Raw genomic sequence first — 104,930 nt, forward strand, 5'->3', positions numbered from 1 at the left:
TCCGATTCCGGCCGCGAAGCCGCGCGAGCGGATCAGCGCGATCGCCTTCAGCAGGCCGGCATGAGCGTCGAGCTGGCCGCCGCCGCGCTCGATCTCGTCGAGCTGCGCCAGCCCCGTTTCCCACGCTTCCGTGCGGATCGCCCGCTTCGTGGCTTCGAGCGGCGCCAGCGTGCCGGCGCGTGCGGAACGCTCGCCGCGTTCATCGCGTTCATCGCGTTCGCCATGCCCGGCGCGTGTGGTCACCGGCTCAGCCATGCCTGAACTCCCGGTACAGCGCCTCGGCGGCACGCACGGCAAACGCGAAGACGAACCCCACGGCCAGCGCCTCGATCAGCAGCACGCCGGTGTTCGGGCTGCCGGGCCGCCCCTCGGGCAACGGGCGCGCGATCACGCTGAGGTAGCGTTGCAGCCGCAGCGTGTCGGTAAAGGCCTGCTGATAGTTCTGCCGTGCCGAGGCGAGATTCTGGTCCGCGAAAGTCTGCGCGTTCAGCAGCGCCTGATAGGACTTCAGCCGGCTCGCGTCGGTGTTGCCCTTGCCGCTCATGCGCGCATGCACCTCGTCGAGCTGCTTGCGCAGCGCGCTCACCTGCATCTGCGCGGGCTTCAGCATCGGATGCTCGGGGTTGTTCAGCGCGCGGATCTTGTCGAGATTGATCTTCGCGGTGTTGAGTTCGGCCTCCAGCTGCGCGGAGAGATTCAGCAGCATGCCGGCTTCCGCCTCGGGGTCGATATTGCCGTTGCGCACGCGCCAGTCGGTCAGCGTGCCGCGCGCCCCGATCGCCTCCTTCTCCGCGCGCGTCACGGCCTCCTTGCTGACCTTGAGCGTATCGGTCACGCCCTTTTCGTCCATGTTGTTGACGAACTGCTGAGCCAGCCCGATCAGCGCGTCCGACAGCGTGCGCGCATCCTCGGGCGAGAAGGCGCTCACGCGCAGCACGTCGATCTGCTCGATCATGTTGTACGAGACGTCGACCGCGCCGAGATAGGCGCGGTACAGCGCGTCCTCGCCGGCCTCGGGCGACAGCCGGTTCAGCGGGTCGAGGCCGGTGTACACGAGATACCGGCGCAGCCCGATCCGGTTGTCGAGCTGGCGCATGGCGTCGCGCGAGCGGATGAAGTCGGCCACGGCCCAGCCGTCGACGAAGCCGCCCACCACGCTGCCGCCGCTGCCGCTCGACAGCAGGCCCGCGGTGCCCTGCGCGGCCGGCTGGGACGCGCTCGAACGCACCGAGAAGCGCGCTTCGGCGCGATAGCGCGGCGCGGCGAAGACGAGCGCGTAAAGCGCCGTCAGCACGACCGGCACGAGCACGAGGCCGAGTGTCACGAGCCGCTGGCGGCGGCGCTGCCGCAACGCCTGCTCGCGCACCCTGGCGCGCTGCGCGAGCGGCAGTTCCTCGCTAGACGCCGAACTGGTCTCCGACGCCGACGCCGATGTCGACCACATTGTCTCCGCCTGACTCGCTGCGGGATCTCCGGGGCGGGAACCGGCGGATGCATTCTCCGAGGTCGTCGTTGATCCGAAGGCCGTATTGCTCATAGACCAAACCTTTGGTGCAGTAATCCATCATTTGCTGATGACGGTAGGTTGATAGAAGCAGCGTGCGCCCGACCAGCCGTTCTTCGAACAGCGCGAGCCACAGGTTCGTGAAGCGGCAGTCCTCGAACGGAATTGCACCTTCGACGACATACACGTCGAAGTCCGGCGCGAGCGCGAGCGCAAAGGAAAATTCCTGACGCACATAGAGCGGCCAATGCTCCATCGGCCGCGCCAGATACTCGGGGCTCGTCAGCAGGTCCGACACCAGCTCGACGCAGGGCGTGGGCGCAAGCCCATAGAGCGCGCAGACGAACTCGATCATGCGCAGGCCGGTCGCCTTGCCGCGCACGAAGCCCTGCCGCCCGAGCGGCCACGACACGAGCCCCTGGTGAGCGACGAAGCCCTCGCGCGGCGGCCGCAGCCCCGCGATCACGTCGACGATCGCGCGATGGAATTCCGGCCGCCGCGAGAGCAGCGCATAGCGCCCCTGCGGAATCAGCAGGTCGACCTGCTGCAGCAGCGGCTGCCGCGCACCGAAAATTCGCGGCACGTCCGTCACACCGTTCATCAGGATCATGGCGCGCTCACATCGGTTGAACATGGGTTCGCGCGAGCCGCTCCATGCCCGCGCCGAGCACGCCGAGAAAAACCAGCGCGGTGACGAAATACGCGAAGCTCGCGTCATGCGACGAATAGCTGTCGAAGTACGCCGATCTGAGCAGTTGCATCCCATGCGCGAACGGCGACCATAAGAAATACTTGCGGTATTGCTCCGGCAACTGCTCGGAGACAAAAAAGACCGACGAGAATACTTCCAGGCCGCGCTCGATCACGGGCGCAAAGCGCAAGAAGAAGTGCCAGCGGATAGCGATGCTGCCGAAGATCAGCCCCATCGAGACGCCCGCGCCGCCCATCATCACGACATAGGCGATCGCTCCCGACCAGCGCACGGGCAGCGTAATGAGGCCCAGGCTGTGGCCGACGCCGATCAGCACGGCATACACGCCGAGATAGATGCCGATGAAGAGCCCGCCCTGCACCAGCGCCACCGCGAGCGGCGTGACCGACTCCAGGTTGATGAGCCCGCGCGCCGCGACATAGCTCGTGCTCGTGCGAAACACCGCCTGCCGGAACATGATCCACGTCGTCGCGCCCAGCAGCGAGAACGTCGGCACGTCCATGCCGAGCACGTAGTGCGTGCCCATCAGGAAGTACAGCGACGAGATCAGGCTCAGCAGCACGGCGGGACCGACCACGGACCACAGCAGCGCGATGCGGCTTTCGCTCTGCAGGATATGCAGCTGGAGCAGCAGCAGCGGCCCGATGCTCGCCAGCCGCGATTGCAGCGTGCCCGGCTTCGCGCCGTGCTGCCGCGCATGAATGCCGGCGATCCGCTCGCGCAGCAGCGCGACTTCGTGCGCCTCGTGCGGCTTCAGCGCGATCTCGAAGGCCACGTCCTCGCGCGACGCGAGACGGCGTGCTTCGCGCGTCTCCTGCTGTTTGCGCTGCTGCCCGCGCCGGTTGAATCCGTCGACCAGACGCGCGTCGTCGGCGTCGAGCGTGGCCGGTGCATAGCCTGCCGTCAGCACGTCGATGCCCGCGCGGATATCGGCTTCCAGCAGACGCACGACCATGCGCAACTGGCGCCGGCGCAATTCCGCGCGCTCGGACGGCATGCCGTCGCGCGCGAGTTCCGCCTCGAGTTCGCTCTCGAGCGCCGCGTAGATGCGCCGCCGCCCGGCCACGCTCTCGTGCGGAGCGCTGGCGAGCGCATCGAGTACGCCGCTCAGCACGCCGCCCGCGGAGTCCGCCGCGCGCAAGCCGTGCGCCGCGTGGGTCGCTGCGGTGCCCGCTGCGCTGTCTGCTGCGTTGTGCGCCGTGCTGGTCACCGCATCGGTGACGGTATTCGCCGCCGCCTCCGCATTGCCGGCCTCGTCGCCGGCATGCCGCGCCGTCCGGCGCTCGCGCCAGTTCTTGATGCGATCCTGGTTGCTCATGTCCGGCCTTCACTGCGACAGGCTGGACACGGAACGCGCGGTGCCGAGCGTCGCGCTGAAGGCGGAGAGAACCTTCTGAACCTGGGTGAACGGTGCGTCCGAGATATAGATCGCGTCGCCGTCGTGCACCGCGAACTTGCCGGCGAGCACCATCTGCTCGGGCTTCGTGAAATCGAACTGATAGACCACCGGCCGCGTGTCGGCGGTGCCGGCATCGTCCGGACGGATGCGCAGCAGGAAGACCGCCTTCGGATTGGCGAGCGAATCGTTCAGGCCGCGCGAATCGCCGAGCGCGTCGAGCACCGTGTAATTGCGCTTGCTGAGCTTGAGCCGCGATTGCGCACCCGCCGCGCCGAGCACCGTCAGATTCTCGACGACGTCATGCACGACCACGGAGTCGCCGGCACGCAAGGCGATATCTTCCGCGCTGTTGCGATAGACGTCGGACAGCCGCACGGACACGCTCTCGCCATTGCGCCGCAGCGTCACCGCGAGCTGCTCGGGGTTCATCTGGTCGGGCGCGGCCTTGCTCAACAGTCCGCTCAGGCGCTGCATGCCCGGCCCGATCGGATACACGCCGGGCTTCTTGAGGTCGCCCTCGATCGCCACGGTCTGCCCGCGCCGTTCCGTGCGCCGCACGTTGACATCGAGCCCGACCGTCACGCGGCTCAGGCGCCGCTCGATCGCGTCGCGCAGCCCGGCCGGCGTCAGGCCTTGCGCATGCACACGGCCCACTTGCGGAACGTAGATCGTGCCGGCTTCGTCGATCACCATCTCGCCGAGGTCCGTCATGCCACCCGTGCCGCTCAGGCCGCTCGCGCCACCCGAGCCGTTGCCGAACACGCCGACGCCGTCCTGCCCCCACAGCGAAATGTCGACGCCATCGCCCGGCGCGAGTTTTTCGTAATCGACCGGCTGCGCCTGCTGGAATGCGTCCGGAAAGCTCGCGCTGCCCGCCGCGCGCGAGGCGAGCGCGAGCGCCGGCGTCACGCCGACCAGTTCGATGTCGTTGTGATCGCGCGAAGCCTGCACTTCGCTGAGCAGCGGCCCGCTGCGCGGGATCACGCATCCCTGCAAAACGCCGCAGAGACAGAAAGCCAGAGCCATGACCAGACGGTCAGGAAAACCAACAAGCCCGTACCGCATCAATTCATCACCAGATTGTCGAGTTGTTCCACCTGCGAGGGGCTTTCCTCCACCGGCGCGGCGCGCCGGCACAGGCTCATGAACGTGGCGAGCATCGCCTCCACCGAAAAGAGTTCGGCGGCCCGCTGCCGCGCCCGCTCCCGCACGGTGGCATCCGCCTGCGCGCTGAGCACGAGGTGTTCGATCTTCTCGCACGCATCGTTCAGGTCAGGGTTCTCCGCGCAGCCGAGCAGATGCCCGGTCACGCCGTCGATAAAGCACTCGCCCGCGCCGCCGGCCGGCGTCGACACCACGCAGATGCCGAGCAGTTGCGCTTCGATCAGCACGTTCGGCAAACCTTCGTGGCGCGACAGCATCACCTTGACGTCCATCTTCGAATACCAGAACCCCACGTGCGACGAGAGTCCGACGAGCAGCAGGCGGCCCGCGATGCCGAGCTCGGTGGCGAGCGCCTGCGCCTCGTCGCTGAAACGGCCGTCGCCGACGATAACGAAGCGCGCCAGCGGACGCCGCTTCAGATAGCGGTGCGCGAGCTTGATCCACAACAGCGGCCGCTTGTCCGGTTCGAGGCGGAACACGCCGCCGATCGTTTCGCTCGCGTCCGCCGTGCGCTCGACGAACGCCGTCCACTTCTGCTCGTCCTGCTCCGAGGCAAGCGCGTTCATTTCGGGCACGCCGTTATAGAGGATGCGAAACCGTTCGAGCGGTAGCCCGAGCCACTGGGCGTACTCGCGCGCGCCGGTCATGCTGTTGCTGACGAAGTGAATGCCCGGCACCTCGGCGATGGCGCGATAGAACGCTGCGTACTCCGGACGATTGCGTTCCTGGCGGATATTCGGCGGCAGTCCGCGAAACACGAGGTGGATCGTCGGCACGCCGGCCAGCAGCGCGGCCAGCGCGCCGAACAGACAGGTGCCGTCCTGCCAGAGGCTCACGACGTCGAACCTGCGTTCGCGCAGATACGGCGCGAGACGCGTGACGCCGTAGTGCACCTGGGGCGGCAGATTGCCGAGCAGGCGCAGCAGGTCCGCGTCGTGAATGTCCTGATGCGCAGCCGACACGGCCGGCATCGCGTTGATTTCGGAAACCTTGACATCGGCCTCGCGCAGCATGCCCAGAAAGAAGTCGAGACGCTGCGGCCGGTCGACGCGCGCCGGGTCCGAGTGCTGCTTGACCAGCACTTCGATCGCGCTGACGTCGTGGCCTGTGGCGTGGTCCGCAGCGCTGTCGCGTGCACCGGCGGCTTCGGCCACGAGACGCCGCAAATGCACGGCGAGCCGCGTCAGTTGCCGTTCCGCGCCGCCGGGCCCGAGGCTGCCCGTGACGAGCGCGACCGAGGCGGGCTTTCCGCGCGGCGGCGGCGCTACGTCGCGATGGCGAAAACGCAGGATGGCCTGACGCATCGCGACGATCTTGATGTCCTGTCCGGCCAGATCGGCGGCGGATTCGAAGCGGCGGTAGAACGTGTAGTCGTCGACGATCTTCGCGACGAGCTGGCCGCCCTTGCTGTCGGGGGAGAGTTCGTGCGCGACCGGCTCGATGACTTCGATCGCGTCGGCCACCATGCTGCGCTTGACGAGGCGCTTCGCGAACGCCACCCGCAGATGGCGCCGGTCGTGTTCCGCGATGAGGCGCCGGAAGATCGCATCCGACGCATCGTGCGCCTTGATGTCGGCGAGAAATTCGGCGCGGGCCAGCGCCTTGCGCGTGTCCTGCGCCTGCTCGGGAAAATGGCGATCCGCGACCGCCATGGCCTCGTCGAAGCGGCGCTCCTTCAGAAGACGCGTCGCGTAGTGCCGCGCCACCATCAGATCGTCGGGGCAGTCGCGCAGCAGATCGGCCCATTGTTCGAGCAGGCCGGTGCTGAGCCCGGTCCGCTCCCGCATCTGCAGCAGCACGATACGCACGGTCCGGTCGTCGGGGTCCTGCGCGGCCAGCCGCTCCGCCTCGCCCAGGTGCTTGCGCGCGCTCTGCAACGTCGTACAGGCCGCGAGCAGGCGTGTGAGTTCTTCGTGCAGTGAAGGCAGGTCCTGCGGTTGTGCATTTGCTTCTGCATTTGCTTCGGACGGCGGTTGTTGCTGTTGCGGCGGTGGTACGGCGGCGTCGGGCGTGGCCGGGGTGTTCGGCGTGGCCGCCTTGGGCCGCGCTACCGCTTTGGGCTTCGCTGCCTTGGGTTGTGCTGCGACCTCGGGCTTTGCCGCTGCCTCGTCGTGTGCTGTAGCCTGAGGCTCTGCTGCTGCCTCGGGTTGTACCTCAGCCGTGTGCTCCCCTACTACCTCCAGTTGTGCCGAAGCCTTCTTGATCTCTGCTGCCGCGCTCGGTTCCACCACGGCCTTCGGCTTCGCCACCGCCCTGGATTTCGCCACAGCCTTGGGCTTCGCCGCCGTGCCGGATTTCGCCTCAGCCGCGGGCCTTGCGGCCGCACGCGGCTTTGCCGGCGAAGCGGCCTGCCTGCCGGCCTCGTGCGCCGTGCCCGCGTCGCCTGCCGGCCGGCCTCGTTTGGGCCGAGCCTGCACGGCGAGCGTGCTCTCGTTCGCTGCTGTTTTTCCTGCTTTAGCCATTACCGGAACCCAGCCATTTATCCCTGGAAATACCTCAACCTCATTCGCGGCCGCTCGCCATGCGCCGGGACCCGCGTCCCGGCGCATGGCGCATCAGCGGCCCGTCAGGCGGCCTTCTTGCGCTTGGCGCGATCGATGAATATCCGGCACTTCTGGATATTTCCGTCGATCAGTTCCGGCGATGCGGAGCGCGAGCGCAACGCCTGCCAGTACTTGAGCGCCTGCTCGAAACGATGCGTGCGCATGGCGCCCGTCGCCGCCGCCTTCAAGCCGACCGGGTCTTCGGGCGCGAGGCGCAGGATCGTCTCGCCCAGCGTGAGCCGGTCGGCGTCGTGCGCGGCATCGAGCGACTTCACCTTCACGTGCAGCCCCGCGAGCACGCGCTTCTTCTCCTGCGAGACTTCCTTGTTGTCTGGATCGAGCTGCTGCAGACGTTCGAGGAGTGCCCAGGCGCGTTCGTAGTCGCCCGCGCGATGCGCTTCCCGTGCAAGCCGGATAACGCGGCTGCGCAGGCCGAGAATCTGGCGCTTCGCCTCGATGCGCGCGGCAGGATCGCTCGACGCCGAGTTCAGCACCCGCGCATAGGCATCGATCGCCTCGCCGTAGTAGCCGCTGCGCACCGCCATGCGAGCCAGCTTGATCCACGTGCTCTCGGTGATATCGTCGAGCCCGGACGCATCGCGCAGATAGACCAGCGCGGTGTCGATGTCGTCGAGCGCTTCGGCCACGCGAATGCGGAAGCTCGCCAGCTCGGGGAATGTCGTGAGCGTCTGACTCGCGATCGCGAGCACGCCGGCCGCGCGTTCGTAATCGCGAGCGATCAGCGCCGCGCGCACGTCCTGACGCATCTGGCGTTCGAGCTGCCGTCTCGCGCGAATCAGCGCATTGCTGTTCGCATTGAGCTGCGCGTGCGCCTGAAGCCGGTCCGCCGCCTTCAGCATGTCGCCCGAGGCGAGCGCCGCGTTGCCCTCGTCGAGCCAGGCCGCCGCAGCGCGCGCGATCCATTCGGCCGTCTCCTTGCGGTTGCTGCGCGTGAGCCCCTGGGTCGCGGCAAGCAGCGCGGCCGGCGTCGCGCAGCCGCGCTCGACCGTGCGTTGCGCGAGGGCCAGGATCTCGGCCTCGTCCATCTCCACGGGCTCGCGCGCCAGTTCCAGCAGCGCCGCGCGATCCGGCGCCGTCAGCGCACGCTCCCAGAGCGCGACGAAGCTCGGCGCGTGAGCGGGCAGCGCGTCGCGCACTTCGCCTGCCCACTGCACGACGCCCTCGGCATCGCCCGAGGTTTCGAGCAGACGCAGCACGGCCGTCGCGGCGGCGGCTGCGTCGGCGCTATCGGTCGACAGACGGAACAGGCGCTTCCAGTTAGCCAGCGCCGTGGCCGTATCGCCGAGCTTGCCGGCCGATTCCGCGCAGATGCGCAGGATCGCGGGCGCCTCGTGCTCGTCCGCGAGCAGCGCCGCGGCGAGCCGGGCAGCCTGCTCGTAGCGCCCGGTCTCGAAGTAGCACTGGGTGAGCAGCAGGTTGGTCTTTTCGTCGAATTCCGGCTCCGCGCCGAACGATTCGAACTGCGCGGCCGCGCCCTCGAAGTCGCCCAGGTCGTATTGCACGCGGCCCAACAACAGCCGGTGCTGACGGCTGCTTTCGCCATGGCGCAGAATCCCGCGCAGCCGCTGCGACACTTCGAGCACGCGCCCGGCGTTCCAGGCGGCTTCGAGACTTTCCGCGGTGTCCTCGTGCTGGACCGCATCGGTCTTCGGCGGCGCCTGAACGTCGGACGTATCGACGCGCGGCACGACGAACTCCGTGTACCAGGCCTCGCACAGCTGGTCCGAGAACAGATCGGTGTAGTGCGTCAGATCGAGCCCGCCGTTTTCCATTGCGTTGGCCTGGCCCAGCTTGCGCATCAGCGGAGTCGGGTCGTAGCACGGCACGTTCATGCGTTTCGCGATCGCGCGCACGGTGTTAATCAGCTCGCGCCGCTGCTCGACGGGCATGTTGTCGGGCGTATCGGCATTGACGTGCGTGACGAAGGCCAGATGGTCCTTGCCGACCATCGTCGCGATCTGCTCCATTTCCGCCGAAATTTCGGCATCTTTCAGGTCGTGCCGCTGAATGCGCGCGAGCAGATCGCGATCCTGCGCCGACAGACGCTGGAACGCGAAATCCTGGTCGAGCCACGCGCGCCGCTCGGCCATCCGGCTCGGCACGGCCATCGACCAGAACTGGCGGGTGCGTTTCTTGTCGGCGAAGAAATCGCCGAAATGCCGCACCATGTAGTTCATCTGGATCGGATGGCCGTCGACGCTCAGCAGCTTGCGCGAAGAAATCTCGACCAGATAAAGATCGGCGCCGGGCGACGGCTTCCCTTCGAAGCTCCCAGACGAACCGGGCCGAAACGTCAGCGTGCGCACGTCGGCCGGAATGTCCTTCTGGCCGAACATGAACTGCAATTGCTGAAGCGCTTCGGAACTCGTATGGACGAATCCGTAGTTGCGGGCCAGCACCGGACGGATCGGATAACGGCCCGCGCCCCGGCGCAGCGGCGTGTGAATACGGCAGGTACCAACAGGCGCTATGTTGAAAAGAGTCATGATGATCGTTCAGATATCGTCTGTACTGCCGCTCAAAGCGCCCAGTAGGTCAGCTTGTTTTTCATGATCCGCTCGCCGTCGAGAGACGACTTCAGATCGCAGACGATCCCGCCGTCGGCAATCATTCCGGGCAGATCGCTCTCGATCGTGTCGACGATCTCGCGGTGCGGCACGGCGAACACGAGCACGTCCAGCGCGTTGAGTTCCTCGCGCGACGAGAGCTTGATGCCGTACTCTTCGTGCACCTGCTCCGCATCGGCCATCGGGTCGTAGACGATCGGCGACATGCCGTAGCGCGTGAGCGCTTCGTAAAGATCGACGACCTTCGAATTGCGGATGTCGGGCACGTTCTCCTTGAACGTGATGCCGAGAATGCCGACACGGGTCGACGCCTTGAGACGATGGCGGCTCGCGATCACCTGAACGAGACGGCCGGCGACGTAGTCGGCCATGCCGTCGTTGATGCGGCGCCCCGCCAGGATCACTTCGGGGTGGTAGCCGAGCTCCTGCGCCTTCGAGGTCAGATAGTACGGATCGACGCCGATGCAATGACCGCCGACGAGGCCCGGCGTAAAGCGCAGGAAGTTCCACTTGGTGCCCGCGGCTTCCAGCACCTCGGACGAACGGATGCCGACCAGATCGCAGATCTTCGAGACTTCGTTCATGAGCGCGATATTGATGTCGCGCTGCGTGTTCTCGATGACCTTGGCCGCTTCGGCCACCTTGATCGACGACGCGCGGAACACGCCCGCATCGATGATTTTTTCGTAGACGGCGGCGATCTCGTCGAGCGCCTGCTGGTCCTGGCCCGAGACGATCTTGACGATCTTTTCGAGCGGATGCTCGCGGTCGCCCGGGTTGATCCGCTCGGGGCTGTAGCCGAGCTTGAAGTCGATGCCGCAGCGCAGGCCCGAACTCTTTTCGAGTGCCGGCCCGCAGATGTCCTCGGTCGCGCCCGGATGGACGGTCGATTCGAACACCACGATGCTGCCCGGTTGCAGAACCGGACCGATCAGCCGGCACGCGCTTTCCAGCAGCGAAAAGTCGGGGCTGCATTTTTCGTCGACGGGCGTCGGCACCGCGACCACGAAGAAGTTGGTCCCCGCCAGGTCCTCGACCTTGTCGGTAAAGCGCATCGTCGAGTCGCGCAGCACGTGCGGCTCGATTTCGCCGGTCCAGTCCTCGCCGTCGCGCAGGTTTTCGACCCGCCGCGCGTCGACATCGAATCCGGTCACTTCAAAGTGGCGTGCGAGCGCCACTGCCACGGGCAGACCGACATAGCCCAAGCCACACACCGCAATCTTCGTCGTCACACAATTCCCCTTATTAAACGTCGCGTATCGCCGGCCCGCGAACCCCTATACGGTTCGCGGACACGAACGCTTCGACCCAGACAAAATGAGCCCGGGGACCAGCCGCAAGGCCGGACCCGGGATGAACGATTCCCGGCCAAACCGGAACTTCGGTTTAGTTAGGACAATTGATATTCAAAATTTCAGGAACCTGATCCTTGAAACACGGCCCCTGGATATGCGTCGCCCCGACGAACTCCGCAATCTCCACGTCCGCTGCATCCTCGGCGCCGGTAATCACGACGTCGGCGCCGGTGCCGCGCGCCAAGGCAACGAGGTTGCGCAGAAAGTCGGCGGCCCGGTCGCTCACCCGCGCCTCGCGCAGGCAGCCCGCGCCGATCTTGACGATGTCGGCGCCGAGCGACGCCAATGCCTCGACACTGCTGCTGCCGCCGCCCACGTTATCGAGCGCGACCTGGCAGCCCAGCGCCTGAAGCCTGCGCACGAATGCGCCGACGGTCGCCAGATCGGTCGCCGGCGGCACATCCGACAGCTCGATGACGAGCCGCTGCGCGACGGCTCGCTGCTCGCTTAGCTGCGCAATGATGAGCGTCCACCAGGCATCGAGCGAAGCGCTGTGCGACGTCACGTTGCAGCCAAACGAGAGACCCGGGTTCGCGTGCAGCGCGCACAGGGTCGCCTCGACGGCCCAGCGATCCAGCCTGCGCACGAGGCCGAGCCGCGCGAGCGGCGCCACCATCCCGGCAACCTGCTGGCGAACGCCGTGGCACGTCCAGAAAGGCACCACCTTGTAGTACCGCACGATCCCCGCGCTGCCCAGATGGCGGACCGATTCCGCATCGAAGACCAGACGGTCGAGATGCTTCGCCGAAAACAGGTTCTCGGCCGCCTTCATGTCGACGAGAAAACGCTCGCGCCAGTACTCTTCCTCGCGGCCCGGCCGCGCGACATGCGCATCGGCGCCGGGAGCCGCGGCATCGAATGCGCCTTCCGCCTGCTCGACGACCGACAGGGATAGCGTGACGAATACCGCGTCGCCGGCGATCTTGACCGGTTGGTCGGCGAGATCGCAAAGAATGCGGTCGAGCAGCAAGCCGATCTGCGCCAGGTCCGACGCAGCCGGCGGCAGACCGCCGAGCGGCGAATCGAAGACGAACAGGATCACGTCGCCGCTCAGCACTGCGATGCCCGATACCGAACGGCACAGCTCGCGTGCCCGCTCGAGAACGACATGCCGTACCGCAAGTGCGGGCCGCGAACCCCATGCGCGCTCGATCTCGCGCAGGTTCGTCAGCGACGCGGCAATGCACAGCGTTCCCGCCCGGCCGGACTGCTCAGGCAAATCGGCCAGTGGCCGAACCGGCTGCGGGAACAAAGGCTGCCCGGACATCATGCCGCCGCGCCTTTATTACAGGCGACGCCATAACGGGGAGAAAAGGACAAAAGGGGTCCTTTGTGTCACGATCCAGCATAGTCGATCGCCGCTAAAAAACCATCGGGTTAATCATGAACTTGCTGCGTGAATTTACGAGGAATTTGCCAGGACGAAAGGGACCCGTTATGTCCAGCCTTTGTCGTCATTAGTCAGCAGAAAATGCTGATCAGGTAATTCGTATTCACAAGTAAAAAACAAACTAAATCTCGGAGTAAAGTGTCATGAAAATCGGGTATGCACGCGTATCGACGGATGAGCAGAATCTGGATCTACAGACTCGTGCTTTGAAGGCGGCGGGTTGCCAAATGCTTTTTGAAGATCAGGGTGTTTCGGGCGCCAGCTTTTTGCGCCCCGGACTCAGTTCGATGCTGGAACAATTGCGTGCGGGAGATATTCTCGTCGTATGGAGACTGGACAGGCTCGGCCGGTCGCTGCGGCGGCTCCTGGAACTGATCGAAAGCCTCAGTGCCAGGGGAATACAGTTTCAGTCACTCACGGAAGCCATCGACACGACGTCGTGCAGCGGCATGCTGATCTTTCACATGCTCGCCGCGCTCGCCCAGTTCGAGCGCTCGCTGATCGGCGAGCGCACGCGCGCCGGCATGCGCGCGGCGCGCGACCGGGGCTCCCGGCTGGGCCGGCGTCCGGTTCTGACGCCGGAGCAGAAGACCGAGGCGATTGAGCTGCTCGAGAGTTGCTCCATCAGCGACGTCGCGGCGAAATTCAACGTTCATCCGCGCACGATCCGCCGCGCGCGGCAGCAGTCGGAGCAAACCGCGCGTCTCCTGAAGTAGAACCTGGCAGGCTAGAACTGCCCGGTATCGGAACGAGATATGCGCAAACGAGGCGCGCGCGGGGGGGCGCGCCTCGCCACGGACCCGGCGCCGGGCTGCCCGGGTCAGCAAACGGTCTTCTCGACACTGAGTCCGTGGCGGCGCAGGCTGCGCAGCAACGTCTTGGGATGAATCTCGAACTTCTGGGCAACGAACAGGGTTGAGTGCTCGGACAGCAGTTGATGCGCCTGGACACACTCGGCCTCGGTCATCGCGTGACGCCTGCCGACATGCTGGCCGCGCGCCTTGGCCGCGCGCATGCCGGCGCGCGTGCGCTCGCCGATCAGCGAGCGCTCGAACTGGGCGAGCGCCGCCATGATATGAAACAGCAAGGTGCCGCCGGCGGACGTCGTATCGATGCACTCCGTGATCGACACGAACTGGATCTTCCTCTTCCCCAAGGTTTCGACAAGCTCGATCAGCTTCTTGATCGAACGGCCGAGCCGGTCCAGCCTCCAGACCACGAGGGTATCGCCCGCCTTGAGCACATCCAGCACCTCGTCGAGCCCGGGCCGGGAAAAGGTGCTGCCGGACACGCCATGATCGGTGAATACTTTTACGCATCCCACCGCCCGCAGCGCCTCGAGTTGCAAATCGAGATTTTGGTCATCAGTAGAAACCCTCGCGTAGCCGATTTTCATTCTCTCTACTTATCTACTTATCCAGCAAATCCGACGTCTCCACGGACGGCTTATTCAGATCTATTCATCACCATTCAAAGGACATGCGCGCCGGTTCATCCCACATATCGAGACGATCGGTCATTTTTTCGAACGAACCTTGGACACAGCCGGACCTCGCCCGGAATCAGGCACAAGGAAACCCGGAGCTTCGCCTGGGGACGCGAGGTGCGGCCACGCTGCGCGTGGCGTACGGTGCCGGCGAAAAGGATGGCCGGCACGTCTGTTTTACCCGAAATGCCAGCTCGTCGGCTTGAGCCGCAAAAATCGAAATAGAGGAAAGCGATTTACTCGATTACTTCCCTGCACGCAATAATGGCGATATTTTTTGCGATTCGACTCAAATACGCAAATCATCGCCTGGAACGAATACATCCATTAGCGCCATTTCACGTCACCCACGCAATCGGACAGATCATTCATTTCCGGAATTCAGAATGAAGATTAGGTCCGTTTTATCTCAAAATTTAAATATATACTTAACATACCATTAATTAATATTTTCAATTCTTTAAAATAGCTTTATTAGTGTAACGAAATATTACTTTCTCATTATTTCCTCTACGTAGCAATTCCCCCTATCTGGTTAATCTGGCGGAAAAATAACGTCTTGTGGCGTTTCCGCACAGGCAATAGGGAAGTTACGCTTGGATACAATTACGCCTCAGGCTTATCGAGTGCGTAATTCCAAAATCCATTCGGATTGCGCACATTCCGCCGCAAACCGACGCCGCCGCACGATATGCGGCAGCACCGCCGCGTGAGGCTCTTCCCGTTCGTTCTCGCCTGCACGAAGCGTCGCGAAACAGTACGAAACGTCGCGCGAAAAGCCCTCCGCCACAAACGAAAACGCCGGCCCGAAGGCCGGCGTTCCTGCGTCAACGCAACCGGTTACCCAGCGCCTACCGCGCGAACAGCGACGACATGTCGGCGAACGCCTTGAATTCGAGTGCATTGCCCGACGGGTCGAGGAAGAACATCGTGGCCTGCTCGCCGACCTCGCCCTTGAAGCGCACGTGCGGCTCGATGATGAATTCGATGCCGGCCTTCTGCAGCTTGTCCGCGGCAGCCTGCCACTGCTCCATCGACAGCACCGCGCCGAAATGCCGCACCGGCACCGCGTCGCCGTCGACCGCGCTCGTGTGGCGATGGCCGATTTCGTCCGGCGCGAGGTGGGCGACGATCTGGTGGCCGTAGAAATTGAAATCGACCCATGCGTCCGAACTGCGTCCTTCCGGACAACCGAGCAGTTCGCCGTAAAACTCGCGCGCGGCGGCGAGGCTATGCACAGGAAACGCCAGATGGAACGGCGGCAAGACGGTTTCGGCAACGCTCATGATGGAAAACTCGCTGGCTTGAAGTGAAGTGGGGTTGAGGTACGGCTCGCGTCCCGCGCGAGCCCGTCACGCGAGGCCAAGTTTAACCATGAATAAAAATGCTGAGAAACGATATATATTTGACCTGACCAACACGAAAATCGATCAATCGACATGCTGAGCGAACTGAAGACCTTCATCGCCGTGAGCCAGTACGGCACGTTTTCCGGCGCGGGCGCGCGCATCGGCCTCACGCAATCGGCCGTGAGCGCGCAGATGCAGCGGCTCGAACAGGAACTGGGCTTCCCGCTGTTCGACCGCACCGGCCGCTCCGCGACGCTCAACGAGGCCGGCCGCGAAACGCTCGCGCTCGCCGGAGACATCATGACGCTCTACGCGCGGCTCGCCGAACGCGGCGCGGGCGCGGCGGAAAGCGGCATGCTGCGGGTCGGCGCGATCGCGTCCGCGCAGGTGTCGCTGCTCGCCGACGCGCTCGCGCGCTTTCGCGACGACCGCCCCGGCTGGCGCATTCGCGTGGTGCCCGGCGTATCGCTCGGCCTGCTCGGCCAGGTGGATTCCGGCGAACTCGATCTGGCCGTCATCATCAAGCCGCCGTTCGCGCTGCCCTCGGAACTCGAATGGCGCACGCTCGTCGCCGAGCGGTTCGTGCTGCTCGTGCCGAAAAAGCTCGCGCGCGGCGCACGCTCGTGGCGCGAGCTGCTACGCAGCGAGCCGTTTATCCGCTACGACCGCGCCTCGTTCGGCGGGCGGCTCGTCGACCGTTTTCTGCGTCGCGCGCGTCTGACCGTGCGCGACGCGATCGAACTCGACGAATTGCAGGCGATCGTGCAACTGGTCGCGCGCGGCATGGGCGTCGCGCTGATTCCCGATACGGCCGGGCTCGGCAAATGGCCCGCGAGCGTCGTCGCGCTCGAACTCGGCGATCAGACGTTCCAGCGCGAGATCGGTCTCGTGCAGCGTCCGCGGCATAGCCGGCAAGCGGTGGCGGATGCGCTGGCGGAGTGTATTGCCGAAGCGGCGGAGGCGGCGGGAGCGGCCGGGACGCGTGGCTGAGCGGCCGCACGATAGGCACAATACGCACCAATACGCACGGCCAGCACGGCCGCCGTGCATCGCGCACGCGGCGCGCCGATTGTCCTGCCATGCGAGCGGGCAACTGTATCTGTGAGTTTCGTGCAGCGGCGCGCAGAATCGTTGCCGACACCGAATCAGGTGAAGTACCCCATCCGCCCTCGTCTCCCGCCGCCATGATCGCCAGCCCCCTGCTCACCGCCGATGTCCTGATCGCCTACAGCGCCTATTTCGTCGGCACCGCGAGCCCCGGGCCGAGCAATCTCGCGATCATGTCGCTCGCCATGAGCACGGGCCGCCGCGCCGCGCTGACGTTCGCGCTCGGTGTGATATCGGGCTCGTTCTCGTGGGCGTTGCTCGCGTCGCTCGGTTTGTCGGCGGTGCTGGCCGCTTACTCGCAATGCCTCGTCGCGATCCGGATCGCGGGCGGACTGTATCTGCTGTGGCTCGGCTTCAAATCGGCGCGCTCGGCGCTCGGCGCGGGCAAACCGCTCGCGGGCGGCGCGCGGGCCGACGAGCCGCTCGGGCGACTCTATCTGCGCGGTCTGCTGCTGCATCTCACGAATCCGAAAGCGGTGCTCGTGTGGCTCTCGATCGTCTCGCTCGCGATGTCGCCGGTACACGGCGCGGCGCACGTGCTGCCGGTCGTGCTCGGCTGCATGGCGATCGGCACGACGGTGTTCGCGAGCTACGCGGTGCTGTTTTCCACGGCGTCGGCACGGCGCATCTACCTGGCGATCCGGCGCTGGCTCGACGGCTCGCTCGCGATCATGTTCGGCATCGCGGGGCTTAAGCTGCTGACGTCGAAAAACTAGCCCACGCTTCGGCGTGCGCCGCCGCTCTGCGATACTGGCGCCATTGCGATACGAAGGGCACGCAGCATGGCCCACGACAAGGCACGCGGACAGGCACGCGGACAGGCACGATGAACGGCAACCACAAAGACAGTGGTAAAGGCAAAGGCAAAGGCAGCGGCGGCGGCAACGAAACCAGCCCCGCGACCGCACGCTCGCCGCTGCAAAAGCGGCTCTATGCGAGCGGCGCGGCGATCCTGCTCGCCGGCCTGATCGCGGCAGCGTTCATTCATGCGAGCGCGCCGCCGCCCGATAGCGCGGTCGCGATGTACAGCGCCGTCGATCCGCGTTACCAGATCGAATTGCAGCAGATCGGCGGCAATGCGGCGGTGCTGATGGCGCAGTTGCATCAATGGTTCGACAGCCTGTGGCACGGCGCGAGGCTCGCCTATACGGTCGCGGGGCTCGGCATCGCGCTCGCGGGCCTGTGCTTTTTCATCGGCTATTTTTTCGCGGACGACACCGGCGCACCACCGCGGTAGATGCCGCGCCGCGCCCGGCATCCAAGGATCAGCGCTCAGCCCAACGCCAGCCGGCTCAGGAAGGCATCGACCTGACGCTCTTCGGTAGCCCACGACGTGACGATCCGCACCACCGAATGACCGTCATGCGCCGCGCCCCACACGTAGAACGCGAAGTCGCGCTTCAAGGCGGCAATGACCGGATCGGGCAGGATCGCGAATATCTGGTTCGTCACCGTTTCCGCCTGGAGCGCGTGACCGTTCGCCACGATCCCCGAGGCGAGTTTCTTCGCCATCGCATTCGCGTGCCGCGCGTTGGCGAAGAACAGATCGTGGTTGCCGAACAGTTCCTGGAACTGGATGCCCAAGACCCGGCCCTTCGCGAGCATGGCGCCCCGCTGCTTGACGTGGAACGCGAAGTCTTCTTTCAAGGCCGGATTGCATACGACGATCGCTTCGCCAAGCAGCGCGCCGACCTTGGTCCCGCCGATCCAGAAGATGTCGGCGAGCGCGGCGATCTCGGCCAACGTCGCGTCGTTGCGGTCCGAGGCCAGCGCCGCCGCGAGGCGCGCGCCATCGAGAAACAGCAGGAGGCCGCGCTGTTTCGCGAGGGCCGAGATTGCCCGCAATTCCGCCAGCGTGTAGAGCGTGCCCGTTTCGGTCGCGTTCGACAGATAGATCATGCGCGGCTTCGCCATGTGCGGGAAATGCGCATTGCCGGCGAGCGCGGCCTCGATATGCTCCGGCGTGAGCTTCCCGTCGACGCCGGGAACCGTGATGAGCTTGTGGCCCGTCGCCTCGATCGCGCCGGCCTCCCGCCCGACGATATGTCCCGAGTTCGCCGCGATGACGGCTTCGTGCGGACGCAGGCAGGCGGCAATCGACACGAGGTTCGCCAGCGTGCCGCTCGCGACGTAGTGGATCGCGCCGTCGAAGCCGTCGCCGAGGCGAGCCTTGATGCGTGCGGTGGCTTCGGCACAGTACGCATCCTCGCCGTATGCGGCCTGCTGGACGTAGTTCGATTCGCTCAGCGCGCGCAGTATGTCGGGATGCGCGCCTTCGCTGTAGTCGTCGAGAAAACTGAAAGTAGTCATTCGGTGCGTCTGCATTGAGTGGGGGCCGCCCGCAATGGGTACGCGGCCGGAATGGGCTTACCGGGTGCGCCGCCGGCGGTATGAAGGCTTGGCCGCCGGTGGCGCGGTGAGGCGGCCATTATCGCAGCTTCGTCTTCAGGCACGGCTTCGCGCCCATGCGCCCGGCGAGGTCCGTGGCACGACATCCGCTTCATTGCGCTTCATGAACGAGCCCCAGGCATCCGTCAAGGCGCGCCCTTTATCTGCTCATGCGGATTTACCACGCCGGCCATCAGCAGCGCCTCGTGCAAGGTGCCGAAAATGCAGCGCTCCTCGACGATCGGCGTGATCCCGTGCCGGTCCATGTCGGCACGCAGATAGCGGTTCACGCGCGCGAAGATCACGTCGATGCCGCCGCGCTTGAGCGACGCGCACAACTCGCCCACCGAACGCGCCGCCGAATAGTCGAGATCGGTGATCGCGCTCGCATCGACGACGAACCAGCGCACCGCGCTCGGCGCATGCCCGATCAGGCCGCTGACGTCCTCGACGAAAAAGTGGTCGTTCGCGTAGAACAGATCGGCGCCGAAGCGATAGACGATCAGGCCCGGCGCGGTCTCGGTGCCGGGCACGGCCGGCACCGGCACCCACAGCCCGTCGCCGTTGGGCGCGAGCATCATCGTGTGCGGACGGTAGCTATGGCGCACGTGACGCAGCAGCGACAAGGCGACCGCGACCAGAATGCCGTGCTCGACGCCGATCAGCACGACGGCCGCCGCCGTGAACACCGCGAGCGCGAATTCGCCGGGACTCTCGCGGCGAATCGCGGACAGCGCCGACAGATTGACGAGCCCGACCGCGATCGTAAACACGATGCTCGCGAGAATGCAGTGCGGCAGATATTGCAGATAGCGGCTGAAAAACAGCAGCACCACCACGACCACGGCCGCGAAGACGAGCTGCGCGAACTGGCTGCGCGTGCCCGCGCGATCGGCCATCGCGGTCTGCGTCGGACTGCCGTTGACGACGAACGCGCCCGAGAACGCCGCCACCGCATTGGCGGCCGCGATGCCGAGCAGGTCGGCGTTGGTGTCGACGGTTTCGTGATAACGCTCGGCGAACACGCGGCTCGCGGCGGCGCTCTGCGCGACGATCATCACGAAGCAGGACGCCGCCACCGGCAGCAGATCGAGCATCTGCTGCCACGTCACCGACGGCACGCGCAGCGGCGGCAAGCCGCCCGCCACGGGTCCGAGAATCGAGATGCCGTGCGCCGCGAAACCGAATACGTCGCTCGCCGCAATGCCCGCCACGACCGCGATCAACGGCACCGGCAGACGCGGCCAGAAGCGTTTGCAGAACAGGATCGTGGCGGCCACCAGCAGCGAAATCGCCAGCGTCGCGGGATGAATCTGCGCGGCTTCGCGCACGACCAGCAGCAACTGGTCGACGCTGCTCGCGGCATGTCCCGGCACGCCGAGCATGTCGCCGAGCATCGCAATGCCGACCTGCACGCCGACCCCGGCGAGAAAGCCGACCAGCACGGTACGCGAGAGGAAATCGGCGAGAAAGCCGAGCTTGAAGATGCGCGCGATGAGCAGCAGCGCCGCGGTCAGCAAGGCGACCATCGCCGCAAGCGCCGCGTATTCCGCGCTCGAAGCGGGCGCCATGGTCGAGAGGCGGCTCGCGAAAATGGTCGCGGTGGCGGAATCGGCGGCAACGACGAGATGCCGCGAGGCGCCGAAAAACGCAAATGCGAGGAGCGGCAGGAAAGCGGTGTAAAGCCCGGCGACGGCCGGCATGCCGGCGATGCGCGCATAGCCGAGCACCTGCGGAATATCCATCGACGCAAGCTGCACGCCGGCCAGCGCATCGCGCGCCGCCGCGGCGCGGCTCAACGGAAGAACGCCCTTCAGTACGCTCACGCGCACCGTCATTATTTTTTGCAGAAATTCTTGCATACGCGATACTGCCCCTAAACAAAGCTTATCGCGCATCGTGCCCTGAACCGGCACGCAAAGACAAGACCTGACGAATGATCGGGCAGGTGGCCGGGAAGCCGGAAACAGGAAAGCAGAACGAAAGAAAGCCAGCTTCCGCCGCTAGCGAAGCTGACGACAACCTAACCAGGAACGAAGCGCTTCACGGTTCTTCACGGCTCGCGCGCGAACCGAACCGGCCCGAAGATTTAACGTTTGAATTGCCCTGTCTGCGGGTCCACATGGCGTGCAAAACCGAACAACGCAGCGATGCAGAAAGGACAGGCGATCAGAAAGACGGCCAACATCACGGTCACCCCGTAACAACTTGTTACCGGAGAGTTTAAGGGTTTTGTCCGCGAATTAAATGAGGGAAAACCGCAAAGCACTGTTGCGCGGTATTACAACTGTCTTAAAGAGGCCGGTCGTGAGACCCGCTGAAAACACGGAGTCTCGTCACGAGGTCTTCCTCGAATCCGGCGCGGGCCCCACCGACGCACGCATCGTCACGCTGACCGGAAACTCGCGGAAAATCTCCCAGGTGGTGCGATAGCACGCGTTGATGAGCCAGCGCACCGCGTTGCGCGTCAACTCGGCGGTCGGAATATGCACCGACGTAAGCCCCGGCGCCGCATAAGGGGCCGAGTAATCGTCGTCGTAGCCAATCACGGAGATATCGTTCGGCACCGAAATGCCCGCCTCGTAAAAACGCGCGAGCACGCTCACCGCCATCGTGTCGTTTGCGCAGAACAGGCCCGTCACGCGCCGCTTCGTATCGAGCAGCTTCTGCGCGGCCGCATAACCGCCTTCGGGCGAGAAGTCCGATTCGATCAGCGTGACGTCCTCGCGCGCAATGCCGGCGCGCGCGAGTTCGGCGAAAAAGCCGTCGATCCGCATCACGTTGTCCGACGCGCTAGCCGGCCCGGCAATCACGCCGATCTCGCGATGGCCGAAATCGAGCAGCGTGCGCGCCGCGAGTTCGCCGCCGCGCCGGTGGTCCGCGCAGAACGACGCATCCGGCAACTGCTCGAACGCGCGATTGAGGAACACCATCTTCGGGTGCATCCGATGCAGCATGATGAGGTCTTCGTCATGCAGGTCGTGGCTGATCACGACCACGCCGTCGCAATCGCGGCCGATCAGAAAGCGCACCGCCTCGATCGCCTGCTCGCGCGGCGATCCCTCGCCGCAACCAGTCGCGACCACTACGTGGCGATGCACCGCGCGCAGTTCGGTATCGGTCTGCTTCAGGATCGTGCCGTAGTAGGAACCGAAAAACGTCGGCACGAAAATACCGATGATGCCGAGCTGCCGCGTCGCCATCGCCCGGCCGATCGACGACGGGCGGAAGTTCAGCGTCTCGATGGCCGCTTTCACGCGCGCGGCGGCTTCGGCTGAAACCGGTCCTTTGCCGGAAATGGCTCGTGAGGCGGTCGACATGCCCACGCCGGCCAGTTCCGCGACATCCTTGAGTGTAGCCACGCGGTTCTCCATCAAGCCTTGTTTCGACGAGCCGCCATGCGCGTTCGCGATGCGGCGTGAGAGAGGCGCGCCGCCCGCTTCGTCGAACAGCGGGACAGGCGCGGCGTCGAACGAAAACGCCACGGTATCGACTACCGCTAGCGGCGTTCTGGTCTGATCGATCGACGCGATCTGCTCGCCATGATAGGCGGGCAGAATGACGCGATGATTGCTCCGCGGCTCCATTGGTGAAATTTTTGTGCGCTCGGTGCTCATGGCCGGATATAGCGCATAGGGATCGCCGAGCGGCACAGGCGCGCTCGAGACCATCGTACGCACGAACACGACGGCCAGCGGCATCGGCCGCAATCGGGGTTTGTCGGGAGTTTGACTGGCGCGCGTCGGGAAGACACGCGAGACATGGGTAGCAAAAAGATGAGCGATGCGCGAAGACACCGCCTGTGTGCCAGGTAACGGCGCATTCCGCGCCGTTGGCAGTGAGCGTATTTCGTATTGCCGTGGCCGGACGCCGCTGCCCGAAAGAACAGTACGCGTCGTGTTGCGGCAGAACGCACTACCGCAACACGACATCCACAACCCGCGACGAACCTATCCAGCCAATGACGCGTGACCTTGCCCGATGGCCGCCATGTTCTTCTTGCGCTCCGTCAACCGGTTCGACACGCCGGTGACTCCGCGCACCGAGCGTGCCGCGTTGCCCGCGCGCGAGATCTGCCAGCTTTCGGGCACGGTCCCCGTGAGCGTGACGACACCGCGACGCGCCCTGATGCGAATCCCCGAATCGTCGAGATCCGGTACGCGCCTGAGGGCGCGGCGCACGTCGAGAATGATCGCGTCGTCCGACCTGCGTCCGGGCGGCGAGGCCGAGACCGTCATCATGTGCGCGGCCTCGCCGGCCGGCGCGCTCATGACCTCACCGGCATTCGCATAGCTCGCGCAACTTGCGATGAGCGCGACCAGCGCCGCGCCGATCATACTGCTCGTCCCGTTCGTGTTCATGCGGCTCCTCTCGGGTGTTTTCAGGTTGGCGGCGCAAAAACACACGCATCGCGCCGGCATGTTGTTTCAAAGTGCTTCGCACATCTTACGCAACTTTGTCGATGTGCAAATACACGTTTTGGTGAACAACCGTGACCGGCGGCAGCGCTGAAGCAAGCGGAAAAAACCGCGTGGAATGGCCGGGTTCGGCCGACGCTACTTCGAGATCTTCTCCAGTTCGAGCCCATTCGTACGCGGTCCCATCAAACCGATCGCGAGCATCACGATCAGCATCGCCCCGGCGATGAACACGAACACGCCCGTCGTGCCGAAGTAGCGCAACACCGCCGCGATCAGAAAGGCCGTGAAAATCGCGGAAAAACGGCTCCACGAATATACGAAGCCCACCGCGCGCGCCCGGATGCTGGTCGGAAACAGCTCCGACTGATACGCATGATAGCTGTACGAAATGATGTTGCCCGCAAGCGTCAGGCACACGCCGAGGCTCACGAGCAGCACCGCGCCCGATGCCTGGCTGAACCACAAGCCGCACACGATGTTCACGCCGGCCATCACGACGATCACGGTCTTGCGCTCGAAACGGTCGCCGATAAAGAGGCCGATCACGGGCCCGAGCGGCGCCGCCAGCGCGATCACGCTCGAATACATGAGACTCGTCGTGATCGTGATGCCCTGCTTGATCAGCAAGGTCGGCACCCAGTTTGCGAAGCCGTAGAAGCCGACCGTCTGGAAGATGTTGAAGATCGTCATCATCAGCGTGCGGCTGCGATACGGCGGCACCCACATATCGCGGAAGCTGCCGCGCGGCGCGACCGGCACCGGCGGCGCGGGCGGCGGCAACTCGCGGCCGTATTCGCGGCGCACGGCCGCTTCGAGCGCGCTCATCACGCGCTCCGCCTCGGCGAGGCGTCCCTGCTGCGCGAGCCAGCGCGGACTTTCCGGCAAGGCGCGGCGAATCCACCAGACGAACAGCGCGCCGTGCGCACCGATCAGCGCGACCCAGCGCCAGCCGTCGAGACCGAACAGCGTGCGCGGCACCAGCAGGAACGAGAGAAACGCGACCACCGGCACGGCCGTGAAGCCGACCGCCTGCTCGCAGGCGAATGCGCGGCCGCGAATCTGCTTGGGTACGAGTTCGGAGATGTATGTGCCGATCGTCACGAGTTCGACGCCGATGCCCACACCGGCCACGAAGCGCCAGAAATTGAGGCCCGTCGCGGTGTCCTGGAACGCCATCACGACATTGGCCACCATGTACCACAGCAGGGAATACGTGAACACGGCGCGGCGCCCGAAGCGATCCGCGAGAAAACCGCATGCGATCGTGCCGATAAACAGCCCGCTGAACAGCGCCGCGATAAAGCTCGCGACGCCGGTCGAGCCGAACAGGCCATGCGTGGTCGCGCTCAGGATTCCACTTTTGACGAGACCCGGCGCGACATAGCCGGAATACAGCAGATCGTAAAGCTCGAAGAAGAAGCCGAGGCTCAGCAGCACCACGAGCTTCCAGATCGAGCGCGTGGCGGGCAGCCGGTCGAGGCGCGCGGAAATGCTGCCGGCGTCGAGCGGCGCGGCATGGTTTGCGTCGTCCGCCTGAGGCGCGATGCGCTCGGCGGCGCTGCCGGCATGCGCCGCGTTGCCGTCGCTGCGCGCGACGGACCCCGCTTGATCGGGGGATGTCATGTTGTATGTCTCCAGGTGTTGCGACTGTCATGACGGCCGCCTGTCCGGCAAGACAACGGGGCTTGCCTAGACCGCTTTGGGACCGCTTCGCTGCCGGCCCTGCGTTCTGTCGCGCGTCGCACGCACCTCGATACGGCCTGGCCGGAGCCCGGCCTGCATTCTAGCCGTGCGCGCGCTTCAATTGTTCGAAGCTCGTGATTTTTCCGGCCAGCGCGCTGGCCGCAACCGTGTAGGGGCTCGCCAGCCACACCTCGCCCGGCCCCGAACGGCCCGGGAAATTGCGGTTGATCGCGCTGATCGTCACGTCGCCCGCATGCGCCGATTGTCCCGGCCCGCAGTTCGCGCACGAGCCGCAACCGGGCATCACAAGCGTCACGCCCGCGCGTTCGAACACCGGCAGATAGCCCTGTTCCTCGCAATACGCGCGTACCGCCATCGTGCCGAATTGCAGATAGAGCCGCGTGCCCTCAGGCACGCGCATGCCGTGCTGCACACCCCAACGTAGCACGTCGTGATAGAAATCGAAGTCCTCGCGCTTGCCCGCTGTGCACGAGCCGCCGTACGCGATATCGATTGCGACGTCCTCGCCCAGTTGCTGCGCAGGCACGCCGTTGCCTGGGTCGCCGGGACGCGCGAGCATCGGCTCGATGCGGCTCGCGTCGATACGGATCGTGTCGCGATAGGTCGCACCCGCGTCGCTTGTCATCCAGCTTTCCAGCACGAAATCGATGCCGCGGCGTTCTTTCAGGAACGCGACCGTGCGCTCGTCCGGCTCGACGATGCCGGTGAAGCCGCCCAGTTCCGCGACCATGTTGGTCAGCGTCGCGCGTTCGTCGATCGACATCGCGCGCACGGCCGCGCCGCCGTATTCGAACACGAGGCCGATCGCGCCGCCCGAGCGGATCGCATCCCTATGCAGCAGATGCAGCACGACGTCCTTGGCGGTCACGCCATCGTGCAAATGGCCGTCGATCTCGATGCGCAGCGTTTCCGGCACCTTGCAGCGCACGTAGCCCGTCACCCAGCTATTGGCGATTTCCGTCGCCCCCGCGCCGAACGCGAGGCAACCGAGCGCGCCCGAATGCGGCGTGTGCGAATCGGTACCGCACGCGACCTGCCCCGGCAACGCGTATTGCTCGGCCATCAGCGCATGACAGATGCCCTCGGAGCCGGGCGCGCCATCGAACCTGTCATCAAGCGAGCCGTGCGAGCGCACCGGATAGTCTCGCGAGAACGAGGTGTGCCCTGCCATCAGATTCGCGACGCCAGGCAACAGGCCATCGCGCACGTGCGGAATGCTTTGCGGCGCGAGCACGAGGTGATCCTGGAACGCGATGATGTGATCGGGCGCGTGGAGCGGCGCGGGCTTACCGAACGCACGATGCATCAGATGCGCGCACATGCCGGTGAAGTAGTCGTGGCTGAAGCGCCAGTCGGCCGCGATGAATACGCCGTCGCCGCGCCGGGCGCTGGCCGTGCCCGGATGCAGATGACGGTCGATGATTTTCTCGGCCAGCGTCTTCGGTTCGGCGCTTGTCTCTTCGCTTTCCTCATCGTTTGCCGCCCCGCTCGCGGCGCTGCTGCCGCGCTGGCCCGGCGCGGGCCAGTCCGCGAATCTGCTGTATGCGAGCAGACCACCGCTGCGAATGATCTGCTGCGTGAGCGCGTCGCGTCCCTTGAGAAATTCGTCGATCGCAATCGACTCGCCCGCGAGCAGCCGGTCGAGCACCGAGAAATCGGTCGTGGTCAGAATGCCGATGTTGTCGCAATTCTGCTGATAGATGCGCTCGAAGCTCTCCGCGACGATAAGCCGGATACCCGCCGACAACTCCGCGAGCGGACTCGACTCGCGCGACGAACCCTTGCCGTAGCGCTTGCCCGCCACGGTAACCTGGAAGCCGCCGTCCTTCACCGCGTTGCGGCCGATCGGCAGACGCTCGCCCGCCTTGAAGCCGACGTAGGGGTATTGGCCGAGGCGCTCGTCGTACGTGAGCATGACGGTGACGGGCGTGATCTCGTCGGTGGAGACGTTGTCGCGCAACGGGCCGGCGCTCGCGCGCGTGAAATTCCGGCCGGCAAGCTGCGCATCGATCACCGACGGATCTTGCGACAGGTACAACACGCGGCCGTCCAGACGAATCGTATCGTTCATGAATGCATTCTCCTTGCGCTCACTATACGGCGCGCAAGGTCGATGCCGAAGTGCCGGTGTAGCAACGCTGCCGTCTCGTTTCGCGAGGGCTCGGCGGCGTGCCGCCTCAGCGGGACGTATCCTGCTCGCGCCATGCCCTTTTCTGATCGAATAGCTTGCCGACCGCGATCCGGGCAGCCTTCCACCACGCAAACGGACGCGGGTCGGCGAGCATGCTCAGCGCCCGGGCGTAATCGAGCGTCAGACCTGGCGTCCAGGCCATCGTGACCGCACGTTTGCGGATCTGCGCCGCCACCCAGAGTTCCGGCGTGACGAGTACGCGAAGGAACGCGCCCCAGCCCGTGCGATCGCCGCGCAACCGGCCCACTGCCCCGTCCAGTGCCGCTTCGAGTGCGTACGAAACGCTGCTCGAACAATTCCGGTGGGTGAGGTTGTAATTGGTATCGCGCCGGTAGCTTTCCCAAAACGTTTGAAGTTTAGCCGCATCGTAATTTCGAATCCGCACGCGAACGGTCGAAGGACACCATGCCTTCGATTCGGTCGCATAGTCGGGCTGAAACAGGCCGGGGACGTCGTTCTCAGCGCTGGCCCGCAGGATACGGCCGAACTCGTCAGGTGAACGATCGATTTCGACACCGGGGTAGAGACTGATGTAGATACCTTCGGGCGATTCGAGTGCCGCGTGGCCGGTCGAGATCACGCCATTGGCGTCGACCGCGGCGATATAGCGGTCAATCACCGGATGACGCTGCGCCGGCGCCCGCGATGATCCTGAGGGGGTCCAGACATGAACCGTCAGGGCGCGCTCCTCATCCTCGGGCGGGCCATCCCACTCGGTGCGATCGAAAACGCGGCTGTCCGCGTTCGCATCGACATCGGGCAGTAGCGCGGAGCGCTGCGAACGACGCAGTGCGGGATTGCTGGCAAGGCGCCGCACACGGAATGCCAGCGAGATCATGTTCAATCCGCCGAAGAACAGGAACAGGCTCAAGGCATACGGCAAAGTGCCAACATAATGAGTCGGATAGGGCTGGTAGAAGAAAACGGCAATAAGAATTTCAACCACGCCCCACGAAAATGCGATCTTCCAGCGGCGATAGCGGACAACCCAGCCCGCTATGCATTGCAGAAGTCCATCGACGAGAAAGAGCGTGCCGAAGATCATCGACAGAATGAAATTTCCGTGATGATGCCCGGCAAAGATCAGTCCGGCCGCTCCTACGACGGCAAAGCCCTTGACGTACCGTAGCGCTCGCTGTCCGCCCACGCCGGTCCAGGCGACCGCGAGCGTTGCGAGCCCTTCCGCCAGAAACAGCCACGCGAAAAAGATAATCGGAAACTGGTGCACACCGAGAATCACGTCGATAAAGATGGCCAGGCCCGCAATGATCCAGATCGACCCGATCAGGAAAATCATGCGGGCACGTCTGCGCAGATACGCCACACCAAGAAGGAGTAGTACCAGCCTCACCATAGCTATTCCGTGCTCCTTTTCGATACAAGGTTCAACGCAAGCGTATAGCGCAGTCACGTTGGCCGACACTATTGTAGTGAACATAAAGGAATACGACTTTCGAAATATTCACTCAATATTCCAAAATGAATAGACATGGCTATCGGTCTGTCAGTGGATCGCCATATGCGAATCGCACGTCAAAACCCATCATTTTCATAGCGACGATTCCGACGAGATCTCCCCCGTGCCACCACTGCGCCGACGACCGCCTGACCAGGCCTGATCGCCGAGAAACGCGACCAATGCCGCCGCGCTCGCACTCAATTGCTCGCGTGCCCTGAAGATCATGATGAGATGGCGCTCGGCCCACGCATTGCTTAATGCCAGCAGCCGCACGTCGAGCGTATTCACGTAGAGCAGGCCGACCGGCTCCGGCACGACCGCAATGCCGAGACCCGCGTGGACCATCCGGCACAGCGCGTCGAGACTGCTCACGCGAATCCGCACGTCGAGTTGCCGGCTCGCATTCGCCGCCTGCTGCGTCAGCAGACGTGTCAACGCGCTTTCGCTGCGCAGGCCGACGAAGCTGTCGTGCAGCAGATCGTCGAACGCCACGCGCGACGCGCTCGCAAGCCGATGAGCGCCGGGCACCAGCACCGCGAGCCGATCCTGCCGATACGGTGCCTGCTCGAACGCTTCGCTGCCCGCGACCGGATTACAGATGCCGAAGTCCGCGCCGTGTTCGTCGACAATACGCAGGACGTCCGCGCTGTTTTCCTCTTCGAGTTCGATCGACACGTCGGGAAACGCGCGGCCGAATGCGGCAACGTCTTCGGGCAAAAACTGCACGATCGACGAAAGATTCGCCACCACGCGCACGCGCCCTTTCGCACCCGATGAAAAGCGCGACAACTCGGCGCTCATCTGTTCGATATTGCCGATGATCGCCAGCGCGTAGCGCAGCACGGTCTCGCCGACCGGCGTCACGGTAATGCCGCGCGATTGCCGTTGAATGACCGGCAGACCGATCACGGCCTCGATCTCCGCAATGCGCCTGCTCACCGCCGACGACGCGATGAATTCGCGCTCTGCCGCGCGCGCGATGTTGCGCTCCTGGCAGACGGCGACGAACAGGCGCAGCGAAGTGAGATCGAGTTTCTTGAGCAGGTTTTCCATGGGACGTGGCGCGGCTTTCGAGTGCCGCGAAGAAACGCTGGAATCGTGGCCCTTATCGTCTCATGGAGTGCGTCGTCGCGCCATGGCTGTCATAGCGCGTCGTGAAAGATGATGCCTATGGTATGCCGGTGTCCCGAACGCAGACGGCTCACACCATGACGCAAATTCACGCGATACAGGCCGCGCGCGCCTTGCACGGGCCGGCTGTTGACGGTGAACACCACTGCATCGCCCTGGGCGAGCGGCACGACTTCGGCACGCGACTGCATGCGCGGCCGCTGCTCCGTCATCACGAACTCCCCGCCGGTAAAGTCGCGCCCCGGTTCCGACAAGAGGATCGCAACCTGCAGCGGAAACACGTGTTCGCCGTATAGGTCCTGATGCAGGCAGTTGTAATCGCCCTCGCCGTATTGCAGGATCAGCGGCGTCGGACGCACCTGGCCCGCGTCATGGCAACGTCGAATGAAATCGGCGTGCTGCGGCGGATAACGCACGTCGATACCCATCGCCTGGTTCCAGCGGTTCGCGACCGGCACGAGATGCGGATAGATCGCGCCGCGCAATTCGCCGATGATGTGCGGCAGCGGATAGGCGAAGTACTTGTATTCGCCGCGGCCAAAACCATGACGGCCCATCACGATACGGCTACGATAAAGACCGTCGCGCGAATAAAGCGCCGCGAGCGCATCGCACTCGTGCGCCGTGACGAGTTGCGGCACGGCCGCGCAGCCGTATTGATCGAGGTCCAGCTCGATCCGGCGCCAGTCGAGTGTGTCGACGCGCCGGTCGATGGTGGGCGCGGATGCGGTGGCGAGAAGCGCCGTGGGGTGTGAAGTCGTCATCGAGGTGGCGTGAAGGGAATCGATAACGTCAGTGTACGAGTACGACTGCACGAAAACACTCCGGGTCTTGCGCTCATATTCGGCGGCCCTGCACGCGCCGACGATTCACGCTACGCTGTCGGAATTCGCCGCGCCCGCATTCCGCGAACTTCACGGCACTTCTTCCCTTCAAGGACCGCAATGAAACAGCAGCTCACCATCGATTTCGTCTCCGATATCGCCTGCCCGTGGTGCGCGATCGGCCTGTCGTCGCTGCAGCTTGCGCTCGCGCGTCTGCAGGACAGCGTCGACGCGCGAATCGCCGTGCATCCGTTCGAACTGAATCCGCAGATGGGACCTGACGGCGAAGACATCGTCGAATATCTCGGCAAAAAATATGGGCGCACGCCCGCGCAGATCGCCGAAACGCAGGCGATGATCCGCGAACGCGGCGCGAGCGTCGGCTTCGATTTCGGTCCGCGCACACGCACTTACAACACGTTCGATGCGCACCGTCTGCTGCATTGGGCCGGCATCCGGGGCGAGCAGTTGCCGCTCAAGCTCGCGCTGCTGCGCGCCTATCATGCCGACGGCAAGAACCCCGGCAACCGTGACGTGCTGATCGAAGCAGCGCGGTCGGTGGGACTCGATGCCGAAGAAGCGCGCGAAGTTCTGACGAGCGGCGCGTATGCCGACGAGGTGCGCGAAGAAGAGAAGAACAATCAGCAGATGGGCATTCAATCGGTACCATCGATCATCTTCAACGGTCGCTATCTGGTGACGGGCGGGCAGCCGGTGGAGCAGTTCGTGCAGGTGATCGAGGAGATCGTCGCGAAGGGCGAGGCGTCATTGAGCTGACGGCATACGCTGAAAACCAGACGATCCCGGCTGCCATCGACAACGCAGCCGACAGCAACAGGCCGCCGCGCATGCCGTCGGCAATCGAATGCTGTAGCGCGAGCATGCTCCCCGAAATGGCGACGCCGAGCACCGCGCCCGTTTGACGCGCGGCATTGAGCACCGCCGCCGCGATACCGGAGCGATCGATCTCGACCGATGCCATGAGGGTCGCCGTGGTGGCGGGGGTAATCAGGCTCGCGGCAAGACCGATCGCGGGCAAGGCCGACGCGAATGGCGCATCGGAAAAGCAGGAGACGATCGCCCACAAACCGGTAAAGCCAAGCGCCGTGAGCATGCACGCACCGGCTACGAGACGCCTCGGTCCCAGCCAGGCCACGGCGCGTTTCGACACGAGGCTGCCGATCGGCACGACGATCGTGAGCGGCAGGAAGGCCAGCCCCGTCCGCATCGGCGAGTAGTCGAGCTGATGCTGGAAGTACAGGCTGAGGTCGAATATCAGGCCATAGAACGTAAAAGCCGAAACCACGGAAACGAAAATCGCGCAGGAAAAGCCCGCATGGCGAAACAGGCCAAAAGGCAAAACCGGCTGCGCACTCTTCATTTCAATTGCGACGAACATGCAGCCCGCGAGCAGTGTTGCCGCGATGCCCACGACAATGGGCGGCGCGGACCATCCCTCTGCGGGCAAACGGATGACCGTGATGTTGAGCAGCGCGAGCGTCACGATTGCGGCGATCTGCCCGGCGATATCGAAACGATGCGCGGCACCGCCCGGCTCTCTCGCCGGCATCGCCACCCTGAACGCCAACGCGATGCCGGCAAGGCACACGGGAACGTTCAGCAAAAAAATGCTGCGCCAGCCGACCAGTCCGATCACCACACCGCCGATCAGTGGCCCTGCCGCCATCGCGAGGCCCCCGAGTCCGGCCCATACGCCGAATGCGGCCGCGCGCTCGCGAGGATGCGGGCACGCGCGATTGATGAGTGCAAGCGAAGCGGGCACCAGCAGTGCTGCCCCGACACCTTGCACAATGCGCGCACCGATCAGCATTGCAAGGCCGGACGCCGCGCCGCACAACGCCGAAGCCACGGTAAAAATCGCGAGACCGGCAATATACACGTTGCGCTCGCCGAGCCGGTCGCCGAGCGTGCCGCCCGACAACAGCAGACTCGCGAAGGTCAGCGTATAAGCATTGACGACCCATTGCAGCCCGCTCATGCCGGTCGCAAGACTCGCCGATATCGGCGCCAATGCGACGTTCACGATCGACGTATCGAGGATCACGACGACATAGCTGAGGCTCGTTGCAAGCAGCACGGTCCGTTGCCGTATTCGAGCGTTCATCGGGCGAGTCCCCCTTGAAAACATGGCTGGTATCGCTTCAGTATCGGGGATCGAGGGGCCGCGATGCTTCGATGCGCGTCGAAGTATCCGGGCACGAGTTTGGGCTACGCTATCGGTCAATGCTCAGGAGACGAAGATGGACGTTCAACCGAAAATCGCGGCGACGGCGTTCCTGATCGCCGATGCGGCCCGCGCGGCCATGCTGATGACACTGGCCGATGGCCGCGCGCTGCCCGCCGGCGAGCTGGCCTACGCGGCCGGCGTCACGGCGCAAACCGCGAGCAGCCACCTCGCCAGGCTGCTGGACGGTGGCCTCATCACGGTCGAAAAAGAGGGACGCCACCGCTACTATCGACTCGCGGATACGCAGGTGGCGTCGCTACTCGAAAACCTCGCGGCAATCGGCGCCACAGCAACGGCGCGCCGCAAACCGCGTGGCCGCGATGCGCGGCAATTGCGTTTCGCGCGATGCTGTTACGACCATCTTGCCGGTCAGGTCGGCGTGGCGATCACGCAGCAGTTGATGCAGCGCGATCTTCTCGCGCCCGGCGAAGACAAGCGTTTGGAAGTTACGCAAGCCGGCGCGCGGTGGTTCGGTGAACTCGGTATCGACGTCGCAGCACTGCGACCGGGCAAGCACGGCATCGCACGCCAATGCCTCGACTGGACCGAGCGGCAACACCATCTCGCCGGCCCGCTCGGCGTCAGGTTCATGTCGATGCTGTGCGAGAACGGCTGGTTGCGGCGCGCGTCTTCATCGCGGGCGGTGCAGGTTACACCGCTGGGCCGGACGGCGCTGTATGAGAAATTGGGCGTAACAGTGGATGACCTGGGCGAAGATACGGACGATCAGAGGAAGTAAGTTTGCGTGGCATGCGGCTGCGGGCTGCCGGCGCGAGGTGCATGCGGCATCCCCCACCGCATGCGCCCTACCCGCTCTTACAGATAGCTGCAAACGTAGTCGAGCGTTTCGATCACCTCGATATCGAAACGGCTCTTGCCCGGCACCGAAAACGATTCGCCCTCGCCATAGGCCTTCCATTCGTCGCTGCCGTCGAGGCGAATACGGCATTTGCCTGCTTGCACTTCCATGAGTTCCGGCGCGTCGGTGCCGAAGTTCAGCGTGCAGGGCAGGATCACGCCGAGCGTCTTGCGCGTGCCGTCGGCAAACAGAACCGTGTGCGAAACGCACTTGCCGTCGAAATAGACGTTGGCTCGTTTGACAACGGAAACCTGATCGAATTGTGTTGCAGCCGTCATGGCGGTCTTCCTCTGGATCATCGTGAATGGATGCGCGGCCCCCGGGCGGCCAGCGCGCGCGACATCCGTGCAGGCCGCTCGCGCGGCGTTCGAATGCGGGCGCGAGTCCGCCATCATACATGGCTATTCACGGCGATTGGCAGCGTTCGGCGGCGGTAATCGCCGGTGTACCTGGCAACCGGACAAGTGTCGTCAAACGACATTGCCGCAAGAAAGGCTGCGATCTTCGAGGTCGAATGTCCGGCGCGCTATTCGGAAGTCGAGATTGCCGGACTGCGCGGCCATGGCGGAGTAAGGGTGTCCGCATAGGTCATCAGCGAAATGCGCGCACCGCTCGCGACTATATCGCACGTCCTGTCTTGTCTCATTGCGTGCCCCGGCAGGCAGAAAGAACATTGATCCCCTGCTGGCGTTATACCGTAGCAGGACGTGAAAAGCATCCCCGGGGTTTCTCCCGATCCGCTCTTTCCCACGGCGACACAGCTTATTGCGCACGCATGAGAATTTAACAATTCACTCGGTATTGATTGAAGAAAATCCTGTCTGCGTATCCAATCCTTAATTAAAATTTCTCAAATCTGTATTACACTCGACCGGACTTTTTTTCCATAGTGCGGCTTGTATCGGGGTATAGCCGGAAAGAAGCGTGGAAAGAACATAACCGCACAGGCCAATGCGGTTTGCAGGGTCGGATTTTTCATGGGTGAAAAATCCCAGCGAGGTTGCCAATAATCGCTATACGCGCTATCACAAAAGCCATCGACTTATGCAAAGCACCTACAACCTGTGGCTCGTCGCCATTTCCTTACTCATTGCGACGCTCGCCTCTTACACCGCACTCGATCTCGCCGATCGCATTTCGCTGCTCGCCTATGCGAGAAGACGCCAGATATGGCTCGCCGGCGGCGCGTTGGCAATGGGTGCCGGAATCTGGTCGATGCATTTCATCGGCATGCTTTCTTTCTCGCTCAGCATTCCGATTGGCTACGATTTCAGAATAACGATCTACTCGTTCGCCATCGCGGTACTGGTGTCGTGGTTCGCATTGCAGACCGTCACGCGCAAACGCCTCGGCATATTCCGCCTGTTCGCGGGCGGTGTGCTCATGGGTTTAGGCATCGCCAGCATGCATTACGTCGGCATGGCCGCGATGTTGATGTCTCCCGCGATTCACTACGACCCCGTTCTTTTCATCGCGTCGATCGCGATTGCGATTGCCGCGTCCACAGTAGCGCTCTGGAGCGCCTATACGCTGCGCACTGCGGAGCGGCGGCACGTAACGGCCAAACGCATCGGCACGGCACTGGTCATGGGCGTGGCGATTGCCGGCATGCACTACACCGGCATGGCCGCGGCGGATTTCGCCGTCGGCTCGATCTGCGGCGCGGCGGGCGGCGTCAGGCCCGAATGGCTCGTAACCGCGGTCACACTGGCGGCAATCGTGATTCTCGCCGTCACGCTGATAGTTTTTCACCTCGACGCGCGCGCCAAGTTTCTCGACGATTCGGTTGCGCAACTCGACGATCACGTCGAACGCATTCGAGGCACGACGCGCTAATGAGCGGTTGCCGCCATGCAGCGTTTAAACCGCTTCCGGCACCCGGCGCGTTTTCAGGAATGCTTCGAGTGTTTCGCCGCGCATGCTCGCGTACATGCCGAGGTTCGTGATCTTCACGACACGCGCGAACTTCTCCAGCACGAAGAAGCACACGCCATAGCGAATCAGGCCGATCCAGTCCGTGTTGTCGGCGAGCGCGCGCTCTTGCGGCGTCAGAGCCGCCGCATCGTAAGCGGCCGCGCGGTTTTCGAGCCACAGCGCACGCGCGGGCGCCTCGCGCATCTGCCAGAAGAAACGGTTCAGACGCATCGCCTTCATGCTCTGGCGAATGTCGAACGGATACGTGCCGGTCAATGCTTCGACACCGATCAGTTGCGGATTCATTGCCCCACCTCTTCTTCATAAATCGTCACGGCCATTGCGGTACTGGTGGCAAGATAGTAGTTGCGATGCAGTTCGCGGACCTTCGAACCGAGCGCGCCGCGCATCGCGAGCCACATGATCGTCTCGACGCTTTCCGCGCCGCCAAGACGCACGTAGTCGACGTGCTTCATCGCGGCAAGACGCTCGGGATCGCTGACGATCAGGTCGAGAAATTCCATGTCCCATTCGGTGTTGTTAAAGCCGCTGCGCTCGCCGTGTACCTGGTGAGACAGGCCGCCCGTGCCGACCACCACGACCTTGAGGTCCTGCTCGAACGATTCGATCGCGCGACGCAGCGCCTGGCCGAGCCGGTAGCAACGATTCGCGGTCGGCAACGGATATTGCAGCACGTTCACTTCGAACGGCACCAGCGAGAGCGGCCAGCCGCCTTGATGCGGCAACATCAGCGAGAGCGGCGAATTGCAGCCATGATCGAGCGGGCGGTCCTGGAAGATCGTCAGATCGAATTCGTCGTTGACCATCTGCTCGGCGATATGAATCGCGAGATCGGGATGGCCCGCGATATCCGGCAAGGGACGCTTGCCCGCGCCTTCATCCGCGAATTCGTGATTGGCCGACACGCCCAGTGCGAAAGTCGGATAGCAGTCGAAGAAGAAGCTGTTGGCGTGATCGTTGTAGAACATCACCATCACGTCGGGCTTGCGCTCGTCGAGCCATTGCGCCACCGGCTCATAACCTTTGAAAAGCGGCGCCCACGCCGGGTCGTTCTGCTTGCCCTTGTCGTACGCCAGGCCGATTGTCGGCACGTGCGACGTGCCGATGCCACCAATGATCCTTGCCATATTCGCTCTCTTCCGTCACTTCGTGCCGCGTGTCGATCGGATAGGTCGCCGTCTGTATCGCCCGTCTGCACCGCAATACCCAACGCGACCGTCTTGGGATACAAAGATAGGAATTGTGCCGCGAGACAGGAAGTACGGGTAAACCTCATTCTGCGCCGGAATCATGGCCCGAAACCGTGCAAATGCGTGCCGGGCAAACCGGCGGACATCGCCGCAAGCCGCGCCGCGCATGGCTTCGCCGGTATTCCAAGGCCACGCTGAGAACTTCGTATTTCTCCCTCATGGCGCCGCATGCGATAAATAAAACAGATGCTCGGGAAAAGAACTCGCAAAGCACTTTTTAAAGCTTGGTGCGGTGTGATACGCGTGGCTATACTTCGGAGCTTCCGACGAGTCAGACACCCATGAACGAGACGACCCAGCCAGCGATTGTCCAGACGTTACGCGGGAAGATATTCCCGGGCGAAGCATCGCCGGGTCGGCGTCTCGCGGAAGCACGGCTCGCGCAGCGGCTCGGTATATCGCGCACGCCGCTGCATCATGTGCGGACGATCTGATGACGGGCGCGGCATGACGAACGACAACGCATCGACGGAACACGGCCCCGCTTCGGCCAAAGCGCCGTTGCCGGCGGGCGGCAAAGACCTGCTCAATCTCGCGCAGTTGCGCGCCTTCAGACTCGTCGCCGAAATGGGCAGCGCAACGCGCGCGGCGGCCGCGTTGTTTCGCGCTCAGTCCGCGGTCACGCGTTCCGTGCAGGAACTCGAATCGGCACTCGGCGAACCGCTTTTCGATCGCGGCCCATCGGGCATGCTGCCGACGCCGGTCGGCCGCGCGGTGCTGCATCGCTGCGAGCGCATCTTCGCCGAACTGGAAGAACTCGCGCAATGGTGTGCCGCGCGTCAGACGCGCCGCCGGCCCGTTGCGGAAGGCGCGCTGCCCGCTTATCTGCTCAACACGCGGCGCCTGCAACTGCTGGTGGCGCTCGCGCGGCACCGGCATATGCCGAGTGCCGCGAAAACGTTCGGCATCAGTCAACCCGCGGTAAGCACTGCGATTCGCGTGCTCGAAAGCGGTTCGGGTCTGAGTCTTTTTCATCGCAGCCCGCGCGGCATTCTGCTCACGACCGAAGGCGAAACGTTTCTGCTGCACGTGCGGCGCGCACTGAACGAATTGCGCCACGTGCCCGACGATATCGCCGCGTTGCACGGCAAGATTCAGGGTGCGGTGACGGTCGGTGCGTTGCCGCTCGGACGCACGCTGATTCTTCCCAAGGCGATTGCGCGCATGTCCTCGGAAAATCCGGGCGTGCGCGTCGTGACCGACGAAAGCTCGTACGAGACATTGGTGGCCGGTCTGCGCGCGGGCGACATCGACTTTATTCTCGGCGCGCTGCGCGACAACGATGCGACGAGCGGCCTGAAAAACGAGCGGTTGATGTCGGACGACATGGTGATACTGGTGCGGCGAGATCATCCGCTCACCCAGGCGCGCAACCTGACCATCATGGACTTGCGCGACGCGCAGTGGATTCTGCCGCGCAGCAACGCACCCGCGCGCGCATTGTTCGAAACGCAATTCAAGCGCCTGAAAGTCAAGCCGCCGCTACCGACAGTCGAGACCGCCGACTTTGCGGTAATTCGCGGGCTACTGCTCGGCACCGACATGGCCGCGGCACTCTCGGCGCAGCAACTGCATCACGAGATTCAATCAGGACAACTCGTGGCACTCGACGTGCCGCTGTACAACACGCGGCGCAATATCGGCCTGACGCTGCGCGCGGCGGGTACGCCCTCGCCGGCCGCGCGTGCGTTGATCGATGCAATCCGCCTGTCGGTGGTCGACGTGACGCGCACGGTCAGTATCGGTGCGAACTAGCGGTGCGATTTTCAGCCCCTGGACTCTCGCCCCCTGTCCGGCAGGCTATCGAAAAACGCGCGCCAATCGAACAGAGTCGGCAACGTTCCGTATTCGATACCATCCGCTTCTCCGAAGCCGATGAATGCAACGTACTTGAGTTCGTTCATTGCCCCCTTTGTCTCCCAGGTTGCTTTCCAGGCCACGCAAAGTTCTCTCAATGTTTTTGTAAGCCAGAAATCATTGTGGAAGTAAAAAGCAAATGGCAAACTCAGTAAAAATAAAGCACAACCGCATCACGCAAGGCGGCAATTCCCCGACAATATAGGGCACGCCGGCCTCGCCTGGCCAGGCCGTGCCTCAACGACGCCCGGAGAAAATACAATGAATAAACGCGAATTCCTGACCCGCACAGCAGTACTAGGTGCGGCAGCCACGCCCGCATTCGGCGCACAGCGCGAATACAGCGCTCGCTGCGCCCCCTCGCCAGTTATCCTGACGATATCCGGTTCGATCAAACGCAGCAATCGCGGCGCACTCGACCCGTCATTCGATCAGTTGCTGGCCAAGCATCAGATCAGGTTTTCGGAAGCCTATGGCATCGATCTGCCTTTGCTCGCCAGCATGAAGCAAGTGACGATTCGCCCCACCATCGAATACGATTCGCATCAGCATACGTTTAGCGGCCCATTGCTCACCGAGGTACTCGCTCACGTCGGCGCGCCCGATGCCGGCAGCACGCAAATCGTGATGCACGCGGTCGACGGTTACGCCGTGATGACGACACTCGACACGGTGCGTGCGTATCGCTTCATTCTCGCGACGCAGATGGACGGCAAGCCGCTGCCGCTCGGTGGCCTGGGACCGCTATGGGCGATCTTCGACGCGGACCATCTTCCCGAACTGGCCACCAAACCGCTCAAGGACCGCTTCGAGTTGTCGCCGTGGGGGCTTTATCACATCCAGGTGACGCAGGCATAAAGACGGCCTACGGTGCAGCCTGAAAGGAATCAGCGCGCTTCCTCGCGAAGCGCGGCACCGAATCGTTCGACACACGCCTGCCGCACGCGCTCGACCGATACCGCCCAATCCTCTCCGGGCGCCCGGCGAAACAGACGCAACGATTGGGGGTACCACGGCGAATCGTCGCGCTCGTGCATCCAGCGCCAGTCGACATCGCGTTCCGGCAGCATCACCCAGCACGGCTTGCCGAGCGAGGCGACCAGATGCGCGATCGACGTATCGACGCAAATCACGAGATCGAGCTGCGCGACGATCGCCGCGCTGTCCGCGAAATCCTTCACGTCAGCGCCAAGGTCGAGCAGCGGTTGAGCCGCCGGTGGATGGCGCGCTTCGTCTTCTCCCTGCCCTTTCTGCAGACTCACGAAACGCAGGCCCGGTACGCTCCAGAGCGGCGCGAGCGTGGCGAGCGACGGAATCGAGCGATTCGCGTCATTGTGATGCTTCGCGTTGCCTTTCCAGACGAGACCGATCCTGGGCCCCGGCGGCAGTGCGTCCAATGCGGAACGCCATGACTCGACAAGCGCTGGATCGGTCCTGAATCGTAGCGGCGCGGGAATCGTCTCGACAGTCGTGCGGAAATGCAGCGGCGCGCTCAGAAGACTGGTCCAGCAGTCGTAGCCCGATATTTGCGCGAGTGCGCTGCTGTGATCGAACACGGCATCGATACCATCGACATCCGCCATCAGCCGATGCAGCGCCGGCACGCACGCAAACGCGATATGCGCGGCCCCTTGCGCTTTCAGCAACGAAAAATAGCGGCTGAATTGCAGCACGTCGCCAAGACCGTCCTCCTGCCAAACCAGCACCGACTTGCCCGCCAGCGTGTCGCCCGTCCATTGCGGACACCTGAGCATCTCGCGCGTCTTGCGGTGAATGAAACCGGGCTGCTCATAACGGTCCTCGTAGAGTGGCCAGGCTTCGTCGAAGCGGCCCATGCCGAGCAGCACCACGGCAAGACCGAAACGCGCTTCGCTATAACAGGCCTGCAAGGCCAGCGCCGCGCGATACTCGCTCTCGGCCTCGGAGAACCGTCTCAGCTGCGCGAGTGCAGCCGCGAGATTCGCATGCGCCGGCGCCAGTTGTGGAGATAGAGCGAGCGCGCGCCGGAATACCTCGATTGCCTCGGCGAAACGTTCCCGCACGCGCAGCACGCAACCGAGGTTGTTATGCGCATGCACGAGGTCCGGTTGCCAGCGAATCGCGTCACGATAGGCCTGTTCGGCCTGCTCGAAACGCTCCTGCCTGAACAGCGCAATGCCGAGGTTGTAATGCGCCTCCGCATAGTTCTCGCGATGAGCAATCGCTGCGCGATAAGCCTCTTCCGCTGCAGGTACTCGCTCGAGGTCGACCAGTACCGAGCCGAGATTCAGATGCGCCTCCGCGTAATCGGGCCGGATAGCGAGTGCAAGCCGGCAAGCCAGCTCGGCCTCCGCGAGCCGTTGCGTTGCCTTCAGCACGCCCCCCAGGTTGTTGAGCGCTTCCGGATACTGCGGCCTGAGCGTCAGCGCCTCGCGATACGCCGCGTCTGCCTCCGCGAGACGCCCGAGTTCCAGCAGCACGTTGCCGAGGTTGTTGTGCAATTCCGCATGACCGCGCAGTCCGCACAGCGCATGCCGATAAGCCACTTCGGCTTCATGCGGGCGGCGCAGTTCGCTCAGCACGATACCGAGGCCGTAATGTGCTTCGGCGTGATCGGGGCGAATCGTCAATGCCTTGCGATACGACGCCTGCGCTTCGTCCCTGTACCCGAGCCCGTGCAGCACGCTGCCCAGTTGACAATGCGCATCCGCGTCGAGCGGACACCGCGCCACTAGTTGCAGATACATCGCTTTCGCGGCGGAGAGGCGACCGAGCGATCGGAGCAGCGCGCCGAGACTCGCATACACGGCGACGTAATCGGGCTTCAGATGCAAACATTGGCGCCAGTAGTTCTCCGCGTCCGCGACCTGGCCCGACATGAACGAACACGCGCCGGCAATGTTCAGCACATCGGCACGCCGATCATTCGGCAAGCTCGCATCGTCGAGCAGCGGCAAGACGAGCCGCGAGGCGTCGGCGTACTGTCCGGCCGAGCACGACGAAGCGGCGCGCTGGATGATGTCGGCGAGGGAAGGGGCAAGCGTCGGCATGGACGTCATGAGTCGTGGCGATAAATATTGCGCTGTTTCCGCGGGATGTCGGCAATGCGATCCGACAGATTAAGTGATTCGCCACTGTTCCAGCGCGTCGAAATGAATGGCCTTTTGCCGTCTAATCCGCTGCTATACCTGTCATCACGAAAGAAAAGATCGCGCGGCGATGATAGAATCGGCGCGGTCTTTTTCCCGATCATCATGACTTCACGCTCCCGTCACCGCATGACCGCATGGCTTGGCCTCGTCGCCATGTGGCTTGTCGTGTTCGCGCCGCTCGTGAGTCAATTGGTCGCATCGGGCCGCGCGGACGAGCCTGTTGCCGCGCTCTGTTCCGCGCTGCATCCGTCCGGCGCGAGCGATGCGGGCAATGCGCTCGTGGCTCAAACGAGTCCCGCGCCCGTGCATTTGAGCCACGACGATGCATTCGGCGCCTGCGGCTACTGTCATCTGCTTGAACATCACGTGGCGATGCCGACGGTTGCCGTCGCCGAACTTCCGGCCGCCCTGCCGCTTGCCGGCACCGCGCCGCCCACGCTGTCCATCCGCTTCATACCGCTTGGCGCGTTCCCGTCGGGACGCCCACGAGCCCCGCCTGTCGTTTCCTGATCGCTGCCGATTCTGATCGCGCGTTCGTCGCCTACGCCGACGACGCCCGCGCTCGCCTGTTCAATGCATCGAGGAAACGTTCATGTTCGACTTCGCCCTGCGAAGGCTGCCCCTTTGCGTCCGCCGCGACGCGGGCTTTGCTTCTTCCGCTTATCGCGCGGTTCATCGCGCCGCTTGCCGGTCCGCTCGCGGGGCGAGTCATGGGCCAGCTTGTTGGCCTGCTTATTCGTCCGCTTGTTGGTCCACTTGTCGGTCCGCTTATTGGCCGATCCTCGCTTCGGCACTCGTGCCGGCCCTCGTCGCCTCGCCCGCGCAAGCGGACGACGCCAAACCGGACGCGACGCTGCCCACGGTCAGCGTCAGCGCCAGTACGAGCGCCGCACCGCGCGCCGTCGATCCCAATCTGCCCGCTTCCGTCGAAACCGTCACGCGCAATCAGTTCGCCAACTGGAACGTCGCCAATACCGAAGACGTGCTCAAGTACATGCCGAATCTGGCCGTGCGCAAGCGCTTTATCGGCGACCTGAATTCGATCATCGCGGTGCGCGGCACGAGCAATACGCAAAGTGCGCGCGGCCTCGTCTATGCAGACGGTTTGATGCTGAGCAATCTGCTCGGCAATAGCTATTCGTTTCCGCCGCGCTGGTCGATGGTGTTTCCCGACGAGATCCAGCAGGTCGACGTGATCTACGGGCCGTTTTCCGCGCTCTATCCGGGCAATTCGCTGGGCGCGACCGTGCTCATCAGCACGCGCATGCCGAAGCAGTTCGAGGCCGATGCGGACGTCAAGGCGTTTACACAGCACTTCAGCCTGTACGGCGTCAACCAGAATTTCAACGGCACGGAAGCGAGCGCGTCGATCGGCGACCGCATCGGCAAGTTCTCGTATCTGCTCGGCGTGAATCATCTCGAGAACACGAGCCAGCCGCTGCAATTCGCGACGCTCGTGCAATCGGGCACACCCGCGAAAGCGGGCGATACGCCCGTCACCGGCGCGTACTTCTACAACAACCAGACCAATACGCCGACGGCCGTACTCGGCGTCAACGGCGAGGGCATCGAGCACACGGTGCAGGACCAGTTCAAGCTGAAGATGCAGTACGACTTCACGCCGACGCTGCAAGGCGGCTTCACGCTCGGCTACTGGCATCAGACCTACGACAGCCAGACCTCGACCTTCCTGCGCGACGCGAACGGTAATCCTGTGTACAGCGGCAACGTGTCGATCAACGGCTATCACTACACGATTCCCGCGGCCGCCTTTGCACCGAGTCTCGGTCACAGCGAAAACTGGCTATACGGTCTGTCGCTGAAAACCCGCAACGCAGCCGGCTGGAATGGCGAAGCGATCGCCTCGTATTACGACATCGGCAATAGCGTGGCGCGCACGGCGAATGCCGGCGGCCCCGGCAATGGTCCCGGCACGGTACTGTTCGGCGACGGCACGGGCTGGAAAACACTCGATCTGCGCGGCACGTACACACCGTTCACGAACGAGGCGGGACTCGGCAATCACGCGCTGAGTTTCGGCTATCACTACGACAACTACTTTCTCGACAACCAGAGCTACAACACGCTGAACTGGCGCGACGGCAACGCGGCGTCATTCGCCAATGCCTTCACGGGCAAAACGCAGACGCAGGCGCTCTACGCGCAGGACGCATGGCGTTTTCTGCCGCGCTGGAAGCTCGTCTACGGCGTGCGCTATGAAGACTGGCAAGCCTACGACGGCACGCAATCGCTGCCGGGCCAGACCGTTTCGTACGGCGAGGCGAGCCAGCGCCACTTCTCGCCGAAAGCGTCGCTGTCGTTCGACCTCAGCGACGATCTGACCTTGCGCGCCTCGATTGGCCGCGCGTACCGTTTCCCGACGGTCAGCGAACTGTTCCAGGGGCAAATCAACGGCTTCGCGATCGTCAACAACAATCCGAATCTCCAGCCCGAGGACGATCTTTCCAAAGAACTGAGTGCCGAATGGGCGCACTGGAATGGCCTATTCCGCTTCTCGCTGTTTCAGGACGACGTGAAGAACACGATCTTCAGTCAGACCGACACCACCGTGATTCCCAACGTGACGAACTTCCAGAACATCGGCAAGGTGCGCTCACGCGGCGTCGAAACGAGCTATTCCGGCGAGGACGTGCTGGTGCACGGCCTCGATCTGCTCGCCAGCGTCGCCTATACGCAGTCGAAGATCATCGCCAATGCGCAGAACCCGGCTACCGTCGGCAAGTACTTTTATCGCATTCCGTTATGGCGCGCGGATATTGCCGCGACCTATCACTTCGATGCCCGCGCAGCGCTCACGCTCGCCGCGCGCTATTCGGGACGCCAGTACAACACGCTCACGAATACCGACACGAATCCCGACGTATTCGGCGGCACCAGCACGTACACAGTCGCGGATGCGAAGTTCACCTTCAAGCCGACCCGGCTCAGCGAAATCGGTGTGGGCGTCGACAACATCTTCGATGCGCGCTACTTCGTCTATCACCCGTATCCGGGCCGCACGTTCTATGTGGAAGCGAAGCTGCGCCTGTAGGCGGCACGCGAACCGATCGATCCAACTTATCCGACGAGGATTTCATGTCCACAACTCATGCCGCTGAACACGAGCGCGTTGCCCGCGATTCGACCGCGGACCCGAGCGCCGGTGCGAACACCGGTTCCACGTATTCGGGGTACCGAACGCTATGGCGCTGGCACTTTTACGCCGGCCTCTTCGTGATGCCCTTTCTGCTCGTGCTGGCCGTCACCGGCACGCTGTATTGCTTCCAGCCGCAGATCGAGCCGCTGCTGTATCGGCACCGCCTGATCGTCGCACCGCAAGCGGTACCGAGGCTGCCCCCCAACGTACTGTTGGCGAAAGCGCGCGCGGCCATGCCGGCCGATGCCGTCGCGACGACCGCGGTTATCACAAGCGACGCGCAACGCAGCGCCGAATTCGTTTTCCGTCTCGCGGACCGCACGCAACAGAGCGTCTATCTGAATCCGTATAACGGCGAGGCATTGGGCACACTGAGCGTCGAGCGCCGTTTCATGCAGGTCGATCGCATGCTGCATCGCAAGCTGCTACTCGGCAAACCCGGCGAATTGCTGATGGAACTGGTCGCATGCTGGACGCTCGTGATGATCGGCACCGGCGTCGCGCTCTGGTGGCCGCGCGCCGGAACCACCGTGTGCGCCGCACTGGCACCGCGCCTGTCGCTGTCAGGACGCCCGCTCTGGAAAAGCATCCACGCGACACTCGGCATCTGGCTCGCTCTCGGCGCGCTCGCCTTCGTGCTGACGGGTCTGCCGTGGACCGGCTCGTGGGGCAAGCAGTTCAAGGCGTTCGCGACTGCCGCGCAGCTCGGCGCGCCGCCGGGCGCATGGAAAGGTCTGGCGCTGCGCTCCGCATTGCCGGGTACGCACGCAGACCACGCAGAGGCAAAGGATGCGCACGGCGCCCATGAAGCCCACGCCCGCATGGACTCGATGCCCGGTATGGTCATGGACGACCTGCCGCTGCCGCTCAAACCGTGGGCCGCCGGCAATGCACCCGTGCCCTCGTCCCGCGATGCAGCAACCGATGCAAGCGCCGAAGCGCCACAGCCCCTTTCGCTCGGCCATATCGCCGCGTTCGCCACCTCTCTCGGCATCACCGACGGCTACAGCATCGTGCTGCCGAATTCCGCCACCGGCGTCTATACCATTTCCTATTTCCCAGGGAATCCGAAAGACGAACGCACGCTATATATCGACCAATATAGTGGCGCGGTGCTGAAAGACATCCGCTACGGCGACTATGGCGCCATCGCGAAGGCCGTGTCGTACGGTACGTCGCTGCATATGGGCCGCTATTTCGGCGTGGCAAACCAGTTGCTCTGCGCGGCCATTTCGCTCGGCCTCGCCGCGCTCGCGGTGACAGGCTGCGTGATGTGGTGGAAACGGCGGCCGCTGCGTGTGTCCGGCACGCTCGGCGCGCCGTCGCGCGAACGCGCCGCGCCGCCGATGCGCGGCTGGAAAGCCGGCCTTATTCTGCTCGGCGTCGTCTTTCCGCTGATGGGCGCGACGCTCGTCGCGGTATGGCTGCTCGACTGGCTATTCTTCGGCCGCAGTGCGCGCGGCCAGCAACGCATCGCCTGAGCCCGCGACGGCTCCGCTTGCATCGACTGCACGTTTACGATAAATTTTGCTCGTTTATGATCGATTTAAGCCCATCGAGCAAGGAGACGCCATGCAGCGAACGCGAGAGGAAGCCATCAACGGACTCCTGCCCGAGCAGCGCGAAGCGCTGATTCTCGAACGCCTGCGCACGCACGGTCGCGTGCTGGCGGCGGAACTCGCCGCCGAGTTACAGACCTCGGAGCACACGGTGCGCCGCCATCTGCGCGATCTCGCCGACCAGGGGCACTGCAAGCGCGTATACGGCGGCGCCCTGCTGATCTCGCCCGCCGACAAACCAGCCGCGCTCCGCATGCACGAAGCCGTCGATCGCAAGGCGCGCCTCGCCACGGCAGCTGCATCGATTGTGCGGCCGAAGCAGATCATTCTGCTCGACGCCGGCTCGACAAACGTCGCGATTGCAGAAGCCCTTCCCGAGAACGCCGATCTCACCGTCGTGACGAATTCGCCCGAAGCCGGCACGCGTTTGCTGAACCGGACCGGTTTCGACGTGATACTCGTCGGCGGGCGTATTGCTCGCGGCGCGGCCGGCTCGCTCGGCGCAACCGCACTGCTGCAAGTCCAGCAGATTCGCGCCGACCTCTGCTTTCTCGGCGCCTGTGCGCTCGATCCCGAGGAAGGCGTCGCTGCATTCGACGCAGAGGATGCCGAATTGAAACGCGCGATGGTCAAGTCCAGCGGCCGGATCGCCATCGCGCTGACGTCGGAAAAACTCATGACGGCAGCACCGTTCGCGGTCGCGCCCGCATCGGCGATCGACTATCTGTTCGTCGAGGCCGACGTGCCGCGCGCGCGGCTCAAGCGCCTCGAAGCCGTCTGCGACAACGTGACGGTGGCACGTTCATGACGACGCCCGACAACTCGCGCGGCAAGCCGGTCAAGGAACGCATCGCGACGATCGGCATCTTTCTCGCCAACGGTTTCGGCATCGGCGCATGGGCGGTCGAAGTGCCGCGCATCAAGGAAAGCCTCGCGCTTGGCGACGCGGCGCTCGGCATCGCGCTGTTCTGCTTCGCGCTCGGCGCGATCGTCGCCATGCCGCTCGCGGGACAACTCGCGCCACGCTTCGGCAGCGGCCGCGCGACCGCGCTGCTCGGCGTGGCCTTCGCCATCGCCTTGCCATTGCCCGCGCTCGCGCCCGGCATGGCGGCGCTGTGTGCCGTGCTGTTCGTGCTGGGGGCGTCGAATGGCGCGCTCGACGTGTCGATGAACGGACACGCGAGTGCCATCGAAACACAGTGGCGCGCGCCGATCATGTCGTCGTTTCATGCGGCATGGAGCGCCGGCGGTCTGCTCGGCGCCGCAACCGGCGCCATGTTGCAGAAGAACGGCATCGGGGTGATCGGCGGACTGCTGGCGCCCGACCTATGCATCGCAATCCTGATCGTTTTTTCCGCGTCGCTGGCATTGCGCGATGTCGGCGCGCGCGCGGCCGCCACGTCGAGCGGCTTCGCATGGCCCGACAGCGGCGTGATGAAACTGGCGATGCTCGCGTTTCTCTGCATGCTCGTGGAAGGCGCGGTGGCCGACTGGAGCGCGGTGTATCTGCGCTCGGCCCTGAATCAGGAAGCGAGCGTCGCCGCTATCGGCTACTCCGCGTTTGCGTTTTCGATGGCGGCCTGCCGGATCGCCGGCGATGCCTCGGTGCGCCGCTTCGGTTCGAGCAGGGTCGTCGCGCTCGGCGGCCTGATCGCGCTGGCCGGGCTCGCGCTGGTATTGAGCCTGCCGACAGTGCTGACCGCGTGCGTCGGCTTCGCGATGATCGGCATCGGTCTCGCGAATATCGTGCCGGTAATTTTCAGCGCGGCCGGCCGCTCGACCGCGACGCCCGCGATCGGCGTCTCGATGGCGGCCACGGCCGGTTACGCGGGCTTTCTGGTCGGACCGCCGCTAATCGGCCTCGGCGCAGGCTGGCTCGGCTTGCGCGTCGCGCTGTGCCTGCTCGTGATGGCTACGTTGATCGTTTCGCTATTGGGCGGCAAAGCCGTGCGCAACGCGCAGCCTGCCGCATAGCGCGCGAACCGGCTTTGCAACCGCGCCGCTTCATAGCCGATTCACATAGCCGCTGCACCGTTGCTTCACCGCGCGGCTTCCCAGGCCGCCAATGTCATTCCGTTTCCTTGTCCAGCAACGCGAGCGGCTTGCGAACAGGCACCGCCTCGCGCCTGGCATGGACACCTAACGGCCAGCTCAACGCGCCAAGCAGCGAGCGCGGCTGCGTGCCATCGTCGAGACCCGTAACCGGCCATTCATGTTTCGCGGGCACCCACCGCGTGCCGAATACGTGGTCCCACATCGGCAGCAATTGCGCGAAGTTGTGATTGAGATGCTCCGCGCGGATCGAGTGATGCAAACGGTGATACTGCGGATTGCTGACCCACGTGACGTAGCGGCCGAGGTCCACACGCAGATTCAGATGCGAGAAGTAGTTGCCAAAGAGGAACACGACCGAAGTCGCGCCGACGATCCACGGTTCGACCCTGAACAGCACGCCGACGATCGGATAAAGCAGGCAGCCCTTAATCAGTACTTCGAGCCAGTGATGCCGCAGCGTGATCGTCACGTTGAAATCCACCGCGCTATGGTGCAGCGAATGCAGCTTCCACAACACGGGCCACGTGTGCTGCAGGCGATGAAACGCGTATTCGAGCAGATCGATCGTCAGCAGCACGATCACGAACGACGCCAGCGCGCCCCACCCTTGCGACACGAGCACCACCATGCCGCCGCCGAACGCATTCACGATCGCGACGCTGGCCGCTGCCGCAAGCGGCTTCGCGGCCTCGACAAGCGCCAGATACACTCCCGCGTACGCCATGTTCAACCGTTGCCCCGCGCGCGATTGCAGCAACGCGGCCGGCCAGCGGCGCTCGAGCCATGCACCGATGCCCATCGTCAGCAGCGCGAGTGCGTAGGCTTTCAGCCAGAGGCTCGCGTGGTGCAGCAATTCAGGAAACGGGATCGACGCGAACATGGAATTCCCCGGGCGGACGATGCATACCGTGTATTGACGGCTCCTGCGCGCGCATTCGCGTGAACGGCTTGCTACGGCTCAACATGAGCAGTTCGAACCATCGCAAACAGGAAGCACGCACACCGGAGAGTCGGCAACGGCAGGAGCGTTAGCGTGATCTTCGCAGCCTGCCGGCCGGCACGCAAGCGCCAGCCCCACGAATCGGCGGCATCGCGCCGATGCTTTACCGTGAACTTACGGTAAATTCGACTCCGTCCACGAGGACGTAAAAAGTGGCGAGGTCATCGCTTCACGTTGTCATGATCGCGAGTGACCGATGCTTTCGCATCGCTCACTCGCGTCGTTGTTTATTGACATCCGCCCTGAGTTGGCCCCGCCGCCCCTCGCAAGACGCGTCAATCTCCCCGAACGCGAATCACGAAGACATGTGCTGCTGTCGGCTGTTATTCACTACGTGCTTGCCGGTTGCAGCGTATCTGGTTCTTGTGCCGCTCTTATTGCAACGGCCGTGCCATGATGCTGCAAACCTTGCCGGCAAATGATCTGAGCTTTCGCAGCGCGTATCGTGTGGGCCCGATCGCACGCGATGAGTCGGAATTGAGACACCACCATGGTGCAGCGATGCCGTCGCGCGCGTCGGCCTGCATTGATTCGAGGCGCGCGGGAAAACCCGTATCGATGTTGAGCGGCAAAGGTTTGCCGGGTACTCCGGTCAGAATTGCCTGCGCGTTACGCGACGGAGTAGCGATTACCTGGCGCGGACCGGCGTGTCGCAAAGCTGAGACCGAACCCGGACAGCGGCCATTCCCGTTTCATAGCAGCGCCGTCAATTGCGCAACGCGGGCCTCGAATTGCTGCAACTCCCCGGCGCGCAGCGGCGTTTTCTCCGGCAGTCCGACCGTCAACGGGTCTTGCGGCACATTGTCGACGTGCACCTCGTAATGCAGATGCGGCCCGGTCGCCCAACCAGTCTCGCCGACATAGCCGATCACCTGATTACGCGCGACATGACTGCCGCGCCGCAGCCCTTTCGCAAAACGCGACAAATGCGCGAACGTCGTCGAATACGGTGCGGGATTCTCGATAACGACGACTTTGCCGTAACCGGTCTGACGGCCGATAAAACGGATCACGCCTCGCGCCGTCGCATGCACGGGCGTGCCGGGAGGCGCGGCGAGATCGACACCGTTATGACTTTGCCAACGATGTGCGACCGGATCGAAGCGGCGCAACGAAAAACCGGATGACACGCGCGTGAAAGCCAGCGGATATCGATCGAAGGCGGGCTTCGTGCTCGCGCCGTCTTTCGTGTAATAGAGCGGCTGGCCGTGCAGGTCCTTGTACAGAAACACGTCGTGCGTGGCCGATCCGCGCACGATGCGAACCGCGAGCGGTTCGCGCGCGGACACGATGGAAGCACTCCCGCCGTTGCCCTGCGTGGCGTCGGCTTTGTCGCCACCGCCGTTGTTGTCGAACACCGCGCTCACCTGGTCGCCCGGTTGCGGGTCGCGCGTCAGGTCGAGTTCGTTATGGAACGCACGGACCAGAATCGCCGTGGTACCGGCATCGACGCCGAGGCTTTGCGTGGCCGCCGCGAAGTTGCGTTCGATCGGCGCCTTTTTAACGGTGAACGCGGGCGGTTGCGGAATCGGTGCAGTCGTCGCCGGTAAACGCGCGGCGGCGGTCGTCGAATCCTTGCTCACCAGCGAGACGTCGGGTTCGTCGTTGCGCGCGGCATGGTCGTGAGTCTCAGGTACGCCGCGCACACCGAGCTCATTGCACATACAACAATGATTTTGCTGGCGCGCCCCGGCAGGATGCGGGCTACGGATAGAGGCATTGACTAAGGCTAAGCGGTCGACCGTCGCAGGCGCGAGAGGCATGCACGGCGGTTTCGTTGGAACAGCATCTCCGGGTACTGCGCGAGACGCTGCATGAGGCTGCTGGAAGCCTATGGATGCTTTCTTAAGTCAGGCTTAAGCTGCCCCCAATAAGCAGGTGCGCAAAGCGCCACCTGGGACGGCATCGCCCGGGCCTTGCAGACCATTGCACCGAAAGCCATTCACGCGAACGAGGCCGGCGCGCATGCGCGCCTTCGCCTCATTCATTGCATTCGGCGCATTTAGTCAAGATAACGAAGCAAGCATGTTCGACAGACGACGGACATGCGCCTTGAACGCGTCGCCCGCTTCGCGGTTCGTCGTCGGATTCAGATGCGAGGTTTCGGCGAGTTGCGCCTGCTCGTGAAAGTCATTGGCGATCTTGCGCCGGATGTCCGCTGGCAGCGAGCGCACGATGGAGACCAGCAAAGCCTCTTCGGCATGCATCATGCCGAGAATCGAATGTGTGTCCATGCGAGAACCTCCGGTGGCAACATCGGCAGCGCCGTTCAGCACAAGCGCTCCGCACTTCATGTTACCCCGTTGGTTCGACGCCGTTGACCGGCTGTGATTGACCGGGTGAAATTACTCGGCAATCGAATAGCGCGAGGGACGGCGGCCCGGCTCTTTCGCCACGGGCTCGATACGCGGACTTGCGCCGCGAATGAACAGGATCGCGCAAAAAGCCAGCATCGCCCAGATGCAAAGAACTACCGTCAGAGCGCTCATGTCAGTCTCCGGAGAATGGGGAGTGCGGGTTAATACCGAAGTACCGGATGTGCTGAAGCCGTCAATGCAGCACGGACTCGCCTGACTCGCCGAACAGCAGTTCGTCGATCAGGCCGGTCGTCAGCGTCAACTGCGTTGCAAGCGATCGGCGCGCGAACTCGGCGCCGGCCGCGTCGCTGCGCGCAACGGCGGCGTGGGTTTCGGTCGCCAGGCGCAATACGGCTTCGGAGCGGTGCTGCAACTCGCGCATGATCTCCGCATCGGGACCGGACAACGGGCTGCCCCGCTCCGGGGTGGCAAATTCCGGCAGGCCGGCTTCGAATTGACGGCTTTTATCGTGGCGGGAAGACATCTGACACTCCTGGCGCAGTGAACGCGAATGGCACGAACCCAGTGTGCGCCGGCCGCCGGCTTTTCAATTCGTCGAATAGAAGCCGATTGTGAAGCCAATCCACTGCGATCGAAAAAATCAGGGTTTTTACTTAAATAAGGGCCCGACAGGCCGCGAGTCCCGTTCGCGGGCGCATCGGAGCTTGCGGGAAACTTGCGGAAAACTCACGGCAACGGTAGGAAAACGTCTAACCTGCCGTACGCTTTCAGAGAACTTCAGGCAGCCTCAGGCCGCCGCGACAACGTCGATACGCAGGGCCTCGGCGCCAGCCGCGATGGCGAGCAGATGATCGACGTTCGGGTGCGCGCCCGGACGGTTGCGCGCGTCGGCCGTATGTTCGGCGAAGAGCGCGAGGCCGTATTCGGCTGCCTTGGAGTCCAGCGCACCGAACGTGGCATGCAGATAGTTGTAGACCGCGAGCGAGCCCTGCTTGCCCGGCTTGTTCTCGATGCTGGCGACCACGGTGCCCTTGCCGTCGACCAGATCGATGCGCGCGATGCCGTCGATCGCAGGCATCTGCGCAAGATTTTCCTTGAATACGTTGCTTGGTTGGAACATCGAAACCACTCCTTTTTTCTAAAAAATGCGAGGCGGGCCGTATCTTAGCCGATGGGTGGCTCAAGCCGCCGGCAATCGCTCAGAACAGCGCGCCGGACGCCACAGATATTCAGTAATCCCGGATAATTTTCGGCGTCGATTTTCAGGCCGCAGAGACAAGGAAAACGTTTAACTTCAGATCCTCGATGCGAGCAAGAACACCTACCCTGTAATCATTTTCGAAGCAAAACAACATCCGCACGAAAGCAACGCGACATCAGAGCACAGGACACAAAGCTTCGGAAGACTAACGATATCAAGCACAATAAATCGCCTTTGATAATCGACGACGAAAGCCCACTAAAAACGGCATTCAAAAGACCCATTTAGAAGCAGCAAACGGCCATTCATCGCGGATTCAGGCGCGCCCAGTTATGCCTTCAGCGTCATTTCGACTGCTTGCAATCTTTTTTGAGATATGATCTCCTATGACTTACGAATGTTTCTGTAACACAGAAAACACGCGTTACCGTAATCTTCATGCTGCGCACAGCAGCGATCCATCCAGGAGATGCCCGCCAGGCAAGGAAAGAAGACTGGTAAAAATGCCACACAACGGGAGCATTACTCGCCCCGCTGCACGGGCATCTTTTTGCCTATTGATTTTAGTTATATGACGACTGATGTTTAGTATTTTTTAAAACCCGTACCGGCGAGATTTTAAAAATCACTTAATTCATTAATCCGACCAGGGGATGAAAATAAAAAACCATTAAAAACCGGCAATTGAATCCGCACCATCAAATCAAAATCTGGAGACGACATGCTTTCACCGAAGAAAACCACGCTTGCGCTTACTCTCAGTGCCGCCACCGCCCTGTTGATCACCGCCTGCGGCGGCAGCACGAACGACAGTTCGCCCGCTGCGCCCAGCTCCCCGAGTTCGCCGTCCACCACGACGCCCACGCCCGATCCGTCCCAAAACGGCGCGATTTCGCTGCACGGCATCGTCTACGGTCAGGCCGACACCAGCGTGCCGGACGGCGCCGGCATTCCGATCACGATGATGGGCCAGATGCGCGCGCTATTCGATCTGATCCGGAAATCGCCCGATTTCACGCAAGTGGTCATGGATCTCGGCGACGGCAACCCGGTTCACGTACTCGATACGAACACCGGCGACAAATTCCTGCCCGGCAAGCTCGCGCTCGGCCTGTCGTGGATTCTGATCGATATGAAGACGAAGGGTGATCCGGCCTATGCGGATTATCTGGCGACGTATCAGAAGATCACGACCGCGATGATGACGCAAATGACGGGCGCCAATTACACGTATGCGAATACGTCCTGGGGCGAGTACTACTATCTCGTCGCGCTCAACAATTTCAACGCGCATGGCATGCTGCACGAAGTGTTCAGCGACGCGATGCTGACCACGCTGCAAAACCGCCTGACCTTCTGCGACATGTTCGGCCCCGACGCGAGCGGGCAAAAGAATACCTGCCCGGCCGCCGGCACCCCGATTGACGTCGCCTCGCTCAATACCGCGCAGAACTATTACGCGGTGTCGTACGGTATCGCGGGGCTGCGCCAGAAACTCGGCTGGAGCAATCCGACGTTTTCTTCAACGACCGACCCGACCGTCGCCACAATGGGCGCGCGCGACGCACTGCTCTACACGCTCACGAAACATATCCGCAACGACTCGACGGGCGGCTTCTCCGACGAAGCCTCGAACACGCACACGACTTATTACGACCAGGCGCGCTACGACCGCTACAGCACGCTGCTGATCGGCGAAGTGACCGAGCGCACGCTGGAAATGGGTAACGAGGCCAATCTGACGCCGGAGCTGAAGCAGTATCTGCGCAACTCGGTCGATCTCATTCTTCCGCAGCTCAATACGAACGGCCAGGGCTTCAACTACGGCCGCTCGATCGGCCCGTACGGCGATACGGCATTCATGGAAGTGCTGACCGCGGCGGCCAATGTGGGCGTCCTCACGCCGCAGGAAATGCAGGTGGCCTACTCGTACATCTACAAGGCGGCTTATCGCTACAGCAACTTCTGGTACGACCCGACCTTGCCGACGCCGTCGGTGAACATGTGGGTCAAGGGCCGGGGCACCGACTCGTATCGCGGCAAGCCGCGCGTGATGGGCGAAAACTTCAGCCTGCTGCATCAGTTCATGTACGTCAACGCATGGTGGGACAAACTCGGCTTCAACGGCAAGGCACCGCTTCCCGATACCGACATGCAAACCTATCTCAACACGAAGCCGCATTACACGCTGACCTGGTACAACCAGCCGACCGATACCGCGCATCCGTATAGCGCGGCGCTCATCACGGTTCGCGACGGCAAGCGCGTCATCAACTTCAACCTGAGCCAGGCGCCCGACTACAACTCGTACACACCGTACTATCCGGTGCCGTCTTCGGATCAACTCGCGTACGGCACGACCGACCTCGCCTACGCGTTGCTGATTCCGCAGGTGTCGTATAACGGCAAAACCTATATTCCCGTCACGTACTACAAGAACCTGAACGTGCAGGAAAATAACGGCGAAGTCGTCGTCACGTTCGACACGGCGAAATTCAGGCAAGCCGCGAAAAACGCGCTGTACACGACAGATCTGGATCTGCAGGTGCATACGATCGTGACCTTCAGCCACGGCACGATCACGCGCAGCGATACGCTGAATTCGGGCACGTTGACGGGCAACCTGTCGGTGGAAACGGACTTCTCGTCTTTCGCGGATTTCCAGAACACCACCGCGGGCGGCGACGGCTTCTCGGTCAACTACACGAATAGCCCCGCCACCAATTACGCCACTACCGGTTTCGACAATTGCGCGCTGTCGCAATTCGACACCGTGAACGGGACGACCAACCCGTTGTCGACCACGCCGATTGGACAGCTGCATTCCAATTTCGTGTGTAAGACCCAGCCGTTCGCGCTGACGGGCGGCGCCAACCGCACGTTCACGTGGACACTGAAGTACGCTGACCCGGCCTGAGCGGCTTAGGTGAGCCGGCCGGCCTTCGCGAGAAGGCCGGCCTTGTTATTCGCAGGCTCGCCGGCCGTTTTCCGCCGGTTTGCGGACGAAGGGGGTAGCAGTCATACCAGTAGGCGATGTTGCCTTGCTAAGGAAATGCGGCATCGGAACAATGTGTACGAATGCAATAAACCCGACGCGCCATTCGACTCGGGCACATCACCGGAGCTCAAAGCCATGCGCATTTCCTTTCTGCACACGATAGACAGTAATAGACAGGTATTCGAACAGGCAGCCACGGAACTCGGTTTACGGCCGGACGATCTTCAGCATCTCGTACGCGCGGATCTTCGCGAAGCAGTCGAGCGGGCCGGCACATTCTCTGCCGATGTAAAAGCGCAAACGTGCCGTACGCTTCTCGACCTCGCGGCCAATGCCGATGCCGTGATTCTGACTTGCGCGACGCTGGGGCCCGCGGTTGCCGAAATCGGCAATGCGCCAGTGCCTGTCGTCAGAACAGATGCCGCACTGGCTGCATGGGCCGCCGAATCGGCCGGGCCAAATGGCAAGATCGCCGTGTTATGCGCGGCCGAAGCCGCGCTCGAATCCAATCGCAAGCTTTTCACGCAGTATGCGAGCGAAAGCGCCGCGTCGACGGAAATCGCGGTGGAAATCGTACATACCCCGCTGGTTTGGACGCTGTTCAAAAGCGGCAATATGAACGGCTGCTTTGCGGCTATCTCATCGGCTGCCGCTGACGCGTATGCGGCGGGCGCAACGGTCGTCGCATTTGCTCATCCGTGGATGGCGCCGGCCGCTTATCTCGCGAGCGAGGCGAGCAACGGCAAGCGGCCGCTCGACAGTGCGCGTGCCGCGTTGAATGCCGCACTGCGACGCGTCGGCGAGGCCAGATAAAGCAGACCGAAAGAACCCGGTCCAAGGAAGAGTGACAAAAAAGCCCGCTTACGCGGGCAACCCTTCTCCACTCAACCTCTCAACGCGCAACACGCCTCGGGTTCATCCTTTCGTCGCCCCGAACGTCAGCCCCGCGACGAAATGCTTCTGCATAGCGAAGAACATCGCAACCGAGGGCAGCGCAGCCAGAATCGAACCCGCCGAAACGAGATTCCATGCGGTCGTCCACTGCCCTTTCAGCGCGGCGACGCCGACCGTGATCGGTGCGGCATCATCGCCCTGCGTCAGACACAATGCCCAGAAATAGTCGTTCCACACGAACGTAAACACGAGAATCGCCAATGCAGCAAGCGCGGGACGAATCAACGGCAATACGATGCGGAAGAACACCGTCCATTCGTTCGCGCCTTCAATACGTGCGGCTTCGACAAGTTCGAACGGCAACTGCTTGATGAAGTTACGCAGAAACAGCGCGCAAAAACCGGTCTGAAACGAGACGTGAAACAGAATCAGCGCGCTTACGGTATTGAATAGACCGAGTTGCAACGACAGATCGCGCACCGGAATCATCAGCACCTGAATCGGGACAAAATTGCCCGCGACGAAGGTCGCAAACAACGTCGAATTGCCACGAAAGCGATAGATCGCGAGCGCAAAGCCCGCCATCGCGGCTAGCGCGATCGAACCGACAACGGACGGTACCGTAATCAGTACGCTATTCCAGAAGTAATGCAGCATCGGCGAGGTGGTCAACGCCTCGCGATAGTTATCGAACATCGCGAAGTGCTTCGGCCATCCCCAATAGTTGCCCTCGCTCAATTCCTCGGTCGAACGCACGGACGTGACGAGCACCGCGATCATCGGCAGCAGCCAGATCAGCAGCGCGACCGGCAAGGTCAGTTTGTACGCGCGGCGCGTGGCCGGCTTCCATTTGTCGATAGGCATCGGAAACATGAGCGGCTCCTTATTGCTCGGCGCGCAGCATCCGCCGCAGATGATAGACGATGTACACGAGCATGATGCCGAACAGCACGACCGCAATCGCCGCCGAATAGCCGATGCGGTAGTACTTGATAGCCTGGTCGTACATGAAGTACGCGAGCACGGTCGAGCTTTCGAACGGGCCGCCGCCCGTCATCACCGAAATCAGATCGAAGCTGCGCAGCGCGCCGATGATCGTCACGACGATCGCCATGAACGTGGTCGGCCGCAATTGCGGCAGGATTACGTGCCACAGCATCGACCAGCCATGCGCGCCTTCCATGCGGGCGGCTTCGATCTGCTCGCCGTTCAATGCGGTGAGGCCGGTCAGATAAAGAATCATGCAATACGCGGTTTGTGGCCACAGCGCCGCGAATACGATGCCGAACGTCGCGTAACGCGGGTCGCCGAGTACCGGCACGCCATGACCGAGAATCATCGCGAGCAGGCCGAAGGTCGGATCGTAGAACCACGAAAAGATCAGACCGACCACGACACCCGACAGCACGAACGGTGCGAAGAACAGCGACTTCACGATGCGAATGCCGGCCACCGCCTGATTCAGATACAGCGCGACGGCGAGCCCCATCGGCGGAGCGAGCAGAAACAGCACGAGCCAGATGAGATTGTTTCTGAGTGCCGTGTAGAACGTCGGCGTATGGAACAGTTCGACGTAGTTCGCGAGACCGATGAACGACGGTTCGGTCATACCGTCCCAGTTGAAAAAGCTCAGGCGGATCGTCGAGAGGATCGGCCACACCACGTACACGGCGACCATGATGCAGGCCGGCGCGAGAAACAGGAACGCAGCGCGCCGCTGGCGCCGCGCGGTCGGCGTCGGACCACGGCGGCGCGATGCGACCCGCGCGCCGCCGCCCACCATGCCGCCGGGCACGGGCGAGCCCGGCCCGTCAGGTTCAACAGGACCGTCGACGCTATGACGGCTCACGGAATGCGACACGATCACTCTCCCGATCCGATCTGTTTCCAATCCCCAACGGCGAACGGCGGCCTCGCGGCCGCCACCGCTTACTTCTTGTAGATACGCTGACGGGTCTGCTCGAGTTGCGCGAGGATGTCGTCGAGCCTGGTCGGATCGGAGATGAACTGCTGCATCCCCTTCATCCCTTCGTCGGCCATTTCCTTCGTCATATCGCGATCATAGAACTGCGCAATACCGCCCTTCGTATTCGACAGAATCTGGAAGCCGATCTTCGAAATCGGATCTTCGGGTTCGGGCGATTTGCTGTTCGCCGACAAGGAACCGAGACCTGTAGCGAGTTGCGCGCCGATCTCGGGCGTTTCGACGAATGCGAGGAACGTGTGCGCATCGGCCTTGTTCTTCGCTTTCGACGGAATATGCAACGATTCGACCGGACCGTCTTCGGCGGTCGACACCTTCGAATCGATGATCGGGAACTGGAAGTAGCCCATTTGCGGTTTCACGTTCGGCGGAAAACCCGCGGCGATAAACGTGCCCATCAGCATCATGCCGGCCTTGCCCTGGAACAGGAACGGCTGCACCGCATCGAGATCGTAGGAAAGCGAATTGTCGATGAAGTAGCCGTCGTCGATCAATTGCTTCCACGTCGTATAAACCTTCTTGACGCGCGGATCGGTGTAGGGAATCTCACCGGCCATCAGCTTCTGGTGAAACGCGTTGCCGTTCAGACGCAGGTCGAGATAATCGAACCAGCCCGCGAGCGTCCACGCATCGCGGCCCGCTACCGCAATCGGCGTAATGCCCGCTGCCTTCAGCTTCTTCGCGGCGTCGAGAAACTCGTCCCACGTTTTCGGCTCGCTCTTGATGCCGGCCTTCTCGAACAGATCCTTGCGATAGAACATCCCCCACGAGTAGTACACGGTCGGCGCGGCATACTGCTTGCCCTTATACGACGAAGCTTCTTTCGTCGACGCATACATCCCGTTCCAGCCGTTCTTCTGCCAGTCGCCGCTCAGGTCTTCGAACAGGCCGCGCTGCGCGTAATACGCCATGCGTTCGCCGTCGTGCCAGTTGACGACATCGGGCGCGACAGTCGAGAGCCAACCGGGCAGTTGAACCTTGTACGCTTCTTCGTCGATAAACGACACTTTCACGTCGATGCCGGGATGAGCTTTCTTGAACTCGTCGACCACCTGCTGCCAGACCGCGCGCTGGCTCGCGCCCTTGTATGCGATGTTCAGCGCGAGCGTGCTGGCCTGCGCCGTGCCGACGACGGACGTGCCTGCCGCCACAGCGGCCAGCGCGAGCGTCAATAGAATCTTGCGTGGTTTCAGTTTCATGCTGCCTGTCTCCTGTATTTCGTGGTTTTACGTCGGTGTCGTTGCGGTGTGGAGCTGGGATATAGCACTACTGCATCGCACTGCTGCATGGCACTGCCGCAGCCTTACCGGATTCCTGTCACGAACGGTAAATCGCCACGCCCTGCGGAGCCACCGCGCGCGAGCCGATCACGAAAGCGTGATCGGCAACGTTATCGAGCGTATGCACTTCGGCGCCATAGTTGAATACATAGGTCAGCGCACCGCGCCGGCTCACGCGTACGGCATCGCCGAGTGGCATCGTTTCGATGCCGGCTTCCTGGGCGATCCGCGCGAACAGACGCTGCGTGAGCGCGTCGTCGAACAGGCTCGCGAAATAGTGGCATGCGCCGTTTCGCACGTACGCGGGATGACCGTCCGCAAAACGCGCGCGCACATCGAGCGCAAGCGTGGCATCGCTATCGACGAAATCGCGCCAGTGGCGCGCGAAGCCAGCGGCCTCCGCGTTTGCGCCTGGCTCTTCGAGCAGTACCGCTTCCGTCACGTTCGGCCGCATCGATTCGACACGCCATACGCGCAGCGGCAATACCCCGGTCAACACGCCGGGCGGCAAATTGGCGGGAATCCGCAGATCAGGCGTTTTCGAACCAGTGCGCGGACCGAACACCACTTGCGCCCCCGAGCGTGCGAGCCGTTCGGCGAAATCGCCGGGCACGACCGGCAACGGCGGCACGACGATCAGGCTATAGCCGTCGAAAGAAGCGTCGGCCGGCACGACATCGACGTCGAGCCCGAGTGCGCGCAATGCCGAGTAGTACTCGAATGCGAAACGAGGATAGTGAAAGTCCGCGCCCTGCGGATGAATCTCGAACAGCCACTTCGCTTCGTAGTCGTAGACGAGCGCGACTTTCGAGCGGACCGCCGCATTCGCGTCGGCATCGACATCGGCATGCTCGGCAAGCACCGTGCGAATCTCGCCAGCGACTTGCGATGCTTCGCTACCGCCGATGTCGAGCCGGTTATCGGGCGCATTGAGACCCGCATGCATCTGCTCCTGCGCGAACGGCGCCTGACGCCAGCGGAAATACGACACGCAGCCCGCGCCGTGCGCGAACGCTTCCCAACTCCACAGCCGCACCATGCCCGGCAACGGCGCGGGATTCCAGTGCGCCCAGTTCACCGGCCCCGGCTGCTGCTCCATGACCCAGAACGGCAGCTTCGACATGCCGCGATACACGTCGTGATTGAACGACGCGAAATCCGGATGACCGCTGCGCAGCCAGCGCGCCTTGATGTCCGGTGCGAACCACTGCTCTTCGAGCGCGCCGAGCGGATAGCTGTCCCACGTCGCAACGTCGAGATCGGCCGCGACCTTGTAGTGATCGAACTCGGTAAAGAGTTGCATGAAGTTGTGCGCGACGGGCCGCCCCGGCGAATGCGCGCGAATGATCTCGACCTGCATGCGGTTGTAGCGCGCCACTTCATCGGAGGCGAAACGCCGGTAATCAAGGCGATGCGAGGGATGCGCTTCGGTCACGGTCGCGACAGGCGCATCGATTTCGTCGAAGCTGCGGTACTCCATGCTCCAGAACACGGTGCCCCATGCATCGTTCAACGCCTTGATCGTGCGATAACGCGCCTTGAGCCACTCGCGAAAGCGCGCGACGGCCGCCGGCGAATAGCTGACCACCGTCTGGTGGCAGCCGAATTCGTTATCGGTCTGCCAGTACGCGACCGCCGGATGTTTGCCGTAACGCTCGGCCACCGCCGTGCAGATGCGTTGCGATGCTTCGAAATACGCGGGCGACGAGAAGTCGTAATGGCGCCGCGAACCGAACGCGCGCGGACGTCCATCGGCGCCGACCGGCAGGATGTCGGGATGACGATCGATCAGCCATTTCGGCGGCGTCGCGGTCGGCGTGCACATGACGACCTTAAGACCCGCCGCGCCAAGCACGTCGATCGCGCGATCGAGCCAGCCCCAGTCGTATTCGCCGGGCGTCGGCTCCATGCGGCTCCACGCAAATTCGGCAATCCGCACCTGCTCGATGCCGAGCGCTTTCATCCGCCGCGCGTCGTCGTCCCACATCGATTCGGGCCAGTGTTCCGGGTAGTAACAGACTCCAAGGCGCATCCCAGGTCCCCCATGTTATTCAAGCGTAGTGTTCGACGGATTCGAGCGACGCGGCCGCGAAGCCGTCTTCGGTAAACAGATGGCAGGCCGCGCGCGGCACGCGCAGGCTCGCGCGCTCGCCTGGCGCGAGACGCGTTTCGCCCGGCGCCTTGGCAATCAGCACGGCGCCGCCGGGTTGATCGAGGTGAACGTAGCTGTGTTCGCCGAGCTGTTCGACGAGCGCGACGCTGCGCGTGAGCACGCCATCGGCCGGAGTCGTTGCCGATGCTGATACCGATACCGATGCTGATACGTCGGCGAATGCATCGACGAACTCGAGATGTTCGGGCCGCACGCCGAGCGTGACCGGCTGCGCGATTTGCAGACCCGTGCCGCTCACCGGCGCGTGGATGTTTTCGGCGCTGTGATCGAGCGTGACAAGCACGCCTTGCGCGCCGATCGACGCGACTTTGCCCGGCAGAAAATTCATGCGCGGCGAGCCGATAAAGCCGGCCACGAAACGACTCTTCGGATGCCGATACAATTCGAGCGGCGCGCCGATCTGCGCGATGCTGCCGTAGCGCTCGGTGTCCTTGCCCGCATGCAGCAGCACGATCTTGTCGGCAAGCGTCATCGCTTCGATCTGATCGTGCGTGACATAGACCACGCTCGCCTTCGCGAACTGCCTGTGCAGGCGCGCGATCTCGACGCGCGTTTGCCCGCGCAGCGTTGCATCGAGATTCGAGAGCGGCTCGTCGAACAGAAACACGCCGGGCTCGCGCACGATCGCGCGACCGATCGCAACGCGTTGCCTCTGTCCGCCCGAGAGTGCCTTGGGCCGCCGTTCGAGCAGCGCTTCGAGTTGCAGAATGCGCGCGGCTTCGCGTACCTTGCGCTCGATTTCGTCCTTCGGCGTTTTGGCGAGCTTCAGGCCGAAGGCCATGTTCTCGAACACGGTCATGTGCGGAAACAGCGCGTAGCTCTGGAACACCATCGCGACGCCGCGCTGCGCGGCGGGCACGTCGTTGACGATCTTCCCGCCGATCGCGAGGTCGCCGTCCGTCACGTCCTCAAGCCCGGCGATCATGCGCAGCAGCGTGGACTTGCCGCAACCCGACGGCCCGAGGAACACGCAGAACTCGTTCTCCCCGATCTCCAGATCGACATTGCGGATCACCGGCGCGCCGTCGCCATACGCCTTCTGCACGCCTCGTAAGGAAATGCTCGCCATTGCATCGACTCCGTGATTTAATCGGCGCGAAGTCGGAGATTAAGCGCTTAATCAGCAGGGCCGAAAAAATCGATCGCCTGCGATCGTTGGGGCTGTCTCCGGTATCGTTTGTATGCCTGTTCGACGACAGATGTTGCCGCGCCTTGCGCCGCGACGCAAATGCCGGGCAGACGTCCCAGATATTGAAAGTACCATGACTACACTCAGCGAAGTCGCGCGTCATGCCGGTGTCACGCCGGCCACCGTCTCCAACGTGCTGCGCAAGCGCGGCCGCGTCGGCGAAACGACCCGCCAGCGCGTGCTCGACGCGGTCAAGGCGCTCGGCTACCGCCCGCACCTCGCCGCGCGCGCGCTCGCCGAAGGCCGCGCGCCGACGCTCGCGCTGATGGTGTCGAGCATCGCCAATCCGTTCTATCCGGAGTTCGCGCTCGCGGTCGAACGCGCGGCGCGCACGAGCGGCCACTTCGTCATCATCTGCAATACGAATGAAAATCCACTGACCGGCCGCGCGTATCTCGACCAGATTGCCGGCACGCTCTCCGAGGGCGTGCTCGTGACCAATGCGAACCTCGATTTCGTGGACCTGCATGCGACCGAAGCACGCGGCACGCCGGTCGTGCTGTGCATGTGGGAGCGGCCCAACGAGCCGCCGGGGTTGCCGTGCGTCGCGGTCGACTTCCGGCTCGCAGGGGAGCTGGCCGGCGCGCATCTGCTCGCGCTCGGACATCGGCGCTTCGGCGCGATCGTCGGCAGCAAGGCCCAGGGTATTCACGCGGCACGCTACGAAGGTTTCGTCGACGCGCTGCGCGCGGGCGGCGTCGCGAAGAACCGCGTCAGGCACGCGGCCGATACGATCCACGGCGGCTACCTCGCGGCGCGTGCGCTGCTCGAAGCCGATCCCCAACTCACCGCGATCTTCGCGACCAACGACCTGCCCGCGCTCGGCGCGATGCACGCGGCCGCCGATCTCGGCCTGCGGGTGCCGCACGATCTGTCGGTGGTCGGCATCACCGACATCCAGCTCGCGCGCGAATCACGTCCCGCGCTGACCACGGTGGCCGTGCCGACGGTCGAGGTCGCCGGGCTGGCGGTCGAGCTGTTGCGCGAGCTGATCGAGTCGTCGTATGGGCCGGCGGGACGCGCGGCGAATAAAGCGCCGGGGCCTGCGCCGATGCGGGTTTCGTCGGCACCGAAGCTGGTCGTGCGCGCCTCGACCGCGGCGCCGCGCGAGCGGTGATGCGGCCATCGGTGTGATCGCGGGGGTGTCACCGAGGCCACTGCCAAAGCGGCCACCAATACAGCGCGAATGTGGCCGTAACAACCGCATGCGCGTTACGTAGCGAACGTTTCAAGCACGCGTTTCATCGAGCAGCCGGCTCACCGGGACCACGCGCAAACGCCCGCCGCACTCGGCATAGCGGCGAGCGCGCCGCATCGCAAGCGCCTGACATGCAGTTGGCACGATCCCTGCAATCACTCCGGGACAAAGCCGAGCGCCGGCATCTTCGCCATGCCGCCCGCGCTCCCAACCGGCCAGGCCAGGGCCGCAACATGCAGGGATATTCGAATGACCGCCGCTCAACTGCTCGCTCAACCGCCAACGCAGCCGCCAACGCAGCCGCCAACGCAGCCGCCAACGCAGCCGCCAGTGCAACCGACTCAAGCCGACCTCACGGCATCGCCCCACGACGCCGACGAAAACTTCGCGCAGCGCCATCCGCTGCAAATCGCCGTCTGCCTGCGCAATCTGCTGAACGGGCAGGACTTCGTGACAGTGGAGTTCGACGGCAGGCAGATCGTCACGCAGGTGCTCGACGTCGATTCGCGCAACGCACGCTTCGTATTCGACATGGGCAGCGTCGCGGACGACAATCGCGCGTTGCCCGCCGCGCCTCAGTTGACGTTTCGCAGTCTGCCCGGCGGCATCCGCACCGAATTCACGACGGGCGGCGCCACGCCCACCAGATTCGAAGGACGCTCCGCGTTCGAAGCGCCGTTCCCGCCGCTGCTCTACTACGTGCAGCGCCGCGAGTTCTTCCGCGTACAAACACCGTTGCTCGATCCGTATCTCGCGATCGGCCCGTACGCGAACGGCGGTTCGTTCCGCCTCGAATTGCAGGACCTGTCGCTCGGCGGCATCGCGTTGAAGACTGCCGACGAGCGCTTCGGTTCGCTCGAAGCCGGCACCGTGCTGCACGACGTGACCTTGCAACTCGGCAGTTTCGGTACGTTGCAACTGGATCTGCAAATCGTCGCGCCGCGCGCATTGACGACGCCGAAGGGCGACCGGCGTTATGTGATCGGCTGCAAATTCGCGTGCGCGCTCGGGCCCGCGGAGCGCACGCTGCAACGCGTCGTCACGCAACTCGAAACGAAACGGCAGACGCTCGCGCCGAGGCGGTAAGCCGACTCTGCGCACGTCATTGCGTCCCCTGCTCCGCGACGGTCTTCTCATCGGGACTATCGAGCAGGGGCTGCAACGCCGGCGCCATCGACTTCAGCAATTGCACGGCCAGGGCGCTCGTAAAGTCGTAGCGCGCCGCATACGGCTCGTGCGCCCACGCGGTCAGCGAACCGTAGAAACGGTCGCCGAGCGCGAACACGAAGGTCGCGCTGCGATTCACCTTGCGCGACTCGATGAGCCGCGCGCCCTTCGCATACACATTCAGGCGCTGATCGCCCGTGCCGGTCTTGCCGTAGACGTCGAGCGTTTCGCCATCGGGGAACGTCATGCCTTGCGCAAGACGCCTCGCGGTGCCGCCCGTCACGACGTCGCGCAGCAGCATCCGCACCACGCCCGCAATTTCCGGCGACACCTCTTGTTGCGGCGCGACCGATGCACGTTTGAAATGCGTCTCGTACGGCGTGTCTTTGGCGAAGTCGATCTGCGTAAGCGTTTCGGTCGGCACCTTGTTGCCGTCGTTCGCGATCACGCCGATCAATTGCGCGAGCGCTGCGGGCCGGTCGCCCGATGCGCCGATCGCGGCCGCATACGAAGGCGTGATCGACGCGAACGGATAACCGAGCGCCTGCCACGACTTGCCGATCGCGTCATATGCGCGCAGTTCGACCATGCGCTTGATGCGGCGATCCTGCGTCGCGTGATAGCGCGTCTTGAAGAGCCAGGAATAGGTGGACAGCCTCACGTCCCGACTCGCGCTATCGACTTGCGCGAGCGTCGCGTCGGGATGCGAGCGCAGGTAGTTGAGCGTCCACAGTTCGAGCGGATGCACGCCCGAGATATAGCCGCGGTCGTTCAGATTGAAGCGGTCGATACCGTATTTGTCGTATAGATTCGCGAGGTCTTCGTCGTCGAGTATCGAAGCGGCCGGGGTATTCTTCAGCGCCGCGCGCATCATCCGGTCGAACCACGCGTTCGATTCGTTCGGCGCGACGCTGCGCAATACGGTCGCCACTTTCGGCGGCGATTTGCGCACGCCGAGCAGCAGCAACGTGAGCGCCTGATCGGGTGCCTTGTCGTGATACTTCGTGTAGAAGCGCTTCATGTACACGCGGCTTTCCTGATCGGCGAAACGCGTGAGGTACATCTTGCGGGTCGCGGGATCGTCGAGCCATTGCGCCGACGGCCCGGTTGTCTGCACCATCTCGTAGCGGACGATGTCGCGCATCAGCCGCACGAACACGAGATTCACCGAATGCTGGAACGCACGATGCACGGTCAGGATGCGGCTATTGTCGTCGGATTCGAAGTTCGTGAAGGTTTGCGCGCCGCCGCCCGTGTAGAACGTTTCGCCGGGGCTCGCCGAGTATTTGCGCTCGACGGCCGCATCGAGCATCGGTTGCAGCGAATGGTCGCTGGTATGCAGCAGATAGTCGATTGCCCAGCGCGTCAATTGATCGTTAGGATCGGGCTTGACGGCCTTCAACTCCGCATTGCTTAGCGATGCATAGCGTGTGTGCAGTTCGGTGACGATCTGCAAATACGTGACGACGGTGCGCAGTTTCGCGGTCGAACCGAGATTCAGACGCGCGCCCGAGTTGATGTCGAACGGCTGGTTCACGCTGTCGGTCTGCACGCGCACGAGGTTCGCGCCGCCCTTGCGTTCGAACAGCGTGAAGCTGTAGGCGATATGCGAAGGATCGTCGGAGCCGCGCAGCATTTCGAAGCCGACGAGGCCCGCGGCCTTCGCGCCGTCGCGCGTCGCGGCGGCCGCGAGCCGTTCGCTGACGGCCTGCTGCACGGCGTTGTTGAGCGTGCCGCGCGCCTCGACGTCGAGGCGGTCGAGTTCGTAGAAGCTGCGCACGCCGAGTGCCGCGAGCAGATGCGAACGCATCGACGTCACGGCCTTGCGCGAAACGAACGAATCGTCGTTCGCGGCGACCTTCGTCGCGCGATGCAGGTCGACGTGCGCGGCGAGCGCGGCATCGCGCAACGGGGCCGATATCACGCCGCCGCTCGCGAGCAGACGCAGATAGCTGTCGGTCAGCCGTTCGAGATCGGGGTAGCCGCGTTGCAGGAAAAACGACGGCGCGCGTTGCGCGATCATCAGCGAGAGCACCTCGCGAAACGCGGCGCCCTGCTCGCCGAGATTCGCCTGTGTCGACGGCGCTTTCAGCACACGATTGGTCTCGCGGAAATCGCGCCCGTACCATGCGGCGAGTCCGTCGCCAATACCATTGATTTCGCCGATGCCCGGCTGCGCCGAGAGCGGCACCGAGTTCAGATAATGCACCACGATCTGCTGACGCGCGGGCAGCGTCTGCGGACCGTTCAGATAGGCGCGCACCGACGCGGACGCGATCTGCCGCAGCTTTTCGGGCGGCGTCGCGGTGCGGCCGCCGGCCGAGTGACGGAATTTCTCGATCTGCGTGGCGAGCGTGCTGCCGCCCGGCGTCTGCTGATGACGATTGAAAACGCGCACGCCCTGGTCGGCGAGCGCGCGACTGAAGCGCCCCCAGTCGATCGCCGGATTGCGGTTCGGCTGATTCGGATCGAGCAGATAGCGGTCTTCGATAAACAGCAGCGAATTCACGACGAGCGGCGGAATCGCCTCGAAGTTCTCGTAGGTGCGGCCCGGAAAACGCGCGCTGAAAAGCGGCGCGCCGGTGCCGTCGAACAGTTGCAGACCGGCGGTGTCTTTTTCTTCGTAGGGCAGAAAAAGGCCGTGATCGGCAAGCGACACCATCCGCTCGGAATCGCGCGCCTGCGAGCTGATTTCGAAGCCGCGTTGCTGCAGCCGCTGCTCGATGGAAGGCAGCAGCGCGTAGCCGAGGCGCGTGTCGTAGGGGCCTTTATCGGCCTGCGGAAAACGGATCGATGGGCTAGGGCCGGCGGCGACGGAAAAGCCGACGTCGCGAGTCAATTCGGAAAGGTAGCGTGCCTGCAGGCGCGAGGTTTCTATTTCGATCTGCACAAGCCGGGCAAGCAGCGCGACCGCGACGAGGAACGCCACGGCCAGCCCCCATTTGAGCCAGGTTCGCACCGGCACGGTGCCGGTCGCGCGAAGCGGAAACCGAAGCGGTGGCCGATTCATGGCAGTTCTCCCCGAGCGATGACCAGGCTGCCGAACCTGGCTCGCGTCATTCGAATCAGTGTAGCGCGGAACCGGAAATCGCTCCTGGCCCGGATTGAGCCAACAGTGTCGCGGCTACAACACCCGCCGGCGGCAGATGACAAAACGGGAATCGCCGTGAGATATTGAAAGTCTTTCAGATCGGAAAAAACCGCCTTTTCAGGTGGTTTTTTCATTTTTCGCCGGTACTTTCGTCTGCATTCGCGCGTTCTATCGTACGGTATCCGATGCAATCCGGATTCCATCCATGATCGGCAACGCGCCGCGCGGCGGCACGCCGAAACCCGCGCCAGAGGCGGGTTTCGCCATGCTAAAATGCCTCGTCACTGCCGCTCGAATCCACAATGAAAAAGGGAAACAAGGCCATCGAGCCTGATACCAACGGCATCACGTCCAGCTCGCCGCGCGCCGACGCCCGGCGCAAGTACGACCCCGAGCAGACGAAGCGCAACATCCTCGACGTCGCGACCCAAGAGTTCTCCGCGATGGGACTGACGGGCGCGCGCGTCGATGCGATCGCGGAACGCACGAACACCACCAAGCGCATGCTGTACTACTACTTCGGCAGCAAGGAAGGGTTGTACCAGGCGGTGCTGGAGAAGGTGTATGGAGACATTCGTGCGCTCGAACAGGACCTGCACATCAGCGAACTCGATCCGGTCGAGGGCATGCGCGCGCTGGTCGAATTCACGTTCGACTACCACGACCGCCAGCGCGACTTCGTGCGCCTCGTCACGATCGAGAACATTCACGGCGCGAAGTACGTCGAGCAGGTCAAGACGTTCAAAGGCCGCAACGTTACCGTGATTCACACGATCGAAGACCTGCTGGCGCGCGGCATCGCGGCCGGGCAGTTCCGCAGCGATATCGATCCGATCGATCTGCATCTGATGATCAGCTCGTTATGCTTTCATCGCGTGGGAAACCGGCATACGTTCGGAACCGCCTTTGGCCGGGACCCGTCGCATCCGAGATTGCGGGCAAGGCATCGGGCAATGATCGTCGATGCGATCTTGAGGTTCGTGCGCAAGGAAGATTGAGCAGAAACGCCAAATCCCCGGTTACCGCCGCAATGCGGCAACAAACCGGGGATTCGAAGGTGGCAAGGGGGTAAGGTCAAGCCACCGCCGTTATCTCTCACGGCGGCTCGACCCTGGTGGGTACTTAATCCGCCAGCACGATCCGCTTGATATCGCCGACCACGAAGATATACGACAGCGCTCCCACCAGCGCGATCACGCCGATAAACACGAGCGCGCCGACGAACGAACCGGTCGCGGCAACGATGAGCCCGACCACGAGCGGCGTCACGATACCCGCAAGGTTAGCGGCAAAATTGAAGATGCCGCCGGTCACGCCAAGCAGCCCTTCGGGCGCGATGTCCGAGACGAGCGTCCAGCCGAGCGCCGCCATTCCCTGCGCGAAAAACGCCACCGACAGAATTGCGATCACCACGACGTTGCTCTCGACATAGTTCGCGAGAATGATCGTCGAGGCGAGCAGCAGGCCGGCGATGATCGGCAGCTTGCGCGCGACGTTCGGCGACTTGCCGCGGCGCAGCAGCCAGTCGGAGAACACGCCGCCGAACATCACGCCGATCGACGCCGCGATAAACGGCATGATCGCGAAGAAGCCGATCTTCAGCCACGCCATATGACGCTCGGTAGCGAGGTAGGTCGGGAACCAGGTAAGGAAGAACACGAGCGTCGAATTGCCGGCGAACTGGCCGAGACAGATGCCGGTCAATTGCCGATGCTTGAGCAACTGCCCGATCGTGCGCCATTCGAAACTACGCTTCGGCGCGGCCGCCCCGGCATCGCCATCGAGTTTCGTCAGGCCGCCGCCCGCCTCGATATAGTCCAGCTCGGCCTGATTCACCGACGGATGATCGTGCGGCTCGCGGTACAGCAGCCACCACACCACGCCGAACACGATACCGACGCCGCCGACCACGAGGAAGAGCGAGCGCCAGCCGAACGCGCCCATCAGCATGAACAGGAACGGGCTGAAAAACGCGAGGCCGATATATTCGCCGACCGTGTAGGTGCCGGTCGCCATCGCGCGTTCGCTCTGCGGGAACCATGTGGCGACCACTCGGCTATTGGTCGGAAAGCACGGCGATTCCGACACGCCAAGGCCGAGACGGAACGCGAACAGCGCGCCGATGCCATGCACGAGGCCCTGCGCGAGCGTGCAGAGCGACCAGAACGTCATCGACAGAAAGTAAGTGATCTTGCTGCCGAAGCGGTCGAGAAACAGACCGCCCGGAATCTGCGCGGCCACGTAGCTCCACGAGAACACGGAAAACAGCAGCCCCATCAGCGCGGCGTTGATGCCGAGTTCCTTCGTCAGCTGCGGCGCCGCGATGCCGAGCACCGTGCGGTCGAGATAATTGATCATCGTGCCGACGGCGAGCAGCGCGAGGATCTTGTAGCGGGCCTTCGAGCGGCGCCCGGTGCCCGTCACGCCGTTCTGAAGCGGCGTACTGGTTGAACTGGATTGGATCGGTTGCGACATATCGTGCTGCTCTCCTCAAGCAGAGTGTGCCCGGCCATACGCTGCCGGTCGGCGGCCCTCGGCGGGCGGACTCAGGAACGCTCAGGGACGCCCGAGCAACGACTGGAAGTGCGTGTAGACGCGCTCGGCGTCGGGCTCGAGCCCTGTGAAAATGCGCATCGCGTCGACGGCCTGGTAGACCGCCATGCCGCCGCCGCTCAGCGTGCGGCAGCCGAGCGCTTCGGCCGCCTGCAGAAGCGCGGTGCGAATCGGGAAATAGACGATGTCGGCGACCCACAGGTCGCAGTGCAGCAATTCGGCCGGCAGCGGCAGGCCCGGCATCTTGGCCATGCCGGTCGGCGTGGCGTGAATCAGCCCTTGCGCGGCAGCCAGAGACTCCGCGAGCGAGGCGCCCGCGCTGACCTTCGCCGCGGGGAAGCGCTTCTGCAATTCGTCGGCGAGCGACTGCGCGCGGCTTGCGTCGACGTCGAACAGCGTCAGCGCTTGCGTGCCCATGTTGAGCGCCGCATGCGCGACCGCCGCGCCCGCCCCGCCCGCGCCGAGTTGCACGACGCGTTCGAGCGACACGTCCGGCAGGCCGCGCTGGAACGCGCGCGCGAAACCGGACCAGTCGGTGTTGTGGCCGATGCGCTTGCCGTCCTTGAACAGCACGGTGTTGACCGCGCCGAGCGCGCGCGCGTCGTCGGAGAGTTCGTCGAGCAGCGGGATGACAGCCTGCTTGCACGGATACGTAATGTTCAGGCCGTTGTAACCCATGCGTTCGGCGGCCGTCAGCAATTCAGGCAGCGCGGCGGCGTCGAGCTTCAGCGCTTCGAGATCGATACGGCGATACACATAGTGCAGGCCGAGCTTGCTGCCCTCTTCCTCGTGCATCGCGGGCGTGAGCGAACCGCTGATGCCCGCGCCGATCAGGCCGACCAGGTACGAGTGGCCGGTTGCGCGCAAGCTCGCCTGCGAGTTCGCCATCGCAGCGATCTGCGCGGCCGTACGAGTGTTCTCTTGAGTGTTCATGTTGTCGCCCTATCCTTAAGAATCGTCGCCATCCGCTCGGGAGCGAGCACATAGCCCTGAGTGCCGCAACCGGCGATGAGCGCGTCCGCCATCGCCGGCACCGACGAATGATGGCGGCGCCCGAGGCGCCTTTTCGACGCGTAGCGAAGTGTGCGCGCATCGGCCGTCGCCGTCATTCGGGGTTTCTACGAATTTGTACCATCTAGTTAGTTCGGATAGACTGTCGAAACTCGCGGTTAGTGTGGCGTATTCTTGCCTGTGTCCTGCCGGCGTGCATAATGAACCGACTCGTTTTGCGCGCCGCAACATAGCGGCCGGAAGACGCGTCCCGTACTGTTTCGCCGCTCATCCTTCCCCATCGTTTGTCCGTTTTTGCCGGAGCCGTTCATGCAACGTTCGATTGCCACCGTGTCGATTAGCGGCACCCTCGTCGAGAAGCTGAGCGCGATCCGCGCGGCCGGTTTCGAAGGCGTGGAAATCTTCGAGAATGACCTGCTGTATTTCGACGGCTCGCCCGCCGACGTGCGACGCATCGCCGCGGACCTCGGCCTGAAGATCATGCTGTTCCAGCCGTTTCGCGACTTCGACGGCGTCAGCCCCGAGAGGCTCGCGCGCAATCTCGAACGCGCGAAACGCAAGTTCGAGGTCATGCACGAACTCGGCACGGACCGCATTCTCGTATGCAGCAACGTGTCGCCGGAAACGATCTGCGACGACGCGCTGATGATCGACCAGCTCGGCGCGCTCGCCCGCGCGGCCGAGGAGGCCGGTGTGATCGCCGGCTACGAGGCGCTCGCGTGGGGCAAGCACGTGAGCACGTACCGTCACGCGTGGAAGCTCGTCGACGCGGTCAATCATCCGAACCTCGGGCTCGTGCTCGACAGCTTCCATACGCTGTCGCTGAACGACACGGTCGATGCGATCGCCGACATTCCGGGCGAGCGCATCGCGTTCGTGCAGATCGCCGACGCGCCGAAGCTCGCGATGGACGTGATCGAATGGAGCCGCCACTACCGCTGCTTCCCCGGCCAGGGCGACCTCGATGTCGCGAACTTCACCGCGCAGGTCGTCAAGTCGGGCTACCAGGGCCCGCTGTCGCTCGAGATTTTCAACGACGGTTTCCGCGCCGCCCCCACCACGATCACGGCCGCCGACGGCCACCGCTCGCTGCTGTTCCTCGAAGAGCAGACCCGCGCGCTGCTGGAAGAACAGCAGGCGCCGGGCAAGACCGGCGATCTGTACCAGTCGCCGGCCGCCCCCGCGCACGTCGGCTATCAGTTCCTCGAATTCGCGGTCGACCACACCACGCGCACGCAGCTCGCCGACTGGCTCGGCAAGCTGCGCTTCCGGCAGGCCGGCCAGCACCGCTCGAAAGACGTGACGCTGTACCAGCACGGCGCGGCGTCGATCGTGCTGAACGCCGAGCCCGACTCGTTCGCCAACGCGTTCTTCCAGCAGCATGGCCTGTCGCTGTGCGCGTCGGCGTTTCGCGTCGACAACGCGAAACAGGCGTTCGAGCGCGCGGCCGGCTTCGGCTACGCGCCGTTCTCCGGCCAGATCGGCCCGAACGAGCGCGTGTTGCCCGCGGTGCAGGGGCCGGACAGCAGCCTCAACTATTTCGTCGACGAAACGCCGGATCAACCCACGCTGTTCGAAGCCGACTTCATCCTGACCGACATCAACGGCCCGACCGAGGTGGGTCCGCTCACGCGCATCGATCACGTGTGCCTGTCGGTGCCGGCCAACTCGCTCGATACGTGGGTGTTGTTCCTGCGCACCGCGTTCGGCTTTCAGGCCGAGCCCGGCGTGCTCGTGCCCGATCCGTACGGACTCGTGCGCAGCCGCGCGCTGCGCAGCCGCGACGGCTCGGTGCGGATCGCACTCAATGCGTCGGTGGACCGTCATACGGCGGTGGCCGAGGCGCTGCACACGTACCACGGCTCCGGTCTGAACCACGTCGCGTTCAGCACCGGCGACATCTTCAGCGCGATTCCCGAGTTCGTCGCCAACGGCGTGCCGGTGCTGCGCATCCCGCGCAACTACTACGACGATCTCGAAGCCCGCTATGCGCTGTCCGACACGCTGCTCGAAGCGATGCGCGCGAACAATATCCTCTACGACCGCGACGAGCGCGGCGGCGAGTTTTTCCATGCATACACGGAACAGCTCGACCAGCGCTTTTTCCTCGAAATCGTCGAGCGGCGCGGCGGTTATGACGGCTATGGCGCGGCCAATGCGGCGGTGCGGCTCGCCGCGCAGGCGCAGCGGCGGAAGTAAGCCAGGTGAAAGCGCGGTGCGGGCCTGTTGTTCTCGCGGGTTGCCGCGCCGCCGCCAGGGCGTGCTTCGGTCGAAGAAGGTGACTGACTGAACGGTCGGCCGCCCGAAAGCATCCGTTGCGAAACGGATGCTTTCGCACTGTATCCACCCGCGCGGCGATGGCGGCTGGCTGTACCTCCTCTCTCTCCTGTCAGGCAAGCTCTCCGTTCTCTGGCACGCCGCGTGCGTCTCCAACCGAAGCCCATTCGCCGCCTCGATATAATGGCGCCTGTTTTGCGACCTGGCCCGTGCGCCGTGCATTCCGCGCGGCGCGGCAGCCGGTGCGCCAGCCGAAACACTGAATCAACGCCTGGAGAGATATGAAGAAGTTCGCCGTCGCCCTGTCCCTTCCGCTGCTCGTCAGCGCTTGCGCGTATTTCCAGAAAAATCCGGATGCCGGCGAGCCCGTCACGGACACCACGACACAGCGCTCCGTCGACGACGTCGTCTCCTGCCTGACGCAGATCGCTAACCATCACAACGCCGCATTCAAGTCGACGGAGATTCCGCAGGGTCAGATGCTCGATTTCGGCGACTCGAACATCATCAAGGTACGCAGCGACAACGGCGCGACGACTTACCGTTTCTATGCGGGCAAGCGTCACGTCAGCAATCTGTGGCTCGAAGCGGCGGGCAAGACCTGCGCCCCATAAGGGTTGACGGGCGGTTTGCGCGGTGCGCACGGGAAGTTCCGGGCGCCGGAATTCGCTTTATTGCAACGTTCATGTCACGGTGTTACAGGACAATGGTGTCTTAAGAATCGTTTAAGACTTCGTCATCATGATCCCCCGGACATGATCCAGCACGAGGTGCGCTCCATGAACCAGCCCGAACCGAACATCAACGAAACACCGGCCAAACGGCCTACCATCCTGCGCCGTCTGCTGAGTCACCATGAACTGGCAACGTTGCTGCTGCTGTTGCACGCACCGATCGACGCATCCGCGAAACCCGAAATTCCGCAGCTTTACGAAGCCGGTCTCGTCGAAACGATTGCGAACGACGCCGGCGCCGCACACATCCGCCTGACGCCCGAGGGCAATGCGGTTTTGCGAGGGCTCGGGGTCAAGTAACAACAGCGCGCGAGGCGTCGCAATCCATTTGAGGCCGCGTCAACGTTTATCGTCGACGCGGCCTTTTCCATTTTGCCCCTCAAGCCTGCCACACCCCATACCCCGCTTCGCGCAGCCCGATCGCCAGTTCCACCTCCATATCCTGCGCGCCGCGATAAGGCATCGGATTGAACACCTCGTACAACTCGGGCAGCAGACGCAGCCCGTAATCGCGCACGTAGCGATTGGCCTGAATGCCGGCCTTGTGGCGATCGAAACGCAGATCGGGGTCGAGCCCCGTCATGCCGACATAGACGCACGGCTTGTCGAACCGGTAATCGGGATTCGCGCGGCGAAAGCGCGCCTCGTTCCAGACGGTGTCGTCGAGCGCGACGACGTACACGTAATAGTGGTGTCCGCGACGGGCCATGGGCGTGAGGCGCGGTTCAGCCGCGCAGCGTGCCGTGCAGCAGCATCCGGTATTCGGTCGGCGTGACGCCGACCGTCGCCTTGAATTGCCGCGTGAACGCGCTGTGATCGGTGTAGCCGCAACGCGCGGCGACGTCCGTAACCTTGTCGTGCGACACCAGCAGCGCGGTCGCCGCCTCGAGCCGCGTCTTCAGCAACACCTGGCGTGGCGTCAGATGAAACACCTTGTGAAAATAGCGCTCCAGTTGCGCGACCGACATATTGGCCAGCGCCGCCAGTTGCTTCAGATTCAGCGGCTGTACGTAGTTTTCCTGGATCGACTGCACGACCGCGGCAAGGCGGCTGTAGGCCGGATGGCTGCTTTCGCCGGTCTTCAGATCGCGCGAAATGCCGGCGAGCCCGACAACCTTGCCGGTGGCGTCGCGCAGCGGCTGCTTGCAGGTCAGGCACCAGCCCGGCGTCCGCCCCGGGTACAGAGGCAATTCGAGCTGGTCGAGCATCTGGGCGCCAACGTCGATGATCGCCTTGTCCTGCGCGGTATAGACGCGCCCGAAGCGGCGCGGGAATACGTCCTCGGCAGTCTTGCCGAGCAGCGCGGCCTTCTCCTTGAAGCCGCAGCGCGAGGCAAGCGTGCGGTTGACGAGCGTGTAACGCGCCGCGGCGTCCTTCACGAAGAAAACGACGTCCGGCATCGCATCGAACACCGGCTCGAGCAATCTGAAGTGCGACAGCATGCCGGACAAGATCGTGTCGTCCGGTTCGAGCGAATAAGCCAGCGTGTCGATCATGCGGGTTCCGTTGGTCCGTACCTCGTTGAATGCGTTCAGGACGCGTTCGCGAGTCGCTGCGCCGGCACGGCCGAAGCAGTTTGCATATTCGGCCGATTATAGAACCGCGCGCCGCCCGGCAAACTCGCGAAGCCCAGCAGCGAGTCGTTCGTCACGGCGATAGGTCGATCAAGGCGCCGTGGGCACCGGTGACCTCCCGCGCGATCGACGCGTCGCGTCGACGCACGGCTCAGGCTAGGCTTGGCCAAGCCGGACCACCGCTTTCGCAGAAGCCACGGCAAGGTCAGACGCGAATTTCAGCACGAACTACCCCGCCGCATACGAGCCGCCATTTGAAGCCAAACCCTCAAACCGCTTCGACCAGCGCCAGCGCGAATGCCGCCGTGCGCGCGACCTCGCCCGCCACTTCGACGCTGGCCACCTCCTCGCGCACACCCATCAGCCGATAACCGCTGCGATACACGGGCTGCAAGCTGAAACCATTGCGCAGCTCGATCTCGAGCAACTGACGCAGCCGCGACACGTGGCTATCGATCGTGCGAGTCAGATCGTTCAGTTCGCGGCCCCAGACTATTGCGTAGATATGGTCGCGCGACATCACCCAGCCGACGCTGGAGAAGAACAGTGCGGCGAGGTCGAACTGCGTGGGTGACAGCGGCACCCGCTTGCCACGCAGCATGACCTGCTTGCCGACGGTGTCGAAGCGGTAAGGACCGCGCTCGAAGCTCGCCGCCGCACGACGGCGCTCGGGATAAACGCGCCGCACCAGCGCCGCGACGCGCGCGCGAAATTCCTCAGGACGTAACGGCAACGTGACGTAGTCGTCCGCGCCGTCGACAAGCGCGCGCACCATGCTTTGCTCCGATGCGTCGCGCGACACGAACATGATCGGCACGCGCTCGCCGGCGGCTTTGCGCACCGAGTGCAGCAGCTCCGCGCCGAAAGGCCGTGTGCCCTGCCAGTCGAGCACCAGCAGATCCACCGTGGAACGGGTGAGCGCCTTCGAGATACCAAGGTTGTCGCGATATACCGTGCAGAAGTAACCGGAGCTTGCGAGAACCCGCTCGATCAACTCGCGCACGACCGGGTCGTGCTGAAAAACGGCGACGCGCATGAAATGGACTCCCGAGAAGCGAACTCGAACCATTCTCGGACGTGGCCGCCTTCGCTCCCATAGGAGCACTCCTAATTTGCGTCTGCCGCGGCACGGTTGCGTCGATCTCCATGAAAAAGCCGTTGCGGCGGCTTTCAATCGAGCCGGTCAGTCTGATTAAACGCGTCCGGAGAAGGCCAGCTTTCATCGCGCAAAGCCGCACCGGTTTCAGTCGCCTAAGCGCCCACGGCAACCACCGCATCCATACTTCACACCGCGCCGAAGCATGGCGCGCCACATCTGGCTTACGATGCAGCCATGAACTCAAGTACCCGCCCCCTCTCGCCCGCTCCTGGCCGCGTTCTCGCGACGGTCAGCGTCGGCTTCGTCGTCACGCAGCTCGACGTGACCATCGTCAATATCGCGCTGCCGCGCATCGGTGCGGACCTGCAGGCGAATGTCGCGGGCCTGCAATGGGTCGTCGATGCCTATACGCTCGCGTTCGCGGTGCTGATGCTGTCGGCGGGCGCGCTCGGCGACCGCTTCGGCGCGCGACGCATGTACGCGGCCGGAATCGTGCTGTTCGCGCTCGCATCGCTCGCCTGCGGGCTTGCGCTCGACGCAACCATGCTGGTCGGCGCGCGCGCCCTGCAAGGCATCGGCGCCGCCGCGATGCTGCCGAATTCCCTCGCGTTGCTCAATCAGTCGTACGGACACGACCCCAGGCTGCGAGCACGCGCGGTCGGCCTGTGGACCGCGTCCGGCGCGATTTCGATTGCGGCGGGGCCGGTTGCGGGCGGTTTGCTGATCGCCGCGTTCGGCTGGCGCAGCATTTTCCTCGTCAATCTGCCGATCTGCGCGGCGGGCCTGCTCGCGACGCTGCGCTGGATGCCGCGTCCGCAAGCCACGCGTGCCGCCACGCCACCTGAAGCGCGGACCGCGGTCGGCGGCAGCGCTAACACCAACGCCGCGCCGCACGGTGTCGACCTCGGCGGCCAGTGTCTCGCGATCGTCGCGCTGACCGCGTTCGTCGCCGCCGTGATCGAATGGCGGCCGCTCGGCCTCGCTCACCCGATCGTGGCCGGCGGCTTCGTTCTCGCACTCGTCGCGGCGGGCGCCTTCGTGTTCGTCGAGCGGCGCGTCGCGAACCCGATGCTGCCGCTGTCGCTATTCGGCAAGCGCACGTTCAGCGCGGCGGTGCTGTTCGGCATCTGCGTAAACTTCACGTACTACGGGATGGTGTTCGTGCTGAGCCTTTATCTGCAACGCGTGCGCGCTTACACGCCGTTGCAGGCGGGACTCGCGTTCCTGCCGCTGACGGGGGGCTTCCTGATTTCGAACGTGGCGAGCGGCTGGGTGGTCGGGCGCTTCGGCGTGCGCGTGCCGATGATTCTCGGCGCGATTACGGCCGGCCTCGGCTACGGCCTGCTTCATTTCGTCGATGCCGCCACGCCGCTCGCCGGCCTGCTGGTGCCGTTCCTGCTGATTCCGTCGGGCATGGGACTCGCGGTGCCGGCGATGACCACCGCCGTGCTCGCATCGACCGAAGCGAAACGCGCGGGCACGGCGTCGGCGGTCCTGAACACGGCGCGACAGGCCGGCGGCGCGGTGGGCGTGGCCGCCTTCGGTGCGCTCGCGGGCGGCGCGGCCGCGACCCAGATCGTCCTCGGGATGCAGATGGCGACTGCCCTCTCGGTAGCGCTGCTGGCGCTGGGCGGGATACTCGCATGCCTCGTGCATCCGGAGCCGCATGCGGCGGCACAGACCGTGCGCGAAGCTCGCACGCGACGGATGAGCGAAGGGTAAGCAAAAGGTGAACGAATCGGACAAAGCGAACGAATCGCGTTGATGAAAAACAAACCCCCGCGCTGCACAACGCAGCGCGGGGGTTTTTTGACATGCAGGCGTGACCGCCTGAACCGATACGTGAGCAACCACCTGAGCAGCACCTGAGCAACGCGCGCCGCCGCACCGCCAGCATCGCCTAAAGCGCCCCCTCCTGAATCGTGCCGGTGTCGACCGCGCGTTCGATCAAGCCTTCGTTGCGCGCCTTGGCGATCGCATCGGCAATCAGCTTTTCCGGCTCGGCGATTCCCGCCTTCAGCGTGCCGATGAATCCCGATGCATCCAGAACCACCAGCGTCTTCGCCGAATCGGCGAAGCTGATGATCACGCGATGCGGCGTCGGCCCTTCGCCCAGGCTCGCGCACAATTGCGTGAGCTTGCCGCCAATCATCTGCTCGAAGTTCTGAATCATGATGTGCTCCCTTGATAGCCGCGGAATGAGGCGCGTGCTACGGAATGCGTGCCGTGTCGAAACGTGCCGCGCCGGTTGCCGATGGCGCTGCCTCAAAGCCCGCCGAGGCCGCCGCGTGGAGCGCGCGCCCCATCGATGCTCATCCGCCCCGCGCCGGTCACGAACAGCAGCAGGAAGCCGCCCGCGATACCGATGTTCTTCCAGAAGTGGATCACCATGTCGTGTTGCACTGCCGGATCGGTGACGTTCCAGAAATCGTGGCCGAGCACCGCGGTGACGATCGTGTACGCGGCCATGAACAGCGCGAGCGGCCGGATCTTGAAACCAACGACGAGCAGCAGGCCGCCGAGCACTTCGACCGCCGTCGCAATGGGCGCGGCGATCTGCACGAACGGCACGCCTTTCGAATGCAGGTAGCCGACAAAGCCCGCATAGCCCAGCAGCTTCATCGCCCCGCTCCACAGGAACAGCACGGAAAGGGCAAGACGGGCGATGAAGATGATGCCGTAATCGACGGGACGCGACATAGGGTGCTCCTGTAATTGAATAAGCAGCAGACCCGAATGGGCTGCCGCAGTTCCCGGCCTCGCCCCTGAGCATATGTGCAACGACCGCCTTTTCCAAGTGCCCGATGGGGCCGCGCGCTCGCCTTCACGAATAGGTGACGATCTCGACCCGATGGCCATCCGGACCCAGGCAATCCGCCGGCTTCATCCCGCCGCGTCCGGCGCGAGCAGCACGCCCTTCGTGAACACGAAGCAGCCATAGCCGCGCGCCTCGCCGGTTGCGATCACGCAATAGGCCTCGCGCGCCCGCTCGTAAAACGCAAACCGTTCGATCGACGCGAACGGCACCTCGCGCCCTTCCGCCGTGTTGACCTCGGCCTGCGCTTCGCGCTGCACCGCGGGGATCGTGTGCGGCTCGCCGACGACTTCCATGCGCGACGCGGGATGATCGACAAAGGTGTCGAGCGGCAGCACCGACAACACCGCGCGAATCGCGCGCGGCGAACTCACGCCGTCGAGACGCAATGGCCTGCCGAGCACGGTATCGCACGCGACCGACCCGGCCGGAAAGTTCGCGTCGCAAATGACGAGCTCGTCGCCGTGGCCCATCGAGCGCAGCGCATGCAGTATGTCGGCGTTCAGCAGCGGGTCCAGATTCTTCAGCACGGTATCTCCTTGTGGTGCGGTTGATGGCAGCGGTTGATGGCTTGCGGTTCGGGCTGGCGCGCGATGTTTTCCGCACCGGCTTCCCCCGCGCGGCGACGATCGATTGTAGCAAGCCATGCCGGCCACTCCCGTGCGGTGTGGCCGCCCGCGAGTGCGCGCATCGGGTACGCCGTCACCGGCATGCTTGTCGCTCATCCGGCCTCATCCAACCGCCGCCTTGCGTAGTACGCACAGCCGCGCTTGCGCCGCACTGCCAACGCAGCCACCCGACCATCGCCAGCAGCACGAGCCCCGCTCCACTCAGCACCGGTTCGCGCCAGCCGAGCAATGCGATGAACGTGAACGCCCGCGCGCCGGCGAGCAGCGCAAAGCCGGCGATCGCGCCTGATAGCGCGTCAGCGGCACCCGACACGCGCGCGAACGCGTGGTCGACCGTGACAGACATGGCGGCTACGGACTCGCGCATGATCGTCTCCGTGAAAAATGCGGCTGGTTGGACTATCTATCGGCAGCGTCAGGCGGCGCCCGGAGCTTCGTCGAGGAAGCCCGTGACCGCCAGCAGGCGACCGTGCGCATCCACCACGCCGAAGTCGGAACCCTTGACGATCGCTTCGCCCGCCGGCGTCGTCAGCGCCCACGAGAAACGCAGCCGGTTCGCGAAGCCGTCGACGTCGGTCGTGCGGCGAAACGTGTGATGCGGAAAACGCTCGTGCACCGCGCGGATCATCGCGTCGATACCGTCGTGCCCGGCGCCGGCGAGCAGCGGGTCGCGATAGTCGGCATCGGCGCTCCACGTCGCGGCGATCAGTTCGCGGCGGCGTGTGCCATCGGTCTCGTTCCAGGTATCGAAATAACGGTCGATCAGATCGGTATGCGCATTCATCCCAAGCTCCTTGATTGGCAGGACTGAGCACTCCGCTCGGCACACGCGTCGTATGCGGAGGGCTCGGTTTGAAGATTGAACGAGCGCGTGAGCAGCGTCGATTACGTCACAGGTAAGCAGACGTCTGCAACGTCATCCCGTGCAGCGATTTTTTCGTCGCATTAGCCATTTGGCCGAGTCGTCAGAACGCGTAAGGACCGCTAACCTCGTGGGACGAATGGAGGCCGCGCGGCACTTGCGCGCGGTGTGGGAGTAACGAACAGGGGCACGGCACGAACCGTTTTATTGATATGTTTTCCACGCTTGCAAATAAGTATCCCAAAGGATACGATCTATACCAGATCGCAACACCACCCACGTACACGGTCAACTGCACCGAAGAATTCGACCATTGGCTCGACGGACTCACAGACCTGCGAGCCAAGGCAAGAATTCTCGTGCGTATCCGGCGCGCGGAACGCGGGTATTTCGGCGACGTCAAGTTTCTGGAAGAAGGGGTGTTCGAAATGCGCATCGACTGCGGCCCGGGGTATCGGGTCTACTACGCGCGCGAAGGGCGCACGGTGTATCTGCTGCTGTGCGGCGGCAACAAATCCACGCAGAAGGCAGACATCAAACATGCCCGACAATGTGGGAAGCCATCAGAAGGGAACGATCATGAGCAAGATCAAAACGGCACGATTCGATGCCTCGCGCTACCTCGATAGCGACGCAATGGTCGCTGCATATCTGAACGCCGCGCTTGCCGAAAGCAATGCCGACGCGCTGCTCGCCGCCATCGCCGATGTCGCCAAATCGCGCGGCATCACCCGAATCGCGGCGGACGCGGGGCTCGGTCGCGAAAGCCTCTACAAGACACTTGCGCCCGGCTCCAAACCGCGCATGGACACGGTGCTCAAACTGCTGCGCGCACTCAACATCCGGCTTAGCGCTGAGCCCGCGAATGCGGTGGCTGCGTGATCGGGGTTCCGCGTTTTTTGCGTTGTGCCCCCGCACTGCCATATCGGCACGCCGGGTCTGCCGCATTGCCATGCACGCTCGAGGAGATCGGTCGGAAGCCGGCAGGACTGCGAGTATTGATCATTGAAACTGGCCGCACGTTACCTCTCAGGTCATGGTTTGCTCGCGCGCTTTGACTATGATCGGAGACATGAACACGCTCTCTCTTGCACAAACGGCTGCTTCACCCGCGTCGCTACCCAGCCGCACCGTTGGCAATCTGCTGCGCGAATGGCGTCAGCGGCGACGCATGAGCCAGTTGCTGCTTGCCACCGAAGCCGAAATTTCAACCCGGCATCTGAGCTTCGTCGAATCGGGCCGCGCGCTGCCGAGCCGCGAAATGGTCATGCACCTGGCCGAACGGCTCGACGTACCGTTGCGGGCACGCAATGCGCTGCTCGTCGCAGCGGGCTACGCACCGTTATTTCGTGAGCGCCCGCTTTCCGATCCGCAACTCGCCGCCGCACGCGAAGCCGTCGAACTGGTACTCAAGGGACACGAGCCCTACCCCGCGCTCGCAATCGACCGGCACTGGACCATCGTCGCGGCCAACAACGCACTTGCGCCACTATTGAGCGGTGCCAGTCCCGAGTTGCTGAAGCCGCCGGTCAACGCGCTGCGCTTGAGCCTGCATCCGCAGGGCATTGCATCGTCTATCGTCAATTGGCATGCGTGGCGCGAGCACATACTGGCCCGCCTGCAACGGCAAATCGACGTCAGCGGCGACGATGCGCTGGGCGCGCTACGCGACGAGTTGGCCGCCTATCCCGCACCACCGGATGCGGACGCGGCAGCCCCAGACGGCACCGCCCTCAATCAGATAGCGGTGCCGTTGAGGCTGCGCACTTCGATCGGCGTGCTGTCGTTTCTCAGCACGACCACGGTATTCGGTACGCCAGTGGATGTCACGCTGTCGGAACTCGCCATCGAGGCGTTCTTTCCCGCGGATCAGCAAACTACGCTGGCATTGCGCGAATTTGCATCAACCCGGCCGGCGCACGAAGGCCGAGGGATAAACGCCGGGTAGGTAACCCGATGCTCGGCTACTACGGCGTCCGCCTCGCCCATGGCGGCAATATCGGCACCTATTGGAGCACCGTCGCGTCAGACGGCTTCCACAGCGCGCTCCGCCTCACCGCAGCCTTCGCCGGCTACGTTCCCGGCACACGTCCATAGCGTCTCTTCGGCCCCGACACCAACCCCGTCCGACATCCCCGCAGGTAGCCCCTCCCGCAAAACTGTCGCCTCAACGTTACAAATGTGGCCCGGCAGTGCCGTGTTTGTAACTGAGGCCACATCATCCTGTTACACATTTGATCGAACCCTATTCAACATACAAAAGCCGTATTTATTACCGCCCATTAGTTATTCTTTCTATTGCCTTTCCAAACCAAATCCAATTCGCCGTTCGCGGCCGATCGTAATCATTTGCCACGTCAATTAAGCCAGAGGCCTTCCCTGCAAGGTTTCCACCGATTTTCCTCGGATTTCGGATAGTCGAAGATTCGCCGTGCATCGTTCATTACAGTAGCGTGAAAGAGTTACCGGAAATCGATTCTTTTTTTGAGATATTTTTTCAGGAAGGGATTGCTTTCTGGTTTTACACTTCATACAATTCGTCCCAAGCTGTTACGAAATGTAACGCGATGTATCAAAAATTCGCAGTCTGTATCAAGCAGTGACATGTAGCCGGGGGGAATCGCCGGCGAGGCAGAAAAGACATAACGGCTAAAAGCCGACATAGTAATTCGGGGCTTCGGAAACAGAGAAAATGGACCGTAGCAGCGAGACGCTGGATTCTATCCGCGAGATCAACTTGTCTTACATCATGCTTGCGCAGCGTATGTTGCGTGAGGACAAACCGGTCGGCATGTTCCGGCTGGGGTTGTCGTCGGAATTGGCTGATTTGCTGGCCGGGCTGTCGCTCGCGCAGATCGTCAAGCTGGCCTCTTCCGAGCAGCTGTTGTGCTTCTTCCGCTTCAACGACCACTCGATGCTGTCAGCGTTGACGCAAACGACGAAGCACGCAGCCGTCGCGCCGACCCACGCGGCTATCCTGCTCGCAGGCCAGCCCGCCGAGCAGTTTGCTTGATCGAGGTAACTGCAATGCTCAAGCGAAGCCTCACTGAAGACGCGCAGGAAGTATTCCGCGCGATCGCGCTGATCGAACTCGGCGCGCGCATGCAGGTGCTCGAAAGCGAGCTGACGCTCTCGCGCGACCGCATGATCCGCCTGTACCGCGAGGTCAAGGGCGTGTCGCCGCCCAAGGGCATGCTGCCGTTTTCGGCGGACTGGTACATGACGTGGCTCGCGAACATTCATGCATCGCTGTTCTACAACACCTACCTGTTCCTCAAGAACGAAGCGCGCTGCTCGCATCTGGACGCACTGACCAAGGGGTATCGGCTGTATCTCGAACACTGCCAGCACAGCGAGACCGAACCGGTGCTGGACCTGACGCGCGCATGGACGCTCGTGCGTTTCTTCGACGCCGACATTCTGCAGCTGACCCCATGCTGCCGTTGCTCGGGCAAGTTTGTCGCGCATAAGCACGACCTGCAGCATAACGTCGTATGCGGTGCGTGCCAGCCGCCGTCGCGGGCCGGCAAGACCAAGAAAGCAGCAGCAGCCCGCCAGGAAGCGCTCGAAGCAGCGCAGGTCGCTCAGGCCGCCTGAATACATTGAATCGATCCGAGGAGACGGGGCCAGTCGATTCGAATCGAAGCCTATAAGAAAGAAGAGTCCGCAGAGTCGAACCGGCTATGCGGATTTTTTTTCGCCGTCACCGTCACCGTCATCAATGACAACGGCAACGCCAACGGCCCTGCCGTTCAAGACTGCCGCGATCAGCCGGCAAGCCCGACCGTCTGCACAACGAGCCACAGATTCGCCGCGCTGATCGCCACGAACAGCGTCCACGCGAGCAGCCGCGTCGGCAGTCTGTTGGCAAACTCGCCCATCAGCGAGCGATCGTTCGTCATGCGAATCAGCGGATAGAGCGCGAACGGCAATTGCAGGCTCAGCACGACCTGGCTCGCGACGAGCAGTTGGCCGACCGCACCGTTGCCGAACATCCGCACGCCGATCAGCGCGGGAATCAGCGCGAGCGCGCGCGTGATGAAGCGCCGCTGCCAGCACGGAATCTTCATCTTCAGGAAGCCTTCCATGATGACCTGCCCCGCCACCGTGCCGGTAAAGGTCGAGCTCTGTCCCGATGCGAGCAGCGTGATCGCGAACAGCAGCGCCGCGAAGCCGGTGCCGACGATCGGCGCGAGCAGCCGGTAGGCATCCTCGATCTGCGTGACGGCCTGGTGGCCGGTCGCGTGAAACGCCGCGGCGGCCAGTATCAGGATCGCCATGTTAATGAGCGCCGCGAGCACGAGCGACACGATCGTATCGATGCGCGACAGGCTGATCGCCGAACGGATGCCGGCCGAGTCGCGCTTCACCGCGCGCGTTTGTACGATCGACGAATGCAGATACAGGTTATGCGGCATCACCGTCGCGCCAAGGATGCCGATCGCGAGATACATCGGCTCGCGCGAACTGAGCGCCTGCCACGACGGAATCAGCCCATGCGCGACCGACGGCCAATGCGGCCCGACGAGCGCCAGCTCGATGATGTAGCCGACACCGATCGTCGCGATCAGCCCGAGCATGATCGCTTCGAGGTCGCGAAAATTCTTGCCCTTGAGGCCGAGCACGATCAGCGTATCGAACGCGGTCAGCAACACGCCGGTGGTCAGCGAGCAATTGAACAGCAGATGGAACGCAAGCGCGCCGCCGAGCACCTCGGCGAGATCGCATGCGATGATCGACAGTTCCGCGAGCAGCCATTGCACACGCGCGACGCGCGGCGAGTAGCGCGCGCTCGACAGTTGCGCGAGGTCGCGTCCGGTGGCGATGCCGAGCCGCATGCTCAGACATTGCAGCGCCATCGCCGCGAGGCTCGACAGCAGCACGACGAACAGCAGGCTGTAGCCGTAGCGCGAGCCGGCTTCGATTGCCGTGGCCCAGTTGCCCGGGTCCATATAGCCGATCGAAACCAGCAGACCGGGCCCCGCGAATTGCAGGATCTTTTTCCAGAACGGCGCTTGCGCCGGGACGGCCACTGAGCCCTGCACCTCGGACGGGCAGAACGGCGCGGTGGCGGTAGTCGGTAATTTGAAGAACAAGCCGGGAATCTCTTGAGGGGAATCGACGCGACGCCCCACGCGGGCGGTCGCAAACGGCCTCAAGTGTACAAAGAAACCTCGGGCAGCGTGCCGTTTAGCGTGTAGCGGCCGACGTCGCGCACGCGATAGTCGAGCGGATCGTGCAGCGTATGCACGCGCGCGTTGCGCCAGAAGCGGTCGAGCGCAAGCGACGCATGCGTCGCGCGGGCACCGCAGGCGTCGAACAGCTTTTCGCCGACGTCGAGCGCCGCGCGGTGCGCCACGACCTTCGCTTCCGACGTCACGAGCGCCACCCGCGCGCGCGTGCCGGCTTCGAGCGACGCGCCCTGCCGCCACGCCTCGTCGAGCGCGTTCGCGGCACGCACGGCCAGCGCTTCCGCACTGACCGTCTGGATATGCATTTCGCCGAAACGCTGGATCAGATACGGATCGTCGGTGGCCTGGCTCACGCCGGACGCGATCCACGGCCGGCCATGCTCATGCACGTACGCGCGCGCCGCGTCGAGCGCGCCCTGCGCGAGGCCGACAAACAGATTGGTCAGCACCTGTTGCGAGATCAGCGTGCGCAGACTCGCATACGGCGTGTCGGGCCGCACCAGCACTTCGTCGGGCGCGACGCGGACCCGCGCGAACGACACGCTGCCGCTGTCGGTCTGACGCTGGCCGATCGGATTCCAGTCGTCGTGCACGGCAATGCCCGCGCGCTCGGTCGGCACCACGGCGAACACCGGCTTGCCGGTGACGGGATCGTGCGCGGACACGGTCATCATCTGCGAGCCGCGCGTGCCGGAGCAAAAGCCTTTCTGGCCGTCGAGCAGATAGCCGCCGTCCCCGGTTGCCGTTGCAACGAGCCGCGTATCGAGCGGATTGACCGCATTGCCCCACCACCAGCGATGTTCGACGCTGCCTCGCAGATAGTGCGCGCGTTGCTGCGGATTGCCCCACACGTCGAGGCTCACGATTTGCAGGCAGGTGAAGCCGAGCAGATGCGCGAGCGCGCTGTCGACGCGCGCGAGTTGGCGAATCACATCGTAGATGTCGGACCAGCCTGCGCCCGCGCCGCCGAATTCGCGCGGCACGGCGAGCGTGAGCAGTCCCGCATCGGCGATCCACTGTTTTTCCCGCGCGGCATGGCCGCCTTCGCGATCGCGCTGCGCGGCGCTGGCACGCAGCGCCTGGAGCAACGCCGTCAGGTCGCGCGCGGGCTGCGCCTGTTGAGGTTCGCGAATCTGCTCGATGCCGTCACGCACGAAAGTCACTGGCTTGCCCTGGAGTAGTCGATGGTTGCATCCGGACGATCATAGAGAGCCGTGCATGCGAGGTCTACGAAGCGATTGGCAGAAGGAAAGCGCGAAAAACGATTTGGACGCAAAAACGCCGGGCGGCGCTTTTGCGCGGCCCGGCGTTGGTAATGCCTTGGTGATGCGACCGTTGACGGCGTTGAGCCTCAACCGGTCGAACAACCGGTTAGCGCTTCGCCACCTGCTGCTGCGCCGGAACGGAGACGGCCTCAGACGCGGAGTTCGACGAAGCAGAGCTCAAAGCAGCAAGCGAAGCCGCCGCAGCGCCAGAAGCCCCGGCAGGAACCGCATCCGCTGGCACCGGAGCCGCCCCCACCGCGGTATCGTCCGCTTTCACATCGCCCCAGCCGCCGCCCAACGCACGAATCAGATTCACCGTCGCCACCGCCTGCGTGCCCGCCAGATGGCTCGCCTGCAATTGCGACAGCAGCACCTGGCGCTCGCCGTCGATCACGTCGAGATAGCTGACCGCACCTTCGGTGTACTGCGTACGCGACAGATGCGCGGCCCGTTGCGAGGCGTCGACCGCATTGTTCTGCTCGCGCATCTGATCGTCGAGCAGACGCAGATCGGCGAGATTGTCCTCGACCTCGCGGAACGCCACGAGCACCTGCTGACGATACTGCGCGACGTCCTCGTCATACTTCGAGCGCGCCTGCGCGAGGTTGGCCTTGCGGCGCCCGCCGTCGAAGATCGGCAGCGTCAACGCGGTGCCCGCGAACGGCCCGAGAATGAACGCGCGGCTCGACCACATGAACAGATCGCCGAGCGTCGCCGATTCGAAACCGAACGCGCCGGTGATATCGAGCTTCGGGAAGAACGCCGACTTCGCGAGCCCAACGCGCGCGTTCGCGGCCTGCATCGCACGTTCGGCCGCCGCGATATCGGGGCGCCGTTCGAGCAGCGCCGACGGCAAACCGGCCGGCACGCGCACCGTTACCGGCACGAGCGGTGCTTCGGCAAACGAAAAATCGGCGGGCGGCTTGCCGAGCAGAATCGCAAGGCTATGCTCCGAGGCCGCCCGCTGACGCGCGACGCCCACCGCATCGGCACGCGCGCTCGCCAGTTCGTTGCGGGCGCGCGCAAGGTCGAGTTCGCTGATGTCGCCTTCCTTGAAGCGCCGCTCGACGAGCTTCAGCGCGTCCTCGCGCAATGCGACGGTGCGGCGATACAGGTCCTGGTCCGTATCGAGTTCGCGCAACAGGAAGTAGTTCTGCGCGACGTCGGCCTGCAACGACAACTGCACCGAACGGAACAGCGCTTCGCTTTGCTGCTCGTCGGCGCGCGACGCGTTCACGTTCGAGCCGACCCGCCCGAACAGATCCGCCTCGTACGACGCGCCCATCTGCGCGCGCCAGATCGTGCCGGTCGTGCCGCCCACGCTGTCCGGCTGGAATTGCGACGCCGCCGACGCCCGCTCGCGCGTCGGGCCGAAGCCCGCGTCGAACTTCGGAAACCAGTCGGACTTCGCCGCCTGCGTCACCGCGCGCGCCTGCTGCACGCGCGCCGCCGCGGCCTTCAGATCCTGATTCGCGGCGGCGGCCTGCGCTTCGAGCGCGTCGAGTTGCGAGTCGCCGAACACCTTCCACCATTCGCCGCGCAATGCGTCGTCGGACGGTTGAGCGGGCTTCCATGTGCCGGCGTTCTGTGCCGATGCATCGGTGGCGCCCGAGGCCGCCGCTGCCGGCGCGGCCGTTACCGCCGGCGCTTCCTTGAACGCGGCCGGCGCATCGACGTCCGGCCGCTTGTACACGGGCTCCAGCGAGCACGCCGCCAGCAGCGCGACCAGCAAACCGCTTGCCGCCGCGCGGCCCCAGCCGCTCAAAGAGGCAAAGCGAGATTCAAAGCGTTTCATTATTGTTTTCTCCTCAGGCGTCCGTGACGGCCGTGCCATAGCGCGGCGAGTCCTTCTGCGCGACGTGGATCGTCCCACCCGCGAGCGAACGCAGCACCACATAAAACACCGGCGTCAGCATCAGGCCGAACAGCGTGACGCCGAGCATGCCGAAGAACACCGCAATACCCATCGCGTGACGCATCTCCGAGCCCGCGCCGCTCGACAGCACCAGCGGCACCACGCCCATGATGAAGGCGATCGACGTCATCAGAATCGGCCGCAACCGCAAGCGGCTTGCCTCGATCGCCGCCGCGAGCGGCGTGCGTCCATCATGTTCGAGTTCGCGCGCGAATTCGACGATCAGGATCGCGTTCTTCGCCGACAGACCCACCAGCACCATCAAGCCGATCTGCGTGAAGATGTTGTTGTCGCCGCCGGTGAGCCACACGCCGGTCAGCGCGGACAGCACGCTCATCGGCACGATCAGGATCACCGCGAGCGGCAGCGTCAGGCTTTCGTACAGCGCCGCAAGCACGAGGAACACGAGCAGCACGCTGATCGGGAACACCCACATGCCCGCATTGCCGGCGAGAATCTGCTGATACGTGAGGTCGGTCCATTCGAGCTTCACGCCGCGCGGCAGCACTTCGGCCGCCACGCGTTCGGCCGCGGCCTGGGCCTGCCCCGACGAATAGCCGGGCGCCGGGCCGCCGTTGATGTCGGCCGCGGTATAGCCGTTGTAGCGCACCACCATCTCCGGGCCGTATGTCGGCGTCACCGTGACCAGCGACGAGAGCGGCACCATCTCGCCCGAAGCATTGCGCGTCTTCAGTTGCAGGATGTCGTCGGCACGTTGACGGAACGGCGCATCCGCCTGCACCCGCACCTGATACACGCGGCCGAAGCGGTTGAAGTCGTTCACGTAGAGCGAGCCCAGATAGATCTGCATCGTGTCGAACACGTCGGTGACCGGCACGCCGAGCTGCTTGGCCTTCACGCGATCGAGATCGACGTTCAGTTGCGGCACGTTGATCTGATAGCTCGAGAACGTCGGGCCGAGCTCAGGCGTCTGCGCCGCGCGCTTCACGAATGCTTCCGCCGCCTTGTTGAGTTCGGCGTAACCGACCGCTCCATGATCTTCGAGCTGCATCTTGAAGCCGCCGAGCGTGCCGAGGCCGAGCACCGGCGGCGGCGGGAACACCGCGACGAACGAGTCCTTGATCGCGCCATACTGCTGGTTCAGCGCGCCGGCAATCGCACCGGCCGAGAGCTTCCTGCTGCCACGCTGCTTGAACGGCTTCAGCGTGACGAACACGATGCCCGCGCTCGAACTATTCGTGAAGCCATTCACCGACAAACCGGGGAACGCCACCGCACTTTCCACGCCCGGCTGCTTCAGCGCGATCGCGCTCATGTCGCGAATCACCTTCTCGGTGCGATCGAGCGATGCACCGTTCGGCAGCTGCGCGAACGCGATCAGATACTCCTTGTCCTGCGCGGGCACGAAGCCGCCCGGCACCACGCGCGCCATCAAGACGGTCGCGCCGAGCAGGATCGCGTACACCACGAGCATCGCGCCCTTGCGGCGCAACACCCCGGTCACGCCACGGCCATAGGCTTCCGAGCCGCGATGAAAGACCTTGTTGAAGCGCTTGAAGAAGCCGCCGAGCACACGATTCATCACGCGCGTCAGCCAGTCTTCCTTCGCGCCGTGGCCGCGCAACAGCAACGCGGACAGGGCCGGCGACAAGGTCAGCGAATTGAACGCCGAGATCACCGTCGAGATCGCGATAGTCATGGCGAACTGCTTGTAGAACTGGCCCGTGAGACCCGTCATGAACGCGAGCGGCACGAACACGGCAACAAGTGTCAGCGCAATTGCGATGATCGGCCCGCTCACTTCGCGCATCGCCTTGTAGGTCGCATCGCGCGCACTGAGCCCGTTTTCGATGTTGCGCTCGACGTTCTCCACCACCACGATCGCATCGTCGACCACGATACCGATCGCGAGCACCATGCCGAACAGCGAGAGCGCGTTGATCGAAAAACCGAATGCCAGCAGCAGCGAGAACGTACCGACAATCGACACCGGCACCGCGATCAACGGAATGATCGACGCACGCCACGTTTGCAGAAACACGATCACGACAATCACAACGAGTGCAATTGCTTCGAGCAGCGTGTGGATCACCGCCTCGATACTCGAACGCACGAATTGCGTCGGGTCGTAGACGATCCGGTATTCGACGCCGGCCGGCATGTCTGCGGAGAGTTCCTTCATCGCCGCGCGCACCTGTTCGGAAATCGCAAGCGAGTTCGCACCGGGCGCCTGGTTGATGGCCAGTGCAACGGCGGGCTTGTTGTCGAGCAACGAACGCAGGCCGTATTCCGACGCCGCAAGTTCGATACGCGCGATATCGCGCAGATACGTCACGCCGCCATCGGGCGCGGTCTTCACGATGATGTCGCCGAATTCGCTCTCGGTCTTCAAACGGCCGCGCGCATTCACCGACAACTGCAACTGCGTGCCCGGCACCGACGGCGATGCGCCGATCACGCCGGCCGCCACCTGAATGTTCTGCTCGCGAATCGCATTGACGACTTCGGTCGCGGTCAGCCCGCGCTGCGCGACTTTCTGCGGATCGAGCCAGATACGCATCGCGTAGTCGCCCGAACCCCACAACTGCACTTCGCCGACGCCCTGAATCCGCGCGAGCCGATCCTTCACGTTGAGCAGCGCGTAATTGCGCAGATACGTCATGTCGTAGCGGTCGTTCGGCGAGATCAGATGCACGACCATCGTCAGCGTCGGCGAGCTTTTGATCGTCGTCACGCCGAGCCGCTGCACGTCTTCGGGCAGACGCGGCAGCGCCTGGTTGACGCGGTTCTGCACCAGCTGCGTCGCGAGGTCGGGATTGGTGCCGAGCTTGAACGTCACGGTGAGCGTGAGATTGCCGTCGCTATTCGCCTGCGACTGCATATACAGCATGTTTTCGACGCCGTTGATCTGCTCTTCGAGCGGCGCGGCGACCGCCTCGGCAATCACTTTCGGATTCGCACCCGGATACTGCGCATGCACCACCACCGACGGCGGCACCACTTCCGGATACTCGGAAATAGGCAGCTTGAACAGCGAGATGATGCCCCCGAGCAGGATCAATACCGATAGCACGCCTGCAAAGATCGGGCGATCGATGAAGAATTTGGATATGTTCATGGGAAGCTCTTAACGTTGAAACATGCGCGCTGGCGCGTGCGGCTCACGAATTGCCCTTTGTGCTCTTCGTGCTGTCCGCGCCGGTGTCCGCCTTCGCGCGCGTTTGCGCGAGCGGTGCGCTGTTCGGGTCCTGGTCGGCCGTCATCGGCACCATGTGTGCGCGAACCGCATCGCCGGGACGCACGCGCTGAATGCCGTTCACGACGATGCGGTCGCCCGGCTTCAAACCGTCCTTGACGACGCGCAGATCGCCCTGCATCGCGCCCGTCGAGATCTCGCGATAGACGACGTGGTTGCCCTGATCGACCACGAGCACGAACTTCTTGTCCTGGTCGGTGCCGACCGCGGCATCGTCGATCAACAGCGCCGGGTGCGGCGCGCTGCCGCCCACTTTCACGCGCGCGTAAAGGCCCGGAATCAGCGCGCCGTCCGCGTTGTCGAACTTCGCGCGCACACGGATGGTGCCCGACGACGTATCGAGCCGGTTGTCGACCGACTCGATCGTGCCGCTGCGCGAGTAGCCGGTTTCATCGGCGAGACCGAGTTCGACCGGCACCTTGCTGCCGTCCTTCGCGCGGCTCAGGTATTGCAGGTAGGTCTGTTCGTCCGCGTCGAACGATGCGTAGATCGGCGAAACCGACACGAGCGTGGTCAACGGCGCGGCACTCGCGCCCGCCGACACGACGTTGCCGACCGTGATCTCCGCGCGCGACACGCGGCCCGACACCGGCGCCGTGATCTTCGTGTAGCCGAGATTGATGCGCGCGGTTTCGAGCGCGGCTTGCGCGGCCTTCAGGTTCGCGCTCGCCTCGCGCGCGGCGTTCTGCTTCTCGTCGTAGTCGCGCTTGGCAATGGCGTTGTCGGCGATCAGTCGCTGCGCGCGCTCCCAGTCGCTTTGCGTGTAGCCCGTGCGCGCCTGCGCGGCCGCGAGCTGGGCTTCGGCGCGATCGACTTCGGCCGCATACGGACGCGGATCGATCACGAACAGCGTGTCGCCTTTCTTCACGAGCGCGCCGTCCTTGAAGTTGACCGAGACGATCGTGCCCGGCACCTGCGAACGCACGTCGACTTTCTCGACGGCTTCGAGACGGCCCGAATAACTCTGCCAGTCGGTGATCGTCTTTTGCACGACGGTCGCGACGTCGACCTCGGGCACGATGGTCGGCGCGGCCGGCGAACTCGCATCGACGCGAATCGCGCCGAACGTGCCGAGCCCGGCGAGCACGAGCACGGCTAGCGCGGCAAACGCCACGCGGCGGCGGGAAAGTGGAAGGATGGTCATGTGTAGCTCCGGTATCGTTGATTGAAATTCTGTTTATCGATGCGCGCGCGTGTCGAAGCGCCACTGAAAAAAGCGCACCGCTTCCTGCAATGCGGGCGGATGATCGGCGAGCGCCGCGTGCGAAACGCTCGGATAGCGGGCCACCTGGGTCTGCACGCCCGCGTCGATCAGATTGCTTGCATACTTCTCGGCTTCGACGTGCAGCACGTCGTTCTGCGCGGTCGCGATCAGTGTGGCCGGCAAACCCGCGAGCCGCGCCGATTCGAGCGGCGCCGCGTACGGATGCATGCGCTGCGAGGCTTTCGGCAGATACGCGCGATAACACGCGGCGCACTCGCTCGCGGTGATGTCGGAACCGAGGCGCCGCTCGTCGCCAAGACGCGTCAGGCTCGGATCGAGCATCGGTCCGAACAGCGCCTGCGCGGCGATCGGCACGTCGCCGCGGTCGCGCGCGATAAAGGCGAGACAGTTCGCCAACTGGCCGCCCGCATCGTGACCGGCCACGCCGATCTTTCTGCTATTGCCGCCGAAAGCACGCGCCCGCGTCTGCACCCATAGCGCCGCGCGATGCGCGTCTTCGGGCGCAGCCGGAAACGGAAACTGCGGCGCAAGCGAATAGCCGACCGACACGACGAGCGCCGGCAAGTGTTCCGCGAAATAGCGCGCGGCAAAGTCGGCCTGCTCTATCGAGCCCCGGGTAAAGCCGCCGCCGTGGAAATAAAGCAGTACCGGCAGTGCGGTCTTTTTCGCAAGCCGGTACAAACGCAGGGTGATTTCCTGTGCGTGTCCGTCGATCTGTACGTCGGTGATTTCGAGTGCCGCCTCATTGGCTTCCGCGGCGCTGTCGTCCACGGGAACAAAGGAATACGGCGATTTGAATGCATCCATGTCGAGCCGCGCAAATGCGCACAAAACTTCAATGGTCCGAATTGTGGATTCGGCAGACTTGTAAATAAATGCCTATAATCCGGCAACACAATTCGGTGCCTCTGAACAATCCACCGCGATTGCTCCGCGGATTCCACTCCGCCACTGCGCCCGTCTTCATGGAGGTTTGCGATGGACCGGCTTCAGGCCATGCAAGTGTTCACCCGTGTCGTCGACACCAACAGCTTTACCCGCGCGGCGGAAACGCTCGATTTGCCGCGCGCGTCGGTCACCACGATTATTCAGAACCTCGAAGCGTTTCTCGGCACGCGCCTGATGCACCGGACCACGCGGCGTCTGTCGCTGACGCCGGACGGCGCCGCGTATTACGAGCGCTGCGTGCGCATCCTCGCGGACGTCGAGGAAACCGAAGCCAGTTTTCAGAGCGGCAACAAGAAGCCGCACGGCAAGCTGCGCATCGACATGCCGGGGTCGCTCGGCCGCCTGATCGTGATTCCCTCGCTGTGCGAATTCCACACGCGCTATCCGGACATCGACCTGCAACTCGGTTTGACCGACCGGCCGGTAGACCTGTTGCAGGAAGGCGTGGATTGCGTGCTGCGGGTCGGCGCGCTGCAGGATTCGTCACTGGTCGCGCGCCGCATCGGCCTGTTCGAGGGCGTGACCTGCGCGTCGCCGGACTACATCGAGCGCGCGGGCATGCCCGCGTCGCTCGAAGATCTCGACAACCATAAGGCCGTCAATTACTTCTCGAGCCGCACGGGCCGCACCCTCGATTGGGCGTTCCTCGTGAACGGCAACGAAGTGGAAGTGAAGATGAAGAGCATCGTGTCGGTCAACGACGCGGATGCCTACGTGACTTGCGGACTCGAAGGCTTCGGCCTGATTCAGCCGGCGCTCTTCATGGTGCTGCCGCATCTGCGTTCGGGCCAGCTCGTCGAAGCGCTGCCGGAGTTGAAGCCTCTGCCGATGCCGATTTCCGCCGTCTATCCGCACAGCCGCCATCTGTCGCCAAAAGTCCGCGTGTTCGTGGACTGGATCGCGGAAGTGTTCGAGCGTTGCCCGCTGCTGAGCGGACGCTACAGTCTCGACGCCACCTGCACGAAGCGCACTTTAGAAGAACGCGAGTCGGCCCCGGTACGCGATACGCCGATGATGACCGAGTGGGTCGCATGAGAACCTCATCAGCGTCCCCGACGCGCTGCGTGGCTCTGCCCACATTGAAGTACTCAAAAGTACGCAAACTGAAACAGTGAATTACAGCCGCGGCTCCAATGCCGCGGTTTTTTTAAAGCCTCGTCGCAGCCTGCGCAGTCGCGGCGATGGCCAGGCCTCTCGCGCGATTGTTCTGAAATCGCGACAATTCATTTCGCGAAAGCGGGATTTACCCGTACCGCACCGACCTCTACAGTTCACCCTGTCGCAGCGCCATCCGTGCTGCCAAGGAATCGACAGGAGTGAATCATGAAACGCAATCTGCTGGCAGGTCTCGCTCTTTCGCTGCTCGTCAGCGCTCCGGTATTTGCGCAAGGCGGTGGCGGCATTGGCCGCGCGGGGACTTACGACACGCAACCGGCGGCGGCCGCGAGCACGAAAACACGTGCCGAAGTCAAGGCCGAACTGGTCGCCGCGTATCGCGACGGTTCGCTGCCCTCGCTCAATCGCAACGCGTATCCGGACAAAGGTCTGATCGGCCAAACGCAAACGGCCCGTATCGCGCTACAGGAAGGCACGAGCGGCAACGTGACTCGTGTAGCGGCAGGTCAGTAACGCATCAGCCAAAGCGCGCTCGGCGCGACGATCGATTTTCCATCGGAAGTGGTCGCCGATTCGTCGCCCGCGCACTCTTCATCAAGGAGCTCACCATGACACCGTCGGAACTGGACAACTGGAATAGCGATACGCCCGTGTGGATGCCGTATCGTCCGTCGCACCATTGAGATTGAGTGTGGGTTGTTGCTCGCGGCACCGGCTGTGACGCGGCTGATATGCGCGATATGTGCGCTGTGCCCGCAAGCATCGCTTCGCGGGCGAAGCGCCATTCGCAAGCACTCGCGAATGCGCGTCGCGACGCGGCTTTATGCTTCGCGCGGCACGTCGGGCTCGAAGAACACCCAACGCACTTGCGGAAAGGTGGCCTGCAAATCGGCTTCGATCACGTTGATCGCATCGACCATCGCGCGGCCGCTCGCATAATCGATCATTTCCGCCTGCACCGCGACGACGACATGACGCCCCCATTGCAGCGTAATCATATTGATGATGCTGCGAATCTCCTCGCGCGCATGCAGATGCGCCTCGATCGCGCGGCGCACTTCCGGGCTCGCCGACTCGCCGACGATCATCGATTTCACTTCACGCGCAACAAGCCATGCAATCACCATGAGCAGGAAACCCACGCCGATCGAACCGAGCGCGTCATAGACAGGATTGCCGGTCACCATCGTCAGCAGCACCGCGATAAACGCGATCGCGAGGCCCGCGAGAGCGGCAATATCCTCGCCTGCCACGACCAGCAGCTCGGCTTCGCGCGTCTCGCGAAACCAGCGCCACAGGCTTTTATCCGGATGCGTCTTGCGAATCTCCTTGACGGCGCCCCATAGCGACAGCGATTCGAGCACCACCGAAATCCCGAGCACCGCCAGCGCGACAAACGCAAACTGCAACGGCTCGCGCGCCATCACACGATGTACGCCTTCATACACCGAGAACGCGCCGCCGACAAAAAACAGCAGCAACGCAACGAGCAGCGAATAGAAATTGATTTCGCGGCCGCTGCCCATGGGATGCAAGGGACTGACCGGCTTGCGCGCTTCGCTCAGGCCGAATAGCAGAAGCAGTTGATTGCCGCAGTCGGCGGTAGAGTGAATCGCTTCGGCAAACATCGCGCCGGAACCCGTAAACGCCGCCGCCGCGAACTTGCAGACAGCGATACCGAGATTGGCGGCGAGTGCATAAAAAATGGCTTTCGGCGATTCTTCTTTCATCTTCGGGAAGGCATCCGTGAGTTTTATCTGAGTTTTATCGGAAGTTGCCGACAGGCAACTCCCGTATTATGAACACGGCGAGTTGGACACATCCAACTCGCCGCGCTGAGCCGCGTCATCTTATGCTACCTCGCTCCACGAGCTGCCGATGTACGCGGTCGGTAGTCGAGCCCTTCCATGCGCGCCGTCTCTCCTGTCGCCACGCTCCCCCTCGGACGCTCACTGTGCCCTTTCCAGTGCCGCCATCTCGCGCACGACCACGAGCAGAACGGAAAGACTCGCGCCGCCGGTGGCGCGCAAGTCGGCCAGCAAACGCGTATAACGCTCGATCTGCGCGGCACGCTTTTCGTGCCACGCCTGCACGAGCGAGTCCGGCGTCGATGCCTCGTTCGCGTCCGCCAGCACGCTCGTGGTCAGCGCGCGCTTGAGTCGCGCGAGTTCGGCCAATGCCGAGGCGCGCGCCAGCATGTCCCAGTGCGTCGGCGCCGGCAGCGAAGCCGCGCGCTCGCTGATCCAGCCATAATTCAGCAGCGTACCGAGCGCGAAGTAGACGCCCGCTACCTGTTCGAGACTGCGCCCGCACGTCGATGCGACTTCGGCGATATCGAGCAGCGCCGCCGATACCTCGCCGCTCGCGATACGCACCGCGAGGTCGCTATCGACACCGGCATCGACGAAGCCGCGCTGCCGCTCGGAAAGCGCTTCGAGATCCGCGCGCGGCAGCAACGCGGGCCATTGCGGCGCGAGGCGCTGCGCCGCATCGCGGCAGCGCGCGAGCAAACCGGCCACGTCGTCGCCGGCCGCGCCCGATTGCAGATGTCGCAAGAACCACAGCGCCGAACGTTCGACGAGCCGCGCGACTTCGGCGAACATGCGCGCCTGCACGTCATCGGGAACGCGGTTGTCGAGCGCGTCGATATCGCTCCAGATCCGGTCGAGATCGAACACGTCGCGCGCCATGATGCAGGCACGCACGATATCGCCGGGCTGCGCGTCGGTTTCTTCCATCAGCCGATGCACGAACTCGCAGCCCACGCGATTCACCAGTGCATTGGTCAGATGCGTCGCGAGAATTTCACGGCGCAGCGGATGGCGCTGCATCGGTTCGCGGAAACGCTGCCGCAGTGGTTTCGGGAAGTACTCGATCAGCATGTCGCCGACGAGCGGGTCTTCCGGCATCGACGAATCCAGCAGTGCGTCATATAGCCACATCTTGCTGTAGGCGAGCAGCACGGCGCGCTCGGGTGTCGTCAGGCCCTGCTTCGCGGCCGCGCGTTCGGCGATTTCCTCGTCAGTGGGCAGAAACTCGATCACGCGATTGAGCCGCCCCGCACGTTCCAGATAGCGCATCAGGCGCGCTTCGGCATCGAGCAGTTCGACGCCGAAGCGGCCCGCGATCGACAACGCCTGGGTCTGATAGTAGTTGTCCCGCAGCACGAGCAGGCCCACTTCGTCGGTCATTTCGGCGAGCAGGGCATTGCGCTGCTTCTCGGTCATCTCGCCGTCGGCGACGACGAGCCCAAGCAGAATCTTGATGTTGACTTCGTGATCCGAACAATCGACGCCTGCGGAATTGTCGATCGCATCGGTATTGATGCGGCCGCCGCGCTGCGCGAATTCGATGCGCCCCAATTGCGTCAGGCCGAGATTGCCGCCCTCGGCCACGACCTTGCAGCGCAGATCGGCGCCGCTCACGCGAATCGCGTCGTTCGCGCGATCGCCGACCTGCTGATGCGTTTCGCGGCTCGCCTTCACATAGGTGCCGATGCCGCCGTTATAAAGCAGATCGACCGGTGCCTGCAAAATCGCGCGCATCAGTTCGGCCGGCGCGAGTGCCGCCGCGTTGATGCCGAGCGCGGACTGCACCGCCACCGACAACGGAATCGTCTTCGCGCTGCGCGGGAACACGCCGCCGCCCGCCGAGATCAGCGACGGATCGTAGTCCGCCCAGCTCGAACGGTCGAGCATGAACAGCCGCTCGCGCTCGGCGAGACTCGCGGCCGGGTCGGGATCGGGATCGAGAAAGATGTGCCGGTGATCGAATGCGGCAACGAGCCGGATATGCGGCGACAACAGCATGCCGTTGCCGAACACGTCGCCCGACATATCGCCGACACCGACCACCGTGAAGTTCATGCTCTGCGTGTCGACGCCCATCTCGCGGAAGTGCCGTTTGACCGACTCCCATGCGCCGCGCGCGGTAATGGCCATCTTCTTGTGGTCGTAGCCGACCGAGCCGCCCGACGCGAACGCATCGTCGAGCCAGAAGCCGTATTCCTGCGAGATCGCGTTCGCGTAGTCGGAGAAGGTGGCCGTGCCTTTGTCGGCGGCGACGACCAGATACGGGTCGTCGGGATCGTGGCGCACCACGTCGGGCGGCGGCACGACGTCGGTGCCCGCGAGATTGTCGGTCACGTCGAGCAAGCCGCGCAGGAAGGTCTGATAGCACGCGACGCCTTCGCGCATCCACGCATCGCGCTCGCTTTGCGGCGGCGGATTCTTCACGACGAAGCCGCCCTTCGAGCCGACCGGCACGATCACGACGTTCTTCACCATCTGCGCTTTCATGAGGCCGAGCACTTCCGTGCGGAAGTCTTCACGCCGGTCGGACCAGCGCAAACCGCCGCGCGCGACGCGCCCGCCACGCAAATGCACGCCTTCGACACGCGGCGAATAGACCCAGATCTCGAACATCGGTTTCGGCTCGGGCAAGCCCGGCACCTGCGCTGGGTCGAACTTGAACGACAGGTACGACTTCGGCCGCCCTTCGGCGTCGTAGCGATAGTAGTTGGTGCGTTTGGTCGCCTTGATGACGCCGAGGAACTGCCGCAATATGCGGTCCTCGTCGAGATTCGGCACCTGGTCGAGCGCGCTCTCTATCGCCGCGAAACGGCTTTCGACGCGCGCCTCGCGCACCGCGCCGAGCGCCGGATCGAAGCGCGCGATAAACAGTTCGACGAGCATGCGCGCGATCGCCGGATTGCCGGTCACCGCGCGCTCGATATACGCGTCGCTGAACGTCGAGCCCACCTGGCGCAGATACTTCGCGTACGCCCGCAGAATCGTCACCTCGCGCGCATTCAGTTGCGCGCGCAAGACGAGGCGATTGAAGTCGTCGCTTTCGATCGCGCCGGTCCAGACCTGCTCGAACGCTTCCTCGAACAGGTCCTTCACGCGCTCGATGTCGAACTCGGCATCGTCCGCGAGTTCGAGGCCGAAGTCGTGAATCCATGCCGGCGTCGCGCCCAGTGCCTCGATCAGATAAGGCCGCTCTTCGTCGACCCGCACGCCGAGATGTTCGAGCATCGGCAAGCTGCGCGACAACGCGATCGGCTGGCCCGCGCGATACACCTTGAAGCGGAACGCGCGCGGTCCCGATTCGATCGGGCGGTACAGGTTCATCGCAAGCCTTTCGCTGCCCTGCACGCGCTCGATCAGCTCGATATCGCGCACCGCCGTGCGCGCCGGATAGTCGTCGCGATAGCCGGCGGGAAATGAGTCGCCGTAATGCTGCAGCAGACGGTTGCCGTGCTCTTCGCCATACACGTCGAGCAGCGCGTCGGCGAGATCGTCCTGCCAGCGGCGCGCAACCTGTACGAGCCGCGCTTCGAGCTCGCGCGTATCGACGTCCGGCATGCCGCCCGGTTTCGCATGGACGACGAAATGAATCCGCGCAAGCGTCGACTCCGAGAGCAGCGGCGTGAATTCGACGTTCTCGCCGTTGAACGCATCGGCGAGCAGGTTGGCGATACGCTGCCGCAAATCGGTGTTGTACTTGTCGCGCGACACGAACACGAGGCACGACACGAAGCGGTCGAAGCGATCGCGCCGCACGAACAGACGCGTGCGCTGATGCTCCTGCAAACGCAGCACGCCGAGCGCGGTGTCGTAGAGCTGATCTTCGTCGGCCTGGAACAGTTCGTCGCGCGGGTAAGTTTCGAGCACCGTCACGAGCGATTTCGCCAGATGCCCCTTCGGCAGGAAAGCGGCGCGGCGCACGATATTGGCGCATTTGCGCCGCACGATCGGAATTTCCGCAGCCGAAACGAAATACGCGGTGGACGTGTAAAGGCCGATGAAGCGCCGCTCGCCGCTCACCTTGCCGTCCGCGCCGGTCAGCTTGATACCGACATAGTCGAGATAGCCGGGCCGATGCACGGTGGCGCGCGAATTGGCCTTGGTCAGAAAGATCGGCGACGTGCCGGCAATGATCTCCGTCGCAGCCGGCGGCAGCGGCGTGATTTCCGCGGCGCCGGCGGGCCGCAGCGCATCGCGCAGAATGCCGAGGCCCGAGCCCGGCACGGCGCGCAAACCATAGCCGCTGTCCTGCTGCACGAGTTCGTAGTCGCGCTGGCCGAGAAACGTGAAGTGATCGGCGACCATCCATTCGAGGAACGCGCGCGCTTCGACGCCTTCCGCGCCCGTCTCGCGAACCTTGAGGTCCTGGATCGTCGCCTTCGCGCACTCGATCAGCTTCGGCCAGTCTTCCACGGCCGCGCGCACGTCGCCGAGCACGCGCGCGATGTCGTCGCGCAGTGCGTCGAGTTTTGCGGCATCGCCGCAACGGTCCACTTCGAAGTGAATGCACGAGGTCAGGTGCGAACGCGTATCGCCGGCTTCCTCGGCGCCCTGGCTCACGCGCTCGATGCTGCCGTCGGTCGCGCGCCAGATACGAAACACCGGATGCACGACCGAATGCAGCGCGAGCCCCTCGCGGTTGACCGCCATCGACACCGAATCGACGAGAAACGGCATGTCGTCGTTGACGATCTCGATCACCGTATGATCGGAGTGCCAACCGTGCTGTTCGAGGATCGGGTTATAGACGCGCAACCGCTGCTGGCCCGGCGCGAAGCGCTGCGCGGTTTGCCAGTGCGCGAGCGCCGCGCCGTAGAGATCGGCGATCGAGCGGCTTTGCAGATCGCCGCTGTCGACGAAATCGTAGTAATGCCGCAGGAAAGGTTCGACGATGTTGAAGGTCGGCTCGGGCAGCCGTCCACGCGCAAATTCAACGACATCGTTCAGCAGGTGCGTGACGGCTTCTTCGTTCTTTGCTTGCATGATCGACTCCCCTGGCTGGCGGCAATGGTGAGTATCGTGTGATTCGCAGGCAACGTCTGACAATGGATTATGCGCCCGTCGCGCGCAATCAGATCGATCGGCGCGCTCAGGTAATACCCGCTGCGTTTTTTCGCGGCGCCGCAGCGCATCGCGCTGCACTGCGGCAGTCCGCGCCGGCTGACGGCGAGCGGCTGGCGGCGCGGCCCGCTTACGGCGCGGGTCTGGCCGCCGCGCTTGCCGGTATCTACGCCGTGGCCGGCTCGTCCCGCTGCTCCAGCCATGCGCGAATCTGCGCCGCCATCCACGCCGGATCGTCGTGCGGCAGATCGTGCCCGGCCCACGGGTGCACGCGATGCCCGGTCCGCCACGCCGCCGCGAGCTTCGTCGAACAGGCCGGGTTGACGAGCCGGTCCGCCCGCGCGGAGAGGATCAGCAAGGGACAACGCGG

88 protein-coding genes and 3 pseudogenes are annotated in these 104,930 nt (G+C 63.7%); 32 read left to right on the forward strand and 59 right to left on the reverse strand.

Annotated elements, in window-relative coordinates; translation table 11 throughout:
• The 9 genes from GXB81_RS04800 to GXB81_RS04840 all read right to left on the reverse strand — a co-directional run.
• A partial coding sequence (locus tag GXB81_RS04800; RefSeq protein WP_205988520.1) for a hypothetical protein occupies nucleotides 1-255 on the reverse strand: 255 nt, incomplete at its 3' end.
• Nucleotides 248-1,444 (reverse strand): sugar ABC transporter, encoded by a 1,197-nt coding sequence (locus GXB81_RS04805; protein WP_240159045.1) that lies wholly within the window; start codon nucleotides 1,442-1,444, stop codon nucleotides 248-250. The genes GXB81_RS04800 and GXB81_RS04805, both read right to left, overlap by 8 nt.
• Nucleotides 1,398-2,114, reverse strand: coding sequence for an ATPase (locus GXB81_RS04810; protein ID WP_167043836.1), 717 nt, complete (start codon nucleotides 2,112-2,114; stop codon nucleotides 1,398-1,400). The genes GXB81_RS04805 and GXB81_RS04810 overlap by 47 nt, the downstream gene beginning before the upstream one ends.
• Before the next feature lie 7 nt (nucleotides 2,115-2,121).
• The gene (locus GXB81_RS04815; RefSeq protein WP_205988521.1) at nucleotides 2,122-3,534 is read right to left on the reverse strand and encodes a sugar ABC transporter permease; all 1,413 of its coding nucleotides are present in this window, start codon (nucleotides 3,532-3,534) and stop codon (nucleotides 2,122-2,124) included.
• 9 nt (nucleotides 3,535-3,543) lie between these two features.
• On the reverse strand, nucleotides 3,544-4,641 hold the full coding sequence (locus GXB81_RS04820) for a polysaccharide biosynthesis/export family protein (RefSeq protein WP_205988522.1): 1,098 nt from the start codon (nucleotides 4,639-4,641) through the stop codon (nucleotides 3,544-3,546).
• Nucleotides 4,642-4,679: 38 nt separating this feature from the next.
• Nucleotides 4,680-7,046, reverse strand: a complete 2,367-nt coding sequence (locus tag GXB81_RS04825) for a glycosyltransferase (protein ID WP_346777778.1) — start codon at nucleotides 7,044-7,046, stop codon at nucleotides 4,680-4,682.
• A 299-nt stretch (nucleotides 7,047-7,345) separates the two neighbouring features.
• Nucleotides 7,346-9,829 (reverse strand): tetratricopeptide repeat protein, encoded by a 2,484-nt coding sequence (locus tag GXB81_RS04830; protein WP_205988524.1) that lies wholly within the window; start codon nucleotides 9,827-9,829, stop codon nucleotides 7,346-7,348.
• A gap of 32 nt (nucleotides 9,830-9,861) precedes the next feature.
• The gene (locus GXB81_RS04835; RefSeq protein ID WP_167043983.1) at nucleotides 9,862-11,124 is read right to left on the reverse strand and encodes a nucleotide sugar dehydrogenase; all 1,263 of its coding nucleotides are present in this window, start codon (nucleotides 11,122-11,124) and stop codon (nucleotides 9,862-9,864) included.
• 172 nt (nucleotides 11,125-11,296) lie between these two features.
• Complete coding sequence (locus GXB81_RS04840) at nucleotides 11,297-12,535, reverse strand: EAL domain-containing protein (protein WP_205988525.1); 1,239 nt, start codon at nucleotides 12,533-12,535, stop codon at nucleotides 11,297-11,299.
• A 263-nt stretch (nucleotides 12,536-12,798) separates the two neighbouring features.
• On the opposite strand from GXB81_RS04840, the gene GXB81_RS04845 reads away from it, so the two are divergent.
• On the forward strand, nucleotides 12,799-13,371 hold the full coding sequence (locus GXB81_RS04845) for a recombinase family protein (protein WP_167283089.1): 573 nt from the start codon (nucleotides 12,799-12,801) through the stop codon (nucleotides 13,369-13,371).
• Between the two features lie 104 nt (nucleotides 13,372-13,475).
• On the opposite strand, the gene GXB81_RS04850 is transcribed toward GXB81_RS04845, so the two are convergent.
• Together GXB81_RS04850 and GXB81_RS04855 are read right to left on the reverse strand one after the other, a co-directional pair.
• Nucleotides 13,476-14,051 (reverse strand): recombinase family protein, encoded by a 576-nt coding sequence (locus tag GXB81_RS04850; protein ID WP_167043818.1) that lies wholly within the window; start codon nucleotides 14,049-14,051, stop codon nucleotides 13,476-13,478.
• Between the two features lie 941 nt (nucleotides 14,052-14,992).
• Nucleotides 14,993-15,427 (reverse strand): VOC family protein, encoded by a 435-nt coding sequence (locus tag GXB81_RS04855; RefSeq protein ID WP_167043815.1) that lies wholly within the window; start codon nucleotides 15,425-15,427, stop codon nucleotides 14,993-14,995.
• A gap of 153 nt (nucleotides 15,428-15,580) precedes the next feature.
• On the opposite strand from GXB81_RS04855, the gene GXB81_RS04860 reads away from it, so the two are divergent.
• The 3 genes from GXB81_RS04860 to GXB81_RS04870 all read left to right on the forward strand — a co-directional run bounded on the left by GXB81_RS04860 (nucleotide 15,581) and on the right by GXB81_RS04870 (nucleotide 17,834).
• Nucleotides 15,581-16,480, forward strand: a complete 900-nt coding sequence (locus GXB81_RS04860; protein WP_205988526.1) for a LysR family transcriptional regulator — start codon at nucleotides 15,581-15,583, stop codon at nucleotides 16,478-16,480.
• Nucleotides 16,481-16,674: 194 nt separating this feature from the next.
• Nucleotides 16,675-17,313 carry a LysE family translocator gene (locus tag GXB81_RS04865; protein ID WP_167043807.1) on the forward strand — a complete coding sequence of 213 codons (639 nt, stop codon included), beginning with the start codon at nucleotides 16,675-16,677 and terminating at the stop codon, nucleotides 17,311-17,313.
• Between the two features lie 110 nt (nucleotides 17,314-17,423).
• Nucleotides 17,424-17,834, forward strand: coding sequence for a hypothetical protein (locus tag GXB81_RS04870; RefSeq protein WP_241016244.1), 411 nt, complete (start codon nucleotides 17,424-17,426; stop codon nucleotides 17,832-17,834).
• 35 nt (nucleotides 17,835-17,869) lie between these two features.
• On the opposite strand, the gene GXB81_RS04875 is transcribed toward GXB81_RS04870, so the two are convergent.
• The 9 genes from GXB81_RS04875 to GXB81_RS04915 all read right to left on the reverse strand — a co-directional run bounded on the left by GXB81_RS04875 (nucleotide 17,870) and on the right by GXB81_RS04915 (nucleotide 30,655).
• A complete protein-coding gene (locus GXB81_RS04875; RefSeq protein ID WP_205988527.1) occupies nucleotides 17,870-18,907 on the reverse strand; it encodes an aminotransferase class I/II-fold pyridoxal phosphate-dependent enzyme in 1,038 nt (345 codons plus the stop codon).
• Between the two features lie 224 nt (nucleotides 18,908-19,131).
• Nucleotides 19,132-20,847: a SulP family inorganic anion transporter gene (locus tag GXB81_RS04880; protein WP_205988528.1), complete on the reverse strand. Its 1,716-nt coding sequence runs from the start codon at nucleotides 20,845-20,847 to the stop codon at nucleotides 19,132-19,134.
• Nucleotides 20,848-21,321: 474 nt separating this feature from the next.
• Nucleotides 21,322-22,359, reverse strand: coding sequence for a substrate-binding domain-containing protein (locus GXB81_RS04885; protein ID WP_167043974.1), 1,038 nt, complete (start codon nucleotides 22,357-22,359; stop codon nucleotides 21,322-21,324).
• Between the two features lie 576 nt (nucleotides 22,360-22,935).
• The gene (locus GXB81_RS04890) at nucleotides 22,936-23,346 is read right to left on the reverse strand and encodes a BON domain-containing protein (protein ID WP_167283096.1); all 411 of its coding nucleotides are present in this window, start codon (nucleotides 23,344-23,346) and stop codon (nucleotides 22,936-22,938) included.
• Nucleotides 23,347-23,541: 195 nt separating this feature from the next.
• Complete coding sequence (locus GXB81_RS04895; protein WP_205988529.1) at nucleotides 23,542-25,029, reverse strand: MFS transporter; 1,488 nt, start codon at nucleotides 25,027-25,029, stop codon at nucleotides 23,542-23,544.
• A gap of 160 nt (nucleotides 25,030-25,189) precedes the next feature.
• On the reverse strand, nucleotides 25,190-27,181 hold the full coding sequence (locus tag GXB81_RS04900) for an aconitase family protein (protein WP_205988530.1): 1,992 nt from the start codon (nucleotides 27,179-27,181) through the stop codon (nucleotides 25,190-25,192).
• Between the two features lie 106 nt (nucleotides 27,182-27,287).
• Entirely contained in the window at nucleotides 27,288-28,655 is a 1,368-nt protein-coding gene (locus GXB81_RS04905; RefSeq protein WP_205988531.1) for a DUF308 domain-containing protein, read from the reverse strand.
• 195 nt (nucleotides 28,656-28,850) lie between these two features.
• Entirely contained in the window at nucleotides 28,851-29,813 is a 963-nt protein-coding gene (locus GXB81_RS04910) for a LysR family transcriptional regulator (protein ID WP_240159041.1), read from the reverse strand.
• 89 nt (nucleotides 29,814-29,902) lie between these two features.
• Complete coding sequence (locus tag GXB81_RS04915; RefSeq protein WP_205988532.1) at nucleotides 29,903-30,655, reverse strand: 2OG-Fe(II) oxygenase; 753 nt, start codon at nucleotides 30,653-30,655, stop codon at nucleotides 29,903-29,905.
• Nucleotides 30,656-30,835: 180 nt separating this feature from the next.
• On the opposite strand from GXB81_RS04915, the gene GXB81_RS04920 reads away from it, so the two are divergent.
• Nucleotides 30,836-31,492, forward strand: coding sequence for a DsbA family oxidoreductase (locus GXB81_RS04920; protein ID WP_205988533.1), 657 nt, complete (start codon nucleotides 30,836-30,838; stop codon nucleotides 31,490-31,492).
• On the opposite strand, the gene GXB81_RS04925 is transcribed toward GXB81_RS04920, so the two are convergent.
• Nucleotides 31,395-32,840 (reverse strand): MFS transporter, encoded by a 1,446-nt coding sequence (locus GXB81_RS04925; protein WP_205988534.1) that lies wholly within the window; start codon nucleotides 32,838-32,840, stop codon nucleotides 31,395-31,397. The two genes, GXB81_RS04920 and GXB81_RS04925, sit on opposite strands and share 98 nt — an antisense overlap.
• A gap of 136 nt (nucleotides 32,841-32,976) precedes the next feature.
• Here GXB81_RS04925 and GXB81_RS04930 point away from each other — a divergent pair, with 136 nt between their 5' ends.
• On the forward strand, nucleotides 32,977-33,702 hold the full coding sequence (locus GXB81_RS04930; RefSeq protein ID WP_167043783.1) for a helix-turn-helix transcriptional regulator: 726 nt from the start codon (nucleotides 32,977-32,979) through the stop codon (nucleotides 33,700-33,702).
• A 77-nt stretch (nucleotides 33,703-33,779) separates the two neighbouring features.
• Here GXB81_RS04930 and GXB81_RS04935 read toward each other — a convergent pair whose 3' ends face one another.
• Nucleotides 33,780-34,100, reverse strand: coding sequence for a pyrimidine/purine nucleoside phosphorylase (locus tag GXB81_RS04935; protein ID WP_167283109.1), 321 nt, complete (start codon nucleotides 34,098-34,100; stop codon nucleotides 33,780-33,782).
• 766 nt (nucleotides 34,101-34,866) lie between these two features.
• Between GXB81_RS04935 and GXB81_RS04940 the strand changes: the two genes are divergently transcribed.
• Nucleotides 34,867-35,658, forward strand: a complete 792-nt coding sequence (locus GXB81_RS04940) for an MHYT domain-containing protein (RefSeq protein ID WP_205988535.1) — start codon at nucleotides 34,867-34,869, stop codon at nucleotides 35,656-35,658.
• Between the two features lie 24 nt (nucleotides 35,659-35,682).
• On the opposite strand, the gene GXB81_RS04945 is transcribed toward GXB81_RS04940, so the two are convergent.
• Nucleotides 35,683-36,042 (reverse strand): protocatechuate 3,4-dioxygenase, encoded by a 360-nt coding sequence (locus GXB81_RS04945; protein WP_205988536.1) that lies wholly within the window; start codon nucleotides 36,040-36,042, stop codon nucleotides 35,683-35,685.
• Nucleotides 36,039-36,884 carry a gallate dioxygenase gene (locus GXB81_RS04950; protein ID WP_167043777.1) on the reverse strand — a complete coding sequence of 282 codons (846 nt, stop codon included), beginning with the start codon at nucleotides 36,882-36,884 and terminating at the stop codon, nucleotides 36,039-36,041. Before GXB81_RS04950 ends, GXB81_RS04945 begins: the two co-directional genes overlap by 4 nt.
• 404 nt (nucleotides 36,885-37,288) lie before the next feature.
• On the opposite strand from GXB81_RS04950, the pseudogene GXB81_RS04955 reads away from it, so the two are divergent.
• Both GXB81_RS04955 and GXB81_RS04960 read left to right on the forward strand, forming a co-directional pair.
• Nucleotides 37,289-37,438 (forward strand): annotated as a pseudogene (locus tag GXB81_RS04955) (GntR family transcriptional regulator); the annotation flags it as partial.
• Nucleotides 37,439-37,454: 16 nt separating this feature from the next.
• Nucleotides 37,455-38,762, forward strand: a complete 1,308-nt coding sequence (locus GXB81_RS04960; RefSeq protein WP_167283116.1) for a LysR family transcriptional regulator — start codon at nucleotides 37,455-37,457, stop codon at nucleotides 38,760-38,762.
• 11 nt (nucleotides 38,763-38,773) lie between these two features.
• Here the strand turns inward: GXB81_RS04960 and GXB81_RS04965 are convergent, their stop codons facing one another.
• A complete protein-coding gene (locus GXB81_RS04965) occupies nucleotides 38,774-38,911 on the reverse strand; it encodes a hypothetical protein (RefSeq protein WP_205988537.1) in 138 nt (45 codons plus the stop codon).
• Nucleotides 38,912-39,125: 214 nt separating this feature from the next.
• On the opposite strand from GXB81_RS04965, the gene GXB81_RS04970 reads away from it, so the two are divergent.
• Entirely contained in the window at nucleotides 39,126-39,722 is a 597-nt protein-coding gene (locus GXB81_RS04970; protein ID WP_167283117.1) for a molybdopterin-dependent oxidoreductase, read from the forward strand.
• 29 nt (nucleotides 39,723-39,751) lie between these two features.
• Here the strand turns inward: GXB81_RS04970 and GXB81_RS04975 are convergent, their stop codons facing one another.
• Together GXB81_RS04975 and GXB81_RS04980 are read right to left on the reverse strand one after the other, a co-directional pair.
• Complete coding sequence (locus GXB81_RS04975) at nucleotides 39,752-41,902, reverse strand: tetratricopeptide repeat protein (protein WP_205988538.1); 2,151 nt, start codon at nucleotides 41,900-41,902, stop codon at nucleotides 39,752-39,754.
• On the reverse strand, nucleotides 41,899-42,099 hold the full coding sequence (locus tag GXB81_RS04980; protein ID WP_167043769.1) for a hypothetical protein: 201 nt from the start codon (nucleotides 42,097-42,099) through the stop codon (nucleotides 41,899-41,901). The genes GXB81_RS04975 and GXB81_RS04980 overlap by 4 nt, the downstream gene beginning before the upstream one ends.
• On the opposite strand from GXB81_RS04980, the gene GXB81_RS04985 reads away from it, so the two are divergent.
• The 5 genes from GXB81_RS04985 (at nucleotide 42,098) to GXB81_RS05005 (ending at nucleotide 48,685) form a co-directional block, all read left to right on the forward strand.
• A complete protein-coding gene (locus GXB81_RS04985; RefSeq protein ID WP_167043768.1) occupies nucleotides 42,098-42,505 on the forward strand; it encodes a DUF2946 domain-containing protein in 408 nt (135 codons plus the stop codon). The two genes, GXB81_RS04980 and GXB81_RS04985, sit on opposite strands and share 2 nt — an antisense overlap.
• A gap of 82 nt (nucleotides 42,506-42,587) precedes the next feature.
• A complete protein-coding gene (locus GXB81_RS04990; protein ID WP_167043767.1) occupies nucleotides 42,588-45,047 on the forward strand; it encodes a TonB-dependent receptor in 2,460 nt (819 codons plus the stop codon).
• Nucleotides 45,048-45,091: 44 nt separating this feature from the next.
• Entirely contained in the window at nucleotides 45,092-46,633 is a 1,542-nt protein-coding gene (locus tag GXB81_RS04995; protein WP_205988539.1) for a PepSY domain-containing protein, read from the forward strand.
• A 91-nt stretch (nucleotides 46,634-46,724) separates the two neighbouring features.
• The gene (locus tag GXB81_RS05000) at nucleotides 46,725-47,519 is read left to right on the forward strand and encodes a DeoR/GlpR family DNA-binding transcription regulator (protein ID WP_167043764.1); all 795 of its coding nucleotides are present in this window, start codon (nucleotides 46,725-46,727) and stop codon (nucleotides 47,517-47,519) included.
• On the forward strand, nucleotides 47,516-48,685 hold the full coding sequence (locus tag GXB81_RS05005) for an MFS transporter (protein ID WP_167283127.1): 1,170 nt from the start codon (nucleotides 47,516-47,518) through the stop codon (nucleotides 48,683-48,685). Before GXB81_RS05000 ends, GXB81_RS05005 begins: the two co-directional genes overlap by 4 nt.
• Before the next feature lie 94 nt (nucleotides 48,686-48,779).
• Here the strand turns inward: GXB81_RS05005 and GXB81_RS05010 are convergent, their stop codons facing one another.
• The 6 genes from GXB81_RS05010 to GXB81_RS05035 form a co-directional block, all read right to left on the reverse strand.
• Complete coding sequence (locus tag GXB81_RS05010) at nucleotides 48,780-49,646, reverse strand: sterol desaturase family protein (protein WP_167043760.1); 867 nt, start codon at nucleotides 49,644-49,646, stop codon at nucleotides 48,780-48,782.
• An 812-nt stretch (nucleotides 49,647-50,458) separates the two neighbouring features.
• A complete protein-coding gene (locus GXB81_RS05015) occupies nucleotides 50,459-51,412 on the reverse strand; it encodes a peptidoglycan DD-metalloendopeptidase family protein (RefSeq protein ID WP_346777779.1) in 954 nt (317 codons plus the stop codon).
• Nucleotides 51,413-51,772: 360 nt separating this feature from the next.
• Nucleotides 51,773-52,000, reverse strand: coding sequence for a hypothetical protein (locus tag GXB81_RS05020; RefSeq protein ID WP_167043756.1), 228 nt, complete (start codon nucleotides 51,998-52,000; stop codon nucleotides 51,773-51,775).
• A 111-nt stretch (nucleotides 52,001-52,111) separates the two neighbouring features.
• The gene (locus GXB81_RS05025) at nucleotides 52,112-52,255 is read right to left on the reverse strand and encodes a hypothetical protein (RefSeq protein ID WP_167043754.1); all 144 of its coding nucleotides are present in this window, start codon (nucleotides 52,253-52,255) and stop codon (nucleotides 52,112-52,114) included.
• Nucleotides 52,256-52,316: 61 nt separating this feature from the next.
• Complete coding sequence (locus GXB81_RS05030) at nucleotides 52,317-52,607, reverse strand: hypothetical protein (RefSeq protein WP_167043752.1); 291 nt, start codon at nucleotides 52,605-52,607, stop codon at nucleotides 52,317-52,319.
• Nucleotides 52,608-52,871: 264 nt separating this feature from the next.
• Complete coding sequence (locus GXB81_RS05035; protein WP_205988540.1) at nucleotides 52,872-53,204, reverse strand: DUF2322 family protein; 333 nt, start codon at nucleotides 53,202-53,204, stop codon at nucleotides 52,872-52,874.
• Nucleotides 53,205-54,006: 802 nt separating this feature from the next.
• On the opposite strand from GXB81_RS05035, the gene GXB81_RS05040 reads away from it, so the two are divergent.
• Together GXB81_RS05040 and GXB81_RS05045 are read left to right on the forward strand one after the other, a co-directional pair.
• The gene (locus GXB81_RS05040; RefSeq protein ID WP_167043749.1) at nucleotides 54,007-56,202 is read left to right on the forward strand and encodes a hypothetical protein; all 2,196 of its coding nucleotides are present in this window, start codon (nucleotides 54,007-54,009) and stop codon (nucleotides 56,200-56,202) included.
• 9 nt (nucleotides 56,203-56,211) lie between these two features.
• Entirely contained in the window at nucleotides 56,212-57,096 is an 885-nt protein-coding gene (locus GXB81_RS05045; RefSeq protein WP_345891047.1) for an arylsulfatase, read from the forward strand.
• 102 nt (nucleotides 57,097-57,198) lie between these two features.
• On the opposite strand, the gene GXB81_RS05050 is transcribed toward GXB81_RS05045, so the two are convergent.
• The 5 genes from GXB81_RS05050 to ugpC form a co-directional block, all read right to left on the reverse strand.
• Nucleotides 57,199-58,050, reverse strand: a complete 852-nt coding sequence (locus GXB81_RS05050) for a carbohydrate ABC transporter permease (RefSeq protein WP_167043747.1) — start codon at nucleotides 58,048-58,050, stop codon at nucleotides 57,199-57,201.
• Nucleotides 58,051-58,060: 10 nt separating this feature from the next.
• The gene (locus GXB81_RS05055; protein WP_205988541.1) at nucleotides 58,061-59,038 is read right to left on the reverse strand and encodes a sugar ABC transporter permease; all 978 of its coding nucleotides are present in this window, start codon (nucleotides 59,036-59,038) and stop codon (nucleotides 58,061-58,063) included.
• A gap of 68 nt (nucleotides 59,039-59,106) precedes the next feature.
• Nucleotides 59,107-60,360 (reverse strand): extracellular solute-binding protein, encoded by a 1,254-nt coding sequence (locus tag GXB81_RS05060; protein WP_167043743.1) that lies wholly within the window; start codon nucleotides 60,358-60,360, stop codon nucleotides 59,107-59,109.
• Nucleotides 60,361-60,478: 118 nt separating this feature from the next.
• On the reverse strand, nucleotides 60,479-62,473 hold the full coding sequence (locus GXB81_RS05065) for a beta-galactosidase (RefSeq protein ID WP_205988542.1): 1,995 nt from the start codon (nucleotides 62,471-62,473) through the stop codon (nucleotides 60,479-60,481).
• A 19-nt stretch (nucleotides 62,474-62,492) separates the two neighbouring features.
• Complete coding sequence (gene ugpC / locus GXB81_RS05070; RefSeq protein ID WP_205988543.1) at nucleotides 62,493-63,683, reverse strand: sn-glycerol-3-phosphate ABC transporter ATP-binding protein UgpC; 1,191 nt, start codon at nucleotides 63,681-63,683, stop codon at nucleotides 62,493-62,495.
• 193 nt (nucleotides 63,684-63,876) lie between these two features.
• Between ugpC and GXB81_RS05075 the strand changes: the two genes are divergently transcribed.
• Together GXB81_RS05075 and GXB81_RS05080 are read left to right on the forward strand one after the other, a co-directional pair.
• A complete protein-coding gene (locus tag GXB81_RS05075; protein ID WP_205988544.1) occupies nucleotides 63,877-64,920 on the forward strand; it encodes a LacI family DNA-binding transcriptional regulator in 1,044 nt (347 codons plus the stop codon).
• A 411-nt stretch (nucleotides 64,921-65,331) separates the two neighbouring features.
• Nucleotides 65,332-66,087 (forward strand): flagellar brake protein, encoded by a 756-nt coding sequence (locus GXB81_RS05080; protein WP_346777780.1) that lies wholly within the window; start codon nucleotides 65,332-65,334, stop codon nucleotides 66,085-66,087.
• Nucleotides 66,088-66,103: 16 nt separating this feature from the next.
• Here GXB81_RS05080 and GXB81_RS05085 read toward each other — a convergent pair whose 3' ends face one another.
• Nucleotides 66,104-69,178: a transglycosylase domain-containing protein gene (locus tag GXB81_RS05085; RefSeq protein WP_205988546.1), complete on the reverse strand. Its 3,075-nt coding sequence runs from the start codon at nucleotides 69,176-69,178 to the stop codon at nucleotides 66,104-66,106.
• Between the two features lie 383 nt (nucleotides 69,179-69,561).
• Between GXB81_RS05085 and GXB81_RS05090 the strand changes: the two genes are divergently transcribed.
• Nucleotides 69,562-70,257, forward strand: coding sequence for a TetR/AcrR family transcriptional regulator (locus GXB81_RS05090; RefSeq protein WP_167043731.1), 696 nt, complete (start codon nucleotides 69,562-69,564; stop codon nucleotides 70,255-70,257).
• Nucleotides 70,258-70,381: 124 nt separating this feature from the next.
• Here GXB81_RS05090 and GXB81_RS05095 read toward each other — a convergent pair whose 3' ends face one another.
• The 3 genes and pseudogenes from GXB81_RS05095 to GXB81_RS31340 form a co-directional block, all read right to left on the reverse strand.
• Nucleotides 70,382-71,734, reverse strand: a complete 1,353-nt coding sequence (locus GXB81_RS05095; RefSeq protein ID WP_167043729.1) for an MFS transporter — start codon at nucleotides 71,732-71,734, stop codon at nucleotides 70,382-70,384.
• An 81-nt stretch (nucleotides 71,735-71,815) separates the two neighbouring features.
• On the reverse strand, nucleotides 71,816-72,745 hold the full coding sequence (locus tag GXB81_RS05100) for a shikimate dehydrogenase (RefSeq protein WP_205988547.1): 930 nt from the start codon (nucleotides 72,743-72,745) through the stop codon (nucleotides 71,816-71,818).
• Nucleotides 72,742-72,861, reverse strand: a pseudogene (locus tag GXB81_RS31340) (3-dehydroquinate dehydratase); the annotation flags it as partial. The pseudogene GXB81_RS31340 and the gene GXB81_RS05100, both read right to left, overlap by 4 nt.
• 271 nt (nucleotides 72,862-73,132) lie before the next feature.
• Here GXB81_RS31340 and GXB81_RS05105 point away from each other — a divergent pair.
• From GXB81_RS05105 to GXB81_RS05115, 3 genes are all read left to right on the forward strand, one after another.
• Complete coding sequence (locus GXB81_RS05105; RefSeq protein ID WP_205988548.1) at nucleotides 73,133-75,022, forward strand: sugar phosphate isomerase/epimerase and 4-hydroxyphenylpyruvate domain-containing protein; 1,890 nt, start codon at nucleotides 73,133-73,135, stop codon at nucleotides 75,020-75,022.
• Nucleotides 75,023-75,381: 359 nt separating this feature from the next.
• Nucleotides 75,382-75,714: a hypothetical protein gene (locus tag GXB81_RS05110; protein ID WP_167043723.1), complete on the forward strand. Its 333-nt coding sequence runs from the start codon at nucleotides 75,382-75,384 to the stop codon at nucleotides 75,712-75,714.
• Nucleotides 75,715-75,879: 165 nt separating this feature from the next.
• Nucleotides 75,880-76,134 (forward strand): hypothetical protein, encoded by a 255-nt coding sequence (locus tag GXB81_RS05115; RefSeq protein ID WP_167043721.1) that lies wholly within the window; start codon nucleotides 75,880-75,882, stop codon nucleotides 76,132-76,134.
• A gap of 79 nt (nucleotides 76,135-76,213) precedes the next feature.
• Here the strand turns inward: GXB81_RS05115 and GXB81_RS05120 are convergent, their stop codons facing one another.
• The 3 genes from GXB81_RS05120 to GXB81_RS05130 form a co-directional block, all read right to left on the reverse strand.
• On the reverse strand, nucleotides 76,214-76,543 hold the full coding sequence (locus tag GXB81_RS05120) for a hypothetical protein (RefSeq protein WP_167043719.1): 330 nt from the start codon (nucleotides 76,541-76,543) through the stop codon (nucleotides 76,214-76,216).
• 16 nt (nucleotides 76,544-76,559) lie between these two features.
• Complete coding sequence (locus GXB81_RS05125; RefSeq protein ID WP_205988558.1) at nucleotides 76,560-77,327, reverse strand: AraC family transcriptional regulator; 768 nt, start codon at nucleotides 77,325-77,327, stop codon at nucleotides 76,560-76,562.
• Between the two features lie 349 nt (nucleotides 77,328-77,676).
• Complete coding sequence (locus GXB81_RS05130) at nucleotides 77,677-78,444, reverse strand: response regulator transcription factor (protein ID WP_205988549.1); 768 nt, start codon at nucleotides 78,442-78,444, stop codon at nucleotides 77,677-77,679.
• A 297-nt stretch (nucleotides 78,445-78,741) separates the two neighbouring features.
• On the opposite strand from GXB81_RS05130, the gene GXB81_RS05135 reads away from it, so the two are divergent.
• Nucleotides 78,742-80,229 carry an MFS transporter gene (locus GXB81_RS05135; RefSeq protein WP_205988550.1) on the forward strand — a complete coding sequence of 496 codons (1,488 nt, stop codon included), beginning with the start codon at nucleotides 78,742-78,744 and terminating at the stop codon, nucleotides 80,227-80,229.
• A gap of 178 nt (nucleotides 80,230-80,407) precedes the next feature.
• Here GXB81_RS05135 and GXB81_RS05140 read toward each other — a convergent pair whose 3' ends face one another.
• From GXB81_RS05140 to GXB81_RS05160, 5 genes are all read right to left on the reverse strand, one after another.
• Nucleotides 80,408-80,680, reverse strand: a complete 273-nt coding sequence (locus tag GXB81_RS05140) for a hypothetical protein (protein ID WP_167043713.1) — start codon at nucleotides 80,678-80,680, stop codon at nucleotides 80,408-80,410.
• Between the two features lie 92 nt (nucleotides 80,681-80,772).
• Nucleotides 80,773-81,207: a DoxX family protein gene (locus tag GXB81_RS05145; RefSeq protein ID WP_167043711.1), complete on the reverse strand. Its 435-nt coding sequence runs from the start codon at nucleotides 81,205-81,207 to the stop codon at nucleotides 80,773-80,775.
• 183 nt (nucleotides 81,208-81,390) lie between these two features.
• Complete coding sequence (locus tag GXB81_RS05150) at nucleotides 81,391-81,852, reverse strand: RbsD/FucU domain-containing protein (RefSeq protein ID WP_167043709.1); 462 nt, start codon at nucleotides 81,850-81,852, stop codon at nucleotides 81,391-81,393.
• Between the two features lie 172 nt (nucleotides 81,853-82,024).
• Nucleotides 82,025-82,318 carry a hypothetical protein gene (locus GXB81_RS05155; protein ID WP_167043707.1) on the reverse strand — a complete coding sequence of 98 codons (294 nt, stop codon included), beginning with the start codon at nucleotides 82,316-82,318 and terminating at the stop codon, nucleotides 82,025-82,027.
• Nucleotides 82,319-82,366: 48 nt separating this feature from the next.
• Nucleotides 82,367-82,735, reverse strand: coding sequence for a nuclear transport factor 2 family protein (locus GXB81_RS05160; protein ID WP_167043705.1), 369 nt, complete (start codon nucleotides 82,733-82,735; stop codon nucleotides 82,367-82,369).
• A 290-nt stretch (nucleotides 82,736-83,025) separates the two neighbouring features.
• On the opposite strand from GXB81_RS05160, the gene GXB81_RS05165 reads away from it, so the two are divergent.
• The 6 genes from GXB81_RS05165 to flhC all read left to right on the forward strand — a co-directional run bounded on the left by GXB81_RS05165 (nucleotide 83,026) and on the right by flhC (nucleotide 86,410).
• Entirely contained in the window at nucleotides 83,026-83,442 is a 417-nt protein-coding gene (locus tag GXB81_RS05165) for a type II toxin-antitoxin system RelE/ParE family toxin (RefSeq protein WP_205988551.1), read from the forward strand.
• Nucleotides 83,393-83,695: an addiction module antidote protein gene (locus GXB81_RS05170; protein WP_167043701.1), complete on the forward strand. Its 303-nt coding sequence runs from the start codon at nucleotides 83,393-83,395 to the stop codon at nucleotides 83,693-83,695. Before GXB81_RS05165 ends, GXB81_RS05170 begins: the two co-directional genes overlap by 50 nt.
• Before the next feature lie 190 nt (nucleotides 83,696-83,885).
• Nucleotides 83,886-84,761, forward strand: coding sequence for a helix-turn-helix transcriptional regulator (locus GXB81_RS05175; RefSeq protein ID WP_205988552.1), 876 nt, complete (start codon nucleotides 83,886-83,888; stop codon nucleotides 84,759-84,761).
• An 8-nt stretch (nucleotides 84,762-84,769) separates the two neighbouring features.
• Nucleotides 84,770-84,910 carry a hypothetical protein gene (locus GXB81_RS05180; protein ID WP_167283156.1) on the forward strand — a complete coding sequence of 47 codons (141 nt, stop codon included), beginning with the start codon at nucleotides 84,770-84,772 and terminating at the stop codon, nucleotides 84,908-84,910.
• 595 nt (nucleotides 84,911-85,505) lie between these two features.
• Complete coding sequence (gene flhD, locus GXB81_RS05185) at nucleotides 85,506-85,826, forward strand: flagellar transcriptional regulator FlhD (protein ID WP_167043696.1); 321 nt, start codon at nucleotides 85,506-85,508, stop codon at nucleotides 85,824-85,826.
• Between the two features lie 14 nt (nucleotides 85,827-85,840).
• Complete coding sequence (flhC, locus tag GXB81_RS05190) at nucleotides 85,841-86,410, forward strand: flagellar transcriptional regulator FlhC (RefSeq protein ID WP_167043694.1); 570 nt, start codon at nucleotides 85,841-85,843, stop codon at nucleotides 86,408-86,410.
• A 170-nt stretch (nucleotides 86,411-86,580) separates the two neighbouring features.
• Here the strand turns inward: flhC and GXB81_RS05195 are convergent, their stop codons facing one another.
• The 6 genes from GXB81_RS05195 to GXB81_RS05220 all read right to left on the reverse strand — a co-directional run bounded on the left by GXB81_RS05195 (nucleotide 86,581) and on the right by GXB81_RS05220 (nucleotide 96,434).
• Nucleotides 86,581-87,909, reverse strand: a complete 1,329-nt coding sequence (locus GXB81_RS05195; RefSeq protein WP_205988553.1) for an Nramp family divalent metal transporter — start codon at nucleotides 87,907-87,909, stop codon at nucleotides 86,581-86,583.
• A gap of 59 nt (nucleotides 87,910-87,968) precedes the next feature.
• Nucleotides 87,969-89,147: an acyl-CoA dehydrogenase family protein gene (locus GXB81_RS05200; RefSeq protein WP_346777781.1), complete on the reverse strand. Its 1,179-nt coding sequence runs from the start codon at nucleotides 89,145-89,147 to the stop codon at nucleotides 87,969-87,971.
• Between the two features lie 229 nt (nucleotides 89,148-89,376).
• Nucleotides 89,377-91,065: an efflux transporter outer membrane subunit gene (locus tag GXB81_RS05205; protein ID WP_205988555.1), complete on the reverse strand. Its 1,689-nt coding sequence runs from the start codon at nucleotides 91,063-91,065 to the stop codon at nucleotides 89,377-89,379.
• 13 nt (nucleotides 91,066-91,078) lie between these two features.
• Nucleotides 91,079-94,264: an efflux RND transporter permease subunit gene (locus GXB81_RS05210; protein WP_205988556.1), complete on the reverse strand. Its 3,186-nt coding sequence runs from the start codon at nucleotides 94,262-94,264 to the stop codon at nucleotides 91,079-91,081.
• Nucleotides 94,265-94,307: 43 nt separating this feature from the next.
• A complete protein-coding gene (locus tag GXB81_RS05215) occupies nucleotides 94,308-95,546 on the reverse strand; it encodes an efflux RND transporter periplasmic adaptor subunit (RefSeq protein ID WP_167283164.1) in 1,239 nt (412 codons plus the stop codon).
• 33 nt (nucleotides 95,547-95,579) lie between these two features.
• Nucleotides 95,580-96,434 carry an alpha/beta hydrolase gene (locus GXB81_RS05220; protein ID WP_167283166.1) on the reverse strand — a complete coding sequence of 285 codons (855 nt, stop codon included), beginning with the start codon at nucleotides 96,432-96,434 and terminating at the stop codon, nucleotides 95,580-95,582.
• 171 nt (nucleotides 96,435-96,605) lie between these two features.
• On the opposite strand from GXB81_RS05220, the gene GXB81_RS05225 reads away from it, so the two are divergent.
• Both GXB81_RS05225 and GXB81_RS05230 read left to right on the forward strand, forming a co-directional pair.
• On the forward strand, nucleotides 96,606-97,610 hold the full coding sequence (locus GXB81_RS05225) for a LysR family transcriptional regulator (RefSeq protein WP_167283168.1): 1,005 nt from the start codon (nucleotides 96,606-96,608) through the stop codon (nucleotides 97,608-97,610).
• 288 nt (nucleotides 97,611-97,898) lie between these two features.
• Nucleotides 97,899-98,204, forward strand: a complete 306-nt coding sequence (locus GXB81_RS05230; protein WP_167043678.1) for a DUF4148 domain-containing protein — start codon at nucleotides 97,899-97,901, stop codon at nucleotides 98,202-98,204.
• A gap of 308 nt (nucleotides 98,205-98,512) precedes the next feature.
• Here the strand turns inward: GXB81_RS05230 and GXB81_RS05235 are convergent, their stop codons facing one another.
• From GXB81_RS05235 to GXB81_RS05245, 3 genes and pseudogenes are all read right to left on the reverse strand, one after another.
• On the reverse strand, nucleotides 98,513-99,421 hold the full coding sequence (locus GXB81_RS05235) for a cation diffusion facilitator family transporter (RefSeq protein WP_167043676.1): 909 nt from the start codon (nucleotides 99,419-99,421) through the stop codon (nucleotides 98,513-98,515).
• A 219-nt stretch (nucleotides 99,422-99,640) separates the two neighbouring features.
• Nucleotides 99,641-104,482, reverse strand: a complete 4,842-nt coding sequence (locus tag GXB81_RS05240) for an NAD-glutamate dehydrogenase (RefSeq protein WP_167283169.1) — start codon at nucleotides 104,480-104,482, stop codon at nucleotides 99,641-99,643.
• A 244-nt stretch (nucleotides 104,483-104,726) separates the two neighbouring features.
• Nucleotides 104,727-104,930: pseudogene (locus tag GXB81_RS05245) on the reverse strand (alpha/beta hydrolase); the annotation flags it as partial.

It is taken from the genome of Paraburkholderia sp. Ac-20336, assembly GCF_017105025.1.
Taxonomy (GTDB): Bacteria; Pseudomonadota; Gammaproteobacteria; order Burkholderiales; family Burkholderiaceae; genus Paraburkholderia.

Bases quoted from the DNA above. Each gene is read 5' to 3' on its own strand.
- GXB81_RS04895 (WP_205988529.1), bottom strand. From the start codon at position 25,029: ATGACATCCCCCGATCAAGCGGGGTCCGTCGCGCGCAGCGACGGCAAC.
- flhD (WP_167043696.1), top strand. From the start codon at position 85,506: ATGGACCGTAGCAGCGAGACGCTGGATTCTATCCGCGAGATCAACTTG.
- GXB81_RS04820 (WP_205988522.1), bottom strand. From the start codon at position 4,641: ATGGCTCTGGCTTTCTGTCTCTGCGGCGTTTTGCAGGGATGCGTGATC.
- GXB81_RS04935 (WP_167283109.1), bottom strand. From the start codon at position 34,100: ATGACGGCTGCAACACAATTCGATCAGGTTTCCGTTGTCAAACGAGCC.
- GXB81_RS05120 (WP_167043719.1), bottom strand. From the start codon at position 76,543: ATGGCCCGTCGCGGACACCACTATTACGTGTACGTCGTCGCGCTCGAC.
- GXB81_RS05160 (WP_167043705.1), bottom strand. From the start codon at position 82,735: ATGAATGCGCATACCGATCTGATCGACCGTTATTTCGATACCTGGAAC.
- GXB81_RS04870 (WP_241016244.1), top strand. From the start codon at position 17,424: ATGAACGGCAACCACAAAGACAGTGGTAAAGGCAAAGGCAAAGGCAGC.
- GXB81_RS04810 (WP_167043836.1), bottom strand. From the start codon at position 2,114: ATGATCCTGATGAACGGTGTGACGGACGTGCCGCGAATTTTCGGTGCG.
- GXB81_RS04970 (WP_167283117.1), top strand. From the start codon at position 39,126: ATGAATAAACGCGAATTCCTGACCCGCACAGCAGTACTAGGTGCGGCA.
- GXB81_RS05025 (WP_167043754.1), bottom strand. From the start codon at position 52,255: ATGAGCGCTCTGACGGTAGTTCTTTGCATCTGGGCGATGCTGGCTTTT.
- GXB81_RS04920 (WP_205988533.1), top strand. From the start codon at position 30,836: ATGAAACAGCAGCTCACCATCGATTTCGTCTCCGATATCGCCTGCCCG.
- GXB81_RS04830 (WP_205988524.1), bottom strand. From the start codon at position 9,829: ATGACTCTTTTCAACATAGCGCCTGTTGGTACCTGCCGTATTCACACG.
- GXB81_RS05175 (WP_205988552.1), top strand. From the start codon at position 83,886: ATGAACACGCTCTCTCTTGCACAAACGGCTGCTTCACCCGCGTCGCTA.
- GXB81_RS05155 (WP_167043707.1), bottom strand. From the start codon at position 82,318: ATGCGCGAGTCCGTAGCCGCCATGTCTGTCACGGTCGACCACGCGTTC.
- GXB81_RS05165 (WP_205988551.1), top strand. From the start codon at position 83,026: ATGTTTTCCACGCTTGCAAATAAGTATCCCAAAGGATACGATCTATAC.
- GXB81_RS05005 (WP_167283127.1), top strand. From the start codon at position 47,516: ATGACGACGCCCGACAACTCGCGCGGCAAGCCGGTCAAGGAACGCATC.
- GXB81_RS04975 (WP_205988538.1), bottom strand. From the start codon at position 41,902: ATGACGTCCATGCCGACGCTTGCCCCTTCCCTCGCCGACATCATCCAG.
- GXB81_RS04995 (WP_205988539.1), top strand. From the start codon at position 45,092: ATGTCCACAACTCATGCCGCTGAACACGAGCGCGTTGCCCGCGATTCG.
- GXB81_RS05060 (WP_167043743.1), bottom strand. From the start codon at position 60,360: ATGAAACTGAAACCACGCAAGATTCTATTGACGCTCGCGCTGGCCGCT.
- GXB81_RS05100 (WP_205988547.1), bottom strand. From the start codon at position 72,745: ATGAACACTCAAGAGAACACTCGTACGGCCGCGCAGATCGCTGCGATG.
- GXB81_RS05235 (WP_167043676.1), bottom strand. From the start codon at position 99,421: ATGAAAGAAGAATCGCCGAAAGCCATTTTTTATGCACTCGCCGCCAAT.
- GXB81_RS04990 (WP_167043767.1), top strand. From the start codon at position 42,588: ATGTTCGACTTCGCCCTGCGAAGGCTGCCCCTTTGCGTCCGCCGCGAC.
- GXB81_RS04940 (WP_205988535.1), top strand. From the start codon at position 34,867: ATGCAAAGCACCTACAACCTGTGGCTCGTCGCCATTTCCTTACTCATT.
- GXB81_RS05140 (WP_167043713.1), bottom strand. From the start codon at position 80,680: ATGATTCAGAACTTCGAGCAGATGATTGGCGGCAAGCTCACGCAATTG.
- GXB81_RS04865 (WP_167043807.1), top strand. From the start codon at position 16,675: ATGATCGCCAGCCCCCTGCTCACCGCCGATGTCCTGATCGCCTACAGC.
- GXB81_RS04980 (WP_167043769.1), bottom strand. From the start codon at position 42,099: ATGATGATCGGGAAAAAGACCGCGCCGATTCTATCATCGCCGCGCGAT.
- GXB81_RS05095 (WP_167043729.1), bottom strand. From the start codon at position 71,734: ATGTCGCAACCGATCCAATCCAGTTCAACCAGTACGCCGCTTCAGAAC.
- GXB81_RS05085 (WP_205988546.1), bottom strand. From the start codon at position 69,178: ATGAATCGGCCACCGCTTCGGTTTCCGCTTCGCGCGACCGGCACCGTG.
- GXB81_RS05135 (WP_205988550.1), top strand. From the start codon at position 78,742: ATGAACTCAAGTACCCGCCCCCTCTCGCCCGCTCCTGGCCGCGTTCTC.
- GXB81_RS05215 (WP_167283164.1), bottom strand. From the start codon at position 95,546: ATGACCATCCTTCCACTTTCCCGCCGCCGCGTGGCGTTTGCCGCGCTA.
- GXB81_RS04930 (WP_167043783.1), top strand. From the start codon at position 32,977: ATGGACGTTCAACCGAAAATCGCGGCGACGGCGTTCCTGATCGCCGAT.
- GXB81_RS04890 (WP_167283096.1), bottom strand. From the start codon at position 23,346: ATGAACACGAACGGGACGAGCAGTATGATCGGCGCGGCGCTGGTCGCG.
- GXB81_RS05030 (WP_167043752.1), bottom strand. From the start codon at position 52,607: ATGTCTTCCCGCCACGATAAAAGCCGTCAATTCGAAGCCGGCCTGCCG.
- GXB81_RS04850 (WP_167043818.1), bottom strand. From the start codon at position 14,051: ATGAAAATCGGCTACGCGAGGGTTTCTACTGATGACCAAAATCTCGAT.
- GXB81_RS04915 (WP_205988532.1), bottom strand. From the start codon at position 30,655: ATGACGACTTCACACCCCACGGCGCTTCTCGCCACCGCATCCGCGCCC.
- ugpC (WP_205988543.1), bottom strand. From the start codon at position 63,683: ATGGCGAGCATTTCCTTACGAGGCGTGCAGAAGGCGTATGGCGACGGC.
- GXB81_RS05105 (WP_205988548.1), top strand. From the start codon at position 73,133: ATGCAACGTTCGATTGCCACCGTGTCGATTAGCGGCACCCTCGTCGAG.
- GXB81_RS05230 (WP_167043678.1), top strand. From the start codon at position 97,899: ATGAAACGCAATCTGCTGGCAGGTCTCGCTCTTTCGCTGCTCGTCAGC.
- GXB81_RS04960 (WP_167283116.1), top strand. From the start codon at position 37,455: ATGACGAACGACAACGCATCGACGGAACACGGCCCCGCTTCGGCCAAA.
- GXB81_RS05220 (WP_167283166.1), bottom strand. From the start codon at position 96,434: ATGGATGCATTCAAATCGCCGTATTCCTTTGTTCCCGTGGACGACAGC.
- GXB81_RS04945 (WP_205988536.1), bottom strand. From the start codon at position 36,042: ATGAATCCGCAACTGATCGGTGTCGAAGCATTGACCGGCACGTATCCG.
- GXB81_RS05240 (WP_167283169.1), bottom strand. From the start codon at position 104,482: ATGCAAGCAAAGAACGAAGAAGCCGTCACGCACCTGCTGAACGATGTC.
- GXB81_RS05170 (WP_167043701.1), top strand. From the start codon at position 83,393: ATGAGCAAGATCAAAACGGCACGATTCGATGCCTCGCGCTACCTCGAT.
- GXB81_RS05225 (WP_167283168.1), top strand. From the start codon at position 96,606: ATGGACCGGCTTCAGGCCATGCAAGTGTTCACCCGTGTCGTCGACACC.
- GXB81_RS05040 (WP_167043749.1), top strand. From the start codon at position 54,007: ATGCTTTCACCGAAGAAAACCACGCTTGCGCTTACTCTCAGTGCCGCC.
- flhC (WP_167043694.1), top strand. From the start codon at position 85,841: ATGCTCAAGCGAAGCCTCACTGAAGACGCGCAGGAAGTATTCCGCGCG.
- GXB81_RS04985 (WP_167043768.1), top strand. From the start codon at position 42,098: ATGACTTCACGCTCCCGTCACCGCATGACCGCATGGCTTGGCCTCGTC.
- GXB81_RS05115 (WP_167043721.1), top strand. From the start codon at position 75,880: ATGAACCAGCCCGAACCGAACATCAACGAAACACCGGCCAAACGGCCT.
- GXB81_RS04910 (WP_240159041.1), bottom strand. From the start codon at position 29,813: ATGGAAAACCTGCTCAAGAAACTCGATCTCACTTCGCTGCGCCTGTTC.
- GXB81_RS04875 (WP_205988527.1), bottom strand. From the start codon at position 18,907: ATGACTACTTTCAGTTTTCTCGACGACTACAGCGAAGGCGCGCATCCC.
- GXB81_RS05075 (WP_205988544.1), top strand. From the start codon at position 63,877: ATGACTACACTCAGCGAAGTCGCGCGTCATGCCGGTGTCACGCCGGCC.
- GXB81_RS05145 (WP_167043711.1), bottom strand. From the start codon at position 81,207: ATGTCGCGTCCCGTCGATTACGGCATCATCTTCATCGCCCGTCTTGCC.
- GXB81_RS04815 (WP_205988521.1), bottom strand. From the start codon at position 3,534: ATGAGCAACCAGGATCGCATCAAGAACTGGCGCGAGCGCCGGACGGCG.
- GXB81_RS05090 (WP_167043731.1), top strand. From the start codon at position 69,562: ATGAAAAAGGGAAACAAGGCCATCGAGCCTGATACCAACGGCATCACG.
- GXB81_RS05035 (WP_205988540.1), bottom strand. From the start codon at position 53,204: ATGTTCCAACCAAGCAACGTATTCAAGGAAAATCTTGCGCAGATGCCT.
- GXB81_RS04840 (WP_205988525.1), bottom strand. From the start codon at position 12,535: ATGATGTCCGGGCAGCCTTTGTTCCCGCAGCCGGTTCGGCCACTGGCC.
- GXB81_RS04885 (WP_167043974.1), bottom strand. From the start codon at position 22,359: ATGGAGAACCGCGTGGCTACACTCAAGGATGTCGCGGAACTGGCCGGC.
- GXB81_RS05050 (WP_167043747.1), bottom strand. From the start codon at position 58,050: ATGTTTCCGATGCCTATCGACAAATGGAAGCCGGCCACGCGCCGCGCG.
- GXB81_RS04900 (WP_205988530.1), bottom strand. From the start codon at position 27,181: ATGAACGATACGATTCGTCTGGACGGCCGCGTGTTGTACCTGTCGCAA.
- GXB81_RS05010 (WP_167043760.1), bottom strand. From the start codon at position 49,646: ATGTTCGCGTCGATCCCGTTTCCTGAATTGCTGCACCACGCGAGCCTC.
- GXB81_RS04860 (WP_205988526.1), top strand. From the start codon at position 15,581: ATGCTGAGCGAACTGAAGACCTTCATCGCCGTGAGCCAGTACGGCACG.
- GXB81_RS05180 (WP_167283156.1), top strand. From the start codon at position 84,770: ATGCTCGGCTACTACGGCGTCCGCCTCGCCCATGGCGGCAATATCGGC.
- GXB81_RS04845 (WP_167283089.1), top strand. From the start codon at position 12,799: ATGAAAATCGGGTATGCACGCGTATCGACGGATGAGCAGAATCTGGAT.
- GXB81_RS05205 (WP_205988555.1), bottom strand. From the start codon at position 91,065: ATGAAACGCTTTGAATCTCGCTTTGCCTCTTTGAGCGGCTGGGGCCGC.
- GXB81_RS04965 (WP_205988537.1), bottom strand. From the start codon at position 38,911: ATGAACGAACTCAAGTACGTTGCATTCATCGGCTTCGGAGAAGCGGAT.
- GXB81_RS05020 (WP_167043756.1), bottom strand. From the start codon at position 52,000: ATGGACACACATTCGATTCTCGGCATGATGCATGCCGAAGAGGCTTTG.
- GXB81_RS04805 (WP_240159045.1), bottom strand. From the start codon at position 1,444: ATGTGGTCGACATCGGCGTCGGCGTCGGAGACCAGTTCGGCGTCTAGC.
- GXB81_RS04855 (WP_167043815.1), bottom strand. From the start codon at position 15,427: ATGAGCGTTGCCGAAACCGTCTTGCCGCCGTTCCATCTGGCGTTTCCT.
- GXB81_RS05065 (WP_205988542.1), bottom strand. From the start codon at position 62,473: ATGCGCCTTGGAGTCTGTTACTACCCGGAACACTGGCCCGAATCGATG.
- GXB81_RS04950 (WP_167043777.1), bottom strand. From the start codon at position 36,884: ATGGCAAGGATCATTGGTGGCATCGGCACGTCGCACGTGCCGACAATC.
- GXB81_RS05210 (WP_205988556.1), bottom strand. From the start codon at position 94,264: ATGAACATATCCAAATTCTTCATCGATCGCCCGATCTTTGCAGGCGTG.
- GXB81_RS04905 (WP_205988531.1), bottom strand. From the start codon at position 28,655: ATGGTGAGGCTGGTACTACTCCTTCTTGGTGTGGCGTATCTGCGCAGA.
- GXB81_RS05130 (WP_205988549.1), bottom strand. From the start codon at position 78,444: ATGCGCGTCGCCGTTTTTCAGCACGACCCGGTCGTGCGCGAGTTGATC.
- GXB81_RS04880 (WP_205988528.1), bottom strand. From the start codon at position 20,847: ATGCAAGAATTTCTGCAAAAAATAATGACGGTGCGCGTGAGCGTACTG.
- GXB81_RS04925 (WP_205988534.1), bottom strand. From the start codon at position 32,840: ATGAACGCTCGAATACGGCAACGGACCGTGCTGCTTGCAACGAGCCTC.
- GXB81_RS05000 (WP_167043764.1), top strand. From the start codon at position 46,725: ATGCAGCGAACGCGAGAGGAAGCCATCAACGGACTCCTGCCCGAGCAG.
- GXB81_RS05110 (WP_167043723.1), top strand. From the start codon at position 75,382: ATGAAGAAGTTCGCCGTCGCCCTGTCCCTTCCGCTGCTCGTCAGCGCT.